Annotated in this window: 91 protein-coding genes; 37 read left to right on the forward strand and 54 right to left on the reverse strand. The window is 71.2% G+C overall.

What is annotated here, in order from left to right; translation table 11 throughout:
• Nucleotides 1–21: 21 nt before the first annotated feature.
• The 3 genes from BIV03_RS09905 to BIV03_RS09915 are packed head-to-tail and all read right to left on the reverse strand — an operon-like array spanning nt 22 to nt 3,300.
• Entirely contained in the window at nt 22–936 is a 915-nt protein-coding gene (locus BIV03_RS09905; RefSeq protein ID WP_083295235.1) for a carbohydrate ABC transporter permease, read from the reverse strand.
• 1 nt (nt 937) lies between these two features.
• Nucleotides 938–1,909 (reverse strand): carbohydrate ABC transporter permease, encoded by a 972-nt coding sequence (locus BIV03_RS09910; RefSeq protein WP_070418180.1) that lies wholly within the window; start codon nt 1,907–1,909, stop codon nt 938–940.
• A gap of 23 nt (nt 1,910–1,932) precedes the next feature.
• Nucleotides 1,933–3,300 (reverse strand): extracellular solute-binding protein, encoded by a 1,368-nt coding sequence (locus BIV03_RS09915; RefSeq protein ID WP_070418181.1) that lies wholly within the window; start codon nt 3,298–3,300, stop codon nt 1,933–1,935.
• A 226-nt stretch (nt 3,301–3,526) separates the two neighbouring features.
• Between BIV03_RS09915 and BIV03_RS09920 the strand changes: the two genes are divergently transcribed.
• Nucleotides 3,527–5,029: an alpha-N-arabinofuranosidase gene (locus tag BIV03_RS09920; protein WP_071295567.1), complete on the forward strand. Its 1,503-nt coding sequence runs from the start codon at nt 3,527–3,529 to the stop codon at nt 5,027–5,029.
• A 746-nt stretch (nt 5,030–5,775) separates the two neighbouring features.
• On the opposite strand, the gene BIV03_RS09925 is transcribed toward BIV03_RS09920, so the two are convergent.
• Nucleotides 5,776–6,069, reverse strand: a complete 294-nt coding sequence (locus BIV03_RS09925) for a hypothetical protein (protein ID WP_071295568.1) — start codon at nt 6,067–6,069, stop codon at nt 5,776–5,778.
• Nucleotides 6,070–6,232: 163 nt separating this feature from the next.
• Nucleotides 6,233–7,270 carry a LacI family DNA-binding transcriptional regulator gene (locus BIV03_RS09930; RefSeq protein ID WP_071295569.1) on the reverse strand — a complete coding sequence of 346 codons (1,038 nt, stop codon included), beginning with the start codon at nt 7,268–7,270 and terminating at the stop codon, nt 6,233–6,235.
• 134 nt (nt 7,271–7,404) lie between these two features.
• Here BIV03_RS09930 and BIV03_RS09935 point away from each other — a divergent pair, with 134 nt between their 5' ends.
• The 5 genes from BIV03_RS09935 (at nt 7,405) to BIV03_RS19595 (ending at nt 12,882) form a co-directional block, all read left to right on the forward strand.
• Nucleotides 7,405–8,340 (forward strand): carbohydrate ABC transporter permease, encoded by a 936-nt coding sequence (locus tag BIV03_RS09935; RefSeq protein ID WP_070418185.1) that lies wholly within the window; start codon nt 7,405–7,407, stop codon nt 8,338–8,340.
• On the forward strand, nt 8,337–9,326 hold the full coding sequence (locus BIV03_RS09940) for a carbohydrate ABC transporter permease (protein WP_175473685.1): 990 nt from the start codon (nt 8,337–8,339) through the stop codon (nt 9,324–9,326). Before BIV03_RS09935 ends, BIV03_RS09940 begins: the two co-directional genes overlap by 4 nt.
• 99 nt (nt 9,327–9,425) lie before the next feature.
• On the forward strand, nt 9,426–10,760 hold the full coding sequence (locus BIV03_RS09945; protein ID WP_175475798.1) for a sugar ABC transporter substrate-binding protein: 1,335 nt from the start codon (nt 9,426–9,428) through the stop codon (nt 10,758–10,760).
• A 71-nt stretch (nt 10,761–10,831) separates the two neighbouring features.
• Nucleotides 10,832–12,685, forward strand: a complete 1,854-nt coding sequence (locus tag BIV03_RS09950; RefSeq protein ID WP_071295571.1) for a beta-galactosidase family protein — start codon at nt 10,832–10,834, stop codon at nt 12,683–12,685.
• Between the two features lie 44 nt (nt 12,686–12,729).
• Nucleotides 12,730–12,882: a hypothetical protein gene (locus tag BIV03_RS19595; RefSeq protein WP_175473683.1), complete on the forward strand. Its 153-nt coding sequence runs from the start codon at nt 12,730–12,732 to the stop codon at nt 12,880–12,882.
• 12 nt (nt 12,883–12,894) lie between these two features.
• Here the strand turns inward: BIV03_RS19595 and BIV03_RS09955 are convergent, their stop codons facing one another.
• Complete coding sequence (locus BIV03_RS09955; protein WP_071295572.1) at nt 12,895–13,323, reverse strand: hypothetical protein; 429 nt, start codon at nt 13,321–13,323, stop codon at nt 12,895–12,897.
• A 20-nt stretch (nt 13,324–13,343) separates the two neighbouring features.
• Entirely contained in the window at nt 13,344–13,667 is a 324-nt protein-coding gene (locus BIV03_RS09960) for a biopolymer transporter Tol (RefSeq protein ID WP_071295573.1), read from the reverse strand.
• 140 nt (nt 13,668–13,807) lie between these two features.
• Between BIV03_RS09960 and BIV03_RS09965 the strand changes: the two genes are divergently transcribed.
• The gene (locus tag BIV03_RS09965) at nt 13,808–14,881 is read left to right on the forward strand and encodes a spore photoproduct lyase family protein (protein WP_071295574.1); all 1,074 of its coding nucleotides are present in this window, start codon (nt 13,808–13,810) and stop codon (nt 14,879–14,881) included.
• A gap of 51 nt (nt 14,882–14,932) precedes the next feature.
• On the opposite strand, the gene BIV03_RS19130 is transcribed toward BIV03_RS09965, so the two are convergent.
• The 3 genes from BIV03_RS19130 to BIV03_RS09975 all read right to left on the reverse strand — a co-directional run bounded on the left by BIV03_RS19130 (nt 14,933) and on the right by BIV03_RS09975 (nt 16,777).
• On the reverse strand, nt 14,933–15,109 hold the full coding sequence (locus BIV03_RS19130) for a CsbD family protein (RefSeq protein ID WP_139199296.1): 177 nt from the start codon (nt 15,107–15,109) through the stop codon (nt 14,933–14,935).
• Nucleotides 15,110–15,240: 131 nt separating this feature from the next.
• Nucleotides 15,241–16,341, reverse strand: coding sequence for an SDR family oxidoreductase (locus BIV03_RS09970; RefSeq protein WP_071295575.1), 1,101 nt, complete (start codon nt 16,339–16,341; stop codon nt 15,241–15,243).
• Between the two features lie 37 nt (nt 16,342–16,378).
• Entirely contained in the window at nt 16,379–16,777 is a 399-nt protein-coding gene (locus BIV03_RS09975) for a DUF3253 domain-containing protein (RefSeq protein ID WP_070418193.1), read from the reverse strand.
• A gap of 66 nt (nt 16,778–16,843) precedes the next feature.
• On the opposite strand from BIV03_RS09975, the gene BIV03_RS09980 reads away from it, so the two are divergent.
• Nucleotides 16,844–18,184, forward strand: a complete 1,341-nt coding sequence (locus tag BIV03_RS09980) for an alpha-amylase family glycosyl hydrolase (RefSeq protein WP_139201928.1) — start codon at nt 16,844–16,846, stop codon at nt 18,182–18,184.
• Nucleotides 18,185–18,263: 79 nt separating this feature from the next.
• Here BIV03_RS09980 and mmsB read toward each other — a convergent pair whose 3' ends face one another.
• From mmsB to chvE, 3 genes are all read right to left on the reverse strand, one after another.
• Entirely contained in the window at nt 18,264–19,445 is a 1,182-nt protein-coding gene (mmsB, locus tag BIV03_RS09985; RefSeq protein WP_071295576.1) for a multiple monosaccharide ABC transporter permease, read from the reverse strand.
• Complete coding sequence (gene mmsA / locus BIV03_RS09990; RefSeq protein WP_070418195.1) at nt 19,432–20,985, reverse strand: multiple monosaccharide ABC transporter ATP-binding protein; 1,554 nt, start codon at nt 20,983–20,985, stop codon at nt 19,432–19,434. The genes mmsB and mmsA overlap by 14 nt, the downstream gene beginning before the upstream one ends.
• 106 nt (nt 20,986–21,091) lie before the next feature.
• Nucleotides 21,092–22,222, reverse strand: a complete 1,131-nt coding sequence (gene chvE / locus BIV03_RS09995; RefSeq protein WP_083295236.1) for a multiple monosaccharide ABC transporter substrate-binding protein — start codon at nt 22,220–22,222, stop codon at nt 21,092–21,094.
• A 179-nt stretch (nt 22,223–22,401) separates the two neighbouring features.
• On the opposite strand from chvE, the gene BIV03_RS10000 reads away from it, so the two are divergent.
• On the forward strand, nt 22,402–23,451 hold the full coding sequence (locus BIV03_RS10000; protein WP_070418196.1) for a substrate-binding domain-containing protein: 1,050 nt from the start codon (nt 22,402–22,404) through the stop codon (nt 23,449–23,451).
• Nucleotides 23,452–23,746: 295 nt separating this feature from the next.
• On the opposite strand, the gene BIV03_RS10005 is transcribed toward BIV03_RS10000, so the two are convergent.
• Genes BIV03_RS10005 through BIV03_RS10020 form a run of 4 tightly spaced genes read right to left on the reverse strand, consistent with a single transcriptional unit; the run spans nt 23,747 to nt 28,994 of the window.
• Complete coding sequence (locus BIV03_RS10005) at nt 23,747–24,700, reverse strand: carbohydrate ABC transporter permease (protein WP_071295577.1); 954 nt, start codon at nt 24,698–24,700, stop codon at nt 23,747–23,749.
• Between the two features lie 3 nt (nt 24,701–24,703).
• Entirely contained in the window at nt 24,704–25,654 is a 951-nt protein-coding gene (locus tag BIV03_RS10010; RefSeq protein ID WP_070418198.1) for a carbohydrate ABC transporter permease, read from the reverse strand.
• 51 nt (nt 25,655–25,705) lie between these two features.
• The gene (locus BIV03_RS10015) at nt 25,706–27,013 is read right to left on the reverse strand and encodes a sugar ABC transporter substrate-binding protein (RefSeq protein ID WP_071295578.1); all 1,308 of its coding nucleotides are present in this window, start codon (nt 27,011–27,013) and stop codon (nt 25,706–25,708) included.
• Nucleotides 27,014–27,017: 4 nt separating this feature from the next.
• Nucleotides 27,018–28,994, reverse strand: a complete 1,977-nt coding sequence (locus tag BIV03_RS10020) for a glycoside hydrolase family 127 protein (RefSeq protein WP_071295579.1) — start codon at nt 28,992–28,994, stop codon at nt 27,018–27,020.
• A gap of 165 nt (nt 28,995–29,159) precedes the next feature.
• Here BIV03_RS10020 and BIV03_RS10025 point away from each other — a divergent pair, with 165 nt between their 5' ends.
• From BIV03_RS10025 to BIV03_RS10070, 10 genes are all read left to right on the forward strand, one after another.
• Complete coding sequence (locus tag BIV03_RS10025; protein ID WP_071295580.1) at nt 29,160–30,209, forward strand: LacI family DNA-binding transcriptional regulator; 1,050 nt, start codon at nt 29,160–29,162, stop codon at nt 30,207–30,209.
• A gap of 258 nt (nt 30,210–30,467) precedes the next feature.
• A complete protein-coding gene (locus BIV03_RS10030; protein WP_083403344.1) occupies nt 30,468–32,201 on the forward strand; it encodes a xylulokinase in 1,734 nt (577 codons plus the stop codon).
• Nucleotides 32,198–32,896: an L-ribulose-5-phosphate 4-epimerase gene (locus BIV03_RS10035; RefSeq protein WP_071295581.1), complete on the forward strand. Its 699-nt coding sequence runs from the start codon at nt 32,198–32,200 to the stop codon at nt 32,894–32,896. The genes BIV03_RS10030 and BIV03_RS10035 overlap by 4 nt, the downstream gene beginning before the upstream one ends.
• Nucleotides 32,893–34,434 (forward strand): L-arabinose isomerase, encoded by a 1,542-nt coding sequence (gene araA / locus BIV03_RS10040; RefSeq protein ID WP_071295582.1) that lies wholly within the window; start codon nt 32,893–32,895, stop codon nt 34,432–34,434. The genes BIV03_RS10035 and araA overlap by 4 nt, the downstream gene beginning before the upstream one ends.
• A 10-nt stretch (nt 34,435–34,444) precedes the next feature.
• Nucleotides 34,445–35,704, forward strand: coding sequence for an FAD-binding protein (locus BIV03_RS10045; protein WP_071295629.1), 1,260 nt, complete (start codon nt 34,445–34,447; stop codon nt 35,702–35,704).
• Nucleotides 35,705–35,801: 97 nt separating this feature from the next.
• Nucleotides 35,802–36,653, forward strand: a complete 852-nt coding sequence (locus BIV03_RS10050; protein ID WP_071295583.1) for a hypothetical protein — start codon at nt 35,802–35,804, stop codon at nt 36,651–36,653.
• Nucleotides 36,654–37,034: 381 nt separating this feature from the next.
• The gene (locus BIV03_RS10055) at nt 37,035–38,702 is read left to right on the forward strand and encodes an ABC transporter substrate-binding protein (protein WP_070418206.1); all 1,668 of its coding nucleotides are present in this window, start codon (nt 37,035–37,037) and stop codon (nt 38,700–38,702) included.
• Nucleotides 38,699–40,387, forward strand: a complete 1,689-nt coding sequence (locus BIV03_RS10060; RefSeq protein ID WP_071295584.1) for an ABC transporter ATP-binding protein — start codon at nt 38,699–38,701, stop codon at nt 40,385–40,387. The genes BIV03_RS10055 and BIV03_RS10060 overlap by 4 nt, the downstream gene beginning before the upstream one ends.
• Complete coding sequence (locus BIV03_RS10065; RefSeq protein ID WP_071295585.1) at nt 40,384–41,322, forward strand: ABC transporter permease; 939 nt, start codon at nt 40,384–40,386, stop codon at nt 41,320–41,322. The genes BIV03_RS10060 and BIV03_RS10065 overlap by 4 nt, the downstream gene beginning before the upstream one ends.
• Nucleotides 41,319–42,317 carry an ABC transporter permease gene (locus tag BIV03_RS10070; protein ID WP_071295586.1) on the forward strand — a complete coding sequence of 333 codons (999 nt, stop codon included), beginning with the start codon at nt 41,319–41,321 and terminating at the stop codon, nt 42,315–42,317. The genes BIV03_RS10065 and BIV03_RS10070 overlap by 4 nt, the downstream gene beginning before the upstream one ends.
• Before the next feature lie 72 nt (nt 42,318–42,389).
• Here BIV03_RS10070 and BIV03_RS10075 read toward each other — a convergent pair whose 3' ends face one another.
• From BIV03_RS10075 to BIV03_RS10095, 5 genes are all read right to left on the reverse strand, one after another.
• Nucleotides 42,390–42,638, reverse strand: a complete 249-nt coding sequence (locus BIV03_RS10075) for a hypothetical protein (protein WP_175475800.1) — start codon at nt 42,636–42,638, stop codon at nt 42,390–42,392.
• 99 nt (nt 42,639–42,737) lie between these two features.
• Nucleotides 42,738–43,697, reverse strand: a complete 960-nt coding sequence (locus BIV03_RS10080; RefSeq protein ID WP_071295588.1) for a squalene cyclase — start codon at nt 43,695–43,697, stop codon at nt 42,738–42,740.
• A 173-nt stretch (nt 43,698–43,870) separates the two neighbouring features.
• The gene (locus BIV03_RS10085; RefSeq protein WP_071295589.1) at nt 43,871–44,326 is read right to left on the reverse strand and encodes a DUF2087 domain-containing protein; all 456 of its coding nucleotides are present in this window, start codon (nt 44,324–44,326) and stop codon (nt 43,871–43,873) included.
• The gene (locus tag BIV03_RS10090; RefSeq protein ID WP_071295590.1) at nt 44,326–45,645 is read right to left on the reverse strand and encodes a GNAT family N-acetyltransferase; all 1,320 of its coding nucleotides are present in this window, start codon (nt 45,643–45,645) and stop codon (nt 44,326–44,328) included. The genes BIV03_RS10085 and BIV03_RS10090 overlap by 1 nt, the downstream gene beginning before the upstream one ends.
• 119 nt (nt 45,646–45,764) lie before the next feature.
• A complete protein-coding gene (locus BIV03_RS10095; RefSeq protein WP_071295591.1) occupies nt 45,765–46,259 on the reverse strand; it encodes a MarR family winged helix-turn-helix transcriptional regulator in 495 nt (164 codons plus the stop codon).
• A gap of 90 nt (nt 46,260–46,349) precedes the next feature.
• On the opposite strand from BIV03_RS10095, the gene BIV03_RS10100 reads away from it, so the two are divergent.
• The gene (locus tag BIV03_RS10100) at nt 46,350–47,279 is read left to right on the forward strand and encodes an NADP-dependent oxidoreductase (protein ID WP_071295592.1); all 930 of its coding nucleotides are present in this window, start codon (nt 46,350–46,352) and stop codon (nt 47,277–47,279) included.
• 51 nt (nt 47,280–47,330) lie between these two features.
• Here the strand turns inward: BIV03_RS10100 and BIV03_RS10105 are convergent, their stop codons facing one another.
• Nucleotides 47,331–48,854, reverse strand: coding sequence for a cryptochrome/photolyase family protein (locus tag BIV03_RS10105; protein ID WP_071295593.1), 1,524 nt, complete (start codon nt 48,852–48,854; stop codon nt 47,331–47,333).
• Between the two features lie 164 nt (nt 48,855–49,018).
• Here BIV03_RS10105 and BIV03_RS10110 point away from each other — a divergent pair, with 164 nt between their 5' ends.
• Nucleotides 49,019–49,888 carry an SDR family oxidoreductase gene (locus BIV03_RS10110; RefSeq protein ID WP_071295594.1) on the forward strand — a complete coding sequence of 290 codons (870 nt, stop codon included), beginning with the start codon at nt 49,019–49,021 and terminating at the stop codon, nt 49,886–49,888.
• Nucleotides 49,889–50,047: 159 nt separating this feature from the next.
• On the opposite strand, the gene BIV03_RS10115 is transcribed toward BIV03_RS10110, so the two are convergent.
• The 5 genes from BIV03_RS10115 to BIV03_RS10135 form a co-directional block, all read right to left on the reverse strand.
• Nucleotides 50,048–50,575, reverse strand: a complete 528-nt coding sequence (locus BIV03_RS10115; protein WP_071295595.1) for a hypothetical protein — start codon at nt 50,573–50,575, stop codon at nt 50,048–50,050.
• Between the two features lies 1 nt (nt 50,576).
• Nucleotides 50,577–51,221 carry a signal peptidase I gene (locus tag BIV03_RS10120; RefSeq protein WP_139201929.1) on the reverse strand — a complete coding sequence of 215 codons (645 nt, stop codon included), beginning with the start codon at nt 51,219–51,221 and terminating at the stop codon, nt 50,577–50,579.
• Complete coding sequence (locus tag BIV03_RS10125; RefSeq protein ID WP_071295597.1) at nt 51,218–52,111, reverse strand: hypothetical protein; 894 nt, start codon at nt 52,109–52,111, stop codon at nt 51,218–51,220. Before BIV03_RS10125 ends, BIV03_RS10120 begins: the two co-directional genes overlap by 4 nt.
• Complete coding sequence (locus tag BIV03_RS10130) at nt 52,108–52,704, reverse strand: TasA family protein (protein WP_071295598.1); 597 nt, start codon at nt 52,702–52,704, stop codon at nt 52,108–52,110. Before BIV03_RS10130 ends, BIV03_RS10125 begins: the two co-directional genes overlap by 4 nt.
• 132 nt (nt 52,705–52,836) lie before the next feature.
• Nucleotides 52,837–53,391 (reverse strand): alternate-type signal peptide domain-containing protein, encoded by a 555-nt coding sequence (locus tag BIV03_RS10135; RefSeq protein ID WP_070419449.1) that lies wholly within the window; start codon nt 53,389–53,391, stop codon nt 52,837–52,839.
• A 345-nt stretch (nt 53,392–53,736) separates the two neighbouring features.
• On the opposite strand from BIV03_RS10135, the gene pnuC reads away from it, so the two are divergent.
• On the forward strand, nt 53,737–54,402 hold the full coding sequence (gene pnuC, locus BIV03_RS10140) for a nicotinamide riboside transporter PnuC (RefSeq protein WP_070418223.1): 666 nt from the start codon (nt 53,737–53,739) through the stop codon (nt 54,400–54,402).
• Nucleotides 54,403–54,458: 56 nt separating this feature from the next.
• Nucleotides 54,459–55,091 (forward strand): TetR/AcrR family transcriptional regulator, encoded by a 633-nt coding sequence (locus tag BIV03_RS10145; protein ID WP_070418224.1) that lies wholly within the window; start codon nt 54,459–54,461, stop codon nt 55,089–55,091.
• A gap of 13 nt (nt 55,092–55,104) precedes the next feature.
• Here the strand turns inward: BIV03_RS10145 and BIV03_RS10150 are convergent, their stop codons facing one another.
• The 6 genes from BIV03_RS10150 to BIV03_RS10175 all read right to left on the reverse strand — a co-directional run bounded on the left by BIV03_RS10150 (nt 55,105) and on the right by BIV03_RS10175 (nt 62,265).
• Nucleotides 55,105–56,325 carry an ABC transporter permease gene (locus BIV03_RS10150; RefSeq protein WP_070418225.1) on the reverse strand — a complete coding sequence of 407 codons (1,221 nt, stop codon included), beginning with the start codon at nt 56,323–56,325 and terminating at the stop codon, nt 55,105–55,107.
• Nucleotides 56,322–57,269: an ABC transporter ATP-binding protein gene (locus BIV03_RS10155; RefSeq protein WP_071295599.1), complete on the reverse strand. Its 948-nt coding sequence runs from the start codon at nt 57,267–57,269 to the stop codon at nt 56,322–56,324. Before BIV03_RS10155 ends, BIV03_RS10150 begins: the two co-directional genes overlap by 4 nt.
• 107 nt (nt 57,270–57,376) lie before the next feature.
• Nucleotides 57,377–59,047 carry a glycoside hydrolase family 13 protein gene (locus BIV03_RS10160; protein WP_071295600.1) on the reverse strand — a complete coding sequence of 557 codons (1,671 nt, stop codon included), beginning with the start codon at nt 59,045–59,047 and terminating at the stop codon, nt 57,377–57,379.
• Nucleotides 59,048–59,082: 35 nt separating this feature from the next.
• Nucleotides 59,083–59,988: a carbohydrate ABC transporter permease gene (locus BIV03_RS10165; protein WP_071295601.1), complete on the reverse strand. Its 906-nt coding sequence runs from the start codon at nt 59,986–59,988 to the stop codon at nt 59,083–59,085.
• A complete protein-coding gene (locus BIV03_RS10170; RefSeq protein WP_229086880.1) occupies nt 59,988–60,857 on the reverse strand; it encodes a carbohydrate ABC transporter permease in 870 nt (289 codons plus the stop codon). The genes BIV03_RS10165 and BIV03_RS10170 overlap by 1 nt, the downstream gene beginning before the upstream one ends.
• A 109-nt stretch (nt 60,858–60,966) precedes the next feature.
• Entirely contained in the window at nt 60,967–62,265 is a 1,299-nt protein-coding gene (locus tag BIV03_RS10175) for an ABC transporter substrate-binding protein (RefSeq protein WP_070419450.1), read from the reverse strand.
• Nucleotides 62,266–62,398: 133 nt separating this feature from the next.
• Here BIV03_RS10175 and BIV03_RS10180 point away from each other — a divergent pair, with 133 nt between their 5' ends.
• The 3 genes from BIV03_RS10180 to BIV03_RS10190 are packed head-to-tail and all read left to right on the forward strand — an operon-like array spanning nt 62,399 to nt 64,935.
• Entirely contained in the window at nt 62,399–63,574 is a 1,176-nt protein-coding gene (locus tag BIV03_RS10180; protein ID WP_071295603.1) for an ROK family protein, read from the forward strand.
• Between the two features lie 43 nt (nt 63,575–63,617).
• Nucleotides 63,618–64,157 carry an RNA polymerase sigma factor gene (locus BIV03_RS10185; RefSeq protein ID WP_071295630.1) on the forward strand — a complete coding sequence of 180 codons (540 nt, stop codon included), beginning with the start codon at nt 63,618–63,620 and terminating at the stop codon, nt 64,155–64,157.
• Complete coding sequence (locus BIV03_RS10190; RefSeq protein WP_139201930.1) at nt 64,147–64,935, forward strand: hypothetical protein; 789 nt, start codon at nt 64,147–64,149, stop codon at nt 64,933–64,935. The genes BIV03_RS10185 and BIV03_RS10190 overlap by 11 nt, the downstream gene beginning before the upstream one ends.
• Before the next feature lie 56 nt (nt 64,936–64,991).
• Here BIV03_RS10190 and BIV03_RS10195 read toward each other — a convergent pair whose 3' ends face one another.
• Nucleotides 64,992–65,195, reverse strand: coding sequence for a hypothetical protein (locus BIV03_RS10195; RefSeq protein ID WP_071295605.1), 204 nt, complete (start codon nt 65,193–65,195; stop codon nt 64,992–64,994).
• Between the two features lie 51 nt (nt 65,196–65,246).
• On the opposite strand from BIV03_RS10195, the gene BIV03_RS10200 reads away from it, so the two are divergent.
• Nucleotides 65,247–65,780 (forward strand): hypothetical protein, encoded by a 534-nt coding sequence (locus BIV03_RS10200; RefSeq protein WP_071295606.1) that lies wholly within the window; start codon nt 65,247–65,249, stop codon nt 65,778–65,780.
• A 122-nt stretch (nt 65,781–65,902) separates the two neighbouring features.
• On the opposite strand, the gene BIV03_RS10205 is transcribed toward BIV03_RS10200, so the two are convergent.
• From BIV03_RS10205 to BIV03_RS10250, 10 genes are all read right to left on the reverse strand, one after another.
• Nucleotides 65,903–67,096 (reverse strand): alpha-hydroxy acid oxidase, encoded by a 1,194-nt coding sequence (locus tag BIV03_RS10205; RefSeq protein WP_071295631.1) that lies wholly within the window; start codon nt 67,094–67,096, stop codon nt 65,903–65,905.
• Nucleotides 67,097–67,224: 128 nt separating this feature from the next.
• Nucleotides 67,225–68,700, reverse strand: a complete 1,476-nt coding sequence (locus BIV03_RS10210; RefSeq protein ID WP_071295607.1) for a rhamnulokinase family protein — start codon at nt 68,698–68,700, stop codon at nt 67,225–67,227.
• Between the two features lie 22 nt (nt 68,701–68,722).
• Nucleotides 68,723–70,810: a bifunctional rhamnulose-1-phosphate aldolase/short-chain dehydrogenase gene (locus tag BIV03_RS10215; protein WP_083403347.1), complete on the reverse strand. Its 2,088-nt coding sequence runs from the start codon at nt 70,808–70,810 to the stop codon at nt 68,723–68,725.
• A gap of 5 nt (nt 70,811–70,815) precedes the next feature.
• Nucleotides 70,816–71,985 (reverse strand): L-rhamnose isomerase, encoded by a 1,170-nt coding sequence (gene rhaI / locus BIV03_RS10220; protein ID WP_071295609.1) that lies wholly within the window; start codon nt 71,983–71,985, stop codon nt 70,816–70,818.
• A gap of 210 nt (nt 71,986–72,195) precedes the next feature.
• Nucleotides 72,196–74,511, reverse strand: coding sequence for a family 78 glycoside hydrolase catalytic domain (locus BIV03_RS10225; RefSeq protein WP_071295610.1), 2,316 nt, complete (start codon nt 74,509–74,511; stop codon nt 72,196–72,198).
• Between the two features lie 121 nt (nt 74,512–74,632).
• Complete coding sequence (locus BIV03_RS10230; RefSeq protein WP_071295632.1) at nt 74,633–75,436, reverse strand: carbohydrate ABC transporter permease; 804 nt, start codon at nt 75,434–75,436, stop codon at nt 74,633–74,635.
• 86 nt (nt 75,437–75,522) lie between these two features.
• Nucleotides 75,523–76,377, reverse strand: coding sequence for a carbohydrate ABC transporter permease (locus BIV03_RS10235; protein WP_083295454.1), 855 nt, complete (start codon nt 76,375–76,377; stop codon nt 75,523–75,525).
• 79 nt (nt 76,378–76,456) lie between these two features.
• Nucleotides 76,457–77,779 carry an ABC transporter substrate-binding protein gene (locus tag BIV03_RS10240; protein WP_071295611.1) on the reverse strand — a complete coding sequence of 441 codons (1,323 nt, stop codon included), beginning with the start codon at nt 77,777–77,779 and terminating at the stop codon, nt 76,457–76,459.
• 497 nt (nt 77,780–78,276) lie between these two features.
• Entirely contained in the window at nt 78,277–79,371 is a 1,095-nt protein-coding gene (locus tag BIV03_RS10245) for a LacI family DNA-binding transcriptional regulator (protein ID WP_071295612.1), read from the reverse strand.
• A 347-nt stretch (nt 79,372–79,718) separates the two neighbouring features.
• Nucleotides 79,719–80,729: a LacI family DNA-binding transcriptional regulator gene (locus BIV03_RS10250; RefSeq protein ID WP_071295613.1), complete on the reverse strand. Its 1,011-nt coding sequence runs from the start codon at nt 80,727–80,729 to the stop codon at nt 79,719–79,721.
• Between the two features lie 123 nt (nt 80,730–80,852).
• Between BIV03_RS10250 and BIV03_RS10255 the strand changes: the two genes are divergently transcribed.
• From BIV03_RS10255 to BIV03_RS10270, 4 genes are all read left to right on the forward strand, one after another.
• Nucleotides 80,853–82,214 (forward strand): MFS transporter, encoded by a 1,362-nt coding sequence (locus BIV03_RS10255; protein ID WP_083403349.1) that lies wholly within the window; start codon nt 80,853–80,855, stop codon nt 82,212–82,214.
• 56 nt (nt 82,215–82,270) lie between these two features.
• A complete protein-coding gene (locus BIV03_RS10260) occupies nt 82,271–82,612 on the forward strand; it encodes an L-rhamnose mutarotase (protein WP_071295614.1) in 342 nt (113 codons plus the stop codon).
• A 103-nt stretch (nt 82,613–82,715) separates the two neighbouring features.
• On the forward strand, nt 82,716–83,630 hold the full coding sequence (locus tag BIV03_RS10265; protein ID WP_071295615.1) for a metallophosphoesterase: 915 nt from the start codon (nt 82,716–82,718) through the stop codon (nt 83,628–83,630).
• 147 nt (nt 83,631–83,777) lie between these two features.
• Entirely contained in the window at nt 83,778–84,839 is a 1,062-nt protein-coding gene (locus BIV03_RS10270) for an NADP-dependent oxidoreductase (RefSeq protein ID WP_071295616.1), read from the forward strand.
• Here the strand turns inward: BIV03_RS10270 and BIV03_RS10275 are convergent.
• Genes BIV03_RS10275 through BIV03_RS10285 form a run of 3 tightly spaced genes read right to left on the reverse strand, consistent with a single transcriptional unit; the run spans nt 84,836 to nt 87,730 of the window.
• Nucleotides 84,836–85,726, reverse strand: coding sequence for an ABC transporter permease (locus BIV03_RS10275; protein ID WP_071295617.1), 891 nt, complete (start codon nt 85,724–85,726; stop codon nt 84,836–84,838). The two genes, BIV03_RS10270 and BIV03_RS10275, sit on opposite strands and share 4 nt — an antisense overlap.
• A complete protein-coding gene (locus tag BIV03_RS10280; RefSeq protein WP_071295618.1) occupies nt 85,713–86,663 on the reverse strand; it encodes an ABC transporter ATP-binding protein in 951 nt (316 codons plus the stop codon). Before BIV03_RS10280 ends, BIV03_RS10275 begins: the two co-directional genes overlap by 14 nt.
• The gene (locus tag BIV03_RS10285; protein ID WP_071295619.1) at nt 86,660–87,730 is read right to left on the reverse strand and encodes a sigma-E factor regulatory protein RseB domain-containing protein; all 1,071 of its coding nucleotides are present in this window, start codon (nt 87,728–87,730) and stop codon (nt 86,660–86,662) included. The genes BIV03_RS10280 and BIV03_RS10285 overlap by 4 nt, the downstream gene beginning before the upstream one ends.
• A gap of 122 nt (nt 87,731–87,852) precedes the next feature.
• Between BIV03_RS10285 and BIV03_RS10290 the strand changes: the two genes are divergently transcribed.
• A complete protein-coding gene (locus BIV03_RS10290; protein ID WP_071295620.1) occupies nt 87,853–89,322 on the forward strand; it encodes an FGGY-family carbohydrate kinase in 1,470 nt (489 codons plus the stop codon).
• 125 nt (nt 89,323–89,447) lie between these two features.
• Here BIV03_RS10290 and BIV03_RS10295 read toward each other — a convergent pair whose 3' ends face one another.
• The 4 genes from BIV03_RS10295 to BIV03_RS10310 all read right to left on the reverse strand — a co-directional run bounded on the left by BIV03_RS10295 (nt 89,448) and on the right by BIV03_RS10310 (nt 94,219).
• Nucleotides 89,448–89,930: a ribose-5-phosphate isomerase gene (locus BIV03_RS10295; protein WP_071295621.1), complete on the reverse strand. Its 483-nt coding sequence runs from the start codon at nt 89,928–89,930 to the stop codon at nt 89,448–89,450.
• Nucleotides 89,927–91,669 carry a dihydroxyacetone kinase family protein gene (locus tag BIV03_RS10300; RefSeq protein WP_071295622.1) on the reverse strand — a complete coding sequence of 581 codons (1,743 nt, stop codon included), beginning with the start codon at nt 91,667–91,669 and terminating at the stop codon, nt 89,927–89,929. The genes BIV03_RS10295 and BIV03_RS10300 overlap by 4 nt, the downstream gene beginning before the upstream one ends.
• A 71-nt stretch (nt 91,670–91,740) precedes the next feature.
• Complete coding sequence (locus BIV03_RS10305; protein WP_217637371.1) at nt 91,741–93,054, reverse strand: MFS transporter; 1,314 nt, start codon at nt 93,052–93,054, stop codon at nt 91,741–91,743.
• A 28-nt stretch (nt 93,055–93,082) separates the two neighbouring features.
• Nucleotides 93,083–94,219: a zinc-binding dehydrogenase gene (locus BIV03_RS10310; protein ID WP_071295623.1), complete on the reverse strand. Its 1,137-nt coding sequence runs from the start codon at nt 94,217–94,219 to the stop codon at nt 93,083–93,085.
• A gap of 105 nt (nt 94,220–94,324) precedes the next feature.
• On the opposite strand from BIV03_RS10310, the gene BIV03_RS10315 reads away from it, so the two are divergent.
• Both BIV03_RS10315 and BIV03_RS10320 read left to right on the forward strand, forming a co-directional pair.
• Nucleotides 94,325–95,131 (forward strand): GolD/DthD family dehydrogenase, encoded by an 807-nt coding sequence (locus BIV03_RS10315; RefSeq protein WP_071295624.1) that lies wholly within the window; start codon nt 94,325–94,327, stop codon nt 95,129–95,131.
• 25 nt (nt 95,132–95,156) lie between these two features.
• Nucleotides 95,157–96,119, forward strand: coding sequence for a sugar-binding transcriptional regulator (locus tag BIV03_RS10320; RefSeq protein WP_070418254.1), 963 nt, complete (start codon nt 95,157–95,159; stop codon nt 96,117–96,119).
• A 72-nt stretch (nt 96,120–96,191) separates the two neighbouring features.
• Here BIV03_RS10320 and BIV03_RS10325 read toward each other — a convergent pair whose 3' ends face one another.
• On the reverse strand, nt 96,192–96,716 hold the full coding sequence (locus BIV03_RS10325; RefSeq protein ID WP_071295625.1) for a DinB family protein: 525 nt from the start codon (nt 96,714–96,716) through the stop codon (nt 96,192–96,194).
• 189 nt (nt 96,717–96,905) lie between these two features.
• On the opposite strand from BIV03_RS10325, the gene BIV03_RS10330 reads away from it, so the two are divergent.
• The gene (locus tag BIV03_RS10330) at nt 96,906–98,426 is read left to right on the forward strand and encodes an MFS transporter (RefSeq protein WP_071295626.1); all 1,521 of its coding nucleotides are present in this window, start codon (nt 96,906–96,908) and stop codon (nt 98,424–98,426) included.
• A gap of 249 nt (nt 98,427–98,675) precedes the next feature.
• Here the strand turns inward: BIV03_RS10330 and BIV03_RS10335 are convergent, their stop codons facing one another.
• Entirely contained in the window at nt 98,676–99,698 is a 1,023-nt protein-coding gene (locus BIV03_RS10335) for a GTP-binding protein (RefSeq protein ID WP_071295627.1), read from the reverse strand.
• A 61-nt stretch (nt 99,699–99,759) separates the two neighbouring features.
• On the opposite strand from BIV03_RS10335, the gene ykgO reads away from it, so the two are divergent.
• Together ykgO and BIV03_RS10345 are read left to right on the forward strand one after the other, a co-directional pair.
• Complete coding sequence (gene ykgO, locus BIV03_RS10340) at nt 99,760–99,882, forward strand: type B 50S ribosomal protein L36 (RefSeq protein ID WP_022905672.1); 123 nt, start codon at nt 99,760–99,762, stop codon at nt 99,880–99,882.
• Nucleotides 99,883–99,910: 28 nt separating this feature from the next.
• Nucleotides 99,911–100,567 (forward strand): histidine phosphatase family protein, encoded by a 657-nt coding sequence (locus BIV03_RS10345; RefSeq protein ID WP_070418258.1) that lies wholly within the window; start codon nt 99,911–99,913, stop codon nt 100,565–100,567.
• Nucleotides 100,568–100,595 lie beyond the last annotated feature (28 nt).

A 100,595-nucleotide genomic window follows, 5' to 3' on the forward strand; every position in this document is an offset into this window, starting at 1 on the left:
CCCGTCCGTCCTGTGGTCGCGTCAGCCCTTGAGGCCGGAACCCGTCACGCCCTCGACGATCTGCCGCTGGAAGATCAGGTACAGGATGATCAGCGGCAGCGCCGCCAGGATCGCCCCGGCCTGGATGTCCGCGTAGCGCTGACCGAAGCTGCCCTGGACCGTGGCGAGCCCGACCGGGATCGTCATGAGGTCCGGGTTCGACAGCACGAACAGCGGCAGCAGCAGGTTGTTCCAGACCCCGACGAACGTCAGGATCGCCACCGCGGCGATGACCGGACGCGAGAGCGGCAGGATCACCGACCAGTAGATCTTCCACATGCCGGCGCCGTCGATGCGCGCCGCCTCCTCGAGCTCCCGGGGGATGCCGTCGAAGAACTGCTTGAAGATGAACACCGCGATCACGGCGGGCACCTGCGGGAAGATGACCGACCAGTAGGTGTTCAGCAGGCCGACCGAGTTGAGCTCCTGGAAGATCGGGATGATCAGGACCTGCGTCGGGATCATGATGCCCAGGATGATGAGCAGGAACGCGACGTTCCGCCCGCGGAAGGCGAGCCGGGACAGCGCGAACGCCGCCATCGACGCGAACAGCACCGTCAGCGCGGTCGTCACGAGGCTCGTGATGCCGCTCGCCAGGTACCAGTTCCAGATGTCGCCGGCCTGGAACAGTGCCGCGTAGGAGTGCAGCGTCGGGTTCCAGTTCGACAGGATCGAGTTGGCGCCGAGGGCCGCGACGCCGTTGTCGGACAGGGACGTCTTCAGGGCGAACAGGCTCGGGATGAGCCAGATCACCGCGAAGACGCCGAGGACGATGCCGGCGACGAGGTTGAAGCCCTTGCCGGAGACGCCGATCTTGGCGGCGTTCGCCGGTGCCGCGGCGGAGACCCCGGTGCGGAGCTTCGGGCGGTCGGTCGTGATGCTCTCGGTGGTGGTCACGTCAGGCACCCATCTCTCGCTTGGCGGCAGCGCGCTCGACGATCTGCCGGATGATCGCGATCGCGACGATCACGATGAACAGGAGCACCGATGCGGCCGATGCTGCGCCGAGTCGGTTGTCGGTGAAGCCGACGCCGGTGATGAGCTGCAGCGAGACCTGGGTCGAGATGCCCGGTCCGCCGTTCGTCATCAGGTACACCTGGTCGAAGATCTTCAGGCTGGCGATGATCTGCAGCAGGATGACCAGCGTCGTGGTGCGGCCGAGCAGCGGGAGCGTGATCGACTTGATCTGCTGCCAGTTCGACGCGCCGTCGACGGCCGCCGCCTCGTACAGTTCGCGCGGGATCTCCTGCAGGCCGGCCAGGTAGAGCACGAAGTTGAAGCCGAGGGTCCACCAGACCGTGGCGATCGCGACACCGATCATCGCGGTGTTCGGGCTCGCCAGGACGCCGGCGCCGGGGGTCAGCCCGAGCGCCGACTGGATCGACGCGAACAGGCCGGTCGCAGGGGTGAAGATGAACACCCAGATCAGCGAGATCGTCGCCGACGGCAGGATGAACGGCAGGAAGAACGCCAGTCGGAAGAACCACTGGCCGCGGTTCATCCGGTTCGTCAGCACGGCGAAGAGGAACGCCAGGATGACGAGCGGCGGCGTCGTGTAGAGCGTGAACTGCAGGGTGTGCCAGAGCGACGACCAGAAGTCGTCACGGCCGAGCATCTCGGCGTAGTTCGCGAACCCGGCGAAGCTGCCGAGCCCGGTGCGGACCGTCGAGGTGTTGAAGAAGCTCGACACGATCATCCACACCGTGGGGCCGAGCAGGAAGGCCAGGTAGAACAGGCCGAAGGGGGCGAGGAAGAGCCACCCCGTGCGGCCCTGGCCGCGCGTGAGGCTGGTCCGGAAGGAGCCGGCCCGGCGTGCACGCGGCGCCGTGGTGGCGTCGGTGGGCCGGTCGAGGACAGGTGCTGTGGTCACGTCATCGTGCCTTTCGCGCGGGCTTACAGCGGGCTCGGGGTGTTGAGGTAGGTGGACAGCTGGGACTTGATCGCGGACATGGCCTGCGCGGGGGAGCTGCTGCCCTGCTGGACGAGGGCGAGCTGGGCACCGACCGTGTTCTCGAAGGTCGACCCCGATCCGCCGTACCAGGCCGGGTCGTCGAACACGGCGCTCTCGGCGGCCGAGGCGTAGTTCGACTGCGGCGTGAGCTTCTTGTACGCGGTGCTGTCGTAGGTCGGCATGTAGGCCGGGACGTGACCGCCCTGCGCCCACGTGAGGCTCTGCTCGAGCATCTGCTTGATGAACAGCATGTGCGCCTTGCGCTGCTCGGGCGTGCGGTCCTTCCTCGGGAGGATGAACGTGTGCGAGTCGGCCTGCGTCGCCGGCTTGTCGAAGAGCTGCGGGATCGGCGCCATGCCGAACTTCAGGCCCTTGATGGACTGCGCCGTGCTGATCTCCCACTCGCCCTGCATGAAGAAGCCCGCCTTGCCGGTGAACATCAGCGTCTGCGCGGTGGCGTAGTCGAGGCCCTTGTTGAGCCAGCCGTTCTTCACCCACTTCTGGGTCATGTCGGTGACCTTCGTGTACGCGTCCTCGTTGACGGTGAGCTTCGCGCCACCGTCGCTGATGAACGGCGTCGCACCGTCGATCTGGTTGTACATCGTCCAGAAGAACCGCCACGGGGTCGCGATCTCGCTGACGTTCGCGACGTTGAGGGCCGTGCCGCCGGTGACCTTCGCGACCGCGGCGAGGGCGCTCTCGAAGGCGTCGATCCCGGTCAGGTCCTTGAGGTTGCCGTCGCTGTCGATGAGGCCGGCCTTCTGGCAGACATCAACGTTGTAGAAGAGCACGAACGGGTGGGTGTCGAGCGGGATGCAGATGTTCTTGCCGTCGGTCTTCTGCGCCGTCCACGCCTTCTGGTTGAAGTCGCTCGCACTCAGGCCGACGCTCGCCAGGTCGTCGTTCGTGATCGGGTCGAGCAGGTCGCCGTCCCAGAGCGGCTTCGCGCGGGTGAGGTGGGCGATCGCGACGTCCGGCGGCTTGTTCCCGACGGTGGCCAGTGTGACCTTGGAGTAGTACGGGTTGCCCCACGCGAACGTGGTCGCCTGCAGCGAGGACGAGCCGCCGTGCTGCTTGGCGTAGCCGGCCTCCATCTCCTGCATGCGGAGGCCGTCACCGCCACCGAACAGGTTCCAGAAGACGAGCGTCTCCGGGTTGAGCGGTGCGCCGGCGATGCCGGCGGCGAGGGGGCTGGAGCAGGCGGCGAGCGGCAGGACCGTCGCGGCGGCTGCGCCCGCGGCGAGGAGGCTCCGCCGTGTGAAGGCGCCGCCTCGTGGGTGCGGGGTGGGTACGGGGATTCGGTTCGGCATGGCATCACTCCATCGGGACGGGCCGAGTCGGAGCAGGGTCGGTGCTCCGTGAGCGCTCACATTAGCGCGCGTCCCGGCGTGCCGCCACCCTTTCGGCGCGGGTGACGACCGATCCGTGATGTTCGTGGCCGCCCCCTTTCGTGTCGCGCGGAAAGCCGCTAGCGTTTCGGGAACGTGAGCGCTCACTTTCGCCGAGCGCAGGCAGCCCCACGATCGAAGGAGATCCATGCCCCGCACACACCTCGTCCTCGACGCCGCGTTCACCGTGGGGCCGGTGCGACGTCGCCTGTTCGGCGGGTTCGTCGAACACCTCGGACGCCACGTCTACGACGGCATCCACGAGCCGTCGCACGAGACCGCCGATGAGCACGGCTTCCGCAAGGACGTCGTCGAGCTCGTCAAGGAACTCAACGTGTCCGCGATCCGCTACCCCGGCGGCAACTTCGTCTCCGGCTACAAGTGGGAGGACGGCGTCGGCCCGGTCGAGCAGCGCCCCCGCCGCCTCGACCTCGCCTGGCACTCGACCGAGACGAACGAGGTCGGCCTGCACGAGTTCCAGCACTGGCTCGACCAGGTCGGCTCGGAGCTCATGCTCGCCGTCAACCTCGGCACGCGCGGCACGCAGGAGGCCATCGAGCTCCTCGAGTACGCGAACATCGACGCCGGCACCGCCCTCAGCGAGTACCGCAAGTCGAACGGTCGCCAGGAGCCCTTCGCCATCACGATGTGGTGCCTCGGCAACGAGATGGACGGCCCGTGGCAGCTCGGTCACAAGAACGCCGAGGACTACGGCAAGCTCGCCGCCATGACCGCCAAGGCCATGCGGCAGATCCAGCCCGACCTCGAGCTCGTCGCCTGCGGTTCCTCCGGGGCGTCGATGCCGACGTTCGGCGAGTGGGAGCGGACCGTCCTCGAGCACACCTACGACGACGTCGACTACATCTCCGCCCACGCCTACTACGAGGAGGGCGACGACCTCGCCTCCTTCCTCGCCTCCGGCGTGAACATGGACCACTTCATCAAGACGGTCACGACCGCCGCCGACCACGTACAGGCGCAGAAGAAGTCCGACAAGCGGATCGACATCTCCTTCGACGAGTGGAACGTCTGGTCCATCTCGAAGTGGAACGAGCAGCAGAAGACCTTCGAGCTGCAGGACTGGCCGGTCGCGCCGCGCCTGCTCGAGGACGTCTACACGGTCGCCGACGCCGTCGTCGTCGGTGGCCTGCTCATCTCGCTGCTGCGGCACGCCGACCGCGTCGCCTCGGCCTCGCTCGCGCAGCTCGTCAACGTGATCGGCCCGATCATGACCGAGCCCGGCGGCCCGGCCTGGCGTCAGACGACGTTCTTCCCGTTCTCGCTGACGTCGAAGCTCGCCAACGGCACGTCGCTGCAGGTCAAGGCCTCGGGTGACACGGTCGACGGCGGCAAGTACGGCGAGGTCCCGGTCGTCGACTCGGCCGCCACGGTCTCGGACGACGGTGCCGCGGTGTTCCTCGTGAACCGGCACCCGTCGGAGTCGACCACGGTGACGATCGACCTCGCCGGCCTTTCGGTCGACGGTGACGTCCGTGCCGAGGGCGTCTGGGACGACGACCTGCACGCCGTGAACGACCTGGCGAACACCGAGCGCGTCGGGCTCCGCACCAACGAGTCCGTCCGCCGCGAGGGTGACACCATCACGATCGAGCTCCCGCCGGTCTCCTGGACCGCCGTGTCGATCGGCTGAGACGCCTCGGCGCACGCTGCGGCGGGCGTCGAGTGAGCACAGAGGGCGTCGGACCGCTTCGCGGTGCCGGCGCCTTCTGCCGTGCGGCGCGGCCGCGGGGCGGGGCGGGGCGGTCGCGACTTCACGGGGTGGGCGACAGTTCACGGGGCTGCTGGCGCGTGAGGTGTCGCTGGGCGCGTGAGGTGCGCGACGGCGGACGGGAGGCGCGGTGCGGACTGGCGCCGCGCCTCCCGTCCGGCGGTCAGTCGCAGCGCAGTCCGTGCTGCGGAAGCGACAGCCTACCGCGTGCGGCGCGCGTCCGTGTCGCCAGGGCGACAGATGTGCGCCGGAGGTTCGCTGTGACCTGTCGCTTTCGTGACGGCGGCCGGGAGGCGCGATGCGGGCTGGCACCGCGCCTCCCGTCCGTCGGCGGTGCGGCGCAGTCCGTGCTGCGGAAGCGACACCGTGCCGCGTGCGGCGCGCGTCCGTGTCGCCAGGGCGACAGTTGTGCGCCGGAGGTTCGCTGTGACGTGTCGCTTTCGCGACGGCGGACGGGAGGCGCGCGGCGGACTGGCGCCGCGCCTCCCGTCCGTCGGCGGTGCGGCGCAGTCCGTGCTGCGGAAGCGACACCGTGCCGCGTGCGGCGCGCGTCCGTGTCGCCAGGGCGACAGATGTGCGTCGGAGGTTCGCTGTGACGTGTCGCTTTCGCGACGGCGGACGGGAGGCGCGGTGTGGACTGGCACCGCGCCTCCCGGCCGTCGGGCTCGTCAGGCGTGCGGCGGCGGCGTGCAGCGCACGGCGCGGGCCCGCCACGAGATCTCCTCGACGAAGGCAGCCGTGTCGGGGCCGAGCGGATCGTCGGCGGCGTCCTCGATGAGGAGCCCGAGCGCCGGGGCGAGCAGGAACGACGTCGTCGTGGTGCTCCCGAACGCGTCGACGGTGGGGACGGCGACGGTGTCCGCGAGTCCGGCGTGCGCGAGTGCTGCGGCGTAGTCCAGCACGGCGTCCGCGGCCTCGTCGGAGGTCAGGACGGCGGTCAGGCCGTACACGATGTTCTTCATGATCCGAACGCGCCGAGGTGGGGAGATGAGGACCGCAGCGGTGGCTCGTCCTCCGGACACACGGAAGTGGCGCACACCCGGGGCCGGGACAGCAGACCGGCTCCGTGTGCACGGTACGCCCCGCGCGCTGACCGTGTGACGGACGCCGTGGCCGCGGGGTGCGTCAGGCCGGCGGCGGCGCCGTGCTCGCCCGGACCACCAGGCGGACCGGCACGAGGTCGGCCTCGGCGCGGACCGGCTGCCCGTCGATCTGGGCGAGGAGGTTCCGGACCGCCCGGCGCCCGACCTCGTCGAAGGACTGGTGCACGGTGGTTAGCGGCGGCCAGAACGAGTCGGACTCGGGGGAGTCGTCGAAGCCCACCACGCTGAGGGTCTCCGGCACGGGACGCCCGAGTTCGTGGGCGGCGCGGAGCACCCCGAGGGCCGTCTGGTCGTTCGCGGCGAACACGGCCGTGATCTCGGGGCGTCGAGCGATCTCCTGCCCGGCGCGGTACCCGGACTCGGCGCCCCAGCCGCCGCGGAACACCGGCGGGACGGTGCGTCCGGCGGCCTCGAGCGTGGCCTGCCAGGCGGCGAGACGCCGGGCGGCCGAGTACGACGACTCGGGGCCGGCGACGTGCCAGACGGTCTCGTGCCCGAGGTCGAGCAGGTGCTGCGTGGCCCGGCGGGCACCGTCGGCCTGGTCGGTGTCGATCGCCGGGTGCTGCGTGGTGCCGGTCGAGTCGACGACGACCATCGGGACGCCGTCGGGCAGGACGACCTCGGCCGTGTCGATGATGTGCGACTCGATGATGATGACGACGCCGTCGACGGCCTGTTCGTGCAGGCGGGAGAAGGCCGAGCGGACGCCTTCCTCGGTGCGGGAGGCCATCGGCAGCAGCGTGATCGTGAAGTCGGCGACACCGGCCGCGTCGGCGATCGCCTCGAGCGTGCGCATGTTGCCGTACGACGCGAGGGTGAACATGATCACGCCGATCGTCCGGAAGCGCCCGGAGCGGAGGGCCCGGGCAGCGCGGTTCGGGCGGTAGCCGAGGTCGTCCATCACACGCTGGACCCGGTCGCGGGTGTCCGGCGAGACGTTGTCGAAGCCGCGGGCGACGCGGGACACGGTCTGCATCGAGACCCCGGCGGCCTCGGCCACGGCGGCCATCGAGGGGGACCGGCGCGTGGCGGACAGGTCGGTCGTCACGGGGTCTCCCATCGGTGCGAGTGGACGTCGAGCGCGACGGCCTGCACCGGACGCTAGCGCATGTTGACGTTGCCATGCTATCGTCGCGCCGTTCGATGTTGACGTCAACATCGACGGACCCGAACACAGCACGACAAGGGAGTCACATGAGCACGCTGGAAGCGCGCGCAGCCGGAGCCACCGCCCCGGCCGTGCCACCGCGGCGCCGCGCCAGACCGCGCGGCCGGTACACGGGATGGCTCTTCGTCGGCCCGTTCGTCGTCGTCCTCGTCGCCATGCTCATCGTCCCGATCGGCTACGCGCTCTGGCTCAGCCTCTTCCGCGACCAGCTCATCGGCGGCAACCAGTTCGTCTGGTTCGCCAACTACGTGCAGCTCTTCCAGGACGCGAAGTTCTGGTCGGGCCTCGGCCGGGTCGCGGTGTTCCTCGTCGTGCAGGTCCCGATCATGCTCGGCCTCGCGCTCGTCGCCGCCCTCGCGCTCGACAGCGCGCGGCTCTGGGGAACGAGCTTCTTCCGCATCGCGGTGTTCCTGCCCTACGCGGTCCCCGGTGTCGTCGCCGCGCTGATCTGGGGCTTCATCTACGGCAACCAGTTCGGCCTCACCGGTACCGCGAACCACGCGCTCGGCATCGACCTGCTGCAGCCGTTCAGCCCGGACTGGGTCCTCACGTCGATCGGCAACGTGGTCACGTGGGAGTTCCTCGGCTACAACATGCTGATCTTCTACGCCGCGCTCCGCACCGTGCCCGGCGAGCTGTACGAGGCGGCCGAGCTCGACGGTGCCGGCCCGATGCGCACGGTCTTCTCGATCAAGCTCCCGGCCCTGCGCGGCCCGATGGTCATCGCCACGATCTTCTCGATCATCGGCAGCTTCCAGCTCTTCAACGAGCCGAACCTGCTCAAGACGCTCGCCCCGAACGTCATCGGCAGTGCCTTCACGCCGAACATGTACGCCTACTCGCTGTCCTTCAGCGGCCAGCAGTTCAACTACTCCGCCACCGTCGCGATCGTCATGGGCGTGATCACCGCGGTGATCGCCTACGTCGTCCAGGTCCGCGGCACCCGCGAGGAGAACCGATGAGCACCCTGCAGCACCCGGCGACCGGCGCGTCCGGCCCGGCCACCGTCACCGAGGCGACCACGACGCTGCGCGACCCGCAGGCCCGGTCGAGCCGCGCCTCCAGGCGTGCCGAGCGGAAGGCCGAGCAGCACGTCGACGGACGCAAGCCGAAGCGTTCCGGCCTCCTCACGGCCGTGATGATCGTCTTCGTCGTCTACTCGTTCGCGCCGCTGTTCTACCTGCTCGTGAACAGCACGAAGACGCAGGCCTCGCTCCTGTCGACCTTCGGCCTGTGGTTCGGCGGGAAGTTCAACCTCTGGCAGAACATCGTCGACACGCTGACGTACAACGACGGCATCTTCGTGCAGTGGCTCGGCAACACGCTGCTCTACGTGGTCGTCGGCGCCGGTGGCGCGACCCTCCTCGCCACGATCGCCGGCTACGGCATGGCGAAGTTCCAGTTCCCCGGCCGCCGTGCGGTCTTCGCCGTCGTCCTCGGAGCGATCGCCGTCCCCGGCACCGCGCTCGCCGTCCCGACCTTCCTGCTCTTCTCGCAGTTCGGCCTGACGAACACCCCGTGGGCGATCATCCTGCCGTCGCTCATCAGCCCCTTCGGCATGTACCTGATCTGGACCTACGCGGTGGACGCGATCCCCGCCGAGCTCCTCGAGGCCGCCCGCATGGACGGCGCCGGCGAGTTCCGGATCTTCTTCACGATCGCGCTCCGCCTGCTCGCGCCCGGCGTCGTCACGGTCCTGCTCTTCGCGGTCGTGGCCACCTGGAACAACTACTTCCTGCCGCTCATCATGCTGAGCGACCCGAAGTGGTACCCGCTGACGGTCGGCCTCAACCAGTGGAACGCGCAGGCCACCGGGTCCGGTGCCGAGCCGATCTACAACCTCGTCGTCACGGGATCGCTCCTCACGATCATCCCGATCGTGGTCGCGTTCCTCTTCCTCCAGCGCTTCTGGCAGTCCGGCCTCGCGGCCGGTTCCGTCAAGGCCTGATCCGTCGGACGGGAGGCACGCAGCGGCCCCGCCACGCGCCTCCTGCCCGACACACAGCAGCTCCACCCCCCTCTCCACGAAGAAGTGAAAGGCACCTCCATGAACAAGCGTCTCCGGCGCGGCCTCAGCGCCGTCGCCATCGGCGTCACCGCAGCCGTCGCCCTCGCCGCCTGCGCCTCCGGCGGCTCCTCGTCCGGCGGTTCGTCCGACGACATCTCGAAGGCCCTGAAGGACGGCGGCACGCTGACCTACTGGTCGTGGACCCCGTCCGCGAAGGACCAGGTCGCCGCGTTCGAGAAGGCCTACCCCAAGGTGAAGGTCAAGCTCGTCAACGCCGGCACCGGCGCCGACCAGTACACGAAGCTCCAGAACACGATCAAGGCCGGCTCGGGCGCCCCCGACGTCGCCCAGGTCGAGTACTACGCACTCCCGCAGTTCGCGCTCTCCGACTCGCTGCTCGACCTGTCCTCGTACGGGTTCGGCGACCTCAAGGACAAGTTCGCGACGAGCACGTGGAACTCGGTCGACATGGACGGCAAGATCTACGGTCTGCCCCAGGACTCCGGCCCCATGGCGCTGTTCTACAACAAGAAGGTCTTCGACGAGTACGGCATCGCCGTGCCGAAGACGTGGGACGAGTACGTCGCAGCGGCCAAGAAGCTGCACGAGGCCGACCCGGACGCCTACATCGCGGCCGACTCCGGCGACGCGGGCTTCACCACGAGCATGATCGCCCAGGCCGGCGGCACGCCCTTCACCACGAAGGGCGACAAGGTCACGATCAACCTCGAGGACGCCGGCACCAAGAAGTGGACCAAGACCTGGGACCAGCTCGTCGAGCAGGGTCTGCTGTCGAAGACCGTCGGCTGGAGCGACGACTGGTACAAGCAGCTCGGCAACGGCCAGATCGCCACGCTCATCACCGGCGCCTGGATGCCCGGCAACCTCGAGGCGAGCGTCGCCGACGCCAGCGGTGACTGGCGCGTCGCGCCGATGCCGACCTACGACGGCGGCACCGCGCAGACCGCGAACAACGGCGGCAGCGCCGAGGCGGTCATGAAGCAGTCGAAGAACCCGGCGCTCGCGGCGGGCTTCCTCAAGTGGCTGAACTCCTCGAAGGAGTCGACCGGCATCTTCATGAAGTCCGGTGGGTTCCCGTCGACCACCGCCGACCTCGAGTCCTCGGCGTTCCTCGACGAGAAGCCGGAGTACTTCGGCGGCCAGCAGATCAACAAGGTGCTCGTCGACGCGTCGAAGTCGTCCGACAACGACTTCACCTACCTGCCCTACCAGGTGTACGCGAACAGCGTGTACGCGGACACCGTCGGCCAGTCGTACGAGAACGGCACCTCGCTCGAGAGCGGTCTCGCCGCCTGGCAGAAGGCCCTCGCGAAGTACGGCAAGGACCAGGGCTTCACGGTCTCGTCCAAGTAGTCACCACACCAGTTCGACCCGGGGCCGTGCGGAACCTTCCGCACGGCCCCGTCTCCTGAAAGAGTTCCCCCATGCGCTTCGCCATCGGCGACACCGACTTCCTGCTCGACGGCGAGCCGCACCGGATCCTGTCCGGCGCGATCCACTACTTCCGTGTCCACCCAGACCTGTGGGCGGACCGGATCCGCAAGGCGAAGCTGATGGGGCTCAACACCATCGAGACGTACGTCGCCTGGAACGCGCACGCGCCGTCGCCTTCTTCGTTCAGTTTCGAGGACGGTCTCGACCTCGGCCGCTTCCTGGACCTCGTCGCCGCCGAGGGCATGCACGCCATCGTCCGTCCCGGCCCCTACATCTGCGCGGAGTGGACGAACGGCGGCCTGCCGTACTGGCTCTTCGCCGACGGCACCGTCGGGGTCCGCCGCGACGAGCCGGGGTTCCTCGCCGCCGTGCAGGGGTACTTGGAGCATCTCGCGCCGGTGCTGGTCCCACGGCAGATCGACAACGGCGGCCCGATCGTGCTCGTGCAGGTCGAGAACGAGTACGGCGCGTACGGCTCCGACCCCGTGTACCTGCGGAAGCTCGAGGCGATGCACCGCGCGATCGGGCTCACCGTCCCCTTCACGAGCGTCGACCAGCCGATGGGCACGATGCTCGAGGACGGTTCGCTGCCCTCGCTGCACAAGACCGGTTCGTTCGGCTCGCGTTCCGTCGAACGGCTCGCGCGACTCCGACAGGCCCAGCCGACCGGCCCCCTGATGTGCTCGGAGTTCTGGGACGGCTGGTTCGACAGCTGGGGCGAGCACCACCACACCACGCCGGCCGCTGCTTCGGCATCGGACCTCGACGACCTGCTGGCCGCGGGCGGCTCGGTCAACATCTACATGTTCCACGGGGGCACGAATTTTGGCTTCACGAACGGCGCGAACGACAAGGGTGTGTACCGCCCGATCGCGACGTCGTACGACTACGACGCCCCGCTCGACGAGGCCGGGCGTCCGACGGAGAAGTTCCACGCGTTCCGCTCGGTCATCGAGCGCTACGCGCCCGTTCCGCCGCTGCCCGCTGCGATGCAGCCCGGTGGGTCGGGTCGGCTCGCATCCGTCGGTCCCCTCCGACCCGTCGGTCCCGTCGGGTCGGCTCCGGGCCAGGAGGCGCGGCTCGCCCCCGCGTCGGACGTCGCCGTCCGCCTCGACCGCGTCACACCCCTGCGCGCCCTGCTGCCGTCCCTCACGTCGTGGTCCGCGCACGACACCCCGCCGACGTTCGACGCCCTCGGCGCTGCGAGCGGCTTCGTGCTGTACCGGACCGAGGTGGACCTGCCGTCCGGCGGCGTGCTCACCGTCGGCGAGGAGGTCCGCGACCGCGCCGTCGTCTCCGTGGACGGGATCGTCGTCGGGGTCCTCGAGCGGGAGCACCACGACCGCGCCATCGCCCTGCCCCCGGTCACCGGCACGCTCGAGCTCCTCGTCGAGGACCAGGGCCGCGTCGACTACGGCCCGCGCATCGGCGAGCCGAAGGGCCTGATCGGCGGGATCGCCGTCAACGGGGTCCCGCTCGCCCGGTGGACGGCGTCGCCCCTGGGCCTCGACCCGATGCCCGAGGCCGCGCTGACGATCCTCGCCGACGCCCTGCCCACCGACGGCGACGTGCTGGCCGGACCGGTCTTCGCCACGGGGTCGTTCGACCTCGCCGAGGCAGGGGACCGCTACCTCGCCCTCGACGGGTTCCGGAAGGGCGTCGCGTGGGTGAACGGGTTCTGCCTCGGCCGGTACTGGTCCCGCGGGCCGCAGCGCACCCTGGCCGTCCCCGGACCGGTGCTCCGCGCCGGGAGGAACGACGTCGTCGTCCTCGAACTGCACGCTGCGGCGTCCCGGTCGATGTGCCTGCGGGTCGAGCCGGACCTCGGGCACACGGAGGGCTGACAGGGTTAGGCTTCGCTGGAGTCCGAGCAGCCGAGGGGGATGCGATGGTGCGGGTGTTGCAGTGGGTGGGGCGCGTGGTCGTCTCCGTGCTCCACGTCCTGGCGGGGGTGCTCACCTCGTTCGGTTCCGGCGGGATCGTCGGTGCGGGAGCGCCGCCGACCCCGACCCCGAACAAGCCCGACGACTACCGCCCCTGACCGTTCCGGGAGTCAGACTGCTCGAGCCCCGGCCCATGCCCGCACCTCGAGCAGCGCCGCACGTCGCCACCGCCACAGTGGGGCGAACTTGGTGCCGTCGTCCTCCCACGCCTGCGTGAGCATCCAGATCTGCCGCCGGTGTTCCGTGCCGCTGTCATCACGCCACTCGACGAACGCATCGTCGAGCACCGCGGTGATGCCGGACCGCGGGGCGCTCCAACTCAGGAGGAAGCCGTCGTAGCGCAACGTGTCGTCGGTCAACCGCACGGCGACGCGGGGGAGTCGGATGGTCACCCAGACCCCGATGCCGACGCACGCAACGCCGAGCACGAGGACGAACCCCCGAGCCGAGGAACCGGGGACGAACGCGACCGAACCGAGCGCGATGCCGGTGGCGATCGTGACCGGGCAGAACGCGACGAACGCGAGGACCCGGTCCAACCGAGGTGGTCGGATCGCAGTCACAGGGTGCGCTCGCCGGCGTGCTCGTCGAAGGCGTCGAGGTCGTGCAGTGCTCGCCGGGCGTCGGCGATCCGGTCGGCGTCGGGGCGGGTCCACCACTCGGGCCCGCGTTCGCCGAGCCCGTGCTTCGCCAGGCCGTTGCGGTGCCGTGCTGTGGCGAGGGCGTCCTCGTCGCCGGAGCGCTTGGCCTGCTTGACGGCGTTGCGGCCCCGACCGAGGTGCGACCGGAGGGCTGCGGCGACGTCCTCGGGGAGTGCCGGGTCGGTCCGTCGCCACCGCCGACCGTCGACCACGAAGAAGTGGTCGTCGGGCGTCGCGGTCATGCACCCGAGTCTCGCAGCGGATACCGGGTTCGTCCGGAGGGATGACCGTTCTGGTTCGTGGAGTCCGGGGATCGCGAACCAGAACGGTCACCGCGCGGATCCGGTGCACGGTGTCGGGGGTGGGCGGTAGAACGGCGGTGATGCCCGAACCCCGCACCCGCGCCCTGCTCGACGTCCGCCGGATCTACGCCGAACCGGCAGCCCTCGAACTCCAGCGCGGGCAGGAGGTCGTCGGGCAGTGGCCCGACGCCGAGATCGTCCCCGTCGAGTCGCACTGGAACATCCCCGAGGTGCACGGCGACGAACGGAACGTCCAGCGGTGGGTGCGCATCAAGACCGAGGCGCTCGTCCTCGGCGTGAAGAAGTCGCTCGTGACCCGGCCGAACGGACGCTCCGCGGACTTCATCGCCCCCTCGACGGCGAACGGCTGCGCCATGGCGTGCGCCTATTGCTACGTCCCCCGGCGCAAGGGCTACAGCAACCCCGTGACGGTCTTCGCGAACATCGACCAGATCACGAAGCACGTCGCCCGCAACATCGCGAAGCAGGGACCGAAGACCGAGCCGAACCAGTGCGACCCGCACGCGTGGGTCTACGACATCGGCGAGAACAGCGACTGCTCGGTGGACGCGATGCTCAGCGACAACGTGCGGGACCTCTGCGACCTGTTCCGGATGTCACCGACCGCCAAGGCCTCCTTCGCGACGAAGTACGTCAACCGCGACCTGCTCGACTGGGACCCGATGGGCCGCACGCGCATCCGGTTCTCGCTCATGCCGCACGAGACCGCGAAGGTCACCGACATCCGCACCAACCCGATCGCCGAGCGGATCGCCGCGGTGAACGACTTCGTCGACGCCGGGTACGAGGTCCACCTCAACTTCTCGCCCGTCATCCTGACCCCGACGTGGGAGTCCGACTGGGCCGACCTCCTGCGTCAGGTGGACGACGTCCTGTCCCCGGCGGCGAAGGCGCAGCTCGCGGCCGAGGTCATCTTCCTCACCCACAACGAGCCCCTGCACGAGGTCAACCTCGGCTGGCACCCGAAGGCCGAGGACCTGTTGTGGCGCCCGGACCTGCAGGAGCAGAAGGTGTCGCAGAACGGCGCGGTCAACGTCCGCTACCGCTCCGGGATGAAGGGGCAGCTGGTCGAGCGGTTCCGGGAACTCGTCGCGGAGCACCTGCCGAGCTGCCGCATCCGCTACGCCTTCTGAGACGACGAACGCCCGCGCCGTCGGGCGCGGGCGTTGCGTGGTGCGACGGGTTCAGTGACCGTCGAGGTGGTCCTTCGCCTTCTCGGTCTCGAGACGGCCCTCGCCCATGACCTGGTCCTTCTGGCCCTGGTGCTTGAGCTCGTCGTCGTCGGTGTGCTTGCCGACTGCTTCCTCGACCTTGCCGACGACCTTCTGGGTGACGTCCTTCGCCTTGTCTCCGAGCGACATGGTGTCTTCCTTCCTCCGGGGACCGCCGAGGGTCCTCGGGGCCTGTGTCACGAACACAACCAGGGGCAGCAGCGCGGCTCGCGGCCGGGCCGCAGGTTCGTGTCCCCCGATTGCTTCCACCGGGGTACGGATCAGGGGATCAGCCGGTCGGCGCGGTAGCGGTCGAAGAGCTCGGCGAAGGCACGTTCGGTGCGACGGAAGGCGGTGAACCCGGCGTCGCGGCTCTTGCCCATGTCGGTGACGACCTCCATCGCGCGACCGAGGTCGGCGTCGGTGTGCCACCACGAGGCGAGCCGGGTGATGTCGGGTTCGACGAGGCCGTGGCGCTCAGCGATGTCGGCCCATGCAGCCTCGTGCGGCGCCATCTGCTCCTCGAGCGGACGCGGCGCATCCTCGTACCCCACGACCCGCGCCGGGTCGACACCGAGGTGGGAGGCGAGCCGAGGCCACATCCAGCGCCAGCGGAACACGTCGCCGTTCACGATGTTGAACGCCTCGTCGGCACCCTCGGGCGTGGTCGACGCCCAGATCATGTGCTCGGCCAGGATGCCCGCGTCGGTCATGTCGGTGAGGCTGTTCCACTGCGCCTCGCTGCCCGGGAACACGAAGTCCAGACCGAGCTCCTTCGCCAGGGTCGCCTGCACCGCGATCGTCAGCCCCATGTTCATCGCGTTGCCCACCGCGTGGCCGATCACCGTGTGCGAGCGGTGCACCGACCAGGTGAAGCCCTGGCGGTCGGCGGCGGCGAAGAGCTCGTCCTCCTGGGCGTAGTAGAAGTTCGGGGTGTCGAGGCGCGGTTCTTCCTCGTGGAACGGGGTGTCGGGCATCTCGCCGGCGGCGTACGCCTCGAACGGGCCGAGGTAGTGCTTCAGCCCCGTGACGAGGGCGACGTGTTCGAGCGACGCGTGGGCGAGGGCTGCGAGGAGGTCGCGCACCATGCCGCCGTTCACGCGGATGTTCTCGGCCTCGGTGTCCTGCCGCTGCCAGGCGGTGAAGAAGACGTGGGTCGGGCGCTCGTCGGCGAGGGCGGTGCGCAGCGAGTCCGGGTCCCGCAGGTCCGCGGCCACGGTGCGGACACCGTCGCGGGCGAGGGGTCGGCGGGAGAGCGCGGTCACCTCCCACCCGAGGTCGAGCAGGTGCGACACGAGGGCCGATCCGGTGATGCCGCTGGCACCCACCACGAGGGCTCGGAGACGGTCAGGGGACTGTGCGGCGGTGTCGATCGAGGTCATCACCTCCGTGCAACGCAGCTGTGCGACAGGTGTTCCCTCAGCGCGGTCGGCGGATACGGATCGGGCCCTTGGCGGTGGACGGGTCGACGACGCTGCCGTGCTGGGTGATCTCGACCTCGCCTCTGGACATCATCCGCCGCGCCGCACGCCGGGCGGGTTCCATCAGGTCACGCCAGCCGTCGGGGTCGAGGGCCCGGGCGGCGTCGGACGGGCAGATGCTGGACGTGCGGGCCCGTGCGGCGAGGAGTTCGTCGATGCGCTGTTCGAGCGCGAGGTCGGTCTCGTCCACGCCGTGCTTCCGGCACGCGGCCGAGCAGTACTTCGCATCCGGGGCGGCGGAACCGGGCATCCGGCGGCCGCACGAGGCACACGTCCGATCGGCGTGCTCCGCCTCGTTCGCGGCGGCGTCCGCCTCGGTCCTGATCGCTCGTCCCATGCGACCATCCTGTCCCCGCTGTCCGGTCTCGCGCCCAGCCCAGGCACGGCTGGCAGCATCGGGTCGGTGAACACCGACACCGCACCCGAGCGTCCCGCCGAGCCCGCCTGGGTCGAGCACGTCATGTGGTGGCACGTCTACCCGCTCGGGTTCGTCGGTGCCGACGTCCGGCCGGACACCCCCGTGGACGGACGCCCCGTCGACCATCGGCTCGGCCGCATCGAGCCCTGGCTCGACCACGTCGTGGACCTCGGGCTGAACGGGCTGCTGCTCGGTCCGGTCTTCACGAGCTCGACGCACGGCTACGACACGGTCGACCACTTCCGGATCGACCCGCGGCTCGGTGACGAGGACGACTTCGACCGGCTCGTCACGGCCGCGCACGACCGGGGGATCCGGGTCCTGCTCGACGGGGTGTTCAACCACGTCGGACGGGAGCACCCGGCCTTCCGCGCGGTCGAGGAGCAGGGCCCGGACGCGCCGACGGCGGATCTGTTCGCGATCGACTGGGCAGGCTGGTCGCCCGGCGACGACGTGCCGGTCGGACTCTTCGAGGGGCACGACATCCTGGTCGCGCTCGACCACGGCAGCCGCGCCACCGAGGACCTCGTCGTCGAGGTGATGACGCACTGGCTCGCACGGGGCGTCGACGGCTGGCGACTCGACGCGGCCTACGCGGTACCGACGGCGTTCTGGGCACGGGTGCTGCCGCGCGTCCGGGAGCGCTTCCCGGACGCCTGGTTCACGGGCGAGGTCATCCACGGTGACACGGCTGCGTTCGTCCGCGCCTCGACGGTCGACTCCACCACGCAGTACGAGCTCTGGCAGGGCATCTGGCACGGCATCGCCGACCGGAACTGCTTCGAGCTCGCCCACGCCGTCGAACGCCACGACGAACTGCTGGCCGCACAGGCGCCGAGCACGTTCGTCGGCAACCACGACGTGACGCGCATCGCGAGCGCCGTGGGGGAGCGGTTCGCCGGGCACGCCGCCGCCGTCCTCTTCACGGTCGCCGGGACCCCGAGCGTCTGGGCCGGTGACGAGTACGGCTGGACGGCGGTGAAGGAGGAGCGCGTCGGCGGGGACGATGCCGTCCGCCCGGAGTTCCCGGCCGCTCCGCCCGAGTCCGTGGCGCTCACGCACGCGTACGAGGCGCTCATCGCCCTCCGTCGCCGCGAGCCCTGGCTGCACCGCGCCCACACCGACGTCGTCCACCTGACGAACACCGCGATCGTGCTGCGGACCGCGACCGAGGAGCGGGCGGTGGTGACCGCCCTGAACCTGTCGCCCGATCCCGTCGACCTGCCCACAGCGGGTGCGACGCGCGTCGAGGCGGGCGGAGCCGACGTCGGGGACGGGACCCTGCGCCTCCAGGCCGCCGCCTGGGCCGTGCTCTCCGGATCGTGAGCAGAAATGGTCGGGTCCCCGGACAGGACCCGACCATTTCTGCACACGAAACGAACGTCCGCGCGCCCGCGCGCCCGCGCTACTTGCGCGCGGACGCCGCCCGGCGCTTGTTGAACACGTCGAACGCGACGGCGGCGAGCAGCACCAGGCCCTTGATGAGCGACTGGTACTCGGTCCCGATGCCGAGGATCGACATGCCGTTGTTCAGGATGCCGATGATGAGACCACCGACGATCGCTCCCGGCACCGTCCCGATGCCACCGGTGACGGCCGCGCCGCCGATGAACACCGCGGCGATGGCGTCGAGCTCGAAGCCGTTGCCGGCACCCGGAGCCGCGAGGTTGAGCTGGCCGGTGAACACCACGCCGGCCAGGGCCGAGATGACGCCCATGTTGACGAAGAGCAGGAACGTGACCCGCTTCGTCTTCACACCGGACAGCTGGGCGGCGAGGGCGTTCCCGCCGATCGCGTAGATGTGGCGGCCGAACACCGCGCTCCGCATGACGACCGAGTAGATCACCACGAGCGCACCGAGCACGACGAGCACGATCGGGGTGCCGTTGTAGCTCGCGAGCAGGAGCGCCACGTAGATGACGAGCGCCACCGTGAAGGCGAGCTTCGTGATGAACCAGGCGAACGGCTCGCTCTCGAGCTGGTACTTGCGCCGTGTGGCACGACCGCGGAACGCCGTGACCACGAGGACGATCGCGGCCGCGAAACCGAGGATCATCGTGAGGGGCTCGTACCCGGTGGTGCCGAACGACGGCAGGAAGCCGGAGCCGAGGGAGCGGAAGCCCTCCGGGAACGGCGAGATCTGCTGGTTGTGCAGGACGATCTGCGCGGCGCCACGGAACGCGAGCATGCCCGCGAGCGTGACGATGAACGCCGGGATCCCGAAGTAGGCGATCCAGAACCCCTGCCAGGCACCGACGAGGGCGCCGACCACCAGGCAGAGCACGACCGCGATCGGCCAGGGCAGACCCCACTGCGTGATCATGACACCGGCCATGGCACCGGTGAAGGCCACGACCGAGCCGACCGAGAGGTCGATGTGCCCGGCGATGATGACCATCACCATGCCGATGGCGAGGATGAGGATGTAGCTGTTCTGGACGATCAGGTTCGAGACGTTGATCGGGGCGAGGGTGATGCCGTTCGTCGTCACCTGGAAGAAGATGACGATGACGATCAGCGCGATGAACAGGCCGATCTGTCGGAGCTGCCCGGTGAGGTAGCCGGCGGCGGACTTAAGCGCGTTCATTGACAGGGGTCTCCCGTTCCTGGGTCATGTACTGCATGAGGGCCTCGGGCGTGGCCTCGGAGCGGGGCACGTCGGCGGTGATCGTGCCCTCGGAGAGCGTGTAGATGCGGTCGCAGATGCCGAGGAGCTCGGGGAGCTCGGAGGAGATCACGATGATCCCCTTCCCCTGGTCCGCGAGCTGGTTGATGATCGTGTAGATCTCGTACTTCGCGCCGACGTCGATGCCCCGCGTGGGCTCGTCGAGGATGAGCACGTCGGGGTCGGCGTACATCCACTTCGACAGGACGACCTTCTGCTGGTTGCCGCCGGAGAGCTTCCCGGTGACGACGTCGACGTTCGGTGCCTTGATGTTGAGGCTCCGGAGGAACTGCCCGGCGACGGTGGTCTCCTCGGACGCGTTGACGAAGCCCCAGTTCGCGAGCTTCCCGAGCGCCGATCCGGAGATGTTCCGCTTGATGTCGTCGATGAGGTTGAGCCCGTAGCGCTTCCGGTCCTCGGTGACGTACGCGATGCCGTTGTCGATCGCCTGCGACACCGTGTGGGTCTTGATCGGGACGCCGCGCTTGTACACGGTGCCGCTGATCCCGGTGCCGTAGGACTGGCCGAACACGCTCATCGCGAGCTCGGTCCGTCCGGCGCCCATGAGCCCGGCGATGCCGACGACCTCGCCCGCGCGGACGGAGAGGTTCGCCTGGTGGATGATCTCGCGCGAGGCGTCGAGCTGGTGGTGGACGGTCCAGTCCTCGATGCGGAGGAGTTCCTCGCCGATCTGCGGGTCCTCGCGCTCGGGGTACCGGTTCGACAGGTCGCGACCGACCATGCCGCGGATGATCCGGTCCTCGGAGACGTCGTCGGCGTGCATGTCGAGCGTCTCGATGGTCTTGCCGTCGCGGATGATCGTGACCTTGTCCGCGATCGCCTTGATCTCGTTGAGCTTGTGGCTGATGATGATCGCCGTCATGCCCTCGGCCTGCAGCGACCGGATGAGGTCGAGCAGGTGCGCCGAGTCGTCGTCGTTCAGCGCCGCCGTCGGCTCGTCGAGGATGAGGAGCTTCACCCGCTTCGACAGGGCCTTCGCGATCTCGACGAGCTGCTGCTTGCCGACGCCGATGTCGACGATCTTCGTGACCGGGTTGTCCTTGAGGCCGACGCGCTGCAGGAGCTCGGCGGCCGCGAGGTTCGTCTTGTTCCAGTCGATGAACCCGGCCTTCGACTGTTCGTTGCCGAGGAAGATGTTCTCGGCGATCGACAGGAACGGGCTGAGCGCGAGCTCCTGGTGGATGATCACGACCCCGGCCGCTTCCGAGCCGTTGATGTCGCCGAACTCGACGGGGGATCCGTCGATGAGGATCTCGCCGTCGAAGGAGCCGTGCGGGTAGACCCCGGACAGCACCTTCATCAGGGTGGACTTGCCGGCGCCGTTCTCGCCGCAGATCGCGTGGACCTGGCCGCGCTCGACCTCGATCGAGACCCCCTGCAGCGCCTTGACCCCGGGGAACGTCTTGGTGATGTCACGCATCTCGAGGATGGTGTCCGCCATGTGGGACCGCCTTTTCGTCGTCCGCGCGTGGGCGCGCGGGTGGTGACGGACTGGAGGCGCGGGGCGGGGTCGACCCGCGCCTCCAGTCCGACAGATGGGTTGCGTCCTACTTGAGGTCTGCCTCGGTGTAGTAGCCCGAGTCGACGAGGACTTCCTTGTAGTTGTCCTTCGTCACGACGGTCGGCTGGAACAGGTAGGTCGGGACGACCTTGACCTTGTTGTCGTAGCTCTTCGTGTCGTTGACCTCGGGCTTCTTGCCGGTGAGCAGGTCCTCGGCCATGGTGACCGACTGCTTGGCGAGCTTGCGCGTGTCCTTGTAGATGGTCGAGTACTGCTGACCGGCGATGATCGACTTCACGCTGGCCTGCTCGGCGTCCTGCCCCGTGATGGTCGGGAGCGGGCGGTCACTCGAGCCGTACCCGGCGCCCTGCAGCGCCGAGATGATGCCGATCGACATGCCGTCGTAGGGCGAGAGCACGCCGTTCAGTGTGGTGCCGCCGGAGTACGACTTCGCGATGAGGTTCTGCATGCGGGCCTTGGCGGTCGCCGGGTCCCACTGCTGCGTCGCGGCCTGGGAGAGCTGGTCCTGGCCGGACTGGATCTTCAGGGTGCCGTCCTCGAGGTACGGCTTGAGGGTCTTCATCGCACCGTCGAAGAAGAAGCCCGCGTTGTTGTCGTCGAGCGAGCCGGCGAAGACCTCGATGTTGAAGGGGCCCTTCTCGCCGGTCTTCTTGCCGTCCGCGTCGAGCACGCCGAGGCCGGTGAGCAGGCTCGTCGCCTGGTCGACGCCGACCTTCTCGTTGTCGAACGACACGTAGTAGTCGACGTTCTTGTTGCCCGTGAGCAGGCGGTCGTAGGAGATCACCTTGATGCCGGCCTTGGCGGCGGCGTCGAGCTGGTCGGAGAGCGCTCCGCCGTCGATCGACGCGATGATGAGGACCTTCGCGCCCTTCGTGATCATGTTGCTGACCTGCTGCGCCTGCTGCTGGACCTTGTTGTCGCCGTACTCGAGGTCGACCTTGTAGCCGGCCTTCTCGAGGTCGCTCTTGACGGCGTTGCCGTCCTTGATCCAGCGTTCCGAGACCTTGGTCGGCATCGCGACGCCCACCAGGGCGCCCTTGTTGTCGCCGCTGCTGCTCCCACCGTCGGTGGACGCGCGTCCGCCGGCGGAGCAGCCGGCGAGTGCGATGGCGATGCCGAGGGCGGCGACGCCCGCGACGATCTTGCGCTTCATCATCGAAGTACCTCTGTTCCTGCGCGTCCACGTCGACGCGCTCGGTGCCGGGGCTGCTGTGCCCCGAGGGATTTGCTCGTGTGAGCGCTCACATACTGGGGGTTCCGTGACGGGGTGTCAACTCACCGTGACCGTTTCGCGATCTTGTCGCGTCGGCCGGACTGCGCGGTACGGTTGGCGACGTGACGACCACGACCGCGCTCGGGGACGCCGGCGGCAAACGTCGCAAGGCACCCACGATCTTCGACGTCGCCGAGCGCGCGGGCGTCTCCCACCAGACCGTCTCGCGGGTGATCAACGGCGACCCGACGGTCCGCGAGCAGTTCCGCGCCCAGGTGTCCGACGCGGTCACCGAACTCGGGTACCGGCCCCGCGCCGCCGCCCGGGCGCTCGCCGGGGGACGCAGTCGGGCGCTCGGCATCATCACCGCCGGGGACGCGCTGTACGGACCGTCGAGCACTGCCATCGGATTCGAGCGGGCAGCCCGGTCCGCCGGCTACCACGTCCTGCTCTCCACGCTGCCCGACGACCCGCGCCCCGTCGACCTGTCGAACGCCCTCGTGACGCTGCTCGCCCAGGACGTCGCCGCCATCGTGCTCGTCGCCGCCGACAACCGGGTGCTCGACGCCCTGGCCTCGCTGACCGTCCCGGTCTCGGTGCCCGTCGTCGTCGCGAACGCCGTGCAGCGGGACGCGGCCAGGGCTCCGGTGGCACCGAGCGTCGCGGCGGTCGCGATCGACCAAGCGGCGGGGACCTCGCTCGTGATGGAGCACCTGTTCGCCCGCGGGCACCGCCGGATCGTGCACATCGCCGGCCCCGCGGTCTCGCAGGAGTCCGAGGTCCGCCGGGTGACCTACGAGCGGATCATGCGCGACGCGGGGCTCGAACCCGTGGTGCTCGACGGCGACTGGACCCCGGCGAGCGGGTTCGCGGCTGCCCGGACGATCGACGTGCACACGGTCGACGCGGTCTTCGCCGGGAACGACCAGATGGCGCTCGGGGTCCTGCACGCCTTCGCCGACGAGGGACTGCGGGTGCCGGACGACATCGCCGTGGTGGGCTTCGACGACGTGCCAGAGGCGGCGCACTTCACGCCGCCGCTCACCACCGTGCGGCAGGACTTCCGGGCGATGGGGGAGCGGGTGCTCGACACCGTGCGGGCCCTCGTCGAGGGGGAGCCGCGGGACGAGACGTTGCTCGTGCCCGAGCTCGTGGTGCGCCGGAGCGCGTAGGGCGCGCGGCGCGGGGCACGCGGCGCGGGCGCGGGGCGCGGGGCGCGGGGTGCGGGCGCGGGAACACGGCGGCGCGGCGCAGCTTCGCGGGTTCGCCGAGCGGGCACGACTCGCCGCCGGTTCGTCGTCGAGCGGGCAGAACAGGCCGGGTGTGCGGGCCGAATGTGACGTTTTTCGCCCGCTCGGGGCCCCCGGCCCGCGGCAACGCCGCCCCGGCCCGCGGCAACGCCGCCCCGCGCGCGGCAGCGCCGCCCCCGCACGGTGCGAGGACGGCGCCGCCCGGCTGACCCGACCGTCAGCCCTTCAGCGCGCCGGACGACAGCCCGGCGACGTAGAACCGCTGGAGCCCGACGTACAGCGCGATGCACGGGATCATCGCCACGACCGACCCGGCCACGAGGTTCCCGTACGACACCTGCCCGTACGCCCCGGTCTGCAGGTTGAGCAGCGCGACGGGCAGCGTGTAGAGCGAGTCCTTCGTGAGGAAGGTCAGCGCCCCGAGGAACTCCGTCCACGACGCCAGGAACGCGTAGAGCGCGGCGGTCGCGGCACCCGGCAGCAGCAGCGGCCGCAGCACCGACACGACGACCCGGAAGCGCGAGGCGCCGTCGACGAACGCCGAGTCCTCGAGCTCCGTCGGGATCGACTCGAACGCGTTCCGCATCACGAACACCCCGAACGGCAGGTTCACCGTCGTGTAGAAGAGCACGAGCCCGAGCAGCGAGTTCGTGAGCTTCATCGCGTTCATCTCGAGGTACAGCGGGGTGAGGATCGCCTGGAACGGCACCATCATCGTCAGCAGCACCAGCCCGAAGACGACGCCGGAACCACGGAACCGGAATCGCGCGAACCCGTACCCGGCCATCGTCGCGATCACGGCGGTCAGGACGGCCGTGGCGATCGACACGACGAGCGAGTTCACCACGCCGGTGAGCAGGTGCGACGAGGGGCTGAAGACCGCGGCGAAGTTCTGCCACCCGAGCTGGAAGAACGTCGCCGGGTCGGCCGCCTGCGTGATGACGGCCTCGGACTGGAAGGCCCGGAGGATCGACCAGATGAGCGGGACGCCGAACACGAGCGTCGCACCGACCCCGGCGATGACGTACAGCGTGCGCTTCACCGCGGTGTCGCGCGGGTGGCGCACGCTGCCCTGGTGGCGGCGACGGCGGCCTCCGTCGCCGGAGGTGGTCAGCGTGCGGGTGGACAGGTCCGGGGCCGCGAGGCCCGCACGGGAAGCGGTGGTGCTCATGGCTCAGTCCTTCTCTCGCAGTGCCCAGAACTGGAACACGGTGACGGCGGCGATGACGACGACGAGGGCGATCGACTCGGCGGTCGCCGCGCCGAGCTGCAGGTTCACGAAGCCGCGGTTGTAGATCGCGTTGACGATCGTCGTGGTCTCCGTGCCCGGCCCGCCCTGGGTCAGGATGTAGAACTGGTTGAACGCGAGCAGTGACCCGATGACCGAGATGATCGCGCTGAGGGCGAGCGTGGAGCGGATCATCGGCATCGTGATGAGGCGTTCGGTCTGCCACCACGAGGCCCCTTCGAGCTGGGCGGACTCGTACACCTCGTCGGGGATGCCCTGCATGGCGGACATCACGAGCACCATCGTCAGCCCGGACACCGCCCAGACGACGAGCACGCAGATGAGCAGCGTCGCGAGCGGGCCGTTCACGAGCCACGCCGTGCTGCCGTCGGTGATCCCGAGCCAGCGCAGCACCATGTTCACCGCGCCGGAGTTCGGTTGCGCCTCGAGCACGAGCATGAACGACAGCGTGGTCAGCCCGACGACGTACGGCAGGAAGAACACCGTGCGCAGGAACGTCGACCCGCGCCGTCGGGCCCGGATGAGCACGGCGAGGAAGTACCCGAGCGCCAGGATCGGCACCGTCACGATCGCCGTGTAGAGCAGCGTGTACCCGATGGCGTGCACGAACGTCGGGTCCTGGAACAACGTCAGGTAGTTCTGCAGTCCGATGAACCGGTACGGGCCGATCAGGGGCCAGTTCGTGAACGAGATGTAGAGCGCGAACACCAGCGGCGCGAGGACGAACACCGCGACGAACACGATCGCCGGGGTGACGAGCACGGCGCCGGTGCGCGGCGGGTGCGTGAGCGAGTTCCGGGACGGACCCGGGCGGCTGACGCCACGGCCGACGGTCGGACGGCCGGCGCCGGTCCGTCGGTTGGAGACGGTGGTCATGTCTGCACCTCTCTGTGCAACGAGCGAACGAGCGAACGAGCGAACGGTCGCTCAGGCCTGGACCTGGTCGAGGATGCGGGTGTAGTCCGACTGCGCCGTCTTCATGGCCGCAGCTGCCCCCGAGCCGAACACCGCCTCGCGGAACATCGCGAAGTACGGCGACGAGGGCTGGTTGACGAGCAGGTTGTACGCGAGCGTCTGCGGCGCGTACCCCTTCTCGATCGCGTCGAGCGGGCCGAACGCGAGCGGGTACTTCTTCCGGTAGGCGGGTGTCGCGGCGTCGGACCGGGTCGGGAAGTACCCGCCGTCCGGCAGCGCCTGCTGTTGCTGCAGACCGTTCGCGTACTGCATGAACGCCCAGCCCCCGGACGGGTTCGCCGCCCCGTTCGGGATGCACATGTTGTCGCCGCCGTCGAAGAACGAGCGCTTGCCGTCCCACGACGGGATGAGCACCGTCTGCATCTTCGCCCGCATCGCCTTCGTCACGGCGGGCACGGTCGCACCGTACGAGGTCGGGAAGATGCCGACCTTGCCGGCCCGGAAGTCGGCGCCCCACGTGGTCCCGGCGTCCGCGTAGGTCGCCTTCGACAGCACGCCGTCCTTCCACAGCTGCCGGTAGAACTCGAGCATGCGTTCGAGCGCCTCGTTGCCGGTGATGTTCGCCGTCTGCTTGCCGACCTCGCCGGACATCATGTCGACGCCGGTGGCCCAGACGTGCGGCTGCGTGACGAACCCGATGATGCCGGCGGCGTTGCCCGAGATCGACCACCCGTACACGTCGTCGCCGGTCTTCCGGATCGCCTTCGCGGCGGCGAGCAGCGAGTCGAGGTCCTTCGTCGCGTCCTCGACGTCGAGGCCGGCCCGGTCGAACAGCTCGGTGTTGACGAACAACTGTGAGTTGTCCGCCAGGTACGGCAGCCCGTAGTACCGGTCGCGGTACTCGAGCAGCCGGAGGTGCCCGGGCGAGATCGCGTCGAAGTAGTCGAGCCCCTTCACGACGTCGGTGAGGTCGGCGAACGCCTCGCGGAAGATGAACAGCTGCGAGTTGATGTCGTCGATGTCCACGACGTCCGGCGGCTCACCACCACGGATCGCGGTCGCGAGCTTCGTCACGTACTGCCCGTCCGGCACCGGCGTCAGCTCGACCTGCAGCTTCGGGTTCGCCTTGTTGAACCCGGCGACCGCCGCCGTCAGTCCGGCCTGCGTCGCCGAGCGGCACCAGACGTGCACGGTGCCGGTCGCGTTCCGGCCGAAGCTCGCGACGCGCGCGTCGACCTTCGGCAGGGTGCCGGAGCACCCCGCCAGGGCGAGGGCTGCCCCGCCGGCGAGACCGCCGGCGAGGAACGCTCTGCGGTCCATCGTGTCACCGCGCCAGCGGGAGCCAGACGCGCATCGGCGCGGCTCCGCGGTTCGCCCAGGCGTAGTACGGGACCGCGGTGGCGGTGACGTCCTGGAGGCGCGTGGTGGCCGCCGTGGACCCGGCCGCGTCGTCGACGCTGGTCGCCGCACCTGCGTGATCCGTTCCTCCTGGACCGTCCAGTCGGCGGTACGGCCACGCTGCCTGCGCGTGCTCGGCCGGGGCGTGTCCGGCGACGCGCAGCGTGACGACGCCGTCGAGGAGCCCGTCCTGGCGCTCCTCGGTGATCGGCGCGTCGGCGTCGACCGTCAGGTCGTCGACCGTGAAGCCCCGCTGGTCCGCCTGCTCGACCGCGTACACGAGCGGTCCGCGCTCGATGGCGACCTGCCCGCGTGCGGCGTCGATCCGGGCGTCGGCGACGTACCGGTGCGGCGTCGTGTCGAAGACGAGCTCGACGGTGTCGCCGGCCGTCCACTCGCGGTCGATGACGTGCAGCGTGCCCGCGGCGGGGCTGGCCGTGCCGTCCGGACCCTGCACCGTCGTGGTGTCCGACCACGACGGGATCCGCAGGCCGAGGGCGAGCGGGCCGTCCTCGGTGACGGTGACGACCACGCGGCCGTCGTGCGGGTACCCGGTCTCGACGTCGACCGGGCCGAGCGTCGCCGTGGCGTACTGGTGCAGCTGGAGGCCGCCGTCGGTCGCCGTCGCGAGGTAGCCGTCGAGGCTCGCGAACGTCCGCATGATGTTCGGCGGGCAGCAGGCGCAGTCGAACCAGCCGCGGCGGCCGTGCGCGGGGGAGCGGTTCTCGTCCTGGTGCGCGTGGTCACGCTGCTGCAGCGGGTTCACGTAAAAGTACTCGGTGCCGGCGAGGCTCACGCCCGCGAGGAACGCGTTGTACAGCAGTCGCTCGATCGCGTCGGCGTACACGGGCTTCCCAGTCGCGAGGAGCAGGCGCCAGGCCCACTGGATCCCGCCGATGGCCGCGCAGGTCTCGGCGTACCCGCGGTCGGTCGGGAGTTCGTACGGGTCGCCGAACGCCTCCCAGTCCCAGCGCGCACCGAGGCCGCCGGTGATGAACGCCTTCGTGGCCATCATGTCCGCGAACTGCGTCTCGCTCGCGGTCAGGAGCTCGGTGTCGCCGGTCTCGATCGCGACGTCCACGGCGCCGGCCGCGAGGTACACGGCGCGGACCGCGTGGCCCTCGACGGTCGTCGCCTGTCGGCTCGGGACCCGGTCGGAGAAGTACGTCGGCTCGCCGCCGGCGCGCTCGATGATGCCGGTGCCCCGGGCGTCGACGAACCAGTGCGCGAGGTCGAGGTAGTCGCGGTTGCCGGTCTCGCGGTAGAGCTCGACGAGCCCCATCTCGACCACCGGGTGGCCGTCGACGTCGCGGACCTTGCCGGGGCCGTCGCCGAACGTGCGGACGAGGTGGTCCGCGCTCTTGATCGCGACGTCGAGCAGCCCGGTGTCGCCCGTCGCCCGGTGCTGCGCCACGGCCGCCTGGTACAGGTGTCCGGCGCAGTACATCTCGTGGCTCCACTTGAGGTCCGTGTACCGCTCGCCCTTCCCGCGGATCTGCTGCACGGAGTCGAGGTAGCCGTCGTCGGCCTGCGCCTGGGCGTACAGGGCGGTGACCTCGCGCTGGAGTTCCAGCAGGTCCTCGGCGGGGGCTCGGCCGTACTCCCACGCCACCGCCTCGAGCCACTTCGTGACGTCGGAGTCCATGAAGATCGGGCCGGTCGCGTCGCCCTCCTCGAGGCCGGCGGCGATGCGGAGGTTCCGGAAGTTCCCGGCAGCCTCGAGCAGGGCGTACCCGCCGCGGACCGCGTCGCGGCCGTTCCGCTCCTGTCGGAGGGCCCAGAAGCCGCCGGTGATCCGGGCGTCGCCCGTGGGCAGCGGACGGAGCGTCAGGTGCGCGTCCGCGGTCGGGAGGACCGGGGTCGCGGTGTGCGCGCGGCTGTCGGTCGCGAGCGTGGTGGTCATGTCGCCTCCTTGCGATGTGACTCAGGCCGGGTCCGGTTCCGTGCTGGTTCCGGAAAACGGTTTCTGCGGAGGACGTTACGACACGACCTGGAGGCGCGCAAGGGCGTCTTCTCACATCGTGCGTATAGTCGTGGTCAGTTTCCCGCATCCGGAAAGGGGTTTGCCGTGACACTGGAGCGCGCTGGGCGGACCGTCCGGATCACCGACGTGGCGGCGCTCGCCGGCGTGTCGATCGGCACCGCCTCGAAGGCACTGAACGGCACCGGGCAGCTCCGGGAGTCGACGCGCGCCCGGGTGAAGGACGCCGCCGAGAAGCTCGGGTTCGTCGGCGACGCCCGGGCCCGCGCGCTCTCCTCGGGGCGGACCTACACGGTGGGCATGATCACGACGGACTCGTTCGGCCGGTTCTCGATCCCGGTGCTGCTCGGCGCTGAGGACGCCCTCTCCGCCGGGCAGATGGCCGTGCTGCTGTGCGACACCCGCGACGACCACGTCCGCGAGGCCCACTACCTCCGCTCGCTCGCCGCCCGCGGGGTCGACGGCATCATCGTGACCGGCCGTTCCGCCGACGCCCGGCCGCCGATCGACGTGCCGATCCCGGTCGTGTACGCGTTCACGCCCTCGACCGACCCGGACGACGTGTCGGTCACGCTCGACGACGCCGCCGGATCGGCGGCCGTCGCCGCGCACGTGCTGTCGACCGGGCGACGGCGTGTGGCGATCGTGACGGGGCCCGAGCGGCACCGGTCGGCGGTCCGGCGTGTTTCCGGCGCCACCGAGGTGCTCGGCGCGAGCCTCGTGGCCGAACCGCTGTACGGCGAGTGGTCGGAGCGGTGGGGGCGGCAGGCGGTGGACGTGCTGGCGCGGGGCGTGGGGCTCGCGTCGGCAGGGACCGGGGCCGGGGCGGCGTCCGGGTCGGGTGCGCTCGGCGTGGATGCGATCGTCTGCGGGAGCGACCAGATCGCGCGGGGCGTGTGCGATCGGCTGCGGGAGCTCGGGCTGTCCGTGCCGGACGCCATCGCGGTCGCCGGGTTCGACGACTGGGACGTGATGGCGCTCGCGAGCCGGCCGCCGCTGACCACGGTGGACCTGCGCCTCGAGGAGCTCGGGCGCGTGGCCGGTCGGGCGCTGCTCGACCTCATCGACGCGGGCGCTGCGGCGTCCGCGACCGTGACCCCGTCCCTGGTCGTCCGCGAGAGCACCGTCGGCGCGTAGGGCCCCGCGCGGGGCCCGCGTGCCGAGGTCGCACGACTCGCCGCGGCCTGGTCGGTCAGGTCGCACGACGTGCCGTTCGGGGCGGCGGCGAGCGGCAGTTCGTGCGACCTCGCCGAGCGCGGGCGGGCGGCGGCGTGCGGCGGCGAGCGGCGGTTCGTGCGACCTGGGCGGGCGCGGGCGTGGCGGCGTTGCGGGAGTGAGCGCTCACGTGCCAGGATGTGAGCGCTCACGGAGGACGACGAGGTTCTGGAGGAACGCATGGGCGACGACCGCAGGCAGCAGGTCGTGGACGGCCGCACCACGCTCGGGATCGAGCTCGGCTCCACCCGCATCAAGGCGTGCCTCGTGGACGAGGACCTCGTCCCCATCGCCGCGGGCGCCCACGAGTGGGAGAACGAGTTCGTCGACGGGCGCTGGACGTACTCGCTCGAGGCCGTCGAGACCGGACTCCGCGCGGCCTACGCCGCCCTCGTGGCCGACGTCGAGGCCCGGTACGGCGTCACCCCGACGACCTTCCGCGCCGCCGGCGTCAGCGCGATGATGCACGGCTACCTCGCGTTCGACGCCGCGGGCGAGCTGCTCGTGCCGTTCCGCACCTGGCGCAACACCTCGACCGGCCCCGCCGCCGAACGGCTCAGCGACGCGCTCGGCTTCAACATCCCGCTGCGCTGGTCCATCGCGCACCTGTACCAGGCCGTCCTCGACGACGAGCCGCACGTCGCCGACCTCGCGAGCGTCACGACCCTCGCCGGGTACGTGCACCGACGGCTCACGGGGCGGGACGTGCTCGGCGTCGGTGATGCGAGCGGTGTCTTCCCGATCGACAGCACCCCGGCGGACAGCGGTCCGGGCGACCCCGGCACGCGCGACTACGACGGCGCGATGCTCCGGACGGCCGAGGACCTGATCGGGGTCGGGGACCTCCGGGCGCTCCTGCCCGAGGTGCTCGTCGCCGGGGACGACGCGGGAGCCCTCACCCCCGAGGGCGCCGCGTGGCTCGACCCGTCCGGCACCCTGCTCCCTGGTGTTCCCCTCTGCCCGCCCGAGGGCGACGCCGGCACGGGCATGGTCGCGACGAACGCCGTCGCACCGCGCACGGGCAACGTCAGCGTCGGCACGAGCATCTTCGCGATGGTCGTGCTGGAGCACCCGCTCTCGACCCCGCACGAGGAGCTCGACGTCGTCACCACGCCCTCCGGGGACGCCGTCGCGATGGTGCACTGCAACAACGGTGCGAGCGAGATCGCGAGCTGGGCGCGCGTGTTCGGCCGGTTCGCCGAGGCCGCGAGCGAGCGCACCGGCAGCACGGCACCGGACATCGACACCGTGTACGCGACGCTGCTGGCCGAAGCCGAGCACGCGGACCCCGACGCCGGCGGCCTGCTCTCCTTCAACTACCTCGCGGGGGAGCCCGTCACGCACGTCGAGGACGGCCGGCCCCTGCTGCTCCGGACCCCGGACGCACGCTTCACGCTCGGCAACCTCGTGCGCTCCGAGGTGCACGGCGCCTTCGCCACCCTCGCGATCGGCATGGACGTCCTGCACGGCGAGGAGGTCCAGGTCGACCGGATGACCGCCCACGGCGGGCTCTTCCGGACGCCCGGCGCGCCGCAACGCCTGCTCGCAGCCGCCCTCCGCGTGCCCGTCGCGCTCGAGGAGACCGCGGGCGAGGGCGGTGCGTGGGGGATCGCGGTGCTCGCCGCCTACCTCGAGCACACCGACCAGCACCTGGCGGACTTCCTCGCCGACACGGTGTTCGGGGGTGACGCGGTGCACGTGGCCGAGCCCGAGCCGGCCGACGTCGACGGGTTCCAGACGTACCTCGAGCGCTACCGGCGGGCACTGCCCGTCCAGGACGTCGCCGCCGCCGCGACCCGCACCGGAGCGACCACCGCAAGCACCGACACCAGCGCCAGCGCGACCACCCCCGGAGCCGAGCCGACGACGGCAGGCGAACCGCGCCTCCAGGCCGAGAAGGAGCCGACCCGATGACCACCGACACCCAGCAGGCCGTCGCCGCCACCCGCGAACGCGTCGCCCGGCTGCACGGCGAACTCGTCCGCTACGGCCTCGTGATCTGGACCGGTGGCAACGTCTCCGAGCGGGTGCCGGGCACGGACCTCTTCGTCATCAAGCCGAGCGGCGTGTCCAGCGACGACCTGACCCCCGGGAACCAGGTCGTCTGCACGCTCGACGGGGTGCCGGCCGACGGCTGGGAGAACAGCCACGGGCCGAGCTCCGACACCGCCGCGCACGCCTACGTCTACCGGAACATGCCGGAGGTCGGCGGCGTCGTGCACACCCACTCGACGTACGCGACGGCGTGGGCGGCACGGGCGGAGCCCATCCCGTGCGTGATCACCGCGATGGCGGACGAGTTCGGCGGACCGATCCCGGTCGGGCCGTTCGCGATCATCGGCGACGACTCGATCGGACACGGCATCGTCGAGACCCTCGCCGGCCACCGCTCGCGTGCGGTGCTCATGCAGAACCACGGCGTCTTCACGATCGGCCGCGACGCGAAGGACGCCGTGAAGGCCGCCGTGATGTGCGAGGACGTCGCCCGGACCGTGCACATCGCGAAGCAGGGCGGGGACGTCGTCCCGATCGCCGAAGCAGACATCGACCGACTCTTCGATCGCTACCAGAACGTCTACGGACAGACCCCCGAAGGAGCACTCCAGTGACCCACGACACAGCGACGCACGTCGTCGACCCCGCCGAGACGCTGGCGGGCTACGAGGTCTGGTTCCTCACCGGCTCCCAGGGGCTGTACGGCGAGGAGACCCTGCGCCAGGTGGAGTCGCAGAGCAAGCACGTGCACGAGACGCTGGCACCGCACGTGCCGGTGAAGCTCGTGTGGAAGCCCGTGCTGAAGGACGCCGACGGCATCCGGCGCGCCCTCATCGAGGCCAGCGCGGACGACAAGGTCATCGGTGTGACGACGTGGATGCACACGTTCAGCCCCGCGAAGATGTGGATCGGCGGCCTGCAGGCGCTCACGAAGCCGCTGCTGCACCTGCACACCCAGGCGAACGTCACACTGCCCTGGGCGGACATCGACTTCGACTTCATGAACCTCAACCAGGCAGCGCACGGTGACCGCGAGTTCGGGTACGCCCTGGCGCGCCTCGGCGTCCGGCACGCCACGGCCGTCGGGCACGTCTCGGACCCCCGCGTCCAGCAGCGGGTCGCGAACTGGACCCGCGCCGCCGCCGGTGCCGCGGCCGTGCGGGAGCTCAAGCTCACCCGGTTCGGTGACAACATGCGGTACGTCGCGGTCACCGAGGGCGACAAGACCGAGGCGGAGATCGAGCTCGGCGTGCAGGTGAACACGTGGGCGGTGAACGAGCTGGCCGAGGCGGTCGCCTCGGCGGAAGCCGACACAGCAGCGGTCGATGCGCTCGTCGCGACCTACCAGCAGGACTACGACGTCGACCCGTCGCTCCGTGACGGCGGTGACCGCCACGAGTCCCTCCGCGACGGCGCCGCGATCGAGATCGGCCTCCGCACCCTGCTCGCGCAGAACGGGTCCGCCGCCTTCACCACCAACTTCGAGGACCTCGGCACGCTCAAGCAGCTGCCCGGCCTCGCCGTGCAGCGCCTGATGGCCGACGGGTACGGCTTCGGTGCCGAGGGCGACTGGAAGACCGCCGTCCTCGTCCGTGCGATGAACGTCGCCGGCGCCGGCCTCCCCGGTGGCGCGTCGCTCATGGAGGACTACACGTACGACCTCACGCCGGGTGCCGAGAAGATCCTCGGCGCGCACATGCTCGAGGTCTCGCCGACCCTCACCACCACGAAGCCGACGCTCGAGATCCACCCGCTCGGCATCGGCGGCAAGGACGACCCGGTGCGCCTGGTCTTCACCGCCGACGCCGGCGAGGCCGTCGTCGTCGCCCTCTCCGACACCCGCGACGGCTTCCGCCTCACGGCGAACGTCGTGGACGTCGTCCCGCCGACCGCCGCGTTGCCGAAGCTGCCCGTCGGTCGCGCCGTCTGGGAGCCGCGCCCGTCGTTCCCCGTCGCCGCCGAGGCCTGGCTCACCGCCGGCGCCGCCCACCACACCGTCATGACGACGGCCGTCGGCCTGCAGGTGGTCGAGGACTTCGCGACCATGGTCGGCACGGAGTTCCTCGTCATCGACGAGCACACCACCGAGCGCGGGTTCCGCGACGAGCTGCGCCTCCAGCAGACGTGGCACCGTTTCGACCGGGGGTTCTAGGCTCGTGACCGTGAGCGCGACGACGCGGACGAACTGGGCGGGCAACGTCACCTACCGGGCGTCCGGCCTGGCGCGCCCGACGTCGGTCGACGAGCTGCAGCAGCTCGTCGCGTCGACGCCGCGCCTGACGGCGCTCGGGTCACGGCACTCGTTCAACACGATCGCCGACACGGACGCGCTCCAGGTGTCGCTGGCGGACCTGCCGCCGGTGCTCGACATCGACGAGGACCGCCGGGTCGTGCGCGTCGCCGCCGGCATGATCCACAGCCAGGTGGCCGCGGGCCTGGAGGCGCGGGGCTGGGCACTCGCGAACCTCGCCTCCCTGCCGCACATCTCCACCGCCGGAGCGGTCGCCACCGGCACGCACGGCTCCGGCGTGCGCAACCCGTCGCTCGCGCAGGCCGTGGTCGGCCTCGAGGTCGTCCGCGCTTCCGGAGACCTGGCGTTCGTCGATGCGTCGACACCGGACGGTTCCCTCGACGCACACCGGGTGGCGCTCGGCGCGCTCGGTGTCGTCACCGCGGTCGAGCTCGCGATCGAGCCCACCTTCCAGGTCGCCACGACCGTGCACCTCGACCTGCCGTGGGACGCCGTCGCCGCGCACTTCGACGAGGTCGTGTCGGACGCGTACTCGGTGTCGCTGTTCACCTCGTTCGACGACCGCGGGGCCCGGCAGGTCTGGGTCAAGCACCGCGTGGGCGAACCGGCACCGGCCGTCGACCTCGTCGCGCTCGGCGCCCGTCCCGCCGACGGTCCGGTGCACCCGGGGGAGAACGACCCCGCCGGCGTCACCGAGCAGGGCGGCGTGCCGGGGCCCTGGTCCGAGCGGCTCCCGCACTTCCGGTCCTCGTTCACGCCGTCGACCGGGGCGGAGATCCAGGCGGAGTACCTGCTGCCGGCCGGTTCCGCGGTCGACGCACTGCAGGCGCTCCGACCCCTGGAGCCGCTGTTCGCGCCGATCCTCATCGCGGCCGAGGTCCGCACGATCGCCGCCGACACCGGCTGGCTCGCACCGTCCTCGGAGCGGCAGTCGGTCGGCATCCACTTCACGTTCCGGCGGGACGCGAGCGCGGTGGCAGCCGCGGTGGAGCGGATCGAGGACGTCCTCGCGCCGTTCGACGTCCGCCCGCACTGGGGGAAGGTCTCGGCGGCGAGTGCCGAGCGGCTGCACGGGGTGTACCCGCGGCTGTCCGACTTCGCCGCGCTCGCCCGTGACCTCGACCCGACCGGGCGGTTCCGGAACGCGTTCCTCGCGCGCATCCTGACCTGACCGGGGGGCAGCGCTCCCAGGGGCTTCGGATGACATCTCCGGCCGATCCACCGGGGCGTTCCTGAGCGCTCACATGTGCGATCACAAAGGTTGGGGCATGGCGAACCTCAACCGCATCATCGGCATGGCCGGCAAGGTCATCGACAAGCAGCTCCAGAAGCGCGGGCAGGCGGGACCCGCGGCCGGCGCCGGGCAGCAGCAGGGCGGGACGGACTGGCGCGGCATCGTCCGGAGCGCGGCGGACAAGCTGACCGGGGACGACCGGAACCAGCAGGCGCAGCACGGGCAGCAGCAGCCGTACGGCCAGCAGTATCCGTACGGGCAGCAGCAGCCAGGCCAGCAGCAGCACGGTCAGCGGCAGCACGGGTCGGCCGACTCCGACCAGGTCGCGATCGCCAAGTACGACTACCTGCTGCGGACCGCCCCGCCGGAGCAGCTCGAGCAGGTCCACCACGACGCCTTCGCCCGGCTCACCCCCGCGCAGCGCCAGCAGATCCGCAACCGCCTGAACTCCGAGCTGCCGCCGCACGAGCACCTCCGCGACGACTCCGCCGGCGGGATGGCCCGCGCGATGACCCGCGGTGAGGTCGCTCGGCCCGGACTCGTCCGACGTGTCCTGGGCGGCGGCGGATCGGCGGGGCGCGGCCGCGGTGGAGCGTTCGCCGGCGGGGCAGCGGTCGGCGCCGGTGCGATGGCGCTCGGCGGTCTGGGCGCAGCGGTCGCCGGTGGCGCGGTGCTCAGCGCGGCCGCGGGGCCGGTGCTGGCCGAGGCCGCGAACCTCGGCGTCGACTTCGAGGGCATCGCCGCCGGGATCGGCGACCTCGGACTCGGGGACCTCGGCGGTGGTGTCGAGGGACTCGCGGGCGAGGGCGAGCAGCTCCTCGGTGGGCTCGGTGAGCAGGCGTCGAACCTCGGCAACGACTTCCTCGGTGGGCTCTTCGACCGCTGATCGGGTGGTGAGTGGTGACCGTTCTGGTTCGCGATTCCCGGGGATCGCGAACCAGGACGGTCACTCGCTCAGAAGACCGCGCGGACCCGGTTGCGCAGCGGTTCGATCGGTGATGCCCGAGGCGGGTCCTCCCGGGCCGGCTGCCCGCAGGGTGACGCATCGGGAATAGACCGTGGTCGCACGGCGATTGGACCGTTACGCCGTGCGACGTCGGCCGTGCCCGGGATTCGGACACCGTCCGATCGCGGTGTCAGGATGGACGACGCCCCGACAGCCCGACGCCCCGACACACGGAGCCTGCACGGGCTCCGGAGCGCGGCGACACGTCACGGCCACCCCACGGCTGCGCACCACCACTTCCCCACGAGGAGCACCACCGTCATGAGACGCCCGAACCGCCTGACCATCACCGCTGCGGTCGCCGCAGCTGCAGCCCTGGTCCTCACCGGCTGCTCGGGCGGGGGTGCCTCCGACGACGCCTCTGGCGGAACGTCCAAGGGCGGCACGCTCAACATCCTGACGACGGCCACCGCGGTGCACCTCGACCCGGCGACCAGCCAGAACCTCAACATCACGACGCTCGGCCTCGTGCTCCGTCGTCTCACCGCGTGGGACGTCGAGCCCGGCAAGACGGCCAAGGTCGTCCCCGACCTCGCGACGAACACCGGCGACTCGAGCGACGGCGGCAAGACCTGGACCTACCACCTCAAGAAGGGGCTGAAGTTCCAGGACGGCACCGAGATCACCACGAAGGACATCAAGTGGGGCATCGAGCGCTCGTTCGCGCCGACGCTCACCGGTGGCCTGAGCTACCACAAGTCGCTCCTCGTCGGCGGTGACAGCTACAAGGGTCCGTTCGACGGCAAGACCCTCGACAGCATCGAGACCCCGGACGACTCGACGATCGTCTTCAAGCTCAACGCGGCCTACGGCGACTGGCCGTGGATCGTGTCGATGCCCGCGTTCGCCCCGGTCCCCGAGGGCGACGGCACCGACACCGGTGCGTACGACGCCAAGCCCGTCGCCTCCGGCCCCTACGAGGTGCAGTCCAACACGCAGGGCTCGCAGATCACCCTCGTGCGGAACGAGGAGTGGAGCGCGAAGACCGACGACGTCCGCACCGCCGGCCCGTCGAAGGTCGTGTTCAAGGAGAGCCAGGACCCGTCGACCGTCACCCAGACGCTGATCGCCGACAACGGTGACGCGAAGGACTCGTTCGGCGCGACGTACCTCGGTGCTGCCGAGCTGAACCAGGTCCGCTCGAACCCGGCCGCCCAGGACCGCCTCGCCACCTCGAAGGCCGGCCCGATCAACTACCTCGCGATCAACACGCAGAAGGGCTCGCTCAAGGAGCTCAAGGTCCGGCAGGCGCTGCAGTACGCCGTCGACAAGAAGTCGTACCGGATCGCCGCCGGTGGTGCCCTCGCCGGCTCCTACGCGACGACGCTCATCACGCCCGGCATCGCGGGACGCCAGCAGTACGACCTGTACGAGCCCGGCGCCACCGGTGACGTGGCCAAGGCGAAGAAGCTCCTGCAGGAAGCCGGCGTCTCGGACCTCAAGCTGACCCTGGTCACGCAGAACGACTCGGCGAACCTGGCTGAGGCGCAGGCGATCCAGGCCGGCCTCAAGCGCGCGGGCATCACCGTGACGCTCAAGCCGCTCGACATCGACTCGTTCTACACGGCGACGACGGACGGCGACGACTTCGACCTCGCGATGTTCAGCTGGCAGCCGGACTTCCCGAGCGCGAACGCCAACATCCAGCCGCTGTACGACTCGTCGCAGATCGGTGGGGGCGGCTACAACGTCTCGAAGTACAGCAACCCCGAGGTCGACGCCCTGATCAAGCAGGCGACGGGCACCATCGACCAGCAGGATGCGCAGAAGCTCTGGGCCGAGGCGGACAAGAAGATCATGGCCGACGCCCCGATCGTCCCGCTCACCTACGCGAAGCAGTCCTTCCTCGCCGGTTCGAACGTGCAGAACTTCCAGATCGCGGACTTCCCGGCGTACCCGAACTACCTCAAGGTCTCGCTCGCCAAGTGAGTGCACCGCTGCTCGAGGTCGAGGGGCTCCACGTCGCGTTCGGCGACGCGGAGCCCGTCGTGCGTGACGTCTCCTTCACCCTGACGCCCGGCCGCGTGCTCGCCCTCGTCGGCGAGTCCGGCTCGGGCAAGTCCGTCAGCGCGATGAGCGTGCTCGGCCTGCTCCCGCCGGAGGCCCGCGTCACCGGCAGCATCCGCTTCCGCGGCACCGAGCTCGTCGGGGCGTCGGACGACGAGCTCCGAGCGGTCCGCGGGGCCGGCATCGGCGTCGTGTTCCAGGAGCCGATGAACTCCTTCACCCCCGTGCTCTCGATCGGCACCCAGATCGCCGAGGCGATCACGGCGCACCCGACGGACCTCGACCGACGCGGTGTGTCCGCGCGGACCGACGAGCTCCTCCGCGCCGCGGGGCTCCCGGACCCGCAGCGGATCCGGAAGGCCTACCCGCACGAGCTCTCCGGCGGCCAGCTCCAGCGCGCGATGATCGCGATGGCCCTCGCCGGTGACCCGGTCGCCCTCATCGCGGACGAGCCGACCACCGCGCTCGACGTCACGGTGCAGGCGGGCATCCTCGACCTGCTCCGCACGCTGGGTCGCGAGCGCGACCTCGCCGTGCTGCTCATCACGCACGACATGGGCGTGGTGGCGGACGTCGCCGACGAGGTGCTCGTGATGCGGCGCGGCGACCCGGTCGAGCACGGGACCGTCGCCGAGGTGTTCGCGCACCCGGACGCCGAGTACACGCGGGCACTCCTCGCGGCGGTACCGGCCCTGGAGGCGCGACCCACCTCCGCACCGCACGCTGCGGACGGTGCGACGGTCGCGTCCACCGCGCCGGCCGACGAGACGGAGACGAGCCGCGCCTCCCGGCCCCTCGTCGCGCAGCTGCGCGACGTCGCCGTGCGCTACGCGCGCCGCGGTGACCCGACCGTCTCCGGCATCGACCTGACGCTCCGCGCGGGCGAGACGCTCGGACTCGTGGGGGAGTCGGGGTCCGGCAAGTCCACCATCGGACGTGCGCTCGCCGGTCTCGTGCCGGTCGTCGCGGGGTCCGTCGAGGTGGACGGCAGCGACCTCCGCACCGCTCGTGGTGCACGCCTGCGCGAGCTCCGCAGCCGGGTGGGCATCGTCTTCCAGGACCCCGCGTCCTCGCTCAACCCGCGACAGACCATCGGGTGGAGCATCGCCGAGCCGCTCCTCGTGCACGGCACGGCCTCGGCGGCGGACCGTGCCGAACGGGTCCGCGAGCTGCTCGTGGCGGTCCAGCTCGACCCGTCGTGGGCCGAGCGCTTCCCGCACCAGCTCTCCGGCGGGCAGCGGCAGCGCGTGGCGGTCGCCAGGGCCCTCGCGCTCCGGCCCGCGCTCGTGATCGCCGACGAACCGACCTCGGCGCTGGACGTCACCGTGCAGGCCGCCGTGCTCGACCTCCTCGCGGCACTGCAGCAGGACTTCGGCTTCGGCATGCTCCTCATCAGCCACGACCTCGCCGTGGTGCGGCAGCTCGCCGACGAGGTGGTCGTGCTGCACGACGGCCGCGTGGTCGAGCGCGGCACGACCGACGCCGTGCTCGACGATCCGCAGCAGGACTACACGCGCATGCTCCTCGCGGCAGCGCCCGTCGCCGACCCGGCGCGACAGGCCGCCCGCCGCGAGGCCTGGCGTGCGTGGGAAGGGGTGGCCTCGTGACCGCCAACGTCGTCGACCGTCCGGTCGCGGCAGCCGCGAACCGGAGCACCGGCTTCCGCGCCGTCGTCCGCCGCGTGCGTCAGGACCGCTGGGCGGTCGCGTCCGCGGTCGTCATCGTGGTGTTCGTCGTCGTCGCGCTCGCGGCGCCGCTCATCGCCGCCGTCACCGGCCAGGACCCGTACGGGTACCACATCGACGCGCTCAACTCGTTCGGCGCCCCGCGCGGGGTCGGCGGCGGGATCAGCGCCGAGCACTGGTTCGGGGTCGAGCCCCTGACCGGGCGCGACCTGTTCGCGATCGTCACCTACGGTGCTCGCACCTCGCTCGGCATCGGGATCGCCGCGACGATCGTCTCGATCGTCATCGGCGTGCTCGTCGGCGTGACGACCGGGTTCTTCGGCGGCTGGTACGACCGCGTCCTCTCCCGCGTCGTCGACGTCATCTTCGGCTTCCCGTCGCTCGTCTTCATGATCGCCCTGACCGCGATCGTCCCGACGTCGTTCCCGAAGCCCGTGCTCGTCGTCCTCGTCATCGGGTTCTTCGGGTGGCCCTCGGTCGCCCGTGTCGTGCGCGGGCAGACGCTGTCGCTCGTCACCCGGAACTACGTCGTCGCCTCCACCGCGATGGGCGCCGGGCGGTGGCACGTCATCCGGACGCAGCTGCTGCCGAACCTCGCCGCGACGATCACCGTCTACGCGACGATCTCGATCCCGTCGATGATCGGCGCCGAGGCCGCGCTGTCGTTCCTCGCCGTCGGCGTCACCCCGCCGACGCCGTCGTGGGGTCGCAGCATCGGCGACGCGATCGGCTGGGTGCAGACCGACCCGATGTACCTCGTGTTCCCGGGCTTGGCGCTGTTCCTCATCACCCTGGCGTTCAACGTGCTCGGCGACGCCCTGCGCGACGCCCTCGACCCGCGGAGGAGCAACCGGTGACCACCTTCCGCTTCATCGCGATCCGCGTGCTCGGCGCAGCAGTCGTCCTGCTCGTCGTGGCCGCGATCACCTACGCCCTGTTCATGCTGCTGCCGACGAACCCGGCGCGCGCGATCTGCGACAAGCCCTGCACGCCCGACCGGCTGCGCGAGGTGCAGGCGTTCCTCGGGACGGACAAGCCGTGGATCGCCCAGTTCGGGGCCTACCTCGCGGGCATCTTCACCGGGCGGACGTTCGGGTCCGGCGCCTCCGTCATCCACTGCGCGGCGCCCTGCTTCGGGTACTCGTTCCAGCTCCACGACAGCGTCACGAACCTCATCCTCACGCGCCTGCCCGTCACGGCGTCGATCGCCGTCGGCGCAGCCGTGCTCTGGCTCGTCGCCGGTGTGGCCGGTGGCGCGCTGTCGGCCCTGCGCCGAGGCACGTACGTCGACCGCACGGTCATGACGATCGCCGTCGCCGGGGTGTCCGCGCCGTCGTACCTCGTCGGGCTGCTGGCGATCCTGCTGTTCGGGTTCGTGCTCGGCGTCCTGCCCACCAGCGGCTACGTCGCGTTCGGGGACGATCCCGTCGGGTGGTTCACGCACCTCGTGCTGCCGTGGTGCGTGCTCGCGTTCATCAGTGCGGCGATCTACGCCCGGCTGACCCGGGGCGAGATGCTCGAGTCGATGTCGCAGGACTTCGTCCGGACCGCCCGCGCGAAGGGCCTCCGTGAACGCCAGGTCGTCGTGCGGCACGGGCTGCGGACGGCGATCCTCCCCGTGGTGACGCTGTTCGGACTGGACCTCGGGTCGCTGCTCGGCGGTGCCGTCATCACCGAGAAGGTGTTCTCGATGCAGGGGCTCGGCGCGCTGCTCATCGACGCGGTGCACACGCTCGACCTGCAGGTCGTCGTGGGGTTCACGCTGTTCTCGGCGCTGCTCATCGTCACGGCGAACGTGATCGTCGACGTCGTGTACGCGTTCGTCGATCCGCGGGTGCGCCGCCGGGCCTAGGCGGCGCGGCGCGGCCGGACCGCAGCGTGCGAGGTTCCGCGCAGCACCGGTGGCACAGTGGGTCGAGCGGACTCAGCCGTCGACCGGCTCCGCGGACCGTGCAGCCCGGACGACCTGCCAGACCGCGAGGGCGACGACGGCGGCCCCAGCGGCCCCGGCGATCCACGATCCGGCGACCCCGAGCACGGGTTCGGTCTCGCAGGAGCTCGTGCCCTGGCCGGGAGCGGCATCGGAGCAGCTGGTCACCTGGACCAGGACCAACCACAGCACCGTCACGGCCACGATGACGGCGACCGTGCTCCACCCCACCACCCGCTCCACGACCCGCTCCGTCCCCGACGTCATCAGTGACGACCAGGCTCGCACGGTCCGGGCGGCCCGTCGGTCTCGATCGTGCAACAGGACGCGGCCGTCGAGGCCTCAGACGCCGTCCCACCACCGCAGCACTCGCGTGCCCACGAGCGTGAGCCAGCGGGACGGCTCGCCGGCGGGCACGTCCACCTCGAACCACTGCCGGCCCGGCGGGCGGACGCCCTGGAGCCACCGTCCGTCAGCACCACGGGCAGCGCGGACCACCTCGATCGCCTCGGCGGCTCGGGGATCCGGTTCCGCCTCGTCCCGGAGCGCCGCGGCCCGGAGGTGGTCGGTCGCGCGGAGCACGCTGTACCTCCAGCGGAACGGGTACGCGAACTCCGTGGCCCAGGGGCCGACGAGCGCTCCGTCGGACTTCCGGTGGAGTAGTCGTCGGTCGAGGAGATAGTCGGCGCCTCGGTGGCGGGCGTCCCGGAGCTCGGCCGCGCGTGGATGCCGTCCGTCGGTCAGGACCTCGTGCTGCAGGAGCCCCTCGAGCACGTTGAGGGTCGAGTGGAACGACGAGACCGTCGAGCCCTCGACCCACTCGCAGTTCCACCCGCCGTCGGGCTGCTGGTGTTCGAGCATCCAGTCGGCGATGCCGTCGACGTCGGCGCCGAGCCACGCGCCGTTCGCGAGGGTGAAGGCGTTGATGCAGCAGTCGACCTCGCCGCCCCAGTACGGCAGGTCGTCGTACTCCCATCGGCTGTTCGCGTCGAGTCGTGCGGCGGTGTCGCCGAGGACCGCGGCGTCCAACCCCCACTCGCGCAGGGCGTTGAGCGACCAGGTCGTCGCGGTGTACGGCTGCCCGGGTCCCTCGGGCTCGGGTTCGGCGGGGAAGTACGAGCCGCCTGCCCACTGTCCGTCGGGATCCTGGTGGGCGAGGAGTGCGGCGCCGAGGCCCTCGGTCGCGACCCGGGCACGCGTGGCCTGCCAGGTCGGTGCCGGCGCGCCGACGATGTCCCGTTCCACCTGCCACCGCAGGGCCGGGTCCGAGTCGAGGAGCCAGTCGACCACCGTGTCGTCCATGGCGCGGAGACTACGCCGACCACGGCGGGCGGGCGCCTGCGCGCGGCCGGGTCCGCACAACGGGAGTCGATCGGAGCCGTGCGTTCCCGTGGTTCGCGCGCACTTCGGTTGTGCGCCACCGCGCCGAACCGCGCCAGCGCCGCGCCGGGCGCCAGGCCCGCCGCGCACGCGCGTCAGCCGACGTAGCGGTACGACGCCCCGTCGTCGGTCCGAACGAGCACGCCGAGGTCCACCGCGTCCCGCCGCACGATCGCGACGTCCTCGGCGAACATGGCGATCGCGGCGTTCAGCACCGGCTCGGGGACCGGCCTGCCCGTGCCGAGCCGCTCGAACACGAGCTCGACGATGCGCACGGACAGCGGATGGCGCTGGTCGTCCGGCACCGGCATCCGGGCGATCCGGTCGAACTCGAGCAGCGCCGCCGGCCCCTGCAGCCGCTGGAGGTCCTGCGCCGTCCGCCCGAGGAGCGGCGTGTCGGGTCCGTCGTCACCGACCCAGTCGAAGGCCGCGACGGCAGCACCCGTCCGGTCGTCGAGCGCTGCGCCGCCGACGATCGCGGACCGGAGCGACGGGCTCGCCAGCACCGCGACGGCCTGGCGAGCCCGTGCGACCGACTCGCGGAGGGGCATCAGAAGTACGTGATGCCGTGCGGCGTCCGCGGCGGGGTCAGCATCGCCCGCAGGAGTGCCGCCGCCGCCGGGTCCGCCGCGCGGAGGAGCCCGGCCGCCGCGAGCGTCGTCGGCGACACCGACCCGATGAGCAACGCACCGAGGTCCGCGACGTCGAGCTGGAGGTCAGACCCGGCCGCGTCGGCGTCGTCGGCGGTCTTCGTCACGGTGCCCCGCGCCTCCTGGACGTCCAGCCGGTACGTGCCGGAGGCGAACCCGAGCGCATCCGTCACGGCGAGCGTCAGCGAACCGTCGACGGCGTACGGACGCGACGCGAGCACCCGCTCGACGTCGAGGACGCGCAGCCAGACGTGGTCCTCCTCGTGGTCGACGTCGTACGCGCGGTTGTCGCCGAGCGCGGCGACGATCGGGTCGTCGAGCCGCGACCGGTTGTACGTGACGACGTCGTTGAGGTCGATCGAGAGCAGGAACTCCCAGAGCGACAGGTAGGCGTCGTCGGTGGCGTAGACCAGGTCGACGACCTCGAGCGTGGTGTCGCCGTCGCGGCTCTCCTTGACGCGCCAGGTCACGTAGCCGTCGAGCTCGTCGGAGCCGTCCGGGCGGTGCACGGCTGCGCGGACGTCCTTCGCCTTCTCGCCGTCGCCGTTGCGCAGCCCGAACACGACGGGCCAGGTGCCGGCGTTGCGCACCATGGAGCCCGGCGTCCGCGCGTTGAACCGGTCGAAGACGGCACGGCCGGGGCCGCCGGCGAGCCACTCGGGCGTGACGACGCTGACGACACCGGTGGTCGGTGCGAGGAGCGGGAGCGCACGCTCGCGGCGGACCCGGACGGCCCGCTCGCGGATCGCGCTGCCGAAGCCGAAGCGGCGGTAGATGGTGCCCTCGGACGCGGTCAGCGAGGCCACGGCGTAGCCCTCGGCGACACCGCGCGCGAGGGCGTGCGTCATCATCGCGCGGAGGATCCCGCGGCGGCGCTCGGTCGGTCGGACGGTCACGGCGGAGATCGCCTGGGTGTCGATCGACGAACCGTCGCCCCAGCTCAGCTCCTTGCCGAACCAGGCGAAGGTGCCGGCCGGCCAGGTCTCGTCGACGGAGCCCGGTGCGGGTCGGCGGACGTACGCGCCGAGCCAGGTCTGGTCGTCCTCGATGAACTGTGCGACCATGCGCGCGGCCGCCTCGTCGCCGGGGTGCGGTTCGTGGAACCCGAGTCCGACGGCCTGCATCCAGGCCTCGGTCTCGGCGTCCGGTGCCCCCTGCTCGTCCGTCCCGGGCGCGAAGGCGCGCAGCTCGTAGCGGTCGTCGAATGCCTCGTTGCTCACGTTCCCGACCCTATCGGGGTCCGGTGACGGAACGACAGGCGCCACGAGGGGGCCAGGAGGCGCGGGTCGGCCCCGCCACGCGCCGCACGCGGGCGTCGGTCACGCCGTCGCGCGTCGGCTCACCTCGCGGCGCGGCGGGACGCCGATCGGGGCGGGTTCTTCCGGAGGTGCTCGCTGATCCGGCCGAGGATCCGGTCGAGCTCCGCGGCGTCCTCGTCCGTGATCGGTGCGAACAGCAGGCCGTGCACCGTGCCGATGTGCCCCGGGAACACCGCCGCGAGGACGGCTCGCCCGTCGTCGGTCAGCGACACCACGGTGCTGCGCTCGTCGTCCGGAGAGGGGCCGCGCCTGACGAGTCCGCGCTGCTCGAGCAACTGCGCCTGGTAGGTCAGCCCACTGCGGCTGTAGACCACCCCGTCGGCGAGGTCCGTCATCCGCAGGTGCCCGTCGGGGGAGTCCCCGAGTCGTGCCAGCAGCTGGAACTGCACGTACGACAGGCCGCCCACGTCCTTGAGCTGCTGCTCGACCGAGGGGCGCAGGAGCGCACTGACCTCGGTGAACGACAGGTAGGCGCGCAGCTGCGTCGGCGTCAGGGACGAGGGGGTTTCGGACATGATCCGATCCTACCTGTTGCTTCGAGTTCGAAGCAGTGCTACGGTTTCATCAATCGCTTCGAATTCGAAGCAAATGACGGAGGAGTCATCATGAAGGCAGTGCAGTTCCACGAGGTCGGCGGTCCCGAGGTCCTCACCTACGGCGACGTCGACCAGCCCACCCCCGGCCCGGGCGAGGTCCTCGTCCGGGTCACGGCATCGGCGTACAACGCGGCGGACAACGGCATGCGCGCCGGCTTCCTGCCCATCCCGGTCGCCCTGCCCCACGTCCCCGGGTACGACGTCTCCGGAACGGTCGCGTCCCTCGGGGGCGACGTCACGGACCTGGCGGTCGGCGACGCGGTGATCGGCTTCCTGCCGATGGAACGCGACGGCGGAGCGGCCGAGTACGTCGTCGCTCCGGCGGACGCGCTCGTCGCCGCCCCGACGAGCATCCCGCTGGCGGACGCGGCTGCGCTGCCGTCGGTGGCGCTCACGGCGTGGCAGGCGCTCTTCGACGACGGTCGGCTCGAGGCCGGGCAGCGCGTGCTCGTCGTCGGCGCGGGCGGTGTGGTCGGGAAGTACGCGATCCAGCTCGCGAAGCGCGCCGGTGTCGAGGTCGTCGCCACGGCCAGCCCGCGCAGCGCCGACGCCGTCCGGGTCGCCGGTGCCGACCAGGTCGTCGACCACACCACGACCGACGTGCTGCAGGCGGTCGACGGGCAGGTCGACGTCCTGCTCAACCTCGCCCCGATCGAGCCGGAGCAGTTCGCCTCGTTCGTGGCCGCCGTCCGCGACGGGGGCGCGGTCGTGAGCACGACGGCGTTCATGGCGACCCCGGGGGACGAGTCCCGCGGGGTCCGTGCTGCGACGGTGTTCGTGCTCCGGAACCGCGAACGGCTGGCCGAGCTCGTCCGGCTCGTCGACGCCGGGGAGCTCACGGTCGAGGTGACGCGGCGCATCCCGCTGACCGAGCTGCAGGCGCTGCACACCGAGGGCGCCGCCGGACGGATCGCCGGCAAGGTCGTCGTCCTCGTCTGAGCGACCAGCGACCCGGTGGGGGGATCGTGACCCACCACCGGGCCGGGCGCGTCAGGGGGAGCCGCGCCGCGCCTCCTGGGCCACCACCTCGTCGAGGTCCGCCAGCTTCCGCATCTGCTGGAGCGGACGGGCCATCCGGTTGTTGTCCCGCAGGGCGGGCTCCGTCCGCGCGAGGAAGGCCCAGTAGCCGGCGGTGAAGGGGCAGGCGTCCTCGCCGAGCCGCTTCGTCGGGTCGTAGCGGCACCCGCCGCAGTGGTCCGACATCCGGTCGATGTACCGACCACCGGACGCGTACGGCTTCGTCGCGACCATCCCGCCGTCGGCGTGCTGGGACATCCCGATGATGTTCGCGGGCATCACCCAGTCGGTCCCGTCGACGAACACGTCCGTGAACCACTCGGTGAGGTGCACGGGGTCGTACCCGCGCTGCAGCGCCCAGTTGCCCAGCACCATGAGCCGCTGGATGTGGTGCAGCCAGCCGTGGTCGTGCAGGCCCTCGATCGCGGTGCGGAGGCAGGCGGCCTCGACCCGGGACGCGTCGAGCTCCCGCCACCACCGGGGGAGCCGCTCGTGCGCTCCGAGGGCGTTCTCCGACGCGCCGTAGTCGTCGCCGAACCACCAGTAGAGGTGCCAGACGTAGTCGCGCCACCCGGCGATCTGCCGGACGAACCCCTCGACGCTCGCGAGCGGGGCGTCGTCGTCGCGGTGGGCCACGAGTGCCGCCTCGATCGCATCGCGCGGGTCGAGGACACCGAGGTTCATCGGGACGCTGAGCAACGAGTGCGCCATCGTCCAGTCGTTCGTGAGCGTGGCGTCCTCGAACGGGCCGAAGTCGTTCAGCCGGGTGCGCACGAAATCGTCGAGTGCGTGACGGGCCTCGTCGGGCGTGACCGCGAAGCGCCGACGGTCGTCCGCACCGACGAAGCGGGCGATGCCGTCCCGCTCCCAGCGGTCCAGGTCACGTCGGACCTCCTCGTCGACCTCGTCCTCCTCGGGCCACCACGGCTCCGGGAGTCCGAGCGTGGTCGCACCCTTCGGCGGCGACTCCCGGTTCTGCTCGTCGAGGCTGAACTTCCCGCCGACGGGCGCGTCCGAGCGCATCAGCCAGCCCTCGCGACGGCGGACCCGCTCGTAGAACGTCTCCATCCGGAAGCGACCGGTGCCCTGCGCGGCCCACTCGGCGAACTCGTCCTCGTCGGTCACGAAGCCGCGGCTCGGCAGCACCTCGGTGCCCCTGCCCCAGTGCCGCACCTGTGCGCGGAGCGTCCGCGACGGCGGGTCGACGACCTCGAGGTCGTCCCGGCCGACCAGCGCCTGGCGGAGCGTGTCGACCTGCACGTGCTCGACGCGGTCGCCCTCGCCCCGGTCGCGGAGGTCGCGGACCAGGTGCCGGAGCGCACTCAACCACAGGTGCGCCTTCGCACGGTGCACGGGACGCGCGGTGAAGAACTCGCGGGCCTCGACCACGAGGAGCGGGCCGCCGTCGTCGAAGTCCGGGCCGTACTGTCCCGGCAGGATGAGGCGCCGGCGCCGCTCGGAGCGTCGGTCGGCCGGGGCGGTGCGCGCGTCCGTCATGCGGCGGACGGTACGCGAGCACGCGGGTGCGGGCCCGGGACGTCCCCCGACTCCACGGCGGTTCCGCGGCCGCGCCCTCCTGTGTAGGGTGGCGGGCATGCAGTGCCGCTGAACCCGCTTCCGACTCCCTCCAGTGCCCCGTCGGGGCCGTCGAAAGGTTCAGCATGCCCGCATCCACCCTGCCCCTCGCCGGCAAGACCGCCCTCGTCACCGGTGTCTCACGACGCCGTGGCATCGGGTTCGCCGTCGCGTCGAAGCTCGCCGACCTCGGCGCGAGCATCGTCGTGCACCACCACCGCCGGCACGACCTCGACCTGCCGTGGGGCGGGGACGACCTCGACGCCGTCCGCGACGGACTGCGCGCACATCTCACCGAGGGCGCCCGGTTCGCGGACGTCCCCGGCGACCTGTCCGATCCCTCCGTGATCCCGGAGCTGATCGATACCGCGACGGCACTCACCGGCCGCCTCGACGTCCTCGTGTGCAACCACGCCAAGAGCGGGGACGACGGCAGCATCCTCGACATGACCCCGGAGCGGCTCACCGCCTTCTGGGAGGTCAACACCCGCGCGACGATGCTGCTGACCGCCGAGTTCGCCCGGCGCCGCGCACCACGGACGGACGAGCCACGACGGCCGGGGGACCGGATCGTGGGCACCGGCCCGTACGCCGAGGCGCAGGGGCACGTGTTCTGGATGACCTCCGGGCAGATCCACGGGGCGATGATCGGCGAGGTCGCGTACGCCGCGAGCAAGGCCGCGCTCGCCGGGGTGACCGCCACGGTCGCCAAGGAGCTGCTCGAGCTCGGCATCGTGCTCAACACCGTCAACCCCGGGCCGGTGAACACGGGCTACATGGACCCGGAGACCACGGACCGGTCGCTCGACGGCCTCGACGAGTACCTGGCGAGCACGCCGTTCGGTCGCGTCGGGACGCCGCAGGACCCGGCCGAGCTCATCGGGTGGCTCGCGACGTCCTCGGGCAGTTGGGTCGTCGGGCAGGTCCTCACGTCGGACGGCGGCTTCAGTCTGTGACGTGGCCACGGTCCTGACCCGGCCACGGTCGGACGGGAGGCGCGGTGCGGGCCGGCACCGCGCCTCCCGTCCGACGGCGGGTCCTGTCCACCGCGACGGGTCGCGTCCACCGCGACGGCGCGGGCGGACGCGTGGTGATGCCCCGTGGTCGCGCCGTGGTCAGTCGGTCGCGCCGCGTGGGGGATCGACCAGCAGCCCGACGCGGTCCGCCAGGTACGCCTCGAGCGGGACGGCAGCACCCGCGGTGGGGGACCACCGGACGAACGGGCCGCCGTCGTCGACGAAGAGCACGCCGTCCGAGCCGACGAGCGACCCGTCGACCGGGATCGGCGTCGCGCCGTGGTTCACGGTGTCCCCGGGCTCGAAGTGGCCCTTCTGCGCCGCTGCCCGGTAGGCCCGACGGACCTCGGCGGAGACGGACACGAACTGCGACCGCCCGGGTTCGGTGACGCGCGTGATCCGTCCGGTCGCCCAGACCCGGCCGTCGGTCTCGGGGGAGGACCCGAGCAGCAGCGCGCCGACCCGCCACACCCGGCCGAGCGATCGGATGGCGGGCTCGCGCCGGATGCCGAGCACGGCCTTCGGCTCGACGTACTCGCCGAGGGCCTCGTCCGGGACGTCGGCGTCGCGGAGCCGTCGCGCCGCGTCGTCGAGCAGCGCCCTCGCCCGTTCCACGCCGTCCGTCACGTCACCCGAGCGTAGCCCGGTGGGCGCCGCGACCGCGTGGCCCCCGTCCGTCGGCGTCGCCCGCGGCGCGTCGGCGACGCACGGCCGACACGGTGCCGATCGTGACCATCACCGCGCCGTACGCCAGCAGGACCCCGGCGATCGCGGGCACGAGCCACGAGCGCGACCCGTTGACGAGCTGGTTCACCAGGCCGATGTCCGGCAGGCTGTACCAGACGACGCCGCGCACCTGGGCAGCCGTCACCGGTGCGGGATCGGCGAGCGCGTTGTTGTCGCCCTTGAGTGTGAACGTCCGGGACCCGTCCGACGACGACGCGACCGAGACCACCCGGTGGCTGATGACCGCCGGCTGCCCGGAGGTGATCTGGTAGGTCACGACGTCGCCGATGCGGATGTTCTCGACGGGCGTCGGCCGGACGACGAGGAGCGTGCCGGGCGGCAGCGTCGGGTCCATCGACTGCGTGAGGACGGTGAGTGGCGTGGACCCGGCCGCCTTCGGCACGACGATGAGCACGACGGCGAGCCCGGCGACGATGACGAGCAGCCCCGTGCTCAGTCCGAGCGCGAGGGCGTGGACGACCGCACGCCAGCCGGTGCGCGGCGGGCGCCGGGCGCGCCGGGCAGCGCCGTCGGTGGGCGCGCTCATGCGCCGCACCGGACGGCTGCCCCGTCGTTCTGGGTGAAGAGGGTGATCTGCCCGGTCCCGACCACGGTGCTCGTGGGGTTGCCCGCGCTGTCGAGGATCTTCACGGTGATCAGCACCGGGCCGCTCGTGGCGACGCTCGCGGGGATCTGGCTCGGCGCGATGGTGAAGCGGCCGTAGTAGTCCTGCTGCTTCGGGGCGACCATCGTGGACGCGTCGCGCCCGGCGTAGGCGCCGTACCAGGTGTCCTTCGGCCGGGACGAGGTGGCCCAGGCGACCTCGACGTAGTTGCCGCTGTGGTCCGTGCACGTGAGGGCGGGCGTGGCCGCCGAGGTGTTCAGGTAGAAACCGCCGGACACGACGCCCGAGCTCCACGTGCCGGCCGTCACCGTGAGGTTCACGTTCACGTTCGCGGTGCTCGACGCCGGTGCGGACGAGGACGGCGTGCTCCGCGTGCACCAGACGGCACTGGCGCCGGCGGCGAGCTTCGTGGTGAGGCTCGGCAGCGACGCCCAGGTGCCGGAGACGGAGCCGGTGCCGACCGAGGTCGACGCCGTGCAGGCCGCGGTCCCGGTCACGGGCCACGCGACGACGCTCACGGCCTGTGCGAGGGCGGTCGAGCTGCCGGACACGACGGAGACGGTGGTCGTGGCGGTGCCGGCGAGCGACCCCGCGTTGGTCAGGGTGAGCGGCTTCGTCGTGCTCGTCACGCTCGAGGAGAACGTGGTCGTCATGTCGCTCGTGCCGGTCAGGGACGCCCCGGTCTTCCCGATGGTCACGCTCGACGCGGTCGTCCCGGTCGCGCTCCAGAGCGCCCACGCGGCGGACGACCCGCCGACGACGAACGCCAGCGCCAACAGCCCGGCGAGCACGGTGCGGAGTCGGCGGCTCATGCGCTGACCTGCGTGCCGGTCACGGTCAGGGTGAAGTCGGTGACGGCCCCGGCGACGGTCTGCGGTGCGTCGGCGTCGAGGTCCATCTCGACGCACCCGACGGCGCTCGCGCCGGCCGCGAGGGTGAACGAGCCGATGCCGGTGTCGAAGGCAGCGAGCCGTCCGCTCGCGCCGGACAGGCCGGTGCGGCAGTCGGCGGTGCTGCCGACCACCGCGAGGCGCAGGCTCAGCTCACCGAGCACCGCAGCCGGGGTCGCGTTCGTGGCGTAGGCGACGTTCGTCGAGGTGGTGGCGACCCGCATGGTGAGCGGGATCGAGCCGGTGTTGCGCACCGTGAACGTGCCGGTGACGCCGCCACCAGGACCGAGGACGGACGTGTTCATCGCGGAGAGCGGGCCGGTGGTGATGGTGGCGGTCGCGGACCGCACCGTCGAGGCCGAGGTGCTGGCGGTGCCGTTCCAGAGCGCGTAGGTGCCGCCCGTGCCGAGCAGCGCCGTCACGACCGCGACGACCAGGGCGAGGGCAGTGGGCCAGATCCACCGGTGACGACGCGGCGCCGCGTGGCGTCCGCTCGTCCTCGGTGTGCTGGTCATGTCCGTCCCCTGGTCGTCGTGGTGTGCACCGCCGTCCGGCGGTGCGGGTGGGCCAGGAGGCGCGTGGTCGCGATCGGCGGATCAGGGACCCATCGAGACCACGGGCTCCACGGCCCGGGTTGCTTCCGCGGGTCAGGAACCGATCGCGGTCTGGGTCAGCGTGAACGCGAGCGCGCCGACGTTGAGCGTGCCGCCCTGGCCCGTGGTGGCCGACGACGGCAGGGTGATCGTGAAGACGACCTTGACGGTCGAGGTCGCGGCGGAGGGGGAGACCACGAAGGTGTTCGCGTTCGCGGTCGACTGCACGACCGAGGCGCTCGACGAGGTAACCGCGAGGGTCTTCGTCGTCGCGGCGAGCAGGGCGCTGTCACCGGTGATGCTCTGGCTGGCGTAGGTGAGGTTCGCCTTGAGGTCCTGGCCGGTCGCACCGATCGTCAGGGTCTGCGTGAACTGGTACGAGTTGCCCGGCACCATGAGGGCGCTCGCCGGGTTGATCGTCGCCGAGCGGCCGTTCGTGATGTCCGTCCAGACGCCGTCGTTGTTCGCGCTGAGGGTCAGCGATCCCGAGCTCACCGAGGAGGCCGCGGTGCTGGCGCTGGCGTTCCACAGAGCGAAGGTGCCCGCGCCGCCGAGGAGGAGGGCGACACCGGCGGCGCCGGCGATGGCACCGGTCACTATCTTGTGCATGAGGGGTCCGTTCTGCGCGTTCGGGCGCGCTGCGACCATCGGCAGTGCCGACGGGACGATGTCATCGACCCGTGGTTCGTGCGGGTCGCGGCTGACCTGTGCCGGAGAGCTGTCGCCGGGCTCCGCGACGTGACACGTCTCGGGCGGGCTGGACTCGCTCTGGTGTCGACGCTACCGGTCCCCCAAAGTGCGGACAAGTGGGAACATGCGTCTGAATGGACCCAGTACAGGGGTCATTTTCGTCCCCGAGAGTGCCGACACGGTTTGTACCCCGATCGGTCTCGGTCGCGCAAGGAATGCCGACCGCCCCCGTACCGTTGCACCGTCCGGAAACGAGGAGGGCCCATGGGCATCGTGCGGTGGCTGTTCGACGCGCAGCTCGTCATCGGCGACCAGACCGTGCTCTGGCGCGAGGTGATCGGCAACGTGTTCGGCCTGCTCAGCGCCCTCGGTGGGATGCGCCGCAAGGTGTGGGCCTGGCCGGTCGGCATCGTCGGCAACGCCCTGCTCTTCACGGTCTTCATGGGAGCGCTCTTCGACACCCCCAACCCGGTGAACCTGCTCGGTCAGGCCGGACGCCAGGTGATGTTCATCATCGTGAGCGTCTACGGCTGGTACCGCTGGACGCACCGTCCCGACGACGCGACGACCGTGATCGAGCCGCGCTGGGCCTCCTGGAAGGCTCGTGGACTGATGGTCCTCGTCATGGTGGGCGGCACCGCCGTCCTGACCCCGGTGTTCCGCGCCCTCGGCTCGTACGAGCCGGTGTGGAGCGACGCCTGGATCTTCGTCGGCTCGCTGCTCGCGACCTACGGCATGGCCAAGGGCTGGGTGGAGTTCTGGCTGATCTGGGTCGCGGTCGACCTCGTCGGTGTGCCGCTCCTGTTCTCGGCCGGGTACTACGCCTCCGGGCTCATGTACGTGTTCTACGGCGTCTTCACCCTGACCGGGTTCTTCGTCTGGATGCGCCAGCGCACGAAGCCCTCGGCGGCCCCGGTCACGGTCGGCTGACCGAGGCCCCCGCTCTGGGACGAGACAAACCCTCGGGAACAGTGTGTGATGGTCGGATGGCACACCACCACGACGCGGCCTTCGAGGACGAACAGTCCCTGGCCGAACGGATCGTCCGCGCCGCGATCCGCGCCTACCGACTGCACCCGTTCGACAGCGTCGACGCCGAGGTGGTCGCCGAGGTCGCCGGTATCGAGGTGACCACGGTGGAGCGGCTCTTCCCGACGTGGGACGCGCTGCTGCTCGTGACCTACGACCGGTGGACGCAGCTGCGCGGGACGCGTCGGAGGAACCCGCCGACGTGCACGATCGAGCACGTCCGGATGACCCTCGCCGAGGACGTCGCCGACCCCGGCCTCGTCCGGGTGCTCGCCGGTGCCATCACGATCGCGGCGGCCGACACCGGCTTCGCCGAACTCTTCCGCAAGCGCTTCGAGGAGTACGCCGAGCAGCTCTCGTCCGGGCTCGAGCGCGACGTCGAGTCCGGGTCCGAGCGCCTGGCGATCCCTGCGTACCAGGCCGCGACGCAGCTGCTCGCGGTGTACGAGGGGCTGCAGATCCAGATGCTCGTGCGCCCGCACATCGACGTGCTCGTGGAGTTCGACCGTGCCGTCCGCACCCTCCGTCAGGGGTGGCGCGAGCGCGAGGTGCGGGCGTGGGACCTCGACGAGGTCGTCCTCACCAGCTAGCCGGTCGGGCCGGTCAGGCCCGCGACCGACGCCGCCACGACACGATCTGCCGGAGCGTCACCTTCGAGCCGTACTGCGCGACGGAGTGCCGGAACAGGTACTCGGCGAACCACAGCAGCACGGCCGCGACCACGAACACCTCGACGATGCAGACCACCGACTCGGTGACGGTGAGCGACCCGACCGCGTTCCGGACCATCGCGGTGATCGGTGTGAACGTCGGGAAGTACGTGAAGAACGACGCCACCGGCGAGGTCGGCGTCGTCATCACGAAGAACGCCGCGTAGAGCGGGATGATGAGCGAGAAGATCGCCACCGACTGCAGCGCAGAGGCGTCCTTGATCGAGGGCACGGCAGCCCCGACCGCGACGAACAGCGCCGACGCCAGCAGGACCCCGCCCACGAGGAGCAGCGCACCGACCACCATCCGCCAGGGGTCGATGGTCAGCCCGCCCAGTCGTGACGCGACGAGGGGGAGCGCGGCGAGCAGCCCGATCAGCCCCGGGACGACGAACACCCCGACCTGGACGAACCCGACGAGCAGCATCGCGATGACCTTGCCGCGGATGAGGTCGCCGGCCGTGACGGTCGTGAGGATCATCTCGGAGATGCGGTTCTCCTTCTCCTCGACCACCACCGTGACCATGCGGGTGGCGAGCAGGATGACCAGCCCGAAGAACGCGGCGACGTAGAGGAACGGCGGCACGATCGACAACCAGCCCGGCGCCACCCGGCCGTCCGCGTAGGTCGTCAGGTCGGTGTCCGGCGGGTTCCGGAGGAGTTCGACGGACTCCGGGTCGTCGACGGTCGCGGCGACGCTCTGCTCGAGGACCCGTTCCGCCAGCGAGGAGTACCCGCCGTTCCCGAAGAGCCCGCGGTCGGCCGCCTCGACCCGGATCGGCGACGTCGACGGCGACTCGGGGAACGTGATGAACGCGTCGAGGGTCCCGGAGCGCACCGCGGCCCGGTCCGCCGCGGGGTCGGTCGACGGCGACCCGCCCCACTTCGCGGCGACGCTCTCGGACACCAGCCCGGAGTCGTCCACGTACCGGAAGGGCGTCTTCGTCGCGGACGAGCTGGACACCACCGAGTCGGTCCCGGCGGACTGCCCGACCCCGACGAGGAGCGACACCACCACGATGACGACCGGCAGCGCCAGCGTGCCGATCCAGAACGCGGGCTTCTTCACCGCACGCACGAACTCGAACCGGATGACGGTCCCGAGGCGGCTCACGCGGCGGCTCCGGCCCGTGCGGTGTCGGCGGCCGCGTCGGCTCCGGCGTCGTGGCCGTACACCTGGACGAAGATCTCGTCGAGCGGGATGCGCCGCATCTCGAACCCGGTGACGTGCACGCCGGCCGAGACGAGCGACGCGAGGATGTCCGACCCGTCGGCCGCGGCCGCGGGCATCGGCACGAGGTAGGCGACGTGCCCCTCGTGCCGGGCGAGGCGGTAGAGCGGCGACGGCGGCACCGGCCCGTCGAGGCCGACCCGGGCGACGGCACCGCCGAAGGCGTCCTGCACGTCGGGGATCGACCCGTAGGCGGCAGCGGTGCCGTCCTTGAGCAGCAGGATCCGGTCGCAGAGTCGCTCGACCTCGTCCATGTGGTGGGTGACGAGGACGACCGTGGCACCGTCGGCCTTCCGCTCGTCGACGAGGTCCAGCAGCAACCGACGGTTGACCGGGTCGAGGCCCTTCGTCGGCTCGTCGAGGATGAGCAGGCGGGGCCGGTCCATGATCGTGATGCCGAGCTGGACCTTCTGCTGCTGCCCGCCGGAGAGCTTGTCCACCCGGAGCTTCGCCCGGTCCGCCAGGCCGACGCGGGCGAGGTAGTCCATGCTCCACGCCGTCGCCTCGGGCCCGCGCAGGCCGCGGAGCCGCCCGAAGTACGTCATCACGTCGATGACCGACTCCTTGCGGTACAGGCCGCGTTCCTCGGGCAGGTAGCCGATCCCGCCGGTGGCCGGTCGGTAGGGCTGCCCGTCGATCGTGAGGGTGCCGGCGGTCGGGGTGGTGATGCCGAGCAGCGCACGGATGGTCGTGGTCTTGCCCGAGCCGTTGCTGCCGAGCAGGCCGAAGGTCTCGCCGGGGGCGATGTCGAACGACAGCCCGTCGACCACGTTCCGGTCCCCGAACCGCATCACGAAGTCCTGCACGCTGATGGTCGCCCCGCTCATGCCGCGACCCTACCGGCAGCGCCTGACGGCGCTCGGGCGTGACCGCCTGACGGACGGGAGGCGCGGTGCCTGCCCGCACCGCGCCTCCCGTCCGTCACCTGGTTCCGTCAGGAACGCAACCAGGCCGTCCCCACACCCGACAGTGCGCCGTCTGCCACCGGCGCGGAGGCGAGCAGCAGCTCGCCAGCAGGGAGGTCGTACGGCTCGTCGCCGAACACCGTCACGCTCGTCCAGCCGTTCGGCCGACGGAACGCGAGCACGTCGTCGCGGCCGGTCTCGAGCCACTCGAGGTGTTCCTCGGACTGCAGCTGGCCGCGCAGGCCGAGCGCCTTCCGGTACAGGTTCAGCGTCGAGTCGGGGTCGGCGTCCTCGGCCTCGACCGACACATCGGCGAACCATGCCGGCTGCGGCAGGTGCGCACCGCCGTCGCCGAACCCGAAGCTCCTGCCGTTCCGGGTCCAGGGGAGCGGCACGCGGCAGCCGTCACGGCCGACGTCGACGCCCGGGTTCCGGAAGAACGCCGGGTCCTGGCGGTCGGCTTCGGGGATGTCGCCGACCTCCTGCAGGCCGAGCTCCTCGCCCTGGTAGAGGTAGGCCGAGCCGGGCAGCGCGAGTTCGAGCAGCGTGGCCGCAGTGGCACGGCGCAGTCCGAGCGAGCGGTCGAGCGCGTCCTGTGAGCCGCCGGCGAGCAACCACGCGCTGCCCTGCTTCTCCTCGGCGCCGTTGCGTGCCGGCAGGGCGTAGCGGGTGGCGTGCCGGACGACGTCGTGGTTCGAGAAGACCCACGTGGTCGACGAGCCGGACTCCTCTGCGAGCGCGAGGTTGAACTCGATGATGCTCCGGAACTGCCCGGCGTCGAAGTCGGCCTCGAGCAGGTCGAAGTTGAACGCCTGCCCGAGCCCCTCGGCGCTGGCGTACCGGGCGCGGCGGTCGGCGGCGACCCACGCCTCGGCCACGGCCGTGCGTGCGGGCGTGTACTCGTCGAAGACCTTCCGCCACTCGGCGTAGATCTCGTGGACGTCGTCGCGGTCCCAGAGGATGTGCGAGCCGTCCTTCGGCGACGCGAGGACCTCGGCCCACGTCGGGAGCGGGCCCGACGGCAGGTCCTTCGCCAGGCCGTGCGCGACGTCGATGCGGAACCCGTCCACACCACGGTCGGACCAGAAGCGGAGGGTGTGCAGGAAGTCGTCGCGGACCTCGCGGTTCGCCCAGTTGAGGTCGGGCTGTTCCTTGGCGAAGTTGTGCAGGTACCACTGGCCGTCGCCGACCGCGGTCCAGGCCGGGCCGCCGAAGATCGACACCCAGTCGGCAGGGGAGCCCTCGCCGGACGGCCCGGTGCCGTCGCGGAACACGTAGCGGTCGCGTGCCGGGCTGCCCTTCGGGGACGCCAGCGCCTCGCGGAACCACTCGTGCCGGTCGCTCGTGTGGTTCGGGACGACGTCGACGATCACGCGGATCCCGGCACCGTGCAGCGCCGCGACCATCTCGTCGAAGTCCTCGAGCGTGCCGAGGCGCGGGTCGACGTCACGGTAGTCGTCCACGTCGTAGCCGCCGTCGGCGAGGGCGGACGGGTAGAACGGGCTGAGCCAGACGGCCTCGATCCCGAGGGACGCCAGGTACGGCACCTTCGCGGTGACACCGGGCAGGTCGCCGATGCCGTCGCCGTTCGCGTCGGCGAAGGACCGCGGGTAGATCTGGTAGACGCTGGCCTGGCGCCACCAGGTGCTGCTCCCGTCCTCGGTCGCGGGTGCGGCGGCGGTCTCGACGACGTCGGTCATGGTGGGGGTCCTCTCGGTTGCGGAGTCGGTGGTCGTCACTTGATCGCGCCCTGCGTGACCCCGGCCATCACCCAGCGCTGCGTGAACAGGTAGACGATGATCGCCGGCGCCATCGCCATCAGGTACGAGGCGAACGACACGTTGTAGTTGTTGCTGAACTGCGTCTGGAACATCTGCTGCAGCACCGGCAGGGTCTGCAGCGCCGGGTTCGAGGTGATCAGCGACGGCATCACGAAGTCGTTCCAGGACGCGAGGAACGCGAAGATGCCGACGGTGGCGCTCATCGGTGCCAGCAGCGGGAACACGAGTCGCCAGAACACCTGCCCCGTGCTCGCACCGTCGATGCGGGCACTCTCCTCCAGTTCGGCCGGGATCGACCGCAGGAACGCGGTGAAGAGCAGCACGCTGAAGGACAGCTGGAACATGACGTGCAGGATCGCGACGCCGAACGGGTTGTCGAGGTGCGCCAGGCCGGTGAGCTTCACCTGCGACAGCGCGAGCACCGGGAACGGCAGGAACATCGCGGCGAGCAGGTAGAAGAACGACCAGCGGAACAGCCGGCGGTCCCAGTTCCGGGCGATCGCGTACGCCGTGAACGACGCGAGCAGGATCGTGCCGACGACGGTGATCGCGGCGACGAGCACCGAGACGCCGAACGCGCGCGGGAAGTCCGTCAGCTGCCAGGCCTGCACGAAGCCGTCGACGCTGAACGGCGCCGGGAGGGAGAACGCGTTGCCGTCGACCGCCTGGCTCGTCGTCTTGAACGCCATCGTGATCGTCACGTACAGCGGGACGAGGACGGACAGGGTGCAGAGGACGAGGACGACCGTGACCCGCCAGTTGAAGCGCTCGCCACGACGGCCGGCGTTCCGGTCGGCGTCGACGGAGCGGATGGTGCCGGTCGCGGTGGTCCCCGGCTGGAGGGGTGCCTGGATGGTCATCAGAGCGCTGCCTTCCCGCGGGTCGCCCGCAGCTGGATCACGGCGATGACGACCGCGATGACGAAGAAGATCGTGGCGTTCGCCATCTGGTAGGCGTAGTCGCCGCCGTTGAAGCCCTTGAAGATCGACATCGCCACGCTGGTGGTCGAGGTGCCGGGGCCGCCGTCGGTGAGACCGACGATGATGTCGTACGAGTTCAGGAAGTTCTTGAACCCGATCACGAGGTTGATGAGGATGTAGCCCGCCGTGAGCGGTGCCGTGATCGACACGAGCTGCCGCCAGGCGCTCGCGCCGTCGAGCGCCGACGCCTCGTACACCTCGGCCGGGATCGAGAGCACGCCGGCGATGTAGATGAGCAGTGTCGACGGGATCGCCTGCCACGCGGTGACGACCACGATCGCGATCCACGCCAGGTCCGGGTTCGCGAGGATGCTCTGCTCGAGCGGCGCGAAGCCGAGCGTGGTCGCGAGCGCCGGCAGGCTGTTCGCGAACAGGAACGAGAACACGTAGGCGATGACGATGCCCGAGATCACCATCGGCAGCACGAACACGGCGCGGAGGGTGATCTTGCCGCGGACCTTCGAGGTCAGGGCGATGGCGAGCAGGAACGCGACCGCGTTCACGACGAGGACCGTGACGAGCGAGAACCCGATCGTGAACAGGTACGCCTGCAGGATCGCCGGGTCGCTGAACACGGCGACGTAGTTCGTCAGGCCGATGAACCGGAAGTCGCCGAAGCCGACGGAGTCGGTGAAGCTCAGCACGATGCCCATCACGGCGGGGAGCGTGATCGCCAGGGTGAAGAGCAGGAGGGTGGGGATCAGGAAGACCAGGAAGAGCGGGTCGGTCCGGCTGCGCTTCGTGCGCAGTCCGGCTCCGCCCCGTCGTCCGGACTGGAGGCGCGGTGCGGCTCCGCCCCGTCGGCGGCTGCCCGCCGTCGTGACGGATTCTGTGGTCGTGGTGGCCAAGGTCGTCTCCTTACGCGGCCGTACGGAGCGCGAGACGCGCCCAGTCGCCGTCGAGGGTGCGGAGTTGGGGAGCGGGGGCACCGCCGAAGGCGATGGACTGCAGGTAGTTCGCCACCGGGATCTCGGCGGGGATGAGCTGCGAGGCGCCCAGGGAGAACTTCGCCTGGTCGTACGAGTCCTGCATGCCGCGGAGCGCGGGGTTCGATGCGGGCGGCGAGTCCTTCCGGACGCCGAAACCGTTGTTGTCGGCGTTGTACTTGTCGTTCACGGCGGGGCTCATCAGGAACGACAGGAACTCGCGCGCCGCCTCCTTCTTGCGGGACGCCTCCGGGATCCAGAGGCCGAGGTCGACGTTCACGCGCACCTTGTTGTCGGCGGCGTCGTCGGTCGCCGGGAACGGGAACGTGCCGAGGTCGATGTCCTTGTTCGACTTCGCGATCTCACCGAGCGCCCACGGCCCCTGCAGGTACATCGCGGCCTTCCCCTGCGCGAACGCGAGGTTGCCGTCGCCGTACCCGCGGCTCGCCGCGCCCTTCTGGTGCCACTGCAGGAGGTCCACCATGCGGTCGACGGGGGCGGCGAAGTCCTTCTCGAACGAGACGCTCGAGCTCGTGCCCACCTTCGTGCCCTCGCGGTCGAGTGCCGCGAAGGTCTGCTGCAGGTCGAGCATCCCGCCCACCGAGTAGTCGAACATGCCCTGGGCGATCGTCCAGTTGTCCTTGTAGGTGCCGTACATGGGCGTGATGCCGGCCTTGGTGAGTCGTTCGCAGACGTCTCTGAACTCGCTCCACGTGGTGGGCACGTCGATGCCCTGGTCGGCGAAGATCTGCTTGTTGTAGATCACCGACGCTGCGGTCACCGAGTACGGCAGCACGCTCGTCCGACCCGGGTAGTCCGCGGTCTGCTTCATGAGCGGCCACAGGTCGGGGTTGATCGTGTCCCTCTCCGGCAGGTCCGACAGGTCGGAGAGGGCACCGTGCTCGACGAACGAGACCATCGCGTAGTTGTAGTTCAGGCAGCCGAGGTCCGGCGGTCGGTTCCGGACGAAGTTGGCGGACATGTTCGACGTCGAGTCGCGGATGACGCGGATCCTCGACTGGCTGTCGTGGAACTTCGCGATGACCTCGTCGAAGTAGCCGATGACCTCGGGCTTCGACACGTAGAACGTGATCGTCTCGGGGCGGCTGCTCGAGGAACCGAGCGGGGCGCACCCGGCGAGGGCCAGGCCCGCTCCGATGCCGCCCGCCCCGAGCAGGAACCCGCGGCGGCTGAGCGCGGCGGCGTTCCTGGTGGTGGCGTGTGTCTGCACGTCGTCTCCGTCCGTCCGGACCCGGCGTCCCTGCCGTTCCGGTTCGCGGTCCGGCTCCACTGCCGCCCGCAGAACTAAATCTAGCGACAAAATCTAATTCTGCAAGGAACTGTTTCCGCGGTAGTGTGCGGGCATGCCGCCGCCCCGTGGAACGAGCGCAGAGACGCTGCTCGCGTACGCCTTCTCCGTGCGCGCGTTCACCGCGACCGAGGCGATCGACACGACCGGCCTGACCCGTTCCACCGTCCTGGCCGCGTGCGAGGAGCTCGTCCGCCTCGGTTGGGTCCGCGAACTCGACGACGCCCGGGCCGCGGGGGAGTACCGGATCGGCCGACCGGCGCGCCGGTACGAGCTCGACACCGCCGGCGGCGTGGTCGTCGGCATCGACGCCGGGCAGCACCGGGTGACCGTGCTCGTCGCCGATCTGCGCGGCACCGTGCTCGGCCGTGCCGAGGGGGCCCTCGGCGACTCCGGTCTCGACGTCCCGGTCCGGCTCGGGGTCGTCGGCGAGACCGTCGCCGCCGCACTGCTGGACGCCGGGGTCGACCCGCTGCGGGTGCTCGTCTCCGTCGTCGGCATCCCCGCCCCCGTGGACGCCGGCGGTGCGTCACCCGGCGACGGCGGGTTCTGGGACCGGATGAACCCGGGCTTCGCCGACGCCGTCCCGGGGCACCGGGTCGTGGTCGAGAACGACGCCAACCTCGCCGCGCTCGCCGAACGGCCCTCCTCGGGCGACGCCTCGTTCGCAGCCCTGCTCTCCGGCGAGCGGTTCGGCAGCGGGCTCGTCGTCGACGGGGCCCTGCTCCGGGGCGCCCACGGCGGCGCGGGGGAGATGCGCGTGCTCGACCTCGTCGAGGGCGTCGGGTCGTCCGACGGCATCGGTGCCACCGCCCGCCGACTCGTCGCCGAGGCGCTCGCCGCGGGCGACGTCCCGCCGGACAGCCCCCTCGCCGCGGACGCCGACGCCTCCGTCCTGTTCCGCGCGGCGCACGACGGGGACCCGGTCGCCCTCGGCATCGTCGACCGCCTGGGGGACCGGTTGGCCCGCGTCTGCGTCCTGCTCGTCAGCCTGCTCGACATCGACCGCGTGGTCGTCGCGGGGGCCATCGCCGAGCCCGCCGGTGCCGTGATCGACCGGGCCCGGGCCTGGCTCGACGGCGCGGGGTTCGACCCGGTCCCCGAGATCGTCGCGTCGACGCTGGGCGCCGACGTCGTCGTGCTCGGTGCGGTCGCGCACGCGGTCGACGCGGTCCGGGCGGCGCCGTTGTCCTTCGCCCTGACGACACGCCCGGCTGTCCCCGCGCTGTGACGATCGGACCGGTCCGGACACTGCTGGGGTGAAGGGGGTGGTCATGGACCGATCACGAGAACCGGACACAGCACTGGTCCGGGCGGCGGGGAACGGCGACCGGGCAGCGGGCGTCGCGCTCTTCGACCGCTACGTGGCGACGGTGACCCGGTACGCCTGGGCGCTCGTCCCGTCGCGCCAGGACGTCGAGGAGGTCGTCCAGGACACGTTCGTGACGCTCTGGCGACGGGCGGCTTCCATCGAGCTCCCCGACGAGTCGATCCTGCCGTGGCTGCTGGTGGTCAGCCGCAACCACGCGGCGAACCTCCGGCGCACGCGCCAGCGGCACCAGGGCGACGAACTGCCGGACGACCTGCCGGCACCGGTCGAGGACGACGACGCCCGCGACCGGCTGCGCTGGGTCAGAGCCGAGATCGACGCGCTCTCGCCGATCGACCGACAGGTGTGCGAGCTGTGCCTCATCGACGGCCGTTCGTACGCCGAAGCCGCGACTGCGCTCGGGTTGAGCGTCGGAGCGGTCAGACAGCGGGTCGCGCGATCGCGGGCCCGGATCAAGAAGGCGGTGACGCACGATGAGCTCTGAACCTCCCGTCGGAGACGACCTGCAGCAGATGATCGTCGGCATGCGCCAGCGCTTCGTCGCACACCTCGACGCCGAACCCCGTCGGGTCTCCGTCCGCAAGCGTGTCGGGATCGCCGTCGCGATCGTGGCGCTGCTCGGTGTCGGCACCGCGAGTGGAGCGGTCGCGCTCGGGATGATCCCGAGTCCGATCGCCGCGCCGCCGGCTCCGAGCGCCTCGAGTCCCGCGGCCGTGCCCCGGCCGGACCGGACTGCCTCGTCGGCTCCCATCCGCCCGACCACCCGGCCGTCCTCGCCGACGTCCGGTGGTGTCGCGGCATCGATCCCGGACTCGTGCTCGGCGGCAGTGCCGTCAGCCGATTCCGCGCGGCTGTTCGGCCAGCGGAAGGTCGAGCAGATCCGACCCGTCGCACCCGGCGGAGTCGGATCGGACTACTGGGTCGACCCGGACGAGCCGTTCGTCGCCGACGCGGCCCTCGTCTGCCGGTGGTCCCAGACCGGGAGCCCGGAAGAATCGGACAACCTCTTCCTCGCGATGGGGTCGACCGCGGAAGGGACCCTCGACGAGCGACTCAGCGCACACGAGCAGGCGGGTTGGTCGTGCACCGATCGGCTCGGTGGGCGGGCTTGTCAGCACAGCGAGTCGTCGGACTACTACGGCGACCCGCTGGAGACCACCCACACGTTCTTCGTCCGGGGGGACACGTGGATCTTGGTCACGCAGACCAACACGCCCACGGACGGGCTGCTCGAGGTGCTGGTCCGGCAGACATGGCGGTGAGACGGAGGTGACCGGGCACTGGAACCACGACACGCACGTCCACCGGCGCTCCTCGGTCACCTGGCGCCGTCCGCGCTGATCGTCACCGGCAGGCTCGCGCCGGACCCTTCGCCGTCGTGGCTGCTCACGTCGAGGACGGCGTCGCCCACCGGCAGGTCGTCGGGCAGGTCGAAGCGCCCGGCGACCGTGAACTGCTCGCCCTGCGGGGTCGGCCGCCCGAGCAGCACCGGGTCGCCGGTCGACGCGGGCGTGATGGTCACCGCCCCACCTCCGAGCGGTCCATCGGGTCACGATCTCGGTACGGTCGGAGCGTGGGGAACGAACGACCAGCTGACCAGACCGAGCCGGAGCACGACCCGTACGCCCGACGCCCGGGCTACGTCACCGCCATCGACGGCCGGACCGATCGGGTCACGACTGCGGCGGCGGTCGGCGCGGGTGTCGGCCTCGTCACGTCCTGGGTGCTCGGCTTCTTCCAAGCGCCCGAATGGGTCGTGTGGGCGGGGGCCATCGCCGTCGGTGTGACGACGTGGCTGCTGCTGCGCGCTCGACAACGTCGCCGCGACCGAAGCGAAGGCCGTGCGACCGGCGCCGTCGCCCGTGCGCGCGACCGTGCGATCGCCGACGCGAACGGCGGCCGACGCTTCTTCGTCGCCCCGAACCCGGTCGTCCTGATCGTGATGGGCGGGATCTTCATCGCGCTCGCCGTCGGCACGCTCGGGCTCGGGAGCATGTCGGTCCTCACCGTGATCCGGACGATCGTCCTGGTCGGCGGTGGCGCGTACTTCGTCGTCCAGGGCATCGGCACCCTCGTCGTGCGCCGCCGCTCGCCCGACCCCCGCTGACCCGCGCCGCCGCCTCGTCCGCGCCGAACCACGAATCCGACATCGAACCAGCGGCGCTGCCTGGTTCGACGTCGGATTCGTGGTTCGACATCCGCGTCGGCCACGTCGGCCACGCGCGCCGGTCAGCCCCGCGCGACCGGCGTCAACCGCTGCAACTGCGTCACGTGCCCCGGCTCGAGCTCGTTGAGCGATGCCACCCCGAGCAGCCGCATCGTCCGCTCGATCTGCTCGGACAGGATCTGGATCATCCGGTCGACCCCGGCCTCGCCACCCGCCATCAGGCCGTACAGGTACGCCCGACCGACCATCGTGAACTTCGCACCGAGGGCCACCGCGGCGACGATGTCGGCGCCGGACATGATCCCCGTGTCGAGGTGCACCTCGGTGTCCTTGCCGATCTCGCGGACGACGGAGGGGAGCAGGTGGAACGGGACGGGAGCGCGGTCGAGCTGCCGGCCGCCGTGGTTCGACAGCGTGATCCCGTCGACGCCCATGTCAGCGAGGCGCTTCGCGTCCGCCAGTGACTGCACGCCCTTGACGACTACCTTGCCCTTCCACTGCGACCGGATCCACTCGAGGTCCTCGTAGGTGACGGTCGGGTCGAACATGTGGTCGAGGAGCTCGCCGACGGTGCCGGACCAGCGGTCGAGCGACGCGAACGCCAACGGCTCGGTGGTGAGGAAGTCGAACCACCACCAGGGCCGCGGGATCGCGTTCAGCACGGTGCGGGCGCTCAGCTGCGGCGGGATGGAGAACCCGTTCCGCTTGTCCCGCAGCCGGGCGCCGGCGACGGGCACGTCCACGGTGACGAGCAGCGTGTCGAACCCGGCCTTCTCGGCGCGGGAGACGAGCGCCATCGACTTCTCGCGGTCCTTCCACATGTAGAGCTGGAACCAGTTGCGGCCCGAAGGGTTGGCGTCGCGGACGTCCTCGATCGCGGTGGTCCCCATCGTGGAGAGCGAGAACGGGATGCCGGCGCGGCCTGCTGCCCGGGCTCCGGCGCGCTCGCCCTCGGTCTGCATCATGCGCGTGAAGCCGGTCGGGGCGATCCCGAACGGGTATGCGACGGGCGCACCGAGCACGTCGCGCGACGTGTCGACCTTCGAGACGTCGCGCAGGATCGCGGGCGTGAACTCGATGTCCTCGAACGCCTGGCGGGCACGGGCGAGGGAGATCTCGGCCTCGGCGGCGCCCTCGGTGTAGTCGAACGCGGCCTTCGGCGTGCGACGGGCGGCGATGTCGCGCAGGTCCCAGATCGTCAGCGCCGACTCGAGACGCTGTCGCCGACCCGGCAGCGACGGCTTCTTGAACTGCATGAGCGGCGCGAGGTCACGCACGGTCGGCAGCTGCCGCCTGATCGGTGTGCGCCGGGCCGACGGCGCCCCGGGGGTCGCTGCCGGAGCGCCCGTCGCGGGGTCGACGCGGTGCTGGTCGTCGGTCGAGGTCATACAGACATCCTACGTCTCGGGGTGGATCGGTGGGTGGAGTGATCGGCTCGCGGGGTGTAGCGCACGGGTTCGACGGAACGGGCGATCATCGAGCGCAGGGCCTCGAGTGAGGCGCCACCGAGGCCGCCGAGCCCGACGGCCCGCGCCTGCACGAGGACGTTGCCGAGCGCGGTCGCCTCGACCGGCCCGGCGAGCACGGGGAGCCCGGTGCGGTCGGCGGTGAGCTGGCAGAGGAGCCGGTTCTGCGATCCTCCGCCGACGACGTGCACCTGTCGGACGTCTCGGCCCGTGACGGCGATGATCGTCTCGAGGGTCGAGGCGTACGCCGAGGCGAGCGACTCGAGGATCGACCGCACGGTCTCGGCCCGCGATGCCGGGGCGGCGAGTCCGTGTGCACCGCACCAGGTGGCGATCCGTGCCGGCATGTCACCCGGCGCGGTGAACGTGTCGTCCGCGACGTCGAAGACGGGGACCGGGGCAGTGACGTCCGCTGCGGAGGCGAGCAGCGCCTCCAGGTCGACGCGCTCGCCACCACGCTCCCAGGTGCGCACGCTCTCGGAGAGCAGCCACAGCCCGGACACGTTCTTCAGGAACCGGACGCGTCCGTCGACGCCGCCTTCGTTGGTGCAGTTGGCCTCGCGAGCCGCGTCCGACAGGACGGGTGCGTCGAGCTCGACGCCGACGAGCGACCAGGTGCCGGACGAGATGTACGCGAAGTCCGGGTCGGTGGCCGGTACCGCCACCACGGCCGAGGCCGTGTCGTGGGAGCCGACGAGCGTGACCGGCGCAGTGCCGCCGACCGCCTCGGCGACGGCGGGCAGCAGGGGACCGAGTCGGTCGCCCGGGTCGCGCAGGGTGGGCAGGAGTCCGCTCGGGAGGCGCGCAGCAGCCCGCAACGCCGGGTCCCACCCGCGGGTGGTCGCGTTCAGGACCCCGGTCGTCGAGGCGTTCGTGCGCTCGGCCGCCTCGACGCCGGTCAGCCAGTAGCCGAGCAGGTCGGGCACGAGCAGCGCCCGTTGCGCGAGCTGCAGGGACGGGTCGGCGGCGAACTGGAACAGGGTGTTGAACGGCAGGTGCTGCAGGCCGTTCCGGGCGTACAGCTCGGCGGCGGAGAGTCGCTCGTGCACGGTCGCGACGCCGCCTTCGTGTCGTGCGTCGCGGTAGTGGGACGGCAGCCCGAGCAGCCGCCCGCCGCGGAGCAGCCCGTAGTCGACCGCCCACGAGTCGATGCCGATGCTGGCGATGTCCGGGTTCCGGGCGAAGGCGTCGCCGAGGCCCACGGTGACCTGCCGGTACAGCTCGACGACGTCCCAGTGCAGGGCGTCGCGGTCGCCCTCGTGGAGCGCGACCGGACCGTTCGGGAACCGGGCGACGTGCTCCATCCGGACGCCGTCGGTGTCGACGTGGCCGACGATCACCCGCCCGCTCGTGGCGCCGAGGTCGACCGCGGCGACGCTGCCGCTGTTCGTCACGCTGCTGCCCCTGTCCTGGACATCAGCGCAGGAACGCGGCGGCCACACCGGCGTCGACGGGGACGTGCAGGCCGGTCGTGTGCGAGAAGTCGTCGGTGCAGATGGCGTAGACGGCGTTGGCGACGTTCTCCGGCACGACCTCGCGCTTGAGGATCGTGCGCTGGGCGTAGAACTTGCCGAGGTCCTGCTCCTCGATGCCGTACGTCTTCGCCCGGTTCGCACCCCAGCCGGACGCGAAGATGCCCGAGCCACGGACGACCCCGTCGGGGTTGATGCCGTTGACGCGCACCCCGTGCTCACCGAGTTCGGCCGCTAGCAGCCGGACCTGGTGCGCCTGGTCGGCCTTGGTCGCCGAGTAGGCGATGTTGTTCGGGCCGGCGAACACCGAGTTCTTCGACGAGATGTACACGATGTCGCCGCCGAGGCCCTGCTCGATGAGGACCTTCGCGGCCGCCTTCGACACCAGGAACGAGCCCTTCGCCATGACGTCGTGCTGCAGGTCCCAGTCCTGCTCGGTGGTCTCGAGCAGGCTCTTGCTGAGGCTCAGCCCGGCGTTGTTCACGACGAGGTCGAGGCCGCCGAAGTGCAGGAGCGTCTGCTGGACCGCGTGGTCGATCGCGCCGGCGTCCGTCACGTTCGCGGCGACGCCGATCGCCGTGTCGGTGTTCCCGATCTCGGCCGCGGCCTCCTGCGCCTTGGCGAGGTCGAGGTCCGCGATGACGACCGCGGCACCCTCGGCCGCCAGGCGCTTCGCGATGGCCTTGCCGATGCCGCTCGCGGCTCCGGTGACGAGGGCGATGCGCGTGGCGAGCTTCTTCGGTGCGGGCATCCGCTGGAGCTTCGCCTCCTCGAGGGCCCAGTACTCGATGCGGAACTTCTCGGCCTCGTCGATGGGGGCGTAGGTGCTGAGAGACTCCGCGCCGCGCATGACGTTGATGGCGTTCACGTAGAACTCGCCGGCGACGCGGGCGGTCTGGGCGTCCTTGCCGTAGGAGAACATGCCGATGCCCGGGACGAGCACGATGAGCGGATCGGCGCCGCGGATCGCCGGGCTCGTCTCGTCGGCGTGCCGGTCGTAGTAGGCCTGGTAGTCGACGCGGTACTGCTCGTGGAGCTCGTGCAGGCGGGCAGTCTGCTCCTCGACCGTCGCCGTGGCGGGCAGGTCGAGGATGAGCGGCTTCACCTTGGTGCGGAGGAAGTGGTCCGGGCAGCTGGTCCCGAGGGTCGCGAGCTCCTCGGCCCGTGACGATGCGAGGAAGTCGAGCACCACCGGGCTGTCGGTGAAGCTGCCGACGACGGGCTTGTCGTGGCCGGCGATGCCCCGGATCGTCGGGGCGAGGGCGGCGGCGCGCGCGCGGCGTTCGTCCGTCGGGAGCGCCTCGAAGCCGGGGCGGACGGGGCCGAACGGCTGGTCCTTCCCGTGTTCGGCGATGAAGGCCTCTGCCGTGTCGATGATCCAGCGGGAGTTCGCCTCGGCCTCATCGCTCGTGTCGCCCCAGGCGGTGATGCCGTGGCCGCCGAGGATCGTGCCGATCGCCGCGGGGTGGTCCCGCTTGACCGCCGCGATGTCGAGCCCGAGCTGGAACCCCGGTCGGCGCCACGGCACCCAGACCACCTTGTCGCCGAAGACCTGCTCGGTCAGGGCCGGGCCGTCGGCTGCGGTCGCGATGGCGATGCCGGCGTCCGGGTGCAGGTGGTCGACGTGCGCGGCGTCGACGAGGGCGTGCATCGCGGTGTCGATGGAGGGTGCTGCCCCACCGCGACCGAACAGGGTGTGGTCGAACGCGGCGACCATCTCGTCCTCGCGCTCCACGCCGGGGTAGACGTCCTGCAGTGTGCGGACCCGGTCGACGCGCAGGACTGCGAGGCCCGCCGGGGTGAGGGTGCCGAGGTCGCCCCCGGAGCCCTTCACCCAGAGCAGCTCCACCGGTTCGCCCGTGACCGGGTCGGTGTCGGTGCCCTTGGCGGAGGTGTTGCCGCCCGCGTAGTTCGTGATCCGCGGATCCGAGCCGAGCGCGTTCGAACGTGCGACGAGCGCACTGATCGTCGTGTCTGCGTCGGTGCCGTGCGTTGCGGGGTCCACCCGGGCCTCCAGTCCTGTGCTTGTCATGATGTCTACGCGCCCCAGCCGGCCTGGACGCCGCCGACCCGGTCCTCGGCGATCTGCCGCTGGTAACCGGAGTCGAGGTAGGCGCGCATAGGGTTCGCGGGGAGCCCGCGGGACTCGCGCCACGCGGCGAGGTCGGCGCGGACGTCGGTCTGGTACGCGTCCATGAAGATCTCGTTCGCGCCGAGGACGTCGTGCGCCTCCTGTGCGGCGGTCAGTGCGACGCGGTCGAGGAGCAGTGCTCGGGCCGTCATCTCCTGGACGTTGAGCACCGAGCGGATCTGCCCGGGGATCTTGTCCTCGATGTTGTGGCACTGGTCGAGCATGAACGCGACGTCGGGGTTGTCGTAGCCGCCGCCGCGGATGACCTCGACGAGGATGCGGAACAGCTGGAACGGGTCGGCGGCGCCCACGATCAGGTCGTCGTCGGCGTAGAAGCGCGAGTTGAAGTCGAAGCTGCCGAGCTTGCCGAGGCGCAGGAGCTGCATGACGATGAACTCGATGTTCGTGCCGGGGGCGTGGTGGCCGGTGTCGAGGCAGACCATCGCCTTGTCACCGAGCGCCGCCGTCTGCACGTAGCTCGTGCCCCAGTCCGGGACGTCCGTGTGGTAGAACGACGGCTCGAAGAACTTGTACTCGAGCACCAGGCGCTGGTCCGGGCCGAGTCGGTCGTAGATCGTGGTCAGCGAGTCGTGGAGGCGGTCCTGGCGGGAGCGCATGTCCTCCTGGCCGGGGTAGTTGGAGCCCTCCGCGAGCCAGATCTTCAGGTCGCGGGAACCCGTGGCGTCCATCACGTCGATGCAGCGCAGGTGGTGGTCGATCGCCTTCTGCCGGATCGTCTCGTCGACGTGGGTCAGGGCGCCGAACTTGTAGTCGTCGTCCTGGAAGGTGTTCGAGTTGACGGTGCCGAGGGAGACGCCGTGCTCCTCCGCGTGGCGCTTCAGGTCGGCGAAGTCGTCGACGAGGTCCCACGGGATGTGGAGCGCGACGGTCGGTGCGAGCCCGGTGTACCGGTGCACCTGGGCGGCGTCGGCGATCTTCTCGTAGGGGTCGCGCGGGGTGCCGGGGGTCCCGAACACCTTGAAGCGGGTGCCGGAGTTGCCGAACGCCCAGCTCGGGAGCTCGATCGCCTGCCGGGCCAGCTGGTCGGCGACGGAGCTGAAGCTCGCTGATGTCATCGTGTCACTTCCTCGTGTCGATTGAATCGTTTCATACGGTACGTGGTGCGCGGGGTTCGCGCAAGCCGGGGTGGGCGCGAGCCGGTGTGGGCGACGAACCACGTTTCCGACATCGAACCGGGCGGTGAGGCTGGTTCGACGTCGGGAACGTGGTTCGACACGGGGCGGAGCGACGCCCCGCAAGCCGCCGCCGCCGCGCCGCGGCCGCCGCTACCCCGCGGGGACCGCGGCCGGCGCGCGCAGCTCGTGCGTGCCTCCCGACACGCGCTGCTCCGCAGCACCCGGCAGCCGCACCACCGCGGTGACGCCCTCGGGCACGGTCACCCGCACGAGCAGCTCCCCGTCGACGAGCTCCCACCGCACGGCGACGTGCCCGTGCACCGTGTCGAGCGAGGTCGACGCCCACGTGAGACCGCCTCCGGGCTGCGGCGCCACGAGCACCGACTCGTACCCGGGCGTCAACGGCGCGAGACCACCGACCACACGGTGCATCCAGTCCGCCACGGCACCGAGCGCGTAGTGGTTGAACGACGTCATCTGGCCCGGGTTGATGGTGCCGTCCGGCAGCATCGAGTCCCACCGCTCCCACACCGTCGTCGCGCCCATCGTCACCGGGTACAGCCACGACGGGCACTCGGTCTGCAGCAGCAGTCGGTACGCGTCCTCGAGGTGTCCGGTCTGCGTCAGCGCATCCGTGATGAACGGCGTCCCGGCGAAGCCCGTCGAGATCCGGTACCCGGACTGCTCGACGAGCTCCGCCAGACGGTCGCCGGCCGTTGCCTGCTCCGCCTCGGACAGGATCCCGAACACGATCGCGAGCGTGTACACGGTCGTGCAGTCGGACAGGATCCGACCGTCGTCCTGCAGGTAGTGGGTCCGGAAGCCGGCCTGGAGGCGCGACGCGAGTTCCCGGAACTCGCTCGCCTCCGCCTCGTGGCCGCCCAACAGCTCGGCCGCGTCCGCCGCGATGGTGGCGGACCGGTACGCGCAGATCGTCGCGACGACGCCCTTGTCGGCCTTCGCCGCCGCGGGGTCCTCCGGCGGGGCGTCCGGGTCCAACCAGTCGCCGAACTGGAACACGGTGTCCCACAGGTCCTCGGGGGAGAGGTGGTCGCGGACCCGCCGGAGGTGCGCGGCCATGGACGGGAACTGCTCCTCGAGCACCGCGGTGTCGCCGTACGCCTGGTAGAGCGTCCAGGGCACCCACACCCCGGCGTCCGACCAGACTGCGGTGGCGTCGGGCTTGCCGAAGTCCTCGGCGGGGGAGTACTTCAGCACGTCCGGCACGACGAAGGGGATGATGCCGTCGGCGTGCTGCTGCTCGAGCCACACGTCGCGGAGCCAGTCGCCGAGGAACGCCCGCGTGTCGAAGAGGTACGAGGCCGTCGGTGCGAACGCGGCGATGTCGCCGGTCCACCCGAGTCGTTCGTCACGCTGCGGGCAGTCGGTCGGCACGCTGAGGAAGTTGCCTTGCATGCCCCGCACCACGTTGTCGTGGAAGGTGTTCAGCAGCTCGTGGCTCGACTCGAACGTGCCGGTGCGGGGGAGGTCCGACCCGACCTGCACCGCGGTGAGGGCGGCGCGGAGCTCGTCGAGCGTGCCGGGCCACCCGTCGACCTGGGCGTACCGGAAGCCGTGGAACGTGAAGCGCGGCTCGAAGACGTCCTGGCCGTCCCCGCTGAGGGTGAAGTGGTCGGTGGCCTTCGCGGTGCGCAGGGGGCGCGTGCCGAGCTCGTCGTGCTCGAGGACCTCGGCGTGCTGCAGGGTCAGGACCGTCCCCGCCGGGCCGGACGCCGTCACCCGGATCCAGCCGACGAGGTTCACGCCGAAGTCGACCAGCGTGGCGCCGCCGCGGCTCGTCCAGACCTCGACCGGGGCGATCTCGGCGAGCGGTCGGACGGGCGGCACGGTGTCGGCGACGAGCTCGCGCTCCCCGAGGCCCACCGTGTGCACCGTGCTCGTGCGGCCCTCGTGTCCGTCCACACTCGGCACCGTCACGTCACCGGGCGTGAGGAAGGAGCCGTCGCGCAGGCGGGCGTCGACGTCCTCACCGTCGTAGAGCTGGTCGGCCGTGATCGCACTCGACAGCGCCTGCCAGTCGGTGTCGGTCGCGACGAGCTGCTCGTGGCCGTCGGCGAAGGTGACGCGGAGTTCGGCGAACCCGGCGACCTCGTCGGCGTACCAGCCGCCACCGCCGCCCCAGGCGAGGCGTCCGGCGGCCCAGCCCTTGCCGAGGACGAGCGCGAGGACGGCGGCGCCACCCGGCTCGGCGTCGGTGAGGTGTGCCGTGACGTCGTGCGAGACGACGCGCACGCGCCACTCGTAGCTCGTCCACCCCGGTTCGAGCAGGTGGTCGGAGACGCGCTGCCCGCCGAGCCAGGCCTCGACGACGCCGAGGGCGCTGACGTCGAGGGTCGCGCTCGTCACGGCGCCGTGGCCGTCGTCGAGGGTGAACTCCCGGCGCAGGATCGGTGCGCTCCCGAGGTCGGCGTCGCTCGCGATGAACGGTGCTGTCCAGGCGGTCATGTGGTGTGTCCTTTCACGCGACCGGTCGTCGTCGACCGGTGCGGGGGTCGTGGGCCCGGCCACCCGCCCGCGGGGGCGGGGTGGTGGAGGCGGGTCGCGCCTCCAGGCCGTGGATCGGGCGTCAGCCCTTGACGGCGCCGCTCGTCATGCCGGCGACGATCTGACGGTTGAAGAAGATGTAGAGGATCAGCGGCGGGATCGTGATGAGCAGCACGTCCGTGAACAGCAGGTTCAGCTGACTGACCGACTGGCTCTGGAACGTGTACAGCGTCTGCTGCACCGTCGCGTTCTCGGAACCCGGCAGGAAGTACAGCGGGTTCGTGAAGTCGTTGAACACGGTCACGGACTGCACGAGCACGACCGTGATGATGACCGGCTTGAGCAGCGGCAGGACGACCCCGAAGAACAGGCGGATCGGACCGGCGCCGTCGAGGACGGCTGCTTCGTCGAGCTCCTTGGGGATCGTCGCGACGAACGCCCGGAAGAGCAGGATGCAGAACGAGAGGCCGAAGGTCGCCTCGATGAGGATCATCCCGCCCATGGTCTTGAACAGGTTGAGCCCCTGCAGCACCCAGATCGTCGGGACGATCGCGGGCGGGACGATGAGGCCGGCCAGGACGAAGAAGTTGATCAGGCCGTTCCACTTGCTCGGCCGCCGTTGCAGGACGTAGCCGACCATCGCGGAGAACACCACCATGATGATGACGCTCCCCACGGTGAGCACGGCGCTGTTCAGGAACGAGCGCAGGATCCCGCCGTCGCCGGTCTGCATGACCGCCACGAGGTTCTGCCACAGCTGCCACTGGGTCGGCAGGCTGAAGCCGAGCTGGTTGGCCTCGGCCGGGCTCTTCGCGGCCTGCAGCAGGACGAAGACGAACGGCACGAGGAAGACCACGAAGCTGACGACGATCGCGACGATGCCGATGACCCACTTGCGTGCGGTGTGCGGGCTCCGCCGGCGCGGGGTGGGCGTCTTCGCGGCGCCGGCGCGTCGGCCGGTGGTGATCGCGGTCACAGGTCCGCCTCCTTGCGGTTGATGAGCCAGGAGATCGGGACCATGATCGCCGTGACCACGATGAACAACACGACGTTGCCGGCGGTCGACAGCCCGTAGAACCCGGCCTGGTACTGCTTGTAGATCACGCTCGCGATGACGTCGCTCGTGAAGCCGGGTCCGCCGCCGGTCATCGCCCAGATGAGGTCGAACGACCGCAGGCCGCCGATGAGCGACAGGATGATGACCGTCCCCATCGCCGGGCGGGACAGCGGCAGCGTGATGTTCTTGAAGATCGTCCACGCGCTGGCGCCGTCGACCCGGGCGGCCTCGAAGTACTCCTGCGGGATCGCCACGATGCCGGCGATGAAGATGAGCGTCGCGATGCCGACGCCCTTCCAGACGTCCACCGCGGCGACGCTCCAGAGGGCGAGGGCCGGGTCGGTCAGCCACCCCGGTGTGGGGAGGCCGACCGCCCCGAGGGCGCCGTTGATGATCCCGTGGAAGGGGTCCATCAGCGCCTTGAACGTGATGCCGATGCCGATGGTCGACACCAGCACGGGGAAGAACACCACCGCTCGGAGGTACCCGCGCCCGAGCACGGGGCTCGTGAGGAGCAGGGCGAGGGCGAGTCCGAGGACCACCTTCGCCGCGCTCGTCACGAACCCGTACTCGAACGTGTGCACGAACCCGGAGACGAGCTGCGGGTCCTGGAAGAACCGGACGAAGTTGTCGAAGCCGATGAAGGTCTGGTCGAACAGCGTCCAGCGGGTGAGCGAGAAGTAGAACCCCGCGAAGGTCGGGACCGCGAAGAACACGACGTAGAGCGCGATCGCCGGGATGAAGAACCAGGCCGGGTAGAACGAGCGCATGCGGCGCCGTGCCGGCCCGGGGCCTGCCTTCGTGGTCTGCGGCGGTGCCACCGCCGTCGTGAGGGTCGCGGTCACCGGATCACCAGCCCTTGATGCCGAGCTGCTGAGCCTGCTGGACGACGTCGTCGTCGTACTGGTCAGCGCCCTTCGCCGCGTTCGTGATGCCCGAGCCGACCTGCACGCAGATCTTCTCGAGGTTCGGGCCCTTGATCGGGGAGAGGAACTCGAGTGCCGGGCTCGCCTTGCCGTCGTCGAGGTACTTCTGCAGGTCGCCGATCATCGGCGGGACCGAGTCGGGCAGGGTGCAGGTCGAGATGACGTACGGGCCACCGGGGGTGCCGGTGTCGTTCTGCACCTTGCAGCCCTCGGACGAGTTCGCGAAGGCGACGAACTTCTTGGCGGCCGCGAGCTTGTCACCCGTGGTCGTCTTCGGGATGTAGAGGCCGTTCGGCTCCCAGATGGTGAGGTTCGTGTCGTCCGCGTTCTCCGCCGGGAGGGCGAAGGCGCCGATGTCGTTCACCGCGTCGGGCGAGTCCTGCTGGATCGCCGAGATCGCGTTGGTCAGCATCGGGTACTGGGCACCCTTGCCCTCGGCGAGCATCTTCAGGCCGTTCGCCTGCGTGGCGGACGCGTAGTCCTCGTTGTAGAGGTCCTTGTCCTTGCCCTCCTGGAGGTGCTGGAACCCGGCCAGTGCCGGCTGCTCCGCGTAGGACTCCTTGTGCTTCGTGTACTGCGTCGCCCAGTTCTTCTGCTGCGCGGTGATGTTCGCGAAGTCGCCGAGGACGAACAGCTGGCTGGTCCAGGTGTCGCCGTAGGTCTGGATGATCGGCGCGATGCCGGCGTCCTTGATCTTCTCGCTGTTGCTGATGAAGTCCGACCAGGTGGTCGGGACGCTCAGGCCGAGGTCCGCGTAGACCTTCTTGTTGTAGAGGACGGCGCCGCCGAAGCTGGTGCCGAACGGTGCGCCGTACATGCCCTTGTCGGTGCTGACGACCTTCGTGAACTGCGGGTCGACGTCCTTCGCCCAGCTCTCCTTCGAGAGGTCGACGAGCGTGTTGTCCGGGTTGAGCGCCTGCATGAGCGAGCCGGAGTTGTAGTTGAAGACGTCGGCCATCTCGCCGGTCGACAGCCGGGTCTTCACCAGGTTGTCGCCGTCGGTGCCCTGCGGCTTCGTGTCGAACTTGACGGTGATGTCGGGGTTCGCCTTCTCGAACGCGGCGATGAGCGGCTTCGCGGTGGCGGCGGTGGCCTCGGCGTTGTCGGCGAGGTACGTGATCGTGACCTTGCCGCCGCCGCTGCCGGTGTCGGCGGAGCCGCCCGACGAGCACGCGGCCAGGCTGCCGATGAGGACCGCGGCGCCGCCGATGGCGAGCAACCTGGTGGTCAGGGGACGAGCTGACATTCCTTACCTCCTCGTAAGGCCCGGGACTGGGGGAACCCGGGTGAAACGGACCCGGTCACCGCGCCGATGCGGTTCCCGGTGGTGCTGTTTAGAACGTTTCAATCGGAATGGAACCATGCGGATTGAAGCGTGTCAATCACCGATCCTGATTCGTTACGCAAGTGCGCGGTCCCGCCGGCCGCGGGAGCCGGGAGGCGCGGGTCGGGGCCCGGCGGGCGGGGTGCGCTGGGTGGGCGGTGCGGCTGCGCTGGCGGCAAAGCGACACTGTGCCGCCGAACCCGCGTGGGAATGTGTCGCTTCGGCGGGGTCAAGCGCGGAGCCGTCCTGTGAACTGTCGCTTTGGCGGAGCGGTCGGGGCGCGGCGGGCGGGCGGTCGCGAGGTTTCGCGCGCGGGCCTCCGCGCGAGACTCGCCTCGGCGGACACCTTCGCGGCTCAGCGCCCGCGAAACTGTCCGCCGAGGTGAGACTCGGGAACGCCGAGCGCCGCGCGCGGCCCCTCAGGCCTCGGTGCGCCTCGGGTCGCTCGGCGCCGTCCGGGCAGCCGCCTCGGCCGCCCCCGCCCGCCCGAGGGTGCTCTCGCGCGGCACGAGCTCGCTCCCGAGCACGACCGTCCGGTGCACGTGCTCCGCGGGGTCCTCGTCGAGCTCGGCCAGCATGAGCTCGACCGCCGCCGCGCCCATCTCCGACCCGTGCATCGTCACCGACGTCAGCGGCACGGCACCGCCCCACGCGACCGAGTTGTGGTCGCAGCCCGACACCGGGATGTCCTCCGGCACCCGGATCCCCGCCGCGCGCAGTTCGGACACGACCGCCATGGCCAGCAGGTCCGTCACGCCGAGGATGCCGTCCGGCCGCTCCTCCACCGGCATGGCGGCGATGCGTGCACCGGCGTCGGTCCCGCCGGGAGGGTCGATGTCTCCCGCGTCGATGTCGACGAGCGTGACCTCGGGGTGAGCGGCGACCGCACGGAGCACCCCCGCCCGCCGACGTTCGACGGGCTGCAGCTCCGCGCGGGCGCTGACGAACCCGATGCGTCGGCAGCCGCGTTCGATGAGGTGCTCCGTCGCGAGGAAGGCCGCTTGCTCGTTGTCCACCACCACCGAGCACGCATCGACCTCGGTCGGCTCGAAGTTCACGTAGACCACCGGTCGCCCGTGCCGCCGCGTGGTCTCGACCTGCTCGCGGGACTGGGTCATCGGGGCGAGCAGGATCCCCGACACGCGTGCGCTCTCGAGGAACGCGAGGTGCTCGCCCTGCGCCTGCAGGTCGTCCTCGCTGCTCGTGATGAGCAGGGTCAGCCCACGCTCACGCGCGGCGAGCTGCGCACCGTTCACCATGTCGCTGAACAGGGAGTTGCGGAGGGACATCACGACGAGCCCGATCGCCCGCGTGGTCCCCGAGGCGAGTGCCCGCGCGTTGCGGTTCGGCGTGTACCCGAGGTCGGTGATCGCGGCACGGACCCGCGCTGCGGTCGCGTCGGCCACGCGTTCCGGGTGGTTCAGCACGTTCGAGACCGTCGCGAGCGAGACACCCGCCCGAGCGGCGACGTGGTGCACGCTCGGCGGTCCGTCGCGCCGGGGGACATGCACCATGCTCCGATCGTAGGCGGACCGGCGCGCCCTCCCGGCCATCCGCCGGACAGGCCGGCGGACCGGCGCGCCCTCCCGGCCGTCCGCCGGACAGGAGGTGGGCCCCACCAGCCGGTTCCGGCGCACCGCGCCAGCGGGGCGACGGCCGTGACGGGAGGCGCGGTGCGGCGCCGACCCGCGCCTCCCGTCCGACGCGGCTCGCCGCCCGGTCCGCGAACGCGATGGTGTGCCGCGAACGGTTGCCAGGGGTCTGTCGCTCTGCCGGCACGGATGCCGGGGCCTTCCTGTGTCCTGTCGCTCCGGCGGCACGATCACGGGCGCGCGGCGAAGCGCAAAGCGCCCAGCGCGCCTCAGCGCTCGGCGACGGTGGACTGCCGCACGACGAGCTCGGGCGTGAACTCAACGTGCAGCTGGTCCGTGCCCTGCCCCTGGTCCACCTGGGCGAGCAGCAGCTCGATCGCCCGCCGCCCGAGGTCCTGCGCCGGCTGCCGCACCGAGGTGAGCGGGACGACCGCGGCCTCGGCGAACGCGATGTCGTCGTACCCGACGATCGCGATCTCCTCCGGCACCCGGATCGACCCGCGCATGATGAACGCCTGTTCGAGGCCGACGGCGAGCAGGTCGTTCGCCGCGAACACCGCGTCCGGGCGGTCGGCGGCCGGGCGGGCCTGGATCTCCTCGCCGACGCGCCGACCCTCGAGGACGGAGAGCGACGTGGTCGGGATCACCTCGAGCGCCGCACCCGCCGCCTCGGCCGCGGCGACCGCGCCGGAGTGGCGGTCGGTGACCTGCCGGATGCCGAACGGGCCGCCGACGAAGGCGATCCGCCGGCGTCCGATCGCGGTGAGGTGTGCGACGGCGATGCGGCCTCCGGCGACGTCGTCGACGGAGACGGACGCGAAGTGCTCGTCGTCGGCACGGCGGTCCACGAGGACCACGGCGGTGCCCTGGTCGCGCAGGCGCTCGAGGCGGCCGAGGTCGTCCCCGGCGGGGGAGATGAGGAGTCCGGCGACGCGTCGCTCCTCGAAGAGGTCGACGTAGGTGTGCTCGCGGTCGACCGACTCGTCGGAGTTCCCGACGAGGACGGCCAGGCCCTTCTGCATGGCCGCGTCCTCGGCGCCGCGCGCGACGTCGGTGAAGAACGGGTTGCCGCCGTCGAGCACGATGAGCCCGACGGTCGAGCTGCGGCCGGCGCGGAGCTGGCGGGCGGAGTCGTTGCGGACGAACCCGAGTTCGGCGATCGCGGACTGCACGCGTTCGACGGTCCCCGGTGCCACCTTGTCGGGACGGTTCAGCACGTTCGAGACGGTGCCGAGTGACACGCCGGCGAGCGCTGCGACGTCCCGAACGCTCACTGCCATGGGGTCATCCTGGCATCGGGGCGGGCGTTCCGGTGGAGCGACTTGCCCTCCGGCCGAACGACGAGTACCGTCTCCGCAGCACCGTTGAAACGATTCACTGACGAACACGCGAACGGAGGACCAATGGCGGTCCGTATCGGAGCCCGCAACACCACGGGCTGGAAGGCGACGATCTCGGTCGCCATGTCGAACTACATCGAGTCGGGGTCGATCATCGCGATCGCCACGAGCCTCAGCCTCTGGCAGGCGCAGTTCCACGTCGGCGACCTGCAGGTCGGGCTCCTCGCCAGCCTGTCCGCGAACGCGTTCGGCGCAGCGGCCGGCGCCATCATCGGCGGACCCCTGTGCGACCGCTACGGCCGGAAGTTCATCTACACCTACGACCTGCTGCTCTACATGCTCGGGATCCTGCTCGCGGTGTTCGCCGGCAGCTACGGCATGCTCCTCGTCGGGTTCATCCTCACCGGCATCGCGGTCGGTGCGGGCGTCCCCGCGAGCTGGACCTACATCGCCGAGCAGGCCCCGGCCGACAAGCGCGCTGCCCACGTCGGGACCGCGCAGCTCGCCTGGTCGATCGGCCCCATGGTCGGCTTCGCCCTGGCCATCGCCGCCGCGCCGCTCGGGCTCCTCGGCAGCCGCCTGATCTTCGCGCACCTGTTCGTCGTCGCCGCGATCGTGTGGTGGCTGCGACGCGGCCTGCCCGAGTCCACGATCTGGAAGGACGAGCGCGCGGCCACCGGCTCCGCGAACTTCTTCCACGGCTTCACCCAGCTGTTCAGCCGCCGCAAGAACCTCACCGCGATGCTGTTCCTGTTCGGCGTCTACGCGCTCTGGAACACCGTGGCCGGGCAGGCCGGCATCTTCCAGCCCCGCGTCTACTCCGCCACCGGCGTGACGAGCGTCACCGAGCAGTACGGGCTGCAGATCCTCGTGTGGGGCTGCACCGTCGCCGCGACGTACTTCGGGTTCATGCGCTTCGCCGACCGGATGAGCCGGAGGCGGCTCTACGCGATCGGCGCCGCGCTCGCGGTCGTCGCCTGGGCCGTCCTCATCTACGCGCCCGCGAACCTCGGCACGCTGCTGTTCTTCGCGATCGCGTGGGGGATCTCGTCGGGCATCGGCGCACAGGCGTTCTACGGGCTCTGGACGAGCGAGCTGTTCGCCACCCGGTACCGGGCGAGCGCGCAGGGCGTCCTGTTCCTCGCCGCGCGGGTCATGGTCGGCCTGCTGAGCATCTGGTTCCCGCTCCTGCTCTCCGACATCGGGCTCCGTGCTCTCGGCGGGCTCATCCTCGGCCTGCTCGCCCTGTCGTTCCTGGTCGGGACGATCTGGGCGCCGCGGACGCAGGGCAAGACCCTCGAGGAGATCGAAGCCGAACGCTACGGCACCGTCACCAGCGCGACCGGCACGGTCCGCACGCCCGAGGAGCACGCCGCGCGCCAGCAGACGCTGCGGGGTGCGCGAGACGAGCGGACGCCACGGTGAGCGACGCGGACCGGCGTGATCCGCGCCTCCCGGACGGCACTGGAGGCGCGGATCACGTGACCCGCGTCTGCTTCCGCCTGCAGGTGGGGACCGAGCACCTCGACGCCTACCGCGAGCGGCACGCGGCGGTCTGGCCGGCGATGCTGCGGGCGATCGCGGCCGCGGGACGTCGGAACTACTCGCTGTTCCTCGACGACGACGGCCTGCTCATCGGGTACTACGAGACGGACTCGGTGGCGGATGCCGACGCGTCGCTCGCCGCGTCCGAGGTGGCCGCCGCGTGGGAGGCGCACATGCAGGACCTGTTCGACGGCGCGACCGGGCGGGCGGACCAGGCGGCGCGCGTGCTGCCGGAGGTCTTCAACCTCGAGGACCAGCTCGCGTCGGGCGCATCGTGAGCAGGAATGGTCGGGTCCCGTCGCCGGACCCGACCATTCCTGCTCACTGAACGACGTCCGCGGGGCACCGGGGACTGCAAGGCGCCCTCGCTACCGTGGGGCCATGCAGCAGCCCGCAGCCGGGACCCTCCGCGTCCTCCACCTGTCCGACACCCACCTCACGGGCGACGGTGCCCTGCACCAGGGGTCCGTCGACACGACCGCCGCACTCGAGGGCGTGCTCGCCCGGGTCGACGGCGTCCCGGGGATCGGGCTCGTGGTGGTGTCCGGCGACGTCTCCGAGGACGGCACTCCGGAGTCGTACGCCGCAGTGCTCGAGCGCGTCGGCGGCTGGGCGGAACGCCACGGTGCGGCGCTCGTCACCGTCCCGGGCAACCACGACCTCCGCGAGGGGTTCCGACAGGTCCTCGCGAACGGCCACGTCCTCGGCGAGGGCGGCCGGCCGCTCATGCACACCATGGAGTACCACCCGCCGACCGTGCCGGTCTGGGGGCAGTCACTCGTCGCTGGTCGGCGGATCGTCACGGTCGACACGAGCGTCCCCGGGGTCGGCTACGGCGAGATCGCCGAGGCGTCGCTCGAACGACTCCGCGCCGCGCTCGCCGGCGACCACGCGCCGCACGGCACCGTCGTCGTGCTGCACCACCCGCCGCTGCCGGCACCGACCGCGCTGCACGAGGCCCTCCGACTCCGCAACCCGGAGGCGCTCGCCGACGCGATCCGCGGCTCCGACGTCCGGGTCGTGCTCGCGGGGCACTACCACCACCACTTCGCCGGGACCCTCGCGGGTGTGCCCGTCCTCGTCGCGCCCGGTGTCGCGAACGACACCGACGTCACCGGCGCCTACGACGAGGAGTCCGCGTACGTCGACTCCGGAGCGCTCGTCGTCGACGTCGCCGAGGACGGCTCGGTCTGGTCGACCCCGGTCCGCGTGCCGCGGCCGGACGCGGACCCGCTCGCGTTCGCGCTCGACGCGGACACCGTGGCGCGCGTCATCGAGGCGTCCACCGGGCAGTAGACGCACCGTTCGTCGGACGGGAGGGACGGTGCGGGCCCGCACCGTCCCTCCCGTCCGTCGTGTGCGGACGCCGGTACCCCGCGCGTTCGGGTTGCAGTCGGGAACTCCGAGTAGGCCGGTGGCACACCTGGAGCGAAGGAGCACCCCATGCGGATCGGCAGTGCAGTGCAGTACGACCGGTACGGCGACTTCGACGTCGTCGAGCTCGTCCCGCAGGAACGCCCGGAGGCGGGTCCCGGCGAGATCGTCGTCGAGATCGTCGCGGCGGGGCTCAACCACATCGAACGGTTCCTACGGGAGGGCAAGCTCCAGGACCACATCGAGCTCACGTTCCCGGCTCGTCAGGGCGTCGACTTCGCCGGCATCGTCCGGGCACGCGGTGACGGGGTCAAGGACCTGCGCGTCGGCGACGAGGTGATGGGGCACGCACCGACCGGCGGGTCGCACGCCACCTGGCTCGTCGTGCCGCGTGCTGCCGTCATCAAGAAGCCGGAGCACGTCGGCTGGGAGGTCGCCGGCGGCCTCTACCTGGCCGGGTGCACCGCGGTGTCGGTCGTCCGGAGCCTCAAGCTCGGACCGGAGGACACCGTCGTCATCACCGCCGCGGCCGGCGGCGTCGGGCACATCGAGTGCCAGCTCGCGCACGACGCCGGGGCGACCGTCATCGCGCTCGGCAGTGCGCGCAACCACGACTACCTCCGCCAGATCGGCACCCTGCCCGTCGTGTACGGCGAGGGCGAGGAGCAACGCATCCGTGCGATCGCGGACGGTCGCCCGATCACCGCGTTCATCGACAACCACGGGGAGAGCCGGGCCGAGGAACTCGCGGAACGCCTCGGCGTCGCACCGGGGCGGTTCGTGTCGTCCGAGGCACGGCGCGACATCGAGATCCGGTTCCTGCGGGCGCCGGCCGAGGACGAGGAGACCCGGGAGCTCCTGACCCTCCTGGCGAAGGCCGTGCAGGACCGTCGCGTGCAGGTGCTCATCTCCGGGTTCTACCCGTTCGAGTACATCGTCGAGGCGTACGAGGACCTCGCCGAGATGAAGTCCCGCGGCAAGGTCGTGATCGGGATGCAGACCGTCGAGACCGGTGCACGGATGGACTGGTACCGCTCGGAGAAGGCCCGTGACCTGCGCGACCGGTACGCCGACGCGCGGGGGAGCGACTCCGAGACGATGGCGGGCGGGTCGGCGAGCCCGAGCGCCTAGCTCAGGACGTCCTTCGTGGTGAACCGGCTGTACGCCAGCGCGCCGAAGACGACGACGTAGCCGAGCTGGAGCACGGCGTTCGACCCGAACGAGTCGAACGCGATCGGGTCGCGGAGCAAGTCGCCGAACCCGAGCCACTGGTGCGAGAACAGGTACGGGTGCAGCCAGTCGAGCTGCGGCAGCTGGTCGAGCACCTGGGACGCCCCGGCGAGCACCACCGTCGCGGCCATCGCACCGACCGGCACGCTCGTCAGGGTCGAGGCGAACAGCCCGATCGCCGACAGCCCGAGCATCGACAGCGTCACGTAGAGCGCGAGCAGCACGGCCCGGCCGGCGTAGGACCAGCCGTCGACCTGCGTGCCCGAGAGCAGGGTCACCGGGCCGATCGGGAACAGCACGGCTCCGATCGCGGCGCCGACCAGGACGATGAGGAGCGTCGCGGCGAGGCAGAACGCCACCGCCCCGGCGTACTTCACGAGGATGAACCGCACGCGGCCGGTCGGGGCCACGAGCAGGTAGCGGATGGTGCCGTGGCTGGCCTCGCCCGCGACGGTGTCACCCGCGACCACGCCCACGGTGAGCGGCAGGAACAGCGGGATCGACACGGTCAGCGCGGTGAACGCCACGAACAGCCCGTTGTTCGTGATGTCGCCGAGGAACGCGGGACCGCCGGAGTCGTCGCCGGTCGTGAGACGGACGGCGACGGCGATGAGGATCGGCACGAGGGCGAGCGCCCCGAGCATCGCCCACGTGCGGCGGCGTCGGAAGACGAGGGCGAGCTCGGAGCCGAGGAGTGCGAAGGGGCGCTGGCGGGGACGCGGGGAGGCGCGGACGTCGTGCGTCTGCGGGTCGTCCGTCGGCACGGTGGCGGCGTCAGGCTGCGACATCGAAGCCCTCTCCGGTGAGGGCGACGAAGAGGTCTTCGAGGGTGCCGCCGCCGACGGTGAGCCCGCGCACCCGGACGTCAGCGCGGACGAGCTCGGTCGTGATGGTCTCGGGCAGGACCTCTGGTGGCAGGTCGGCCACGAGGACGTCGGCACCGCCCTCGTGCCGCGGGGTCAGGCCGAGACGGCTCAGCACGGTGCCGGCCTGCCCGAGGTCGGGCGTCCGGACCGTGACCGTCCGGGCACCGGCGGCGCGGAGCTCGTCGAGCGGCCCCTGCGCGACGAGCTTGCCGGTCCGCATCACGGCGGCGTGCGTGCACACCTGCTCGATCTCGGCGAGCAGGTGGCTCGAGACGAACACGGTCGTGCCGTCGTCGGCGAGGGAGCGGATGAGGTTGCGGACCTCGCGCGTGCCCTGGGGGTCGAGGCCGTTCGTCGGTTCGTCGAGCACGAGGAGGTCCCGCGGGGCGAGCAGGGCGTTCGCGAGCCCGAGCCGCTGCTTCATGCCGAGCGAGTACGCGTGCGCCTTCTTGTCGGCCGCGTGCGAGAGCCCGACGCGGTCGAGGGCGCTCGCCACCCGGGTCTTGCGGGTCCGTGGGTCGGAGGTGGGGTCGGCGGCGTCGAACCGGAACAGGTTCGCGCGGCCGGAGAGGTACGGGTAGAACGCCGGACCCTCGACGAGGGCACCGACGCGCGGCAGGACGTCGTGGAGGGCCTTCGGCATCGGTTCGCCGAGCACCTCGATCGTGCCGCCCGTCGCGCTGGAGAGCCCGAGGAGCATGCGGATCGTCGTCGTCTTGCCGGAGCCGTTCGGCCCGAGGAAGCCGAACACCGCGCCGCGCGGGACGGCGAGGTCGATCCCGTCGACCGCGCGCTGCTTGCGGAAGACCTTCGCCAGTCCGGTGGTGCGGATCGCGAGGGCTGCGTCGGGCGTGCTCACTCGGCTGCGGCGACCAGCGCCGACACCGGGACCGCGCCCGCGAGGACCCGGCCGTCGTCGGTGAGGTAGACCGAGACGAGCGAGGTCTGCACCGCGCGGCCACCGTCGACCGAACGGGTCAGCTGGTCGAGCAGTCCGCTGGCGTCGTCGCCGAGCGCGGTCTGGTCGACCGAGCCCTTCGGCAGTTCGGCGATGGTGCTCCAGCCCGTCCCCGTGAGCGTCGGCTCGTCGCCGGTGCGTCCGTGTCGGTGCTGCGCGTCGCCCGTGCCGTGGGCTGCCGCGTCGGAGAGGTCCTTCGTCTCGACCGTCGCGCCCGTGGGCGGCGTGAAGTCGAACAGGCGTGCGGCCGGCGCGCCGTACTGCAGGCTCGTGAAGCCGACCTCGACGGCGGGGTCGGACTGGCCCTTCGCCGCGATCGTGACGCGCAGCGGGAGGCCGGTCTGCTGGTCGACCGCCAGGCGCACGGACCCGACGAGCGTGCCCGTCGACTTCGGCGTGAGGGTGATCTGCCAGGCGTCGTGGCCGGCGACCCGGACGTCCTTCGGCTTCGACACCGTGGTGCTCGGCGTGATCGCGTCGATCGCCTGCTTGGCGATGTCGGACGGCGTCGCGGCGCCGTACTCCGGCGTCCGGGCGTCCTTCGGGAGGGTGACGTGCGTCGCCGTGCGCTCCTTCGAGTCCCAGGTCCAGACGTCGGACCCGTTCCGGACGAGGTCCTGCTCGGCGAGCTGCTGCGTCAGCTGGACGCGCTGCTTGTCGGAGCCGTCGACGTAGACGCGGGCGGTGTGCGACGAGGTGAGGAGGCCGAGCGCGTCGGAGGCGTCGCCCTCGAGCGAGGAGCCTCCGGACCCGGTCGGGAGCTCCGGCAGGCCGAGGTCGCTCGTCTGCACGAGCTTGCCGGAGTACTTCGCGTCGGACGACCCCGCGATGCTGGCGATGACGTCCGCCGCGCTCGGGTTCGTCCCCGCGACCGGGTCGCTCGACGCGTTCGCGATCATCGGCGCAGCGACGGCGCCGGCGACGACGACCGGTGCGATGACGGCGGGCAGCCAGGCTGACTTCTTCATCGGTTTCCCCTCGGTGGAGCATTCGGAGTCGGCAGTACGGTACGTCGGCCCGCCGACAGTGGGCTGGGCGTTCGTAGACTCGGGGGCGACCGACGCGGGTCGGTGGCGGCGAAGGAGGCGGCATGCGGGCGGTGCTCGGTCTGGACATCGGGACGTCGAGCACGAAGGCGCTGCTCACGCGGTTCGACGGCACGGTGATCGCCGAGGTCGGACGACGGCACGAGGTCGACCGGCCGGAGCAGGGGCTCGTCGAGATGGACGCCGCGGTGTGGTGGGACGAGTTCACCGCCCTGACCCGTGAGCTGCTCGAGCGGGTGCCGGACGCCGAGGTCGAGGCCGTCGGCGTGAGCGGCATCGGCCCGTGCGTGCTCCTCACCGACGACGCCGGGGAACCGCTGCGGCCCGCGATCCTGTACGGCGTGGACACCCGGACGGCCGAGATGCTCCCCGCCGTGACGGCCGAGCTCGGCGGCGAGGACGCGGTCCGTTCCCGGTGCGGCTCCGCCCTCAGCACGCAGGCGGCCGGGGTCAAGCTCGCCTGGGTCGCCCGGCACGAACCCGACGTGTGGGCGCGTGCGGCGCGGTTCACGATGCCGTCGTCACGCGTGGTGGAGCTGCTGACGGGGGAGTACGTCCTCGACCACCACTCGGCGAGCCAGTGCACACCGCTCTACGACGTGCACGAGGACACCTGGATCGACGCGTGGTGCGAACGGCTCGCGCCGGGGCTCGCCATGCCGCGACTGGTCTGGTCGGGTGACCGGGCCGGCACCGTGACGGCCGCGGCGGCTGCGGCCACGGGCCTCCCGGTCGGCATCCCCGTGACGGCCGGGACCATCGACGCCTGGGCCGAGGGCGTGAGCGTCGGAGCCGCGGCACCCGGTCGGATGTTTCTGCAGTACGGGACGACGATGTTCATGATCGCGCCGACCGACGAGCCGGTCTCGGTACCGGGGATGTGGACCACCGTCGGGACTCGTCCGGGGCAGCCGAGCGTCGCCGGTGGGATGGCGACCTCCGGGGCGATCACCGACTGGCTCCGGCGGCTCGTCGACGGCGAGTGGTCGACGATGCTCGAGGAGGCCCGCTGCGCCGGCATCGGGGCGAACGGCCTGCTGATGCTGCCGTACTTCGCGGGGGAGCGGACCCCGATCGCGGACCCGGACGCACGCGGGGTGATCGCGGGCCTCACGGTGCGGCACACCCGCGGTGACCTGTACCGGGCGACGCTCGAGGCGACGGCCTACGCGGTGCGGCACAACGTCGAGGTGCTGCGCGAGGCCGGGGTCGAGGTCCACGAGCTCGTCGGCGCCGGCGGCGGGCTGCTCGGACGGCTCTGGCCGACGATCGTCTCGGACGTCACCGGGCTGCCGCAGACGGTCCCGAGCGTGACGATCGGTGCGTGCTACGGGTCGGCGCTCCTCGCGGCCGGGCTCGTCGCGGACGTGGACGTCTCGGCGTGGAACCCACCGGCCGCGCGCATCGAGCCCGATCCCGCGGCGACGGCGGCGTACGAGCCTGGCTACCGCGACTACCGCGAGCTGTACGAGGCGACGAAGGCCGTCGTGCACCGGTTGGCCGCGCGCGGCTGACGTGGTGCCGGTCGCTGCGGCACAACGCAAGTTGGCCCGAACCGCGGAAAGACGCGGTTCGGGCCCACTTTGGTTGTGCGGCGCGCGGCGGCCCACGCGGGGCGCGGCGGCCCTACGCGAGCGCGCTAAGCGGACGCGTCCACGCCCGCCGGCGCGCTGCCGTCGTACTCGCAGATCGCCGCGACCTTCGACGCGCTCGCGGACGAGCGGTCGAACTCGTAGCCGAGCCACTCCTTCGCCATGCGCCGGGCGACCTCGACGCCGACGACGCGCTGGCCCATGCAGAGGACCTGGGCGTCGTTCGACAGGATCGAGCGCTCGACGCTGAACGAGTCGTGCGCGGTGACGGCCCGGATGCCCGGGACCTTGTTCGCGCTGATCGCGACGCCGAGTCCGGTGCCGCAGATCAGGATCGCCCGGTCCGCCTCGCCGTTCGCGACGAGCCGTGCGGCGTCGACGGCGACGTGCGGGTAGGCGGTGTGCCCGTCCGCGTCGACCCCCACGTCCACCACGGACTCCACCCGCGGATCGGCGAGCAGGTCGGCCTTGATGATCTCCTTGTAGTCGAACCCTGCGTCGTCCGAACCGACCACGAGACGGTACGTCATGCGTGTGTCCCTTCCTTGTCTGCTGCACGGGTGGCGAGGACCTCGCCGACCCGCGTGAGGATCATCCCCATCGAGGTGGCACCCGCGTCGGGTGTCCCCAGGCTCTTCTCCGCCAGCGGCCGGGCACGCCCGACCTTCGGCTTGAGGTCTGCGGTCGCAGCTGCTTCCGTGACCGCGACCTGCGCGGCAGCCTGCCACGCCTCGGTGAGCGGCGTACCAGCATCGACGCCGCTCCGCAGCTCGTCGACGAACGGGAGCAGCGCGTCGAGCAGCGTCTTGTCCCCGCGGGACGCCCCGCCGAGGTGCACGATCGAGTCCGCGAACGCCTGCGCCGCCTCGACGACGTCGGACGCCTCGTACGCGGAGCGGTCGTCGCGGAGCGACCGGCCGAACGCCTCGAGCGCCGCACCCCACAGGACCCCGGAGGTACCGCCCGCGAACTCGGCCCACGCGTCACCGGCGCGTCCGAGGACGAAGGCGACCCCTGCCTCCTGGCCCGCCCGGTCGACCGCCTTGCGGGCCGCACCGATCCCCTTCACCATGCCGCGTCCGTGGTCGCCGTCCCCGGCGACCGCGTCGATGCGGCCGAGCTCCTCCTCGTGCTCCCGCAGGAGCGCATCGACCGCCTCGATCGCGGCGCGCGCCGTCTGCGCGGCCTGCCTGGAGGCGCCACTCGCGTCCGGCACGACCGTCGCCTCGTCCTCGGCTGCGTCCACGGCGTCGGCCGGCACGAGCGCCGCGACCGGCGCCGCCACCTTGCGGTACGCGGGCGTGTACGCGTCGGCCCTCCACAGCGTCTCGAGCTCGTCGTCGAGCCACTGCAGGGTGAGCGAGCAGCCGCCCATGTCGAGGCTCGTGACGAGTTCACCGACCTCGGGTTCGACGACCTCGATCCCGGCGTCCTGCAGGAGCGGGAGCACACGGCCCCAGAGCAGGAAGAGCTCCTCGTACTTGGTGTCGCCGAGACCGTTCAGGATCGGCGCGACCCGGGGGCCGGCGGCGTCCGGGCGGTCCGCGAGCAGCCGCTCGACGAGGAGCGACGCGAGTTCGGTCGCACGGAGGAGCGGGACGTCCTCGATGCCCGGCTCGCCGTGGATGCCGAGCCCGAGGCCGAGGTGGCCCTCGGGCACGGTGAACAGCGGCTCGGTCGCGCCGGGCATCGTGCAGCCGGAGAACGCGACGCCGATGGTGCGCGTCGCCCGGTTGGACGCGGTGCCGATGCGCTCGACCTCGTCGAGGTCGGCTCCGGCGGCCGCCGCGGCACCCATGGCCTTGAAGACCGAGAAGTCACCGGCGATGCCGCGGCGCTTCGACTCCTCGTCGGCGCTGGCGATGTCGTCGGTGACGACCACGATGCGGGTGTCGATGCCCTCGGCGTTCAGCCGCTCGGCCGCGAGCCCGAAGTTCATCGTGTCGCCGGCGTAGTTGCCGAACGACAGCACGACGCCCTTCCCCTGGTCCGCCGCCTTGGCGACCGAGTAGACCTGCGCCGTGGACGGCGAGGTGAAGATGTTGCCGACGACGGCCCCGGTGGCGAACCCCGGCCCGACCACGCCGCAGAACGCGGGGTAGTGGCCGGAACCGCCGCCGACGACGACCGCGACCTGCGGCTCGGCGCCCTCGGTCGGCAGGGCGACGACGCCGCCGTGGACACCGCGGACCCGGTCGGCGTAGAGGGCGAGCCAGCCCGCGAGCTGGTCCTCGGCGAACTCCTCCGGGTCGTCGTGGATCGTGGTCATGGTGCTTGTCCTTCGCATCGAGTGGGGGTGGTGCACCGGGCGACGGCGGGACGGCCGCCGTCGCCCGGGGTTCAGTGTCCTCGGTCTCCCTGCGGGACCTTGAGGAAGTGGATCATCACGAACGCGCAGGCGTACAGGCCGACGAACGTCCAGGTCACGGCCTGGCCGCCACCGCCCAGGGCGAGCACCGCGGCGACGACGCCCGTGCCGAGGAACGCGGCTCCGCCGGCGGCGGTGGTGTACATCGCCATCGCGGCGCCCTTGTGCTCGGGGGCGAGCGCCGGCATGATCGCGCCCATCGGGACGAAGCCCGCGAGCAGGCAGCCGAACACGCAGCCGGCGACGACGGAGAGCACGTAGCCCCAGTCGGACCCGGCGGGGACGAGCTGCGGGACGTACCACCAGGCGATGAGCCCGAGGGCGGACCCGACGATGCCGAACCACTTGACGGTGCGCTGCCAGCCGATCTTGTCGCCGACCCAGCCGAACAGGGCGTTCACGAGGATGTTCGTCGCGTAGACGCACACCGTCATGAGCAGCCACCGGCTCTGGCCCCAACCGCGCTCGTTCGCGATCACCGCCGGGAGGATGACGAACATGCCGAACTCCGGCGCGGTGTTGATCAGACGGACGAGGAAGCCCATCAGGATCTTCGGTCGCGTGGCCGTCAGGCGGATGCCGCTCGTCAGCACGCGCCAGGCGCTCTCGCCCTCCGGTGCGATGCGGGAGAACCCGTTCGGCAGGCGCACCCCGAACAGCAGGATGAGGAACCCGATCACGACGAGGCCGATCGAGGCGATCATCGCGCCGGTCTCACCGACCGTGCCGCCGCCGAACACCGGGATGGCGCCGATCGCGAAGAGCGAGCCGAGCGTGGGCAGACCGCCGGTGAAGGCGACGTAGAACCAGCCGACGGCCGAGCCGTTGCGCTCCACGGGCGTCGTGATGTTCACCCAGACCAGGAACGCGAAGGCGAACAGCGGGTACCCGAAGCCGCGGATCGCGTAGGCGACGGCGGCGAACGGCACGCTGCCGAGTCCGAGGGCGATGAGGAACAGGACCTCGAACACGACCCAGACGGCGAACCCGAGGATCATCACCCGTCGCGGACCGATCAGGTCGGCGAGTGCGCCGGAGACGTAGCTCCCCACCAGGGCGGCGAGGCTGTAGAACGTGACGATCGTCGCGACCGTGGCCTCGGGGGAGCCGAGGACCGCGACCATGTGCGGCGTGATGAAGTTCGACTCGACGCCGTTGCCGGTCATGAAGACCAGGACGGCGAGGAAGCCGAGGGCGAGCGGGCGGGGGATGCCCATCTTGTCGAGCCGGCCCTCGGTGCGGGGCATCGTCGGCGCACCGGTGGCGCGCTGTGTCGTCGTTGACATGCTTGCTGACTCCTGTGGTGGCTGCGGCTCAGGCCTGCAGGGACGGGATGATCGAGACCTTGACGCTCGCGCCCGCGGAGTCGCCGACGAGGTCGAGGGCCTCCTGGAAGCGCTCGAGCGGGAACTGGTGCGTGCAGATCTCCGACATCGGCAGGGTCTCGGCCTCGAGCAGCTTGATCGCCGCCGGCCAGGTGTGCGGGCCGAGGTGGGCACCGCGGACGTCGAGCTCCTTGTCGTCCGAGATGATCGACCAGTCGACGGACACGTTGTCCTTGAAGACCGAGTACTCGACGAACGTGCCGAGCTTGCGGAGCAGGTTGAGGCCCTGCGGGACCGCGGACGGGTGCCCGGTCGCCTCGATGTAGACGTCGGCGCCGTACCCGTCGGTGAGTTCCTTGACCCGGGCGACCGCGTCGTCCTGGGCGATGTTGATCGTGATGTCGGCACCGACCTTGCGGGCGAGTTCGAGCTTGTCCTCGACGACGTCGAGCGCGATGATCCGCAGTGGGTTCTTCTGGCGAGCACCGGCGATCGCGGAGAGCCCGATCGGCCCGGCGCCGGCGATCACCACGGTGTCGCCGAACTTGATGTCGCCCCGCTCGACGGCGTGGAACGCGCACGAGAGCGGCTCGGCGAAGGCGGCGACCTGCCCGGGGAGGGCGCTCGACACCGGGTGGGTCAGGGCCTTCGCGGGCACCAGGACGTACTCGGCCATCGCGCCGTCGTAGCCCTTGAAGCCGAACATGTCGTGCACGTTGCACATCCAGTACGCGCCCTCGAGGCAGTAGCGGCACTCCCAGCACGGCACGATCTGCTCGCAGGCGATCCGGTCGCCCACGGACACCCCGCGCTTGGTGAGGGCGGCGTCGTCACCGGCGACGATCGTGCCGACGAACTCGTGGCCGGGGATCCGGTCCTTCTCAGCCCAGGCCGGACGGTTCTCGTCGCCCCAGAACTTCGCGGCGCCGTGGTAGCACTTCAGGTCACTCGCGCAGATGCCGACGGCGTCGGTGCGGAGCAGGAGTTCGCCGGGTCCGGGGGTCGGGACGGGGCGGGTCTCGAGGCGGTAGTCCTCGGGGCCGTGGACCACGACGGCGCGCATCGTGGTCGGGATCTCGGTGGGCGTCGCGGCCGTGGTGGTCGCGTTCTCGGTCGTCGTCGACATGAGCTGCTCCTTCGTCGGGGTGCTTCGGCGACGACTGTACACCTCGCGGAACGTTTGTCCAGAACACAATTTCTGGTACGGTCGGCGCAACGCAAGGGAGCGAACATGACCACCGACTTCGCCGCAGCCCTCCGACCGGGCCCGGACACGATCGACCTGACGAACGACTTCAGCGGCCGCACGGCGGTGGTCACGGGTGGGGCGTCCGGCATCGGCAACGCGATCGCCGTGGCCCTCGCGGCCCGCGGTGCCCGGGTCGCCGTCGTCGACGTGCGGGCGGACGGCGCAGCAGCCGCCGCGGCAGCGCTGCCGACCCCCGGCGAACCGGCCCACCTCGGCCTCGGCTGCGACGTCACGGACGAGACGTCGGTGGCCCGCGCGGTCGCCGCCGTCACCGGTGCCGCCGGCCGGATCGACGTCCTCGTGAACTGCGCCGGCGTCGCGCTGCTCGCCCCCGCCGAGGACCTCGACCCCGGTGCCTGGGCCACGACCATCGACGTCAACCTCACCGGCACCTACCGGGTCGCCCAGGCCGTCGGGCGCCACATGCTCGCCGCCGGGTACGGCCGGATCGTGAACATCGCCTCGCAGGCAGCGCACGTCGGCATCGACGGCCACGCGGCGTACTGCGCGTCGAAGGCCGGCGTCATCGGGCTCACCCGCGTGCTCGCGCTCGAGTGGGGCGGACGGGGCGTCACCGTCAACACCGTGTCGCCGACGGTCGTGCTGACCGACCTCGGCCGCGGGGCGTGGGCGAACGAGAAGGGCCTGCGCCACCAGGACGAGATCCCCACCGGACGGTTCGCGACACCCGACGAGATCGCCGCCGCCGTCCTGTTCCTCGCCGGGGAGTCGAGCGCCATGGTGAACGGCGCCGACCTCCGCGTGGACGGCGGGTTCACGATCCGCTGACGCGTGCCAGGGCTACGATCGCCCCATGTCCGCCGAGAACCCCGCCGCCGAGGGTGCCCGGACCCGCTTCCCGCTCGACACCGTCTACCAGGCCGCGCGGATGTACTACCTCGAGGACGCCACCCAGGTCGAGATCGCCTCGCGCCTCGGAGTGTCCCGTCCGACGGTCAGCCGGCTCGTCGCCGAGGCGCGGAAGGCCGGCCTGGTCCGGATCGAGGTCGTCGACCCGTTCCAGGACGAGACCGTCGCGCTCGCCGAGCGGCTGCAGGTGGTGCTCGGACTCCGTGCCGTGCACCTCGCCGCCGTGACGCACACCGCCACGCTCGGCGCCGACCTCGCCGCCCCGCTCGCCGCCGCGGTCGAGGGGATGGGGCTCGTGCCGGGCGACGCCGTGCTCATGTCGTCGGGTCGGACGGTGTACGACGTCGCCCACGCCGGCATGCCGCAACTGCCGGGCGTGCAGCTCGTCCCGACGGTCGGCGGGCAGGCCGACCCGATGCCGTGGTTCCAGACGAACGAGATCACCCGCGCCGCCGCCGAGCACTCCGGCGCGATCCCGGCGTTCCTGTTCGCGCAGGCCCTGCCGTCACCGGCGATGCGGTCCTCGCTCGACGAGGACCCCGCGTTCCAGCACGTCGTCGGCCTGTGGGGTCGGGCGAAGGGCGCCATCCTCGGCATCGGCGCGCCGACCCCGACCCGGGACGCACTCGCGCGGGGCGTCCCGGTCGAGGACGCGGTCTTCGACCAGGCGGCGGGTGACGTCTGCCTCAACTTCTACGCCGCGGACGGCTCGGCGATCGAGTTCCCGGGCAGCGACCGGATGGTGCGCACCTCCCGCGAGGTCCTCTCCGCCGTCCCGCACGCGATCGGCGTCGCGGTCGGTGCCGCGAAGGTGTCGAGCATCGTCGGGGCCGTCCGCGGGCGTCTCGTCAACGAGCTGGTCACCGACGCGGCCACGGCGCGCGCCCTGCTGGACGCGCTCGCCTGAGCGGTTCCCACCTGTGGGCCCGGAGGCGCGGTGCGGGCCCGCACCGCGCCTCCAGGCCCACAGGCGGTACGTCTACTGCGCGCGCCGCACGTCCCACAGGTGGTGCACCGGGTCGTGCGCGTAGTACGTGGCGAGCGTGGCGACGGTGAACGCGCTGCCGTCCGACCGGAGGCCGGTGCGTCCCAGCTGGTCCTCCCGGACGTCGTCGAAGGCCCGGGCAGCACGGTGCGCCGCCTCGCCGAGCTCCCGCACGACGGTGGCGGGGTCCTGCTCGCCGTAGCGGTCCTCGACGGCCGTGGCGTCCTGGTCCCAGTTCGGGAAGGTCGGGGCGTCCTCGGTGAGCATGAGCGTCAGCCGCTCCGCCATCTTCCGGTGGACGTCACGCACGTGCGCGGCGTACTCGAGCGGTGACCAGGTGTGGTCGTCGGGGCGGTCGCGCACGTCCGCACGGTCGAGGACCGCTGGCCACGCCGAGGTGTTCGCGTCGATGATCCCCGGGACGTCGCGGATCGTGACCGTGCTGCCGTCGTAGCCGCACTCGGGGCACGCGGACTCGATGACCCACGTCCAGTTCTTCGTCTCGGGTTCGATCGCCATGAGTGGATGTTATGTGCTCGTTACCGTCCGTCCCGATCCGCGTGCCCGAGGCGATCGGCGATGACCCCCGTTCGGGTGACACGCCGGTTCCTGTGAATCACCGGCCAATGACATTTCGGTTGCTCGGTAACGTCGTCCGCTGTTCCCGGGCCGGTACCCGTCGGCCCGCCGATCCTCGAGGAGAGATGCATGGGCTCCGATCCCAGCAGTACCCCCACCCGACCGCACCGACGCCTGCGCGAGAGCGACGTCACCGTGGTCGACAAGAGCATGATGCGCCGTGCCGTGAGCGGCATGGTCGTCGGCAACACCATGGAGTGGTACGACGTCGGCGTCTACGGCTACCTGGCCGTCACGATGGGGAAGGTCTTCCTCCCCACGGCCGAACCCTCGGTCCAGATCCTGTTCAGCCTCGGTGTCTTCGCGGCGACGTACATCGCCCGGCCGCTCGGCGGCATCGTGTTCGGTCGTCTCGGCGACCGCATCGGGCGGCAGAAGGTCCTCGCGACGACGCTCATCATGATGGCGGCGTCCACGTTCCTCATCGGGGCGCTGCCCGCCTACGCCACGATCGGGGTGTTCGCGCCGATCGTCCTCGTCGTGCTGAAGCTCGCGCAGGGCTTCTCGACCGGCGGTGAGTACGCCGGCGCGACGACGTTCGTGACCGAGTATGCGCCGGACCGCCGCCGCGGCTTCTTCGCCAGCATCCTCGACTTCGGCAGCTACCTGGGCTTCGCGCTCGGGGCCACCGTCGTGTCGGTGCTGCAGCTCACCCTGGGCGAGGAGGCGATGACCGCCTACGGCTGGCGCTTCCCGTTCCTCGCCGCCGGGGTGATCGGCGTCGTCGCCATCTACTTCCGCCTGCGCATCGAGGAGTCGCCGGTGTTCCAGGCCACCCAGGCCGCGCAGGAGGCCGCGTCCGAGACCCGTGCCTCGCTGTCCGGGGAGCGCCCGGCGAACGTGTTCGTCATGGTCCGCGACCACTGGCGCCCGATCGTCATCGCCGTGATGCTCGTCGCCGCGTCGAACACCGTCGGGTACGCGCTGACCTCGTACATGCCGACGTACCTCACCGACTCGCTCGGCTACTCGGCGCTCGACGGCACGCTGCTCACCATCCCGGTGCTCGTGCTGCTCGCGGTGATGCTCCCGCTCACGGGCAAGCTGTCCGACAAGCTCGGCCGTCGCGTCGTGATGTGGATCGGTGCCGCGACCACCGTCGTGCTCGTCGTCCCGGCGTTCCTGCTGATCGGGCACGGCGCGCAGTGGTCGACGCTCGCCGGGCTCGGGCTCCTCGCGCTCATGACGGCGCTGTGGGTCTCGAACCAGGCGGCCTCGCTGCCGGCGCTGTTCCCGACGTCGACCCGGTACGGCGGCATGGGGTTCGCCTACAACATCGCGATCGCGGTGTTCGGCGGGACCACGCCCCTCATCGTGCAGGCCCTGCTCACGGCGACGGGCGACGAGCTCGCGCCGGCGTACTTCCTGATGGCGATGAGCGTCGTCGGGGCGATCGGGGTGTTCTGCATGAAGGAGTCCTCGCGACGCCCGCTGCCGGGGTCGATGCCAGCGGTGGAGACCGCGGAGGAAGCTCGCGAGCTCGTCCTCACGCAGGACACGAACCCGAACCTCGACCTGGGGGACCTGCCGTTCGCCGCCGAGGACGCTGCCCGCCGTGCGCGCGAGCGGGAGATGAGCGCGGTGCGCTGACGCGGCCTGCTGACGCGACCACGGACGGGAGGCGCGGTGCGGGTCCGACCCGCGCCGCGCCTCCCGTGCGTGCGTGCGTCTGTGCGCATGGTGCGACCTTCCACCAGTCGATCGACGTGTGTCTCGTCGGATGATGCGCATGCACCTGATGCCTGCGCATGGTGCGACGTTCCACCAGTCGATCGACGCGTGTCTCGTCGGATGATGCGCGCGCACCGACCGAGCGCGCACCCGCACCCGCCGCGGGCGTCACTCGTGCCGGTGCCCCTCCGACGGGTCGAGCGCCGGCCACACCGGGAACGGGTCGGCCCACGTGCGCCACACCTCCGGCCCCGCGAGCAGCTCGTCCGACGTGAGGAGCGCCCCGTCCAGCGCCCGCTCTATCGCCGGCACGTCCAACCGCTCGCCGACGAACCAGAGCGCCTGCCCGATCGGCGCGTCCGCGTCCCACGACGGGTTCGCGGTCGGGTCGAGCGCCAGCATCGCCCCGAGGCTCGACCACGACCCGACGTGGTCCGGCCGGGAGGCGAGCCGGAAGAACCCCCGAGACCGCAGCACCCGGCCGTTCCGCCCCGCGGCCAGCTCCCGTTCGATCACCGACGCCAGGCGGCCGGGGTGGAAGGGCAGCGGCTCCCGGTAGCGCAGCGCGACCAGGCCGTCCCGTGGGTCCCGTCCGACCGAGCCCGAGAGTGCGCGCATCCATCCCGCTCCCTGGGCGAGGACCCGCGCCGCTCCGCCGTTCGACGCGGGCAGGTCGGCCGCGCTCCGGATCGACGAGAGCGCCACGACGACCGCCTGCGGGGCCAAGCGGTGGAGCAGCGCGAGCAGACCGCGGCGGCGCTCCAGCGGCACCGGGCCGACCCGGTCGAGGACGATCACCGTGGCGTACTCGACGAGCGACGCCACGCGGTCGGCCGCGACGAACGCGTCGTCGACCTCGGACCAGAGCAGGTGCGCCACGTCGTCGGCGCGCAGCACGCTCACCACGTGGCGGAGCACCCGGTCGTCGCCGGTCTCCGCGCGCGCGGCGTTGGCGAGCATCATCCCCACCGCCCGGGTGTCGGCACCCGGCGGGAGTGTGACGACGAGTCCGTGATCGGCATCCGGCCCGCAGACCCGGTCGAGGTGCTCGGCGCGGTCGGCGACGGCTCGGACCGCGGCGACGGCGTTCGCGGGTGCGTGCATCCGGTGACCGGTCGCGAGCCGGACGGCCACGCGGTCGGCGTCGACGTCGTGCAGGGCGGAGACGAGGGTGATGGCGGCGGGACGCATGTCGGCTAATGTACATGATCATCGTTCTCAACAATGAGGACACCGACGCAGGAGGTCGCTCGTGAAGGTCCGCAACTCGCTCAAGGCGCTCAAGAAGATCCCGGGGTCGCAGGTGGTCCGCCGCCGCGGCCGTGTCTACGTCATCAACAAGCAGAACCCCCGGTGGAACACCCGGCAGGGGTGACGTCACCGGCGTTCCGTAGGGTGGCTCCATGCGACTGCTGCTCATCCGCCACGGCCAGACCCCAGCGAACGTGAACGGCGTGCTCGACGCCGTCGTCCCCGGACCGGGCCTGACCGAACTCGGGCAGCAGCAGGCCGACGCCCTGCCGGCAGCGCTCGCCGACCGGGGGATCGAGCGGCTGTTCGTCTCGACGATGGTCCGCACGCAGATCACCGCGGCGCCCCTCGCCACCTCGCTCGGCCTCGAGCCGGTGGTCCTGCCGGGCCTCCGCGAGATCGAGGCCGGCGACACCCAGGGCAAGCGCGACCAGGTGTCCGTGCAGACGTACATCTCGACCGTGCACGGCTGGTCGCTCGGGGACCGCACCACCCGGATGCCCGGCGCCGAGAGCGGGACCGAGTTCTTCGCGCGCTACGACGACGCGGTCCGGCAGATCCTCGAGACCGGTGTCGACGTGGCGGCCGCGGTCAGCCACGGAGCGGCCATCCGGACGTGGGCGAGTGCCGCGGCCGACAACACGCCGGACCACTTCGGCACGAAGCGCCACCTCGAGAACACCGGGATCGTCGAGCTCGAGGGGTCGTTCGACGACGGCTGGCGCCTCGTCGACTGGGAGGGCGAGCCCGTCGGCGGCGAGCAGCTCATCGACCGGACGGCGCAGGACCCGACCGGCGAGCGGTTCTGACGCGACCAGCAGACGGACGGGAGGCGCG

The organism is Curtobacterium sp. MCBA15_016 (assembly GCF_001865105.1).
Taxonomy (GTDB): Bacteria; Actinomycetota; Actinomycetes; order Actinomycetales; family Microbacteriaceae; genus Curtobacterium.

Bases quoted from the DNA above. Each gene is read 5' to 3' on its own strand.
- BIV03_RS09940 (WP_175473685.1), top strand. From the start codon at position 8,337: ATGAGCACCCTGCAGCACCCGGCGACCGGCGCGTCCGGCCCGGCCACC.
- BIV03_RS10125 (WP_071295597.1), bottom strand. From the start codon at position 52,111: ATGAGCCGCCGACTCCGCACCGTGCTCGCCGGGCTGTTGGCGCTGGCG.
- mmsB (WP_071295576.1), bottom strand. From the start codon at position 19,445: ATGAACGCGCTTAAGTCCGCCGCCGGCTACCTCACCGGGCAGCTCCGA.
- BIV03_RS10270 (WP_071295616.1), top strand. From the start codon at position 83,778: ATGCGGATCGGCAGTGCAGTGCAGTACGACCGGTACGGCGACTTCGAC.
- BIV03_RS10010 (WP_070418198.1), bottom strand. From the start codon at position 25,654: ATGACCACCGTCTCCAACCGACGGACCGGCGCCGGCCGTCCGACCGTC.
- BIV03_RS10290 (WP_071295620.1), top strand. From the start codon at position 87,853: ATGCGGGCGGTGCTCGGTCTGGACATCGGGACGTCGAGCACGAAGGCG.
- BIV03_RS09915 (WP_070418181.1), bottom strand. From the start codon at position 3,300: ATGCCGAACCGAATCCCCGTACCCACCCCGCACCCACGAGGCGGCGCC.
- BIV03_RS10310 (WP_071295623.1), bottom strand. From the start codon at position 94,219: ATGTCGACGACGACCGAGAACGCGACCACCACGGCCGCGACGCCCACC.
- BIV03_RS19130 (WP_139199296.1), bottom strand. From the start codon at position 15,109: ATGTCGCTCGGAGACAAGGCGAAGGACGTCACCCAGAAGGTCGTCGGC.
- BIV03_RS10255 (WP_083403349.1), top strand. From the start codon at position 80,853: ATGGCGGTCCGTATCGGAGCCCGCAACACCACGGGCTGGAAGGCGACG.
- BIV03_RS09975 (WP_070418193.1), bottom strand. From the start codon at position 16,777: ATGGGACGAGCGATCAGGACCGAGGCGGACGCCGCCGCGAACGAGGCG.
- BIV03_RS10105 (WP_071295593.1), bottom strand. From the start codon at position 48,854: ATGACGGACGCGCGCACCGCCCCGGCCGACCGACGCTCCGAGCGGCGC.
- BIV03_RS10160 (WP_071295600.1), bottom strand. From the start codon at position 59,047: ATGACCGACGTCGTCGAGACCGCCGCCGCACCCGCGACCGAGGACGGG.
- BIV03_RS10215 (WP_083403347.1), bottom strand. From the start codon at position 70,810: ATGACAAGCACAGGACTGGAGGCCCGGGTGGACCCCGCAACGCACGGC.
- BIV03_RS09935 (WP_070418185.1), top strand. From the start codon at position 7,405: ATGAGCACGCTGGAAGCGCGCGCAGCCGGAGCCACCGCCCCGGCCGTG.
- BIV03_RS10325 (WP_071295625.1), bottom strand. From the start codon at position 96,716: ATGGCGATCGAACCCGAGACGAAGAACTGGACGTGGGTCATCGAGTCC.
- BIV03_RS10085 (WP_071295589.1), bottom strand. From the start codon at position 44,326: ATGCCCCTCCGCGAGTCGGTCGCACGGGCTCGCCAGGCCGTCGCGGTG.
- BIV03_RS09960 (WP_071295573.1), bottom strand. From the start codon at position 13,667: ATGACCGCGACGCCCGACGACCACTTCTTCGTGGTCGACGGTCGGCGG.
- BIV03_RS10335 (WP_071295627.1), bottom strand. From the start codon at position 99,698: ATGCGTCCCGCCGCCATCACCCTCGTCTCCGCCCTGCACGACGTCGAC.
- BIV03_RS10315 (WP_071295624.1), top strand. From the start codon at position 94,325: ATGACCACCGACTTCGCCGCAGCCCTCCGACCGGGCCCGGACACGATC.
- BIV03_RS10180 (WP_071295603.1), top strand. From the start codon at position 62,399: ATGCCGCCGCCCCGTGGAACGAGCGCAGAGACGCTGCTCGCGTACGCC.
- BIV03_RS10020 (WP_071295579.1), bottom strand. From the start codon at position 28,994: ATGACCACCACGCTCGCGACCGACAGCCGCGCGCACACCGCGACCCCG.
- pnuC (WP_070418223.1), top strand. From the start codon at position 53,737: ATGGGCATCGTGCGGTGGCTGTTCGACGCGCAGCTCGTCATCGGCGAC.
- BIV03_RS10190 (WP_139201930.1), top strand. From the start codon at position 64,147: ATGAGCTCTGAACCTCCCGTCGGAGACGACCTGCAGCAGATGATCGTC.
- BIV03_RS09930 (WP_071295569.1), bottom strand. From the start codon at position 7,270: ATGGGAGACCCCGTGACGACCGACCTGTCCGCCACGCGCCGGTCCCCC.
- BIV03_RS10305 (WP_217637371.1), bottom strand. From the start codon at position 93,054: ATGTCAACGACGACACAGCGCGCCACCGGTGCGCCGACGATGCCCCGC.
- BIV03_RS10100 (WP_071295592.1), top strand. From the start codon at position 46,350: ATGAAGGCAGTGCAGTTCCACGAGGTCGGCGGTCCCGAGGTCCTCACC.
- BIV03_RS10240 (WP_071295611.1), bottom strand. From the start codon at position 77,779: ATGTCAGCTCGTCCCCTGACCACCAGGTTGCTCGCCATCGGCGGCGCC.
- BIV03_RS09965 (WP_071295574.1), top strand. From the start codon at position 13,808: ATGCCCGAACCCCGCACCCGCGCCCTGCTCGACGTCCGCCGGATCTAC.
- BIV03_RS10320 (WP_070418254.1), top strand. From the start codon at position 95,157: ATGTCCGCCGAGAACCCCGCCGCCGAGGGTGCCCGGACCCGCTTCCCG.
- BIV03_RS10155 (WP_071295599.1), bottom strand. From the start codon at position 57,269: ATGAGCGGGGCGACCATCAGCGTGCAGGACTTCGTGATGCGGTTCGGG.
- BIV03_RS10235 (WP_083295454.1), bottom strand. From the start codon at position 76,377: ATGCGCTCGTTCTACCCGGCCTGGTTCTTCATCCCGGCGATCGCGCTC.
- BIV03_RS10135 (WP_070419449.1), bottom strand. From the start codon at position 53,391: ATGCACAAGATAGTGACCGGTGCCATCGCCGGCGCCGCCGGTGTCGCC.
- BIV03_RS10205 (WP_071295631.1), bottom strand. From the start codon at position 67,096: ATGCAGTTCAAGAAGCCGTCGCTGCCGGGTCGGCGACAGCGTCTCGAG.
- BIV03_RS10250 (WP_071295613.1), bottom strand. From the start codon at position 80,729: ATGGCAGTGAGCGTTCGGGACGTCGCAGCGCTCGCCGGCGTGTCACTC.
- BIV03_RS10095 (WP_071295591.1), bottom strand. From the start codon at position 46,259: ATGTCCGAAACCCCCTCGTCCCTGACGCCGACGCAGCTGCGCGCCTAC.
- BIV03_RS10285 (WP_071295619.1), bottom strand. From the start codon at position 87,730: ATGAAGAAGTCAGCCTGGCTGCCCGCCGTCATCGCACCGGTCGTCGTC.
- BIV03_RS10050 (WP_071295583.1), top strand. From the start codon at position 35,802: ATGGCGAACCTCAACCGCATCATCGGCATGGCCGGCAAGGTCATCGAC.
- BIV03_RS09920 (WP_071295567.1), top strand. From the start codon at position 3,527: ATGCCCCGCACACACCTCGTCCTCGACGCCGCGTTCACCGTGGGGCCG.
- BIV03_RS10030 (WP_083403344.1), top strand. From the start codon at position 30,468: ATGGGCGACGACCGCAGGCAGCAGGTCGTGGACGGCCGCACCACGCTC.
- BIV03_RS10275 (WP_071295617.1), bottom strand. From the start codon at position 85,726: ATGTCGCAGCCTGACGCCGCCACCGTGCCGACGGACGACCCGCAGACG.
- BIV03_RS10345 (WP_070418258.1), top strand. From the start codon at position 99,911: ATGCGACTGCTGCTCATCCGCCACGGCCAGACCCCAGCGAACGTGAAC.
- BIV03_RS10330 (WP_071295626.1), top strand. From the start codon at position 96,906: ATGGGCTCCGATCCCAGCAGTACCCCCACCCGACCGCACCGACGCCTG.
- BIV03_RS10300 (WP_071295622.1), bottom strand. From the start codon at position 91,669: ATGACCACGATCCACGACGACCCGGAGGAGTTCGCCGAGGACCAGCTC.
- BIV03_RS10245 (WP_071295612.1), bottom strand. From the start codon at position 79,371: ATGGTGCATGTCCCCCGGCGCGACGGACCGCCGAGCGTGCACCACGTC.
- BIV03_RS10165 (WP_071295601.1), bottom strand. From the start codon at position 59,988: ATGACCATCCAGGCACCCCTCCAGCCGGGGACCACCGCGACCGGCACC.
- BIV03_RS19595 (WP_175473683.1), top strand. From the start codon at position 12,730: ATGGTGCGGGTGTTGCAGTGGGTGGGGCGCGTGGTCGTCTCCGTGCTC.
- rhaI (WP_071295609.1), bottom strand. From the start codon at position 71,985: ATGACATCAGCGAGCTTCAGCTCCGTCGCCGACCAGCTGGCCCGGCAG.
- chvE (WP_083295236.1), bottom strand. From the start codon at position 22,222: ATGATGAAGCGCAAGATCGTCGCGGGCGTCGCCGCCCTCGGCATCGCC.
- BIV03_RS10015 (WP_071295578.1), bottom strand. From the start codon at position 27,013: ATGGACCGCAGAGCGTTCCTCGCCGGCGGTCTCGCCGGCGGGGCAGCC.
- BIV03_RS10055 (WP_070418206.1), top strand. From the start codon at position 37,035: ATGAGACGCCCGAACCGCCTGACCATCACCGCTGCGGTCGCCGCAGCT.
- BIV03_RS09970 (WP_071295575.1), bottom strand. From the start codon at position 16,341: ATGACCTCGATCGACACCGCCGCACAGTCCCCTGACCGTCTCCGAGCC.
- BIV03_RS10185 (WP_071295630.1), top strand. From the start codon at position 63,618: ATGGACCGATCACGAGAACCGGACACAGCACTGGTCCGGGCGGCGGGG.
- BIV03_RS10295 (WP_071295621.1), bottom strand. From the start codon at position 89,930: ATGACGTACCGTCTCGTGGTCGGTTCGGACGACGCAGGGTTCGACTAC.
- BIV03_RS10265 (WP_071295615.1), top strand. From the start codon at position 82,716: ATGCAGCAGCCCGCAGCCGGGACCCTCCGCGTCCTCCACCTGTCCGAC.
- BIV03_RS10130 (WP_071295598.1), bottom strand. From the start codon at position 52,704: ATGACCAGCACACCGAGGACGAGCGGACGCCACGCGGCGCCGCGTCGT.
- BIV03_RS10110 (WP_071295594.1), top strand. From the start codon at position 49,019: ATGCCCGCATCCACCCTGCCCCTCGCCGGCAAGACCGCCCTCGTCACC.
- BIV03_RS10035 (WP_071295581.1), top strand. From the start codon at position 32,198: ATGACCACCGACACCCAGCAGGCCGTCGCCGCCACCCGCGAACGCGTC.
- BIV03_RS09950 (WP_071295571.1), top strand. From the start codon at position 10,832: ATGCGCTTCGCCATCGGCGACACCGACTTCCTGCTCGACGGCGAGCCG.
- BIV03_RS10120 (WP_139201929.1), bottom strand. From the start codon at position 51,221: ATGAGCGCGCCCACCGACGGCGCTGCCCGGCGCGCCCGGCGCCCGCCG.
- BIV03_RS10225 (WP_071295610.1), bottom strand. From the start codon at position 74,511: ATGACCGCCTGGACAGCACCGTTCATCGCGAGCGACGCCGACCTCGGG.
- mmsA (WP_070418195.1), bottom strand. From the start codon at position 20,985: ATGGCGGACACCATCCTCGAGATGCGTGACATCACCAAGACGTTCCCC.
- BIV03_RS10080 (WP_071295588.1), bottom strand. From the start codon at position 43,697: ATGGACGACACGGTGGTCGACTGGCTCCTCGACTCGGACCCGGCCCTG.
- BIV03_RS10005 (WP_071295577.1), bottom strand. From the start codon at position 24,700: ATGAGCACCACCGCTTCCCGTGCGGGCCTCGCGGCCCCGGACCTGTCC.
- BIV03_RS10145 (WP_070418224.1), top strand. From the start codon at position 54,459: ATGGCACACCACCACGACGCGGCCTTCGAGGACGAACAGTCCCTGGCC.
- BIV03_RS09945 (WP_175475798.1), top strand. From the start codon at position 9,426: ATGAACAAGCGTCTCCGGCGCGGCCTCAGCGCCGTCGCCATCGGCGTC.
- BIV03_RS09925 (WP_071295568.1), bottom strand. From the start codon at position 6,069: ATGAAGAACATCGTGTACGGCCTGACCGCCGTCCTGACCTCCGACGAG.